The organism is Pseudogracilibacillus sp. SE30717A (assembly GCF_037071985.1).
Classification (GTDB): domain Bacteria; phylum Bacillota; class Bacilli; order Bacillales; family Amphibacillaceae; genus Pseudogracilibacillus.
Window position 1 is genome coordinate 1 of sequence record NZ_JAXHDF010000015.1, and the last position, 87,154, is coordinate 87,154.

At 34.6% G+C, this 87,154-nt stretch carries 85 protein-coding genes, 2 tRNA genes and 2 riboswitches; of the genes, 29 read left to right on the forward strand and 58 right to left on the reverse strand.

Annotation, left to right across the window (positions count from 1 at the left end; all coding sequences use genetic code 11):
• Window positions 1–92: 92 nt before the first annotated feature.
• The 17 genes from SPD48_RS18430 to SPD48_RS18510 form a co-directional block, all read right to left on the reverse strand.
• A complete protein-coding gene (locus SPD48_RS18430) occupies window positions 93–1,178 on the reverse strand; it encodes a sensor histidine kinase (protein WP_336259608.1) in 1,086 nt (361 codons plus the stop codon).
• Window positions 1,171–1,857, reverse strand: coding sequence for a response regulator transcription factor (locus SPD48_RS18435; RefSeq protein WP_336259609.1), 687 nt, complete (start codon window positions 1,855–1,857; stop codon window positions 1,171–1,173). The genes SPD48_RS18430 and SPD48_RS18435 overlap by 8 nt, the downstream gene beginning before the upstream one ends.
• Before the next feature lie 13 nt (window positions 1,858–1,870).
• Window positions 1,871–2,464 carry a TlpA family protein disulfide reductase gene (locus SPD48_RS18440; RefSeq protein WP_336259610.1) on the reverse strand — a complete coding sequence of 198 codons (594 nt, stop codon included), beginning with the start codon at window positions 2,462–2,464 and terminating at the stop codon, window positions 1,871–1,873.
• Window positions 2,465–2,480: 16 nt separating this feature from the next.
• Window positions 2,481–3,239: a cytochrome c biogenesis CcdA family protein gene (locus SPD48_RS18445; protein WP_336259611.1), complete on the reverse strand. Its 759-nt coding sequence runs from the start codon at window positions 3,237–3,239 to the stop codon at window positions 2,481–2,483.
• Between the two features lie 784 nt (window positions 3,240–4,023).
• Window positions 4,024–5,388 carry a hypothetical protein gene (locus tag SPD48_RS18450; RefSeq protein WP_336259612.1) on the reverse strand — a complete coding sequence of 455 codons (1,365 nt, stop codon included), beginning with the start codon at window positions 5,386–5,388 and terminating at the stop codon, window positions 4,024–4,026.
• Between the two features lie 201 nt (window positions 5,389–5,589).
• The gene (locus tag SPD48_RS18455) at window positions 5,590–6,870 is read right to left on the reverse strand and encodes a TRAP transporter large permease (protein ID WP_336259613.1); all 1,281 of its coding nucleotides are present in this window, start codon (window positions 6,868–6,870) and stop codon (window positions 5,590–5,592) included.
• Between the two features lie 3 nt (window positions 6,871–6,873).
• Complete coding sequence (locus tag SPD48_RS18460) at window positions 6,874–7,452, reverse strand: TRAP transporter small permease (protein WP_336259614.1); 579 nt, start codon at window positions 7,450–7,452, stop codon at window positions 6,874–6,876.
• A gap of 11 nt (window positions 7,453–7,463) precedes the next feature.
• Window positions 7,464–8,477 carry a TRAP transporter substrate-binding protein gene (locus SPD48_RS18465; RefSeq protein WP_336259615.1) on the reverse strand — a complete coding sequence of 338 codons (1,014 nt, stop codon included), beginning with the start codon at window positions 8,475–8,477 and terminating at the stop codon, window positions 7,464–7,466.
• A gap of 108 nt (window positions 8,478–8,585) precedes the next feature.
• Window positions 8,586–9,614, reverse strand: a complete 1,029-nt coding sequence (locus SPD48_RS18470) for a LacI family DNA-binding transcriptional regulator (protein WP_336259616.1) — start codon at window positions 9,612–9,614, stop codon at window positions 8,586–8,588.
• Window positions 9,615–10,042: 428 nt separating this feature from the next.
• The gene (locus tag SPD48_RS18475) at window positions 10,043–11,668 is read right to left on the reverse strand and encodes a mechanosensitive ion channel (protein WP_336259617.1); all 1,626 of its coding nucleotides are present in this window, start codon (window positions 11,666–11,668) and stop codon (window positions 10,043–10,045) included.
• A gap of 141 nt (window positions 11,669–11,809) precedes the next feature.
• Entirely contained in the window at window positions 11,810–13,030 is a 1,221-nt protein-coding gene (locus SPD48_RS18480) for a DUF418 domain-containing protein (protein ID WP_336259618.1), read from the reverse strand.
• 146 nt (window positions 13,031–13,176) lie between these two features.
• Complete coding sequence (locus tag SPD48_RS18485; protein WP_336259619.1) at window positions 13,177–13,317, reverse strand: hypothetical protein; 141 nt, start codon at window positions 13,315–13,317, stop codon at window positions 13,177–13,179.
• 280 nt (window positions 13,318–13,597) lie between these two features.
• Window positions 13,598–13,852: a hypothetical protein gene (locus SPD48_RS18490; protein WP_336259620.1), complete on the reverse strand. Its 255-nt coding sequence runs from the start codon at window positions 13,850–13,852 to the stop codon at window positions 13,598–13,600.
• Between the two features lie 66 nt (window positions 13,853–13,918).
• Window positions 13,919–14,116, reverse strand: coding sequence for a hypothetical protein (locus SPD48_RS18495; RefSeq protein WP_336259621.1), 198 nt, complete (start codon window positions 14,114–14,116; stop codon window positions 13,919–13,921).
• Between the two features lie 171 nt (window positions 14,117–14,287).
• Complete coding sequence (locus SPD48_RS18500) at window positions 14,288–14,932, reverse strand: hypothetical protein (protein WP_336259622.1); 645 nt, start codon at window positions 14,930–14,932, stop codon at window positions 14,288–14,290.
• A gap of 255 nt (window positions 14,933–15,187) precedes the next feature.
• Window positions 15,188–15,925, reverse strand: a complete 738-nt coding sequence (locus SPD48_RS18505; RefSeq protein WP_336259623.1) for a MerR family transcriptional regulator — start codon at window positions 15,923–15,925, stop codon at window positions 15,188–15,190.
• A gap of 131 nt (window positions 15,926–16,056) precedes the next feature.
• The gene (locus SPD48_RS18510) at window positions 16,057–16,383 is read right to left on the reverse strand and encodes a hypothetical protein (protein ID WP_336259624.1); all 327 of its coding nucleotides are present in this window, start codon (window positions 16,381–16,383) and stop codon (window positions 16,057–16,059) included.
• A gap of 216 nt (window positions 16,384–16,599) precedes the next feature.
• Here SPD48_RS18510 and SPD48_RS18515 point away from each other — a divergent pair, with 216 nt between their 5' ends.
• Window positions 16,600–17,043, forward strand: a complete 444-nt coding sequence (locus tag SPD48_RS18515) for a MarR family winged helix-turn-helix transcriptional regulator (protein WP_336259625.1) — start codon at window positions 16,600–16,602, stop codon at window positions 17,041–17,043.
• 7 nt (window positions 17,044–17,050) lie between these two features.
• Complete coding sequence (locus SPD48_RS18520) at window positions 17,051–18,661, forward strand: MDR family MFS transporter (protein WP_336259626.1); 1,611 nt, start codon at window positions 17,051–17,053, stop codon at window positions 18,659–18,661.
• Between the two features lie 206 nt (window positions 18,662–18,867).
• On the opposite strand, the gene SPD48_RS18525 is transcribed toward SPD48_RS18520, so the two are convergent.
• The gene (locus SPD48_RS18525) at window positions 18,868–19,887 is read right to left on the reverse strand and encodes an LLM class flavin-dependent oxidoreductase (RefSeq protein ID WP_442962176.1); all 1,020 of its coding nucleotides are present in this window, start codon (window positions 19,885–19,887) and stop codon (window positions 18,868–18,870) included.
• Window positions 19,888–21,015: 1,128 nt separating this feature from the next.
• On the opposite strand from SPD48_RS18525, the gene SPD48_RS18530 reads away from it, so the two are divergent.
• Window positions 21,016–21,735, forward strand: a complete 720-nt coding sequence (locus SPD48_RS18530; RefSeq protein ID WP_336259628.1) for a DsbA family oxidoreductase — start codon at window positions 21,016–21,018, stop codon at window positions 21,733–21,735.
• A gap of 220 nt (window positions 21,736–21,955) precedes the next feature.
• Here SPD48_RS18530 and SPD48_RS18535 read toward each other — a convergent pair whose 3' ends face one another.
• Window positions 21,956–22,858, reverse strand: coding sequence for a LysR family transcriptional regulator (locus SPD48_RS18535; protein WP_336259629.1), 903 nt, complete (start codon window positions 22,856–22,858; stop codon window positions 21,956–21,958).
• A 133-nt stretch (window positions 22,859–22,991) separates the two neighbouring features.
• On the opposite strand from SPD48_RS18535, the gene SPD48_RS18540 reads away from it, so the two are divergent.
• The 10 genes from SPD48_RS18540 to SPD48_RS18585 all read left to right on the forward strand — a co-directional run bounded on the left by SPD48_RS18540 (window position 22,992) and on the right by SPD48_RS18585 (window position 33,631).
• Entirely contained in the window at window positions 22,992–24,014 is a 1,023-nt protein-coding gene (locus tag SPD48_RS18540) for a YeiH family protein (RefSeq protein ID WP_336259630.1), read from the forward strand.
• Window positions 24,015–24,464: 450 nt separating this feature from the next.
• Window positions 24,465–25,160 (forward strand): response regulator transcription factor, encoded by a 696-nt coding sequence (locus tag SPD48_RS18545; RefSeq protein WP_336259631.1) that lies wholly within the window; start codon window positions 24,465–24,467, stop codon window positions 25,158–25,160.
• Window positions 25,153–26,157: a sensor histidine kinase gene (locus tag SPD48_RS18550; protein WP_336259632.1), complete on the forward strand. Its 1,005-nt coding sequence runs from the start codon at window positions 25,153–25,155 to the stop codon at window positions 26,155–26,157. The genes SPD48_RS18545 and SPD48_RS18550 overlap by 8 nt, the downstream gene beginning before the upstream one ends.
• A 230-nt stretch (window positions 26,158–26,387) precedes the next feature.
• Window positions 26,388–27,146, forward strand: coding sequence for an ABC transporter ATP-binding protein (locus tag SPD48_RS18555; protein ID WP_336259634.1), 759 nt, complete (start codon window positions 26,388–26,390; stop codon window positions 27,144–27,146).
• Entirely contained in the window at window positions 27,136–29,094 is a 1,959-nt protein-coding gene (locus tag SPD48_RS18560) for an ABC transporter permease (RefSeq protein WP_336259635.1), read from the forward strand. Before SPD48_RS18555 ends, SPD48_RS18560 begins: the two co-directional genes overlap by 11 nt.
• A gap of 27 nt (window positions 29,095–29,121) precedes the next feature.
• Window positions 29,122–29,976, forward strand: coding sequence for an ABC transporter ATP-binding protein (locus tag SPD48_RS18565; protein WP_336259636.1), 855 nt, complete (start codon window positions 29,122–29,124; stop codon window positions 29,974–29,976).
• Window positions 29,973–30,611, forward strand: a complete 639-nt coding sequence (locus tag SPD48_RS18570) for an ABC-2 transporter permease (protein WP_336259637.1) — start codon at window positions 29,973–29,975, stop codon at window positions 30,609–30,611. The genes SPD48_RS18565 and SPD48_RS18570 overlap by 4 nt, the downstream gene beginning before the upstream one ends.
• Window positions 30,612–30,633: 22 nt before the next feature.
• On the forward strand, window positions 30,634–30,921 hold the full coding sequence (locus tag SPD48_RS18575) for a hypothetical protein (protein ID WP_336259638.1): 288 nt from the start codon (window positions 30,634–30,636) through the stop codon (window positions 30,919–30,921).
• A gap of 798 nt (window positions 30,922–31,719) precedes the next feature.
• Window positions 31,720–33,255: a BCCT family transporter gene (locus SPD48_RS18580; RefSeq protein ID WP_336259639.1), complete on the forward strand. Its 1,536-nt coding sequence runs from the start codon at window positions 31,720–31,722 to the stop codon at window positions 33,253–33,255.
• Between the two features lie 196 nt (window positions 33,256–33,451).
• Entirely contained in the window at window positions 33,452–33,631 is a 180-nt protein-coding gene (locus tag SPD48_RS18585; RefSeq protein WP_336259640.1) for a hypothetical protein, read from the forward strand.
• An 83-nt stretch (window positions 33,632–33,714) separates the two neighbouring features.
• On the opposite strand, the gene SPD48_RS18590 is transcribed toward SPD48_RS18585, so the two are convergent.
• On the reverse strand, window positions 33,715–34,146 hold the full coding sequence (locus SPD48_RS18590; RefSeq protein ID WP_336259687.1) for a DNA-binding domain-containing protein: 432 nt from the start codon (window positions 34,144–34,146) through the stop codon (window positions 33,715–33,717).
• Window positions 34,147–34,389: 243 nt separating this feature from the next.
• On the opposite strand from SPD48_RS18590, the gene SPD48_RS18595 reads away from it, so the two are divergent.
• From SPD48_RS18595 to SPD48_RS18605, 3 genes are read left to right on the forward strand one after another with little or no spacing between them, the layout of a single operon-like run.
• Window positions 34,390–34,659 (forward strand): autorepressor SdpR family transcription factor, encoded by a 270-nt coding sequence (locus SPD48_RS18595; protein ID WP_336259641.1) that lies wholly within the window; start codon window positions 34,390–34,392, stop codon window positions 34,657–34,659.
• Window positions 34,659–35,201, forward strand: a complete 543-nt coding sequence (locus tag SPD48_RS18600) for a hypothetical protein (protein ID WP_336259643.1) — start codon at window positions 34,659–34,661, stop codon at window positions 35,199–35,201. Before SPD48_RS18595 ends, SPD48_RS18600 begins: the two co-directional genes overlap by 1 nt.
• Complete coding sequence (locus SPD48_RS18605; RefSeq protein WP_336259644.1) at window positions 35,198–36,202, forward strand: alpha/beta fold hydrolase; 1,005 nt, start codon at window positions 35,198–35,200, stop codon at window positions 36,200–36,202. The genes SPD48_RS18600 and SPD48_RS18605 overlap by 4 nt, the downstream gene beginning before the upstream one ends.
• A 338-nt stretch (window positions 36,203–36,540) precedes the next feature.
• On the opposite strand, the gene SPD48_RS18610 is transcribed toward SPD48_RS18605, so the two are convergent.
• The 6 genes from SPD48_RS18610 to SPD48_RS18635 form a co-directional block, all read right to left on the reverse strand.
• Window positions 36,541–37,461, reverse strand: coding sequence for a response regulator (locus tag SPD48_RS18610; RefSeq protein WP_336259645.1), 921 nt, complete (start codon window positions 37,459–37,461; stop codon window positions 36,541–36,543).
• A 1-nt stretch (window position 37,462) separates the two neighbouring features.
• Window positions 37,463–38,731, reverse strand: coding sequence for an ATP-binding protein (locus SPD48_RS18615; RefSeq protein ID WP_336259646.1), 1,269 nt, complete (start codon window positions 38,729–38,731; stop codon window positions 37,463–37,465).
• 375 nt (window positions 38,732–39,106) lie between these two features.
• On the reverse strand, window positions 39,107–40,381 hold the full coding sequence (locus tag SPD48_RS18620; RefSeq protein ID WP_336259647.1) for a cation:dicarboxylate symporter family transporter: 1,275 nt from the start codon (window positions 40,379–40,381) through the stop codon (window positions 39,107–39,109).
• 396 nt (window positions 40,382–40,777) lie between these two features.
• Complete coding sequence (locus tag SPD48_RS18625; protein WP_336259648.1) at window positions 40,778–42,334, reverse strand: PTS sugar transporter; 1,557 nt, start codon at window positions 42,332–42,334, stop codon at window positions 40,778–40,780.
• A 395-nt stretch (window positions 42,335–42,729) separates the two neighbouring features.
• Window positions 42,730–42,984, reverse strand: a complete 255-nt coding sequence (locus tag SPD48_RS18630) for a holin (RefSeq protein ID WP_336259649.1) — start codon at window positions 42,982–42,984, stop codon at window positions 42,730–42,732.
• A 379-nt stretch (window positions 42,985–43,363) separates the two neighbouring features.
• Entirely contained in the window at window positions 43,364–43,663 is a 300-nt protein-coding gene (locus SPD48_RS18635) for a hypothetical protein (RefSeq protein ID WP_336259650.1), read from the reverse strand.
• A 51-nt stretch (window positions 43,664–43,714) separates the two neighbouring features.
• Window positions 43,715–43,802: riboswitch (cyclic di-GMP riboswitch) on the reverse strand.
• 799 nt (window positions 43,803–44,601) lie between these two features.
• Here SPD48_RS18635 and SPD48_RS18640 point away from each other — a divergent pair.
• The 4 genes from SPD48_RS18640 (at window position 44,602) to SPD48_RS18655 (ending at window position 49,988) form a co-directional block, all read left to right on the forward strand.
• Window positions 44,602–44,979 carry a PH domain-containing protein gene (locus tag SPD48_RS18640; protein WP_336259651.1) on the forward strand — a complete coding sequence of 126 codons (378 nt, stop codon included), beginning with the start codon at window positions 44,602–44,604 and terminating at the stop codon, window positions 44,977–44,979.
• Window positions 44,980–45,586: 607 nt separating this feature from the next.
• Window positions 45,587–47,935, forward strand: a complete 2,349-nt coding sequence (locus SPD48_RS18645) for an Ig-like domain-containing protein (RefSeq protein ID WP_336259652.1) — start codon at window positions 45,587–45,589, stop codon at window positions 47,933–47,935.
• A gap of 54 nt (window positions 47,936–47,989) precedes the next feature.
• The gene (locus tag SPD48_RS18650) at window positions 47,990–48,484 is read left to right on the forward strand and encodes a hypothetical protein (protein ID WP_336259653.1); all 495 of its coding nucleotides are present in this window, start codon (window positions 47,990–47,992) and stop codon (window positions 48,482–48,484) included.
• A gap of 544 nt (window positions 48,485–49,028) precedes the next feature.
• Window positions 49,029–49,988: a tRNA dihydrouridine synthase gene (locus SPD48_RS18655; RefSeq protein ID WP_336259654.1), complete on the forward strand. Its 960-nt coding sequence runs from the start codon at window positions 49,029–49,031 to the stop codon at window positions 49,986–49,988.
• 275 nt (window positions 49,989–50,263) lie between these two features.
• Here SPD48_RS18655 and SPD48_RS18660 read toward each other — a convergent pair whose 3' ends face one another.
• From SPD48_RS18660 to SPD48_RS18685, 6 genes are all read right to left on the reverse strand, one after another.
• Complete coding sequence (locus SPD48_RS18660) at window positions 50,264–51,118, reverse strand: polysaccharide deacetylase family protein (protein WP_336259655.1); 855 nt, start codon at window positions 51,116–51,118, stop codon at window positions 50,264–50,266.
• On the reverse strand, window positions 51,119–52,516 hold the full coding sequence (locus tag SPD48_RS18665) for a putative glycoside hydrolase (protein ID WP_442962175.1): 1,398 nt from the start codon (window positions 52,514–52,516) through the stop codon (window positions 51,119–51,121). It abuts the gene before it with no gap.
• A 695-nt stretch (window positions 52,517–53,211) separates the two neighbouring features.
• On the reverse strand, window positions 53,212–53,613 hold the full coding sequence (locus SPD48_RS18670) for a DUF6157 family protein (protein WP_336259657.1): 402 nt from the start codon (window positions 53,611–53,613) through the stop codon (window positions 53,212–53,214).
• Window positions 53,614–53,805: 192 nt separating this feature from the next.
• Window positions 53,806–54,624 carry an SDR family NAD(P)-dependent oxidoreductase gene (locus SPD48_RS18675; RefSeq protein WP_336259658.1) on the reverse strand — a complete coding sequence of 273 codons (819 nt, stop codon included), beginning with the start codon at window positions 54,622–54,624 and terminating at the stop codon, window positions 53,806–53,808.
• Window positions 54,625–54,669: 45 nt separating this feature from the next.
• Entirely contained in the window at window positions 54,670–55,368 is a 699-nt protein-coding gene (locus SPD48_RS18680) for an SGNH/GDSL hydrolase family protein (protein WP_336259659.1), read from the reverse strand.
• Window positions 55,365–55,964 carry a TetR/AcrR family transcriptional regulator gene (locus tag SPD48_RS18685; RefSeq protein ID WP_336259660.1) on the reverse strand — a complete coding sequence of 200 codons (600 nt, stop codon included), beginning with the start codon at window positions 55,962–55,964 and terminating at the stop codon, window positions 55,365–55,367. Before SPD48_RS18685 ends, SPD48_RS18680 begins: the two co-directional genes overlap by 4 nt.
• Before the next feature lie 414 nt (window positions 55,965–56,378).
• Between SPD48_RS18685 and SPD48_RS18690 the strand changes: the two genes are divergently transcribed.
• Both SPD48_RS18690 and SPD48_RS18695 read left to right on the forward strand, forming a co-directional pair.
• On the forward strand, window positions 56,379–56,723 hold the full coding sequence (locus SPD48_RS18690) for a helix-turn-helix domain-containing protein (protein ID WP_336259661.1): 345 nt from the start codon (window positions 56,379–56,381) through the stop codon (window positions 56,721–56,723).
• A gap of 166 nt (window positions 56,724–56,889) precedes the next feature.
• The gene (locus tag SPD48_RS18695; protein WP_336259662.1) at window positions 56,890–57,426 is read left to right on the forward strand and encodes an Ltp family lipoprotein; all 537 of its coding nucleotides are present in this window, start codon (window positions 56,890–56,892) and stop codon (window positions 57,424–57,426) included.
• A gap of 1,179 nt (window positions 57,427–58,605) precedes the next feature.
• Here the strand turns inward: SPD48_RS18695 and tatC are convergent.
• Window positions 58,606–59,355 carry a twin-arginine translocase subunit TatC gene (gene tatC, locus SPD48_RS18700; RefSeq protein WP_336259663.1) on the reverse strand — a complete coding sequence of 250 codons (750 nt, stop codon included), beginning with the start codon at window positions 59,353–59,355 and terminating at the stop codon, window positions 58,606–58,608.
• Window positions 59,356–59,369: 14 nt separating this feature from the next.
• The gene (tatA, locus tag SPD48_RS18705) at window positions 59,370–59,558 is read right to left on the reverse strand and encodes a twin-arginine translocase TatA/TatE family subunit (protein WP_336259664.1); all 189 of its coding nucleotides are present in this window, start codon (window positions 59,556–59,558) and stop codon (window positions 59,370–59,372) included.
• 208 nt (window positions 59,559–59,766) lie between these two features.
• Between tatA and SPD48_RS18710 the strand changes: the two genes are divergently transcribed.
• From SPD48_RS18710 to SPD48_RS18725, 4 genes are all read left to right on the forward strand, one after another.
• Window positions 59,767–60,540, forward strand: coding sequence for a gluconate 2-dehydrogenase subunit 3 family protein (locus SPD48_RS18710; protein ID WP_336259665.1), 774 nt, complete (start codon window positions 59,767–59,769; stop codon window positions 60,538–60,540).
• Window positions 60,541–60,572: 32 nt separating this feature from the next.
• Window positions 60,573–62,315, forward strand: a complete 1,743-nt coding sequence (locus tag SPD48_RS18715) for a GMC family oxidoreductase (protein ID WP_336259666.1) — start codon at window positions 60,573–60,575, stop codon at window positions 62,313–62,315.
• A gap of 129 nt (window positions 62,316–62,444) precedes the next feature.
• The gene (locus SPD48_RS18720; RefSeq protein WP_336259667.1) at window positions 62,445–63,023 is read left to right on the forward strand and encodes an SCO family protein; all 579 of its coding nucleotides are present in this window, start codon (window positions 62,445–62,447) and stop codon (window positions 63,021–63,023) included.
• A gap of 325 nt (window positions 63,024–63,348) precedes the next feature.
• Complete coding sequence (locus SPD48_RS18725) at window positions 63,349–63,555, forward strand: tyrosine-type recombinase/integrase (RefSeq protein ID WP_336259688.1); 207 nt, start codon at window positions 63,349–63,351, stop codon at window positions 63,553–63,555.
• A 79-nt stretch (window positions 63,556–63,634) separates the two neighbouring features.
• Here the strand turns inward: SPD48_RS18725 and groL are convergent, their stop codons facing one another.
• The 13 genes from groL to SPD48_RS18790 all read right to left on the reverse strand — a co-directional run bounded on the left by groL (window position 63,635) and on the right by SPD48_RS18790 (window position 76,161).
• Window positions 63,635–65,263 carry a chaperonin GroEL gene (gene groL, locus SPD48_RS18730; RefSeq protein WP_336259668.1) on the reverse strand — a complete coding sequence of 543 codons (1,629 nt, stop codon included), beginning with the start codon at window positions 65,261–65,263 and terminating at the stop codon, window positions 63,635–63,637.
• A 71-nt stretch (window positions 65,264–65,334) separates the two neighbouring features.
• Window positions 65,335–65,616, reverse strand: a complete 282-nt coding sequence (groES, locus tag SPD48_RS18735) for a co-chaperone GroES (RefSeq protein WP_336259669.1) — start codon at window positions 65,614–65,616, stop codon at window positions 65,335–65,337.
• A 284-nt stretch (window positions 65,617–65,900) separates the two neighbouring features.
• On the reverse strand, window positions 65,901–66,449 hold the full coding sequence (gene ssuE, locus SPD48_RS18740; RefSeq protein ID WP_336259670.1) for an NADPH-dependent FMN reductase: 549 nt from the start codon (window positions 66,447–66,449) through the stop codon (window positions 65,901–65,903).
• Window positions 66,450–66,473: 24 nt separating this feature from the next.
• A complete protein-coding gene (locus SPD48_RS18745) occupies window positions 66,474–67,799 on the reverse strand; it encodes an LLM class flavin-dependent oxidoreductase (protein ID WP_336259689.1) in 1,326 nt (441 codons plus the stop codon).
• A 30-nt stretch (window positions 67,800–67,829) separates the two neighbouring features.
• Complete coding sequence (locus SPD48_RS18750; protein WP_336259671.1) at window positions 67,830–68,678, reverse strand: MetQ/NlpA family ABC transporter substrate-binding protein; 849 nt, start codon at window positions 68,676–68,678, stop codon at window positions 67,830–67,832.
• Window positions 68,679–68,700: 22 nt separating this feature from the next.
• On the reverse strand, window positions 68,701–69,303 hold the full coding sequence (locus SPD48_RS18755; RefSeq protein WP_336259690.1) for a methionine ABC transporter permease: 603 nt from the start codon (window positions 69,301–69,303) through the stop codon (window positions 68,701–68,703).
• Window positions 69,296–70,375: a methionine ABC transporter ATP-binding protein gene (locus SPD48_RS18760; RefSeq protein WP_336259672.1), complete on the reverse strand. Its 1,080-nt coding sequence runs from the start codon at window positions 70,373–70,375 to the stop codon at window positions 69,296–69,298. Before SPD48_RS18760 ends, SPD48_RS18755 begins: the two co-directional genes overlap by 8 nt.
• A 30-nt stretch (window positions 70,376–70,405) precedes the next feature.
• Window positions 70,406–71,233 carry a MetQ/NlpA family ABC transporter substrate-binding protein gene (locus SPD48_RS18765; protein WP_336259673.1) on the reverse strand — a complete coding sequence of 276 codons (828 nt, stop codon included), beginning with the start codon at window positions 71,231–71,233 and terminating at the stop codon, window positions 70,406–70,408.
• Complete coding sequence (locus tag SPD48_RS18770) at window positions 71,230–71,736, reverse strand: GNAT family N-acetyltransferase (RefSeq protein WP_336259691.1); 507 nt, start codon at window positions 71,734–71,736, stop codon at window positions 71,230–71,232. Before SPD48_RS18770 ends, SPD48_RS18765 begins: the two co-directional genes overlap by 4 nt.
• Before the next feature lie 116 nt (window positions 71,737–71,852).
• Window positions 71,853–73,151, reverse strand: coding sequence for an LLM class flavin-dependent oxidoreductase (locus SPD48_RS18775; RefSeq protein WP_336259692.1), 1,299 nt, complete (start codon window positions 73,149–73,151; stop codon window positions 71,853–71,855).
• Between the two features lie 23 nt (window positions 73,152–73,174).
• Window positions 73,175–74,191 carry an LLM class flavin-dependent oxidoreductase gene (locus SPD48_RS18780; RefSeq protein ID WP_336259674.1) on the reverse strand — a complete coding sequence of 339 codons (1,017 nt, stop codon included), beginning with the start codon at window positions 74,189–74,191 and terminating at the stop codon, window positions 73,175–73,177.
• A gap of 65 nt (window positions 74,192–74,256) precedes the next feature.
• Window positions 74,257–74,359: riboswitch (SAM riboswitch) on the reverse strand.
• Window positions 74,360–74,527: 168 nt separating this feature from the next.
• Window positions 74,528–74,998, reverse strand: coding sequence for an S-ribosylhomocysteine lyase (locus tag SPD48_RS18785; protein ID WP_336259675.1), 471 nt, complete (start codon window positions 74,996–74,998; stop codon window positions 74,528–74,530).
• Entirely contained in the window at window positions 74,995–76,161 is a 1,167-nt protein-coding gene (locus SPD48_RS18790) for an amidohydrolase (RefSeq protein WP_336259676.1), read from the reverse strand. The genes SPD48_RS18785 and SPD48_RS18790 overlap by 4 nt, the downstream gene beginning before the upstream one ends.
• A 204-nt stretch (window positions 76,162–76,365) precedes the next feature.
• Here SPD48_RS18790 and SPD48_RS18795 point away from each other — a divergent pair, with 204 nt between their 5' ends.
• Window positions 76,366–77,070 carry a CPBP family intramembrane glutamic endopeptidase gene (locus SPD48_RS18795; protein ID WP_336259677.1) on the forward strand — a complete coding sequence of 235 codons (705 nt, stop codon included), beginning with the start codon at window positions 76,366–76,368 and terminating at the stop codon, window positions 77,068–77,070.
• Between the two features lie 12 nt (window positions 77,071–77,082).
• Entirely contained in the window at window positions 77,083–77,253 is a 171-nt protein-coding gene (locus tag SPD48_RS18800) for a YdiK family protein (protein ID WP_336259693.1), read from the forward strand.
• Window positions 77,254–77,289: 36 nt separating this feature from the next.
• Here SPD48_RS18800 and SPD48_RS18805 read toward each other — a convergent pair whose 3' ends face one another.
• The gene (locus tag SPD48_RS18805; protein ID WP_336259694.1) at window positions 77,290–77,922 is read right to left on the reverse strand and encodes a redox-sensing transcriptional repressor Rex; all 633 of its coding nucleotides are present in this window, start codon (window positions 77,920–77,922) and stop codon (window positions 77,290–77,292) included.
• Window positions 77,923–77,951: 29 nt separating this feature from the next.
• The gene (gene moaC, locus SPD48_RS18810; RefSeq protein WP_336259678.1) at window positions 77,952–78,437 is read right to left on the reverse strand and encodes a cyclic pyranopterin monophosphate synthase MoaC; all 486 of its coding nucleotides are present in this window, start codon (window positions 78,435–78,437) and stop codon (window positions 77,952–77,954) included.
• 157 nt (window positions 78,438–78,594) lie between these two features.
• Here moaC and SPD48_RS18815 point away from each other — a divergent pair, with 157 nt between their 5' ends.
• The gene (locus SPD48_RS18815) at window positions 78,595–80,502 is read left to right on the forward strand and encodes an ABC-F family ATP-binding cassette domain-containing protein (protein ID WP_336259679.1); all 1,908 of its coding nucleotides are present in this window, start codon (window positions 78,595–78,597) and stop codon (window positions 80,500–80,502) included.
• Window positions 80,503–80,612: 110 nt separating this feature from the next.
• Here SPD48_RS18815 and SPD48_RS18820 read toward each other — a convergent pair whose 3' ends face one another.
• The 9 genes from SPD48_RS18820 to SPD48_RS18860 form a co-directional block, all read right to left on the reverse strand.
• Entirely contained in the window at window positions 80,613–81,617 is a 1,005-nt protein-coding gene (locus tag SPD48_RS18820) for a DUF3231 family protein (RefSeq protein ID WP_336259680.1), read from the reverse strand.
• A 130-nt stretch (window positions 81,618–81,747) separates the two neighbouring features.
• Window positions 81,748–82,926 (reverse strand): FtsW/RodA/SpoVE family cell cycle protein, encoded by a 1,179-nt coding sequence (locus SPD48_RS18825; RefSeq protein ID WP_336259681.1) that lies wholly within the window; start codon window positions 82,924–82,926, stop codon window positions 81,748–81,750.
• Between the two features lie 209 nt (window positions 82,927–83,135).
• Entirely contained in the window at window positions 83,136–84,146 is a 1,011-nt protein-coding gene (tsaD, locus tag SPD48_RS18830; RefSeq protein WP_336259682.1) for a tRNA (adenosine(37)-N6)-threonylcarbamoyltransferase complex transferase subunit TsaD, read from the reverse strand.
• On the reverse strand, window positions 84,143–84,592 hold the full coding sequence (gene rimI, locus SPD48_RS18835; protein WP_336259683.1) for a ribosomal protein S18-alanine N-acetyltransferase: 450 nt from the start codon (window positions 84,590–84,592) through the stop codon (window positions 84,143–84,145). The genes tsaD and rimI overlap by 4 nt, the downstream gene beginning before the upstream one ends.
• Window positions 84,585–85,292 carry a tRNA (adenosine(37)-N6)-threonylcarbamoyltransferase complex dimerization subunit type 1 TsaB gene (gene tsaB, locus SPD48_RS18840; RefSeq protein WP_336259684.1) on the reverse strand — a complete coding sequence of 236 codons (708 nt, stop codon included), beginning with the start codon at window positions 85,290–85,292 and terminating at the stop codon, window positions 84,585–84,587. The genes rimI and tsaB overlap by 8 nt, the downstream gene beginning before the upstream one ends.
• 11 nt (window positions 85,293–85,303) lie before the next feature.
• Window positions 85,304–85,786: a tRNA (adenosine(37)-N6)-threonylcarbamoyltransferase complex ATPase subunit type 1 TsaE gene (tsaE, locus tag SPD48_RS18845; RefSeq protein ID WP_336259685.1), complete on the reverse strand. Its 483-nt coding sequence runs from the start codon at window positions 85,784–85,786 to the stop codon at window positions 85,304–85,306.
• Window positions 85,787–85,790: 4 nt separating this feature from the next.
• Entirely contained in the window at window positions 85,791–86,765 is a 975-nt protein-coding gene (gene thiL / locus SPD48_RS18850; protein ID WP_336259686.1) for a thiamine-phosphate kinase, read from the reverse strand.
• Between the two features lie 182 nt (window positions 86,766–86,947).
• A tRNA-Asp gene (locus SPD48_RS18855) sits at window positions 86,948–87,024 on the reverse strand.
• 21 nt (window positions 87,025–87,045) lie between these two features.
• Window positions 87,046–87,122 (reverse strand) — tRNA-Met (locus tag SPD48_RS18860).
• Window positions 87,123–87,154 lie beyond the last annotated feature (32 nt).

The following is an 87,154-nucleotide window of genomic DNA, read 5'->3' on the forward strand; positions in this document are numbered from 1 at the left end:
TAATAATAGACATATTGCGCATAAGCACAATATGCCTATTCATTACTTGTTGATAATTAACCTTTTCCTGTGCTTGAATTACGCAATAGGTTCTAACAGTCTTCAATAGGAAATATTAAAGTGAAGGTGTTTCTCCCATCTTTAGACTGAACTTCAATTTCCCCATCATAATTTGCGATTAATTCCTTCACTATAGCAAGTCCTAATCCCGCACCTCCAGTTTTTCTATTTCGTGACAGGTCGACTCGATAAAATCGGTCAAAGAGATACTGTTGAGCCTCTTTTTCTATTGCTTGACCCGGATTAGACACTGAAACGCGATAAGATAGCTTCTTTTTCTCTCCGTGAATGCATATAGGTCCTTCTCCTTCAAAATATCTTATTGCATTATCGATCAGATTATTTAATATTTGAAACATATTTTCAGGATGAATGGACACGGCTGCTTCTTCTACATCTATAAGTATTTTTATATTTTCTTGCTTTATTTTCCAATCAAATGCCTTTACAGATTCTTCTATTACTGTTTTCAATTGAATATTTTCTTTTAACCGGGACTTCGATGTTGCATTGTTCCCATCATTTAAAAGTCTCATTTGCTCTATGAGTACTGTTAATTGCTTGGCTTGACCATGAAGTGCTTCAAACAATTCCCGGCTCGGTGTTACATCTCCAAATGTCAATGCATGAAGATAACCTGTTAAATTAGAAATCGGGGTTCTTAATTCATGAGATATATCTGCAATTAGTTTTGTGCGGTATTGTTCATTTTGTTTTAATTGATTGGTCAGTTCATTATAATTAACGATCAATTGACCAATTTCATCTTTATATATTTCGGGGAGCGGTTTAGGATACGTTCCCCGTTTCAGAGTTTTCGTTGATTCAATCAAATTCTTAATAGGTTTAAACAGTCTTTTAGTAAAGTAAAAGTGAACAACACTACTTATAAGTACAGCAATGGCCGCATAAAGTAACACATATTTGAACAATGTCTTATTGAAATATTGTTGGCCTGAAAGAGAAGTATCATACATACCATTGACCAAAAAACATGCTGTATGATAAATCGACCACCCACTTACTAAGATTGCTCCAACAATAATAAAAATATTTAATAGTGTTAATTTCCATAAAAAACTTTTAGGTACGATAATAGATTGTAAAATTTTACTCATGAACAAATTTATACCCCATTCCTCTTATTGTCATAATTCGTTTAGGATTAGAGGGAACTTCTTCAATCTTTTCACGTAATTTTTTAATATGGGCATCAACGGTTCGATCTAATATATCCTTTTCATTATAAGGGTACAGTTCATTTACCAGTTGTTCACGGGTGAATACGGTATAAGGATTGGACATAAACAAATATAATAATTCAAACTCATGTTTCGTTAAATGAATCGATTTATCATAAAGTAGAACCTCTCTTTTTCTGACCATAATACATAATCCATCGTAAGTGATCTTTTGGCAAAACCTACCTGTTCGTCGCAATACTGCTTCTACATTGGCAATCAGTTCGTCCGGATTAAACGGTTTAGTAAGATAAATATCTGCCCCCATACGCAATCCGCTGATTTTATCCCCTATTTGAGATTTAGCAGACAACATAATAATCGACACTTCTTTATTATTCAGTTCTTCCCTTAACCATTGACAGAATTCTTCTCCACTGACTTTTGGTAGCATGAGATCTAAAATAATCATACAAGGATGGTGCTTTAGAAAAAGTTGCTTTGCCATTTCTCCATCCCTTGCTTCTATGACAACATATTTGTTTTTTTCTAAATAAATACGAATTAATTTTCGTATCATTTCATCATCTTCCACAACCAGAACTGTTTCTTCCAATTTAGACACCTACTTAGTCCATTTTATCAAACTCTTGAACCATCAAATCATAATTTAAAGGACCGATCGCAATATTATGTATTTTCCCCTCTGAATTAATTAAGTAAGAAGTTGGTAATGCCTGTGCTTTATATATATTACTTACCACTGTATCGGTATCTGATAAAACTGTAAAGGTAATCCCATATTCATCCAAAAATGTATTTATATTTTTTAAACTATTTTCTGTTTCGGTTAAATTTACCGCTAACACGACACCGTCTTCATATGTTTCATGAAACTTTTGCATATCAGGCATTTCCGCACGACAAGGAGGACACCAGGTTGCCCAAAAATTCAATAATATTTTTTTTCCGTAGAAATCTGACAATTTAACTGTTTCTCCATCCATTGTCTCTAACTCAAAAGCAGGTGCTATATTTCCTTTTTCAAGACCAGTCTGCGGCCTTGATTCAGTGGTTTCACTTTCTACTTCTTTTGTTTCTTCATTAATATCATCATTTATCTCTACAATTTCCGCCTGTTTTTCACCATTTTTTATCGTAAAGTCATAAATTGCCCAACCAAATAATCCGATAATAACTGTGATAATTATCCACTTTTTCATTTTTACTCTCTCCCTCTTAACCAAGTTTTGATAACCAAGTACCTTCTACCAAATCTAATAAAAACTCTGTAACACGAGATAGTTGACCGGAAAACAATACAATCCCCATACCAATCATCAGGATACCGCCAACTTTCATAATTACATTGCTTTTTCTTACAATCCACTTTGTCGACCCAAGGAAAAAGGTTAATAATAAAAAAGGAATTGCAAAGCCGATTACATACATGATTGTATAGAAAATACCTTGACTCGGATTACTTGCTGCTAAAAGTAAAATGGATCCAAATATTGGTCCTATACATGGTGTCCACCCGGCAGCGAAGCCTGTTCCCACAAAAAACGTACCAAGATAACTAACATTTGATTTCTTGTATTGCATTCTTTTTTCTTTCATTAAAAAAGTAATATTTAACCATCCAGCTACAAAGAGGCCCATCACAATAATAAAGATCCCGGCTATCCGCTGAATCAATAATCCCGCGTCTCCAAACAACAATTTTTGAATAAATTGACCTAAGAATGATGCTCCAATCCCTAAGCTTATAAATACAAGCGAAACACCTAATAAAAAAAAGAACGAGTGAGTCAATAATCTGCCGCGAATCTTAGTACTCCTCGTTCCCTGCAATTCCTTTACACTAATCCCTGTAATATAGGATAAATAAGCCGGGAAAATTGGCAAAACACAGGGAGATAAAAAGGACAATGCTCCTGCCCCTAAAGCTAATAAAACCCCTAGTAACATAAATGTTTCTGTTTCAATCCCACCCATATTTTAAACCCCTTTCTTTTTATTGAATGCACATGTATGAAACTGACTCAAATACAATTCATACTGAATCATATGAAAAATCATCCAATAATTTGTCCGTCATCAATTGAATTATAGCGATGAATTATGAAAGTTTGATGAAAGTGAACTGATGTTAAAGTCATATGAATGAATCAGACGCAACTCGCATGAAAACAGTCCATCTTGGATTGGGATTTTGAAATTAACTCCAGGAAGAGAAAGTAGGGGGTTTACATACAAATAAATTGTGAGGAACTTAGTTGTTTTTCAAATAATAAAAGGGCCAAGAAAATTCTTGACCCCTACTGATTTTTTACAAATACTATTACTAAACTTTCGTACCAATGAAATTGGTTCAAAAGCTTAGAAACTCTTAATTTTAACATGTCTATCATAACTCACTTAATTCTAAAGCCTTTTTAATAGTTTATAACATGAGTCAATTCCATAATCGATTACTAACCGAACAACAAGCAAAAGTATAATGTTATCGTTCGCTTTTACATCCTATAAAATTTTGGCTGGAACGGCAGGTGGTCGACTCCTGCAGGAGGAGTGGCCTAGATAAGACCCCGCAAGGCATTAGCCTGAGGAGGCTTATCAGCCGCCCGCGGTAAAGGAGACACAGAGAAAGCAAGTGCTAGTGTTGCTTGAACTGATGTCGCTCTTATGCCTGTGGTGAAAGCGACCACCTAGAGTGAAAGCCTTTTACTCAAGCAATATAGTTCGGTTTTGAAGCGCTATATTGATTTATGAAATTGATTCACATTAATAAATATGCTAATATCGTTCCAAGGGAACCACATATTAACGTGAAAGCGATATTATCAAAAGTAATTCGATATGGATTTTGTTCTGTATTAAACGATGTTATTGTAACTAATAACCCATACGTACTCACAGCAAAAGTAGATACAGAACTTATGATTAAGATAAGTGCTAAACTAATTGGTTCAATAATTTCCATAAGTGGTACCATTAGACCACTTAGAATTCCAATTGAAGCAATCGAATGCACCCCAAATAAACTCATCATCAAGATAAATAACTGAATAGCAATCATAAGTAATAATGGTGAATCAGAAAATTTCATAATAAACCCATGAATAAACGTAGATGCATCCGAATCTGTAATTGCACTACTAAATAAAGCCAATGAGACAAATAGGACGATAAAATTATGCATACCGTTTGTACTGTTTTTCCATGCATTCCATCCGACAACAGTAAATCTACGTAAACGTTTAATTGCAATTGCCCATAAAAATGTGAATGGAAGAATAAGCAAAGTGATTGTCATAATAAAATCGATCTTATCAAAATATCCTGCAACCACAATGATTACTAAAAATAGTACCAATGCACCGATAAGTCCACTAATTTTTTTGAAATCTTTTTTCGTGAATGTACGTGCCTTTCCGCCTTCACGATATGGGTATTTTTTATATCTAATTTTACCTATCAAGTTATCGATTATGAAAATCAAGACAACGACTAATAGTAACCAAGGTAACACTTGAATATATTTTACACCGGTAACGAAAACTCCTACAGCTACAAGGATTTCCAGTGGGCTCCATAATAGTGCCATTGTATAACTACGGACAGAAGCCATATTAATAAATTGATTTCTAAGCCGTTTAGGAACGGTTTTTAAATTCGATTTAATAATACTTTGTGAAATGGTAATCGCAGGTAGATTTAAAAAGGTTGCTAAAGAAAAAGTTGCCAAAGAGCTACGATTATATAATGTACCCAATTCTTTTGTATTCACTTTCATTATCTTACTTAACAAAGAATCATAGCGACCACTTCGAACCACACTATTCATCCAAGGCAACATCATAAAAAGAGTTAATAATGGGAAATTATTTTTCAATACATAAATCGTATCTGCAAATGAAACCGATGTCGTTAAATAAAAAAACGTACCGATCGATACAAATACGATACCCAAAACTTTGAAAACTACTGTAGCTTTCACAAATGCAAAAAGGAACATAATAATTGCACAAATAGATAAGAGTAAATTAATAAATGGTAATTCTAAAAAGACATTCACTAAATTAATAATTAAAACTGCTGCATAAAATATATAAATATGTTTATAAATCGATGAACTCTTCATGATTCACTCCTCGAGAAATATATTTTGCCGATTACAATGTGTGAACCACTTCCTGTAATATGTATTTATTCAACAGCCTTGTACTCGCATACAATGCATTTTAACAAATTTTACCGATCGCTTCACATAATTTGTTTTGAAGCATAAAAAGCGTGAACTCCTTAAAAGTTAAAAGTCCTTTTAAGAAGTTCACTAAAATTATTATTTACCTATTAAGTCCGGTAAGAATAAAGAAATTTGCGGCACGTAAGCAACGAGTAGTAGGACCAATATCATTGCGCCATAAAAAGGCAACATTCCCTTAGCCGCTTTCTCTATCGGTATTTTTCCTATTGCTGCCCCGACAAATAGTACTGAACCAACCGGTGGTGTAGCAAGACCGATTCCTAAACATAAAATGAGCAATACACCAAAATGAACTGGATCCATTCCAATGCTCGTGGCAACCGGTAATAAAATTGGTGTTGTAATTAAAATTAACGGGGCCATATCCATTACCATACCGAGCAAGAGTAAAATAATTACCATCATCAAAATTATGATATATGGATTAGATGAAATATTTATCAGCGTATCGGAAACCATGGCAGGTACTTTTAGTAAAGCTAATAGCCAACCGAATGCAGAAGATGCTGCGATTAAGAATAACACCATCGCTAAAGTCTTAAAGGAGCGGTGTAAAATAACACCCATTCGTGAGATCGGAATATCACGATATACAAAAAACGTAATAATAAATGCATATAATGTACCGATTGCAGCCGATTCAGTAGCTGTAAAAATTCCGGAAAGTATTCCGCCCATAATAATAACAATCGTAAATAGTCCGAGCAGACCTTCTCTTAAAATTTTTGGTATTTCCTCTTTTTTAATCGGATCACCTTTTGGATAATTCTTTTTCACTGCAATCGCATATGTTAAAATCATGATGATTAAGCCAAGTAATAAACCTGGTCCTAAACCACCCATGAAGAGAGCTCCTACTGAAACCCCACCTGCTGCAGTCGAATAAATAATCATATTATGGCTCGGTGGAATCATTACCCCTTGAATAGAACTGGAAATGGTTACGGAAACAGAATAATCAGCATCGTATTTTTGCTTTTTCATCATTGGAATTAAAACAGATCCTAAAGATGACGTATCAGCTAAAGCTGAACCTGAAATCCCACCAAAAAATGTACTTGCTAATACGTTAACCATCGCCAAGCCACCACGTATTTTTCCAATAATGACATTAGCAAAATTAATTAAACGATTTGAAATTCCACCTTCATTCATTATCTCTCCCGCTATAATGAAAAATGGGATTGCTAAAAGTGAAAATGAATTCACTCCACCAACCATTCGCTGAACAAGTGCGGAAATATCAATACCCATATATAGGCCTGTTAGCACTGAAGAAATGATTAACGTTAACGCAATCGGCACCCTGAAAATTAATAACAGTATAAAGCTACCAAGTAAAATTAATATTTCCACTGTTTAGTGTCCCTCCGTATCCTCAAGACTTGCATGCAGTCCTTTTTCAAAAAATAAATTTATAGCATAGATAAATAGAAAAAATCCAGAAACAGGTATTGCTGCGTAAAGGACACTTGAAGGTAACCCTGTACCTGGCATTGTTGAGCTGCCCATTAACATAGTAAACCGTAATCCGTAATAAAGCATTGCGATACTAAGACCTAAAATTAGTATTTTTGAAAACACATCAAACACAGTCTGTAATTTTTCCGATAGTCGATCAATAACAAGTCCTAATGCAATATGAAGTCTTTCTCTAAAACCATAAGCGATTCCTAGAAATGCAACCCAGACAAACAATAGCTTGGACACTTCTTCTGACCATGAGGGAGTATAGTTAAATATCTGCCTTGAAAAAACTTGAACTATAATAATAACTACCATAGCTCCAAGCATCGTAAGTGCAGTTACAAGCAGTATCTTGTTTAGAAAATCATTAATTGACTTAAGAGCATTCATGTTTACCCCTCTTTCTTCATATAAAATGGAGGCTTCACCAAAACTAGTCTGGTGAAAGCCTTCCTCAAAATTACAAGTCAAAAAGCCCTCGATTATTCAGTTAACTTTTCAATCCACTCTTTATAGTCTTCGCCAAACTTATCATAAACCGGTTGGACTGCCTCTCTCCATGCTTCAATATCTTCTGCTTCGCTGAATTCACTACCAGCTTCCAGAACTTTTTCTTCTGATTCTTTCGTTAAATCAGCCCATGCTTGACGCTGAACTTCAACTGATTCTAAAGCAGCTTCTTTAAATAATTCTTTATCTTCATCGCTTAATTTATCCCAAACACTTTGGGACATAATTACAACTTCAGGAGTTCCAGTATAACCAGTAGATGTTAAATGCTGTGCAACTTCATAATGGTTAGACGTATAGTAACTTGGCATATTGTTTTCTGCCCCATCAATAACTCCAGTTTGAATTGCTGAATAAACTTCACCATATTCCATTGGTGTTGCTGATGCACCTAATGCCTCAACAACTGCAATTGCTAATTCAGATTGTTGGACACGGATTTTTAATCCTTTCATATCTTCCGGTTTTGTCACGGGACGAACGGAATTATAGAAATAGCGTTCACCTGAATCATAATATGCAAGTCCAACAATATTGCTTCCGTCTAAAGTATCTAATAACTCTCTTCCTACTTCACCGTTTAACTTTTCCCATTTTTTCTCTTCGTCATCGAATAAGAATGGCATGGATAATACACCGATCTCATCAGAAAACTGTGTCATTGGTGATACATTTACTCGAGCTAAATCGATTGATCCAAGCTGTACTTGTTCAATAACACTTTTTTCATCACCAAGTTGTCCACCAGCATAAACATCAATTTTATATCTTCCATCTGTTTTCTCTTCTACTAGTCGTGCAAACTCAAGATCTCCAACTGTTGTCGGATAATCATCCGGCTGGTTTTCAGCTAATCTTAATGTAATTGTTTCACCGCTTGATTCCTCTCCGTCTTTAGCCGTTTCCCCGCTATCCTTTCCCCCACCACAGGCAAAAAGAACCATGGCAAGTGCCATAACCATGAATAATGTAAGTAATTTTCTCATTCTGATTCTCCTACTTTCTATAATTATGTCTTTATTCTTCTAATATTTTTCCTAAACTCTTACCAGCTATACCAATAAATAACGAAAATAAATACCTGTAAGCCCTTACTATAAAGTTACAATATTGTTTCTTTCAGTCGATGACTTACGAATGATTAACTCAGGATCGTAACGGATAATTCTATCGCCTTGAATAGGTTGTTTATTAATTTTAGCTAAAAGAATCTCAGCTGCTTTCTTTCCCATTTCAAAGGTAGGTTGCTTCAATGTTGTAAGTGACGGTTTAAAAAATGATGCGTACGCAACTTCATCAATAGTTACAATGCCTAGATCCTTCCCAACCTTCATGTCATTCTCCTTTAAATAAGTCAAAATCTCTACAAGTGTTAAGTCATTACCTGAAAAAATAGCGTCAGGGGGAGTATCTAATCGAAATAATTCATCTAATTCCCGGTACATCTTCGGAAAAGGTGCACTGCGAATTAGTTCTTCTCTGATGGGTAGCGAATGATTTTGAAGTGTCTTTTTATACCCCTTTACTCTCTCTGCTCTAGGGGCAACACCTTTAACCGGCGGTGTTAAAATCGCTATATGCTCATAGCCATTTTCAATTAAGTGAGCGATAGCAAGCTCTGAAGCCAATTCATTATCTAAAATAATTGACTCGGTATTCACTAGTTCGATAATTCTATCCATAAAAACGAGCGGATAATCTTGCTGTAATAACTCATTATATTTATCCGTATTTTCTTCCATCGGTATCACAATTAACCCATCCACTTGTTTTGAAAGAAGTGTTTGGATATAATATAGTTCTTTCTCCGGTTCATTGTCTGCATTACAAATAATCGTCGAAATTCCTTGTGCATGACAGATGTTCTCAATCGATCTGATTACTTGTGTAGAAAATGAATGAAGAATATTCGCCACAATGACACCAATTGTTGAAGATGTTTTCGTTTTTAAACTTCGTGCAATCACATTCGGCTGATAATTTAACTCCTTAATTACCTCTGCAATTCGCTTTTTTGTCTCATTCCCCATATAATCATATCGGCCATTCAAGTATTGCGAAACTGTACTTTTTGAAACTCTGGCTTTTGTTGCAACTTGATGAATTGTAACCCTTTTCTTCAATAGCAATCACCTACTAAAAAATAAGCCAATTCTAAACCGATCTACTAAACCGGTTTACTAAATCGGTTCAGTTAAATAATACTACATCCCTTTCTAAAAAACAATAGAAAAATATGTCTTATTTAAAACTTTTTAAAAATGAAAACGTTATTAAGTTATACTAATATTTAATAGTATGTATTAATTAGTGATTATGCTATTTTTCACCAATTGCTTTTGTTAATATTTACAATCGAAATTATTAATAAAATACAAACGTTGTTAAAAGTCACTATTGAACTCTCCAAAAGAGAAATCTATGACGCTATATGTAATTTGTTATACAAAAAGCGACCCATCTCTAAAAAAAGACGAATCGCTAATACACTGTTTTTTCGTTGGGGAAGTCTTCTACTCCCCTTTTTCCTTTATTCCTTTATATCGTTTAATTAAAAATATTTGTCTGTATCTCTTTCAGGATTATTAATAGAATGATTTGTCGAATCGTTTCCTCCAGCCGGGTTACGCGGGGCTTTTGACTTATCTACATTCGTTTGATCAATCGTTCGATCTAATTTTGTCAAATAATTACTTGCAAATTCTTTTCCTCCAAGACCAAATGATAAGCCAAACGCTAATGCTAACCCACCAAGTATGAGAATAAACGCTGAATTAACAATTGTTGCAGCAACTCCAAGCTGATCGAGTGCCATAAAAATAGCAAGTGCAATTATCGAGTACTTTGCAACTGATGCTAAAATTTTAAAACTTGGTCCAGTTAAAATATTAGATAATACGTTAGAAACGATGTTCGCCACAATAAGTCCTAGACCAAGTATTATTACTGCCGCCAACACCATTGGTAAATAGGCTGTAATTGCTGTTAGCATAGATACAAGGAAACCAAGTTTTATTAATCTTAAGGCTTCAATCGTAAGGAAAAATACTACTAGTACTTGAGCAATGTATCCAACAAGATCCGACAATGCCATACTTCCAGTACCAGGTCTCCAATTTCCAATTTCCATATTACGTGTAATAGAATCAAACCCGACTCTTTTTAGTAAACTAGATACGATTTGTCGGATCCATTTCCCAAGCCATATACCAAACAGAATCAGGATCACTGCGACTATAATATTTGGAATCATTAACATGATGTCATTTAACATTGAGATTGCCGGAGCAGTGACAGCATGTAGCTGCAGTTGATCAAGCGCTGATATAACGATTGGAATCATTATCAGCACAAATACAATGGTACCGATAATAGAAGATATCGACCTATCATCGAGCATTTTCTCGAAACCTAGTCGCCCAGCCAGTCTTTCTGTGCCAACTGTTTTTAAAAGCCCTGTTACTAAATCTCGAATTATTTTAGCGACAACCCAACCAATAAAGAGAATGAGTGCTGCAGCCAATGCCTTAGGAATGAACGCTAAAATACTGTTTATCATCCCTCCGAATGGTTCAGCCACTCCACCTATATTTAATGCCGACAAAACACCAGGGATAAATAGTAACATAATAAGATAAAACACAATATTTCCAGCAGTTTGAGTAAGTTTTTTAACTTCTGTTTCACTTTCTGCAACATTTATTCTTTCCATCGCTCTGCTAATACGAGGATTTTGTCCAACTTTTTCAACAGCTAGTCGTAACACACTAGCAATTACAAAAGCCAATAACAGAATAAGCGCAGCTTTCAAAATAGCAGGAATAAAATCAAGAATGGTTCCAAACATCGCCATGAATGGAGAAGCTACACCACCAAGATTTAATAAGTGGAAAAAGATCATAAACACAAATACAAGTAAAATATAGTAAACAATTTTTCCAATTATTTCATTGGTATCCACCTGCTTTTTTCCGCTTCTGTTCTCAGATGGTTTTTCATTTAAATGCCGTCTTCTTAATAATTTGTTGTCCCAGTTAGTTTTTCTTAATAATTTTTCTACTGCTTTTCCAATAGACTTTGCTATAATCCATCCTAGCAGTAATACAAGTAAAGCTAATAAAAAATTAGGTGTTTTGGCTAAATAAAATGATGCCCAATCAGTAAATTCATATCTCATATATACAATTCCTCCTTAACCTAGTTACTTGGTTTTTACCCTGATCAGAAATTAAGTAAACAAATAAGTCGAAAAATGTATTTTATTATGAGATTTTTTAACCGATTGGATAGTTAAGAAATGAAGCTAAAATATATTTATCTAGTATCGAAATGGAGATACTTTTTTATATGTTACAACTCTCCATACCCATTCTAAGGGTCCATAGCGGAAATATTTAATCCATATATTGCTAATAATTAATTGAATGAAAAAGATTGCAAATGAAATAAACAACCCCATAAACGGGTTTACTTTTCCATACAAACCTAATCCATAATTATAAAATATAGTCGTTGCTATAATCGATTGAAGTACATAATTAGTAAATGCATTTCTGCCGACGGCTGCAAACGGAACAAGTATTTTTTGTGCCCAAGAAAATTTTATTATAAAGACGATACTGATAACATAAAACATCATTAAAAAAGGTGCTCCTATAAGCAGGAATACATCATTATCGAATATTCCAAATAAAATATTGGTTGGAAGACCAATTAGTAAACTGATTGCCCATAATCTTTTAAGGGATGCATTAAATTTTTTCGGATGATGCAGAAGTTTTCTTTTCGCAAAATATGCTCCTAAAAGAAACATACTGAAATAAGGTATAGTAGAAAACAAGTATAGGATTGGATTTAACGTTAACATACCATTCATTGACATATAGTACATCCTGTCATGGATTCTTTGTTTCGAAATTTCTAGAAATGACCCTTCACTATATGTCTGTATAGCCTGGTCAGCATTTTGTTTACTTTCCAGTTTCATCTCTGCCTGCCATTCTGCCATTTCTCCCGATTCTTCTGTAGGAACAGCAGTCGCTAAAACTAGCGGAATCGCAAATAAAAAATAAAGTGAAATAGCCCATATAAGAATTGTTTTGGGACGACGTTTTATAAAAAATAATAAAACCAATCCTAGCAATGCATAATCAGTTAAAATATCTCCATCCCAAATAAAAAACGCATGAATTGTACCAAAGAAAAGTAAAGCTATTAATCTTCTAAAAATAATAGGCCCAAACTTTTGATCTTTTTCTTTAGCACGCTCCCACATAATTACCATCCCGAAACCGAATAAAAAAGAAAACATCGTAATAAATTTCATTTGCACAAATATGTTTAATATATTAACTGTGATATTATCGATCATACTCCAATTTTGTGTAAAGAAATTATCCGGTCCAATCATATGTAAGTATAAATCCGGGTAACTAAAATGAGCCATATTCACTAATAAAATCCCAAATATCGCTATACCCCTGATCACATCAATATGAAAAAGTCTGTCTTTCTCTTGAATTGTATCTAATTCTCTCATTAACCATCAGTCCAATCCGCTTTTATGGAAATTATAACCATCCAGCACTCTTACAACTATCGAATATCCTTTCATCAATCTTACAAGAACCTTACAATCATATTCTTAATGTTTTTAAGACTAATAATACGGGAAAATCCATAAATCTAAGACATGGACACTCCACATGTTTCCTTTTTCCTCACCCTCTTTGTAGAGCCAAAAATGGCACCGGCTGTACTTCCAAATGTCATTCCTAAAGGTATGATACTGTCGATTAAAACTTTAGCATCTCTTGATTTATTCATCCCTATTGTTCCTTTCTATGTTAGTTATTAGATAAGAAAACTGATATACTTTCAAATGCTGTCAAACCTTTTCCACATACATTCTCAGGAATATTCACTAGTATGGAGAAGTAACGAAAGTTATTTAGGCTCTATCTCTACTCATCCTTTAAGTCGCTCATATCATTTGTCTACCCACCATACCAGTTTCATTATTCACTTGCACTTTTATTACAAATATTTTTGTATTTAAAATAATAATAAACTTTTAGTGAAAAACTCAAAATCTATAATAATAACGTTACGGAGACAATTTTTCTAAAGGAATATGACTGTCATAGTATCTAGCAATCTTTAAGCTATCTGCCGTCTTTACGACAGTCATTTGTCCATTCATATCAACCTCGTCAACTGTAATTCCTTTCATATCTTTAAATTCAATCGTAAACCGATGGTTAAAATTGATAGTGTCTTCTTCCGCCCCACCATACTTTTCTATTTCAATTTGTTTTACAGAAATAGTCTCGTTTTGCTTATTAGCTGCATCTTGCGGCATAATTAATACTCTCTCCGTCTCTAACTGTTCAAATTCGTCGCTTGTTAAATATTTCGTATATTTCTTCTAGACTTTCTGGATTAACTCAGGGCTATTTAAGGCGTTGCTAGGATCATCAATGGAATACAGATCTTGAATAAATGCTTCACCAAGTTCTTTCGCTGGCTGCTCATCAATCCCTGCATCTTCAGTTTTATGATTACAGGCAATGAAACTAATACTGATTATCAACGTGTAGCAAAATAAGATTAATTTCTTTTGCATAGATGAGCCCTCCTATCATACCCTTGTAAATATATGGTAGAAAATCAACCATTTCTTTTCCATACTTTCTATATATACAGCAAAAAGAACCCCTTAAACTTCATCTCTGAAGTAAGGGGAATAAATCGTGCCAGCATATCCAAACTTTCTCGAAACATCTGAATTTAACTATCAATCTTTCTTCTCACTCGGAAAAATTGTGTATGACCAATTAATGATTGTATCGATTAGATAGATTAACGACCAAATTTGTACAATATTCGTTATCAATTCATTTGTAAATGGTCGCGGTTCTATTAATTCATCCTTATACCAGTCTAAGTTTGTTAAAAAGTAATATAAAGAATGCTGTTCATTTCCGTAATATTGCCAAAATATTAAGATAGCAATTGCAAACACAATAGTATGTAGATAAAACCATAACCTAGTTCTTTTAGCGATCACTTTAGGATCTTTTAAGTGAGCCATTATTTGTCTCTCTTTGTCTGTTAAGAGATCGATTCCTTTCCACTTTCCAATTTTATCTTTTACGTAACGATCCATTTTCTTAAAATCACTAATTCCGAATGTTCCAGCATACACAATAAAAATAACGATTACGATCTGAAAAGTTGTAAATTCTCCTGTATGTTTATAAACAACGAAAGCAAGTAAAGCCTCTAATATAATTGCTGCAATGAATAATCCTAAAAAAGCATAACTTACTCGAATGTTTGTGAAAAGATAACGGACAACTACAAATAGAAATAAAAATAGTAAAGAACTTATTTCTAATGTAATGAAAATGGCCCAATGATTATCCAATAATAATTGCATGATTTTTCTACTCCTTTCTACGAATGTCTTAACTTTTCTAAATAGACGATAAGTATAAGCAACAAGGAGATGATTATTGAGATTAACAGCCCTCAAATAATTACCATTTCATAATCAGCTTACATTCCAGTGATCAAAAAGCAATATATCGTTAATCGAAGTCCATGTCACCCACAAATTTGGTCGTATACGGTTTTCTCCTACTTATAATAAAGAGTCAACACATTCTGGTTTAATGTCATAATATTTCTATTCTCAGTTTTCCATAAAAATATCCCAAGCTTTTTCAAAAAAATCAAGCATATCCTGTTCAATTGGATAAAAACCAACTTCCCGTGATTTTTCTGGAGATTTGCGAACTTCCCATACCTTATCCAAAAAACCTTCATTATCTCCAAATGTTTCAATTGTTTTTTCATGAATTCGGCGTATAATCCGTTGTATTTCCGGTGCATCAGAACCTTTATTCATATGTTGCTTTAACTGGCCGATCAAAGCAATCCACTCTAATGTATCAGGATCATTTCGATTCATATTAGGCAGGAGATCAAGCAATTCACTGTCGTGTGAATGAAAGTATTGCTCCTTGTACAATTTTCTCTTTTCAGTATCTTGTTTATATAACTGAATTAACTTATTTACATAGACTAAATCAATTTTCCCATCTATTGTTAAGCCATTCATCAATCCTTTTAACGTACTTTCTATTTCTAATATTTTTTCCTTTTCTTTCATTATATAATTTAACTGGTTTTCTAACCCTTGTGCCCAATCCCAGTTTTCATTAGATAACATGTCATCAATCTCTTTTAAATTAAAACCCAACGTTTTTAAAAATTGAATCTCCTGTAATTTTTTTAATTCTTTTTCCCCGTATAATCGATGGCCTCCTTCTGTTTTTCCAGCAGGAGGTAATAAATTAATTTCATCATAATAGCGCAACGTTCGAACAGAAATCCCAGTCTGCTTCGTTACCTCTTTTATAGAAATCATTACGTACACCACCTAAACAACTTGTTAACTAGATTATACAAGATTACGTTACGTCACTTTCAACTATTTTTTAAATCATGCATTATCCTAAACAAAGGATTATATTATCTTACATAAAACAATATTCCCACTTAACAATTATTCCCTTTATTATTTGCTTCCAAATAAAGTCGTTCATTTCCTTCTGCTAGTAATTCAGCAGTTTCCTGCCAGTTTGCCGTACTTAATTTGCTCATTTCTTCTTTCGTCAATTTTAATGTATATCCGTAAGGAACTATTTTCCCATGTATTCCGATTCGCGCTGCATTTTCGGCGAACTCACTAGTTACCTTTTCAAAACGACTTCCTTTTAATGCATTCTGAAAATATTCACGTGCTTCGTCACTTTTAAAAACGAGAATAAATTTATCCTGTAAAAAATTCGTTTGGTGGCGGATATAAAATTTTAATTCAGCCATCTGACAAACACCTCCGTACGTATTATAGCAAATACAAATATATAGTAGCAGAAATTTAAATTTTCATACCCAATTAAGCTTTTCTGATTTCAACTTTGTTTCTTTCCTTTCAATAGAATGGAATGTTTGACAGTGATATTTATTAAGCGTATACTGTAAAATGCTTTAATCATTAAAGTATTTACTCATTAAAGTAAATAAAGGAGTATATAAAAAATGTCATCTGATCAGCAGCATCTCATAAATGATTTTGAAAAATCTTTTTGGAATTTACGCCGAAAAATGAAATATATGTGGGAAGAAATTTATGAACAAAAGTTTCCTGGTTCTCAATCACATATCCTTTATATGCTCGGGAAAAATGGTCCAAAAAAAATGTCGGAATTAGCTAATTCGCTGTATTTAACCCCAGGGGCTGTTACTACTGCCTCGGATCACCTTATATCGAATGGCTATATTGCACGCACTCGAAATGAAAAAGATCGTAGAGTAGTTCATTTAGAATTAACCCAAAAAGGAAAATCAGCGCTTAAAGATTTACAGAATGAAGGGCGTAAAAGAATTGAATTAGTATTTAAAGATGTATCTGATTCAGAGTTAAAAATGATGAACGACATCTTTAATCAAGCTATTAAAAATATAGATAATATAGGAAGGTAATTTATCAATGATTCATTTATCAGAAAAGAAAAAATTAACAATAATGATTGCTATTATGGTCGCAATCTTTTTTTCAGCAATTAACCAGACAATCATCGGTGTCGCCATGCCTCGTATCATTGCAAAGCTAGGTGGAATGGATTATTACACTTGGGTCATAACTATATATTTACTTACAATGGCTGTTGCATCGATTCTTGTTGGAAAGCTGTCGGATATATATGGTCGAAAGCCATTTATATTGGCTGGTATTAGTTTATTTACGATCGGAGCATTCTTATCAGGTCTTTCAGGAAATATATTACAGTTAATCGCCTTCCGTGGGATAACGGGTTTTGGGGCAGGGATCATTATGTCCACTGCATTTACAGCGATTGGTGACCTATATCTTCCTAGGGAACGGGCACGTTGGACTGGATTGATGAGTGGTATATTTGGTATTTCTAGTGTGCTTGGGCCTTTGATGGGCGGATACATTGTCGATCATTTAGATTGGCATTGGGTGTTTTGGGTCTTTCTTCCACTTGGAATCGTAGCCTTAATTATGATTGCTGTTCTATTTCCAAAAGTAGAACGTAGAGAAGGAGAATCTATTGATTATATTGGTTCTGCTTTTTTGACAATTACCATTGTAGCGCTATTGCTTGCATTCAGTCTCGCAGGAGATGGTCCTGGAAAATATGCTTGGACATCTTGGGAAATACTTGGATTATTTGGCTTAACAACTCTTGGTCTCATTGCCTTCATTATTACAGAAACGAAAGTAAAATCACCAGTGCTACCTCTTGCACTATTCAAAAATGACATTGTGACATTATCGAATATCGCATTATTTTTAATGAGTGCAGGTATGATGGGAGTAATGATCTATGCTCCATTTTTTATTCAGGGAGTTAAAGGTATTTCGCCAAGTGGCTCTGGATATATGATGATGCCGATGTCGATTGTAATGGTATTTGGAACGGCATTTGCTGGTCAATATATGACTAAAACAGGAAAGTATAAAGGACTAGCTCTAATTGGGCTATCTATTTCTGCAATTGGAATTTTTCTGCTTTACTTTATTAATGTCGAGACACCCGTCTATTTAATGATTATCTTTTTAAGTATTATTGGTATTGGGCTTGGGCTTTGTATGCCTGTCTTTTCGTTAACTGTACAAAATGCCGTTCCTTTGAGAGAACTAGGAGTAGCATCTGCGTCTTCGCAACTATTCAGAAACTTAGGAAATACGATTGGAGTCGGGATACTTGGCTCTATTATGGGATCAAGAATGGCTATGAGAATGACTGAGATGTTTGCCGATGAGCAATCAACTAGTCAAGTTGAACTTCCACCTGCACAAGCGGAGCAGTTCGGGGAGCTGATGAATCCTGAAATACTGTTGGATCAACCAAAACTAGACCAACTTATACAACAAATTCCTGCAGAAATGGTACCATTTGCAAATAAAATGATCGATACGGTGAAAGATGTATTCAGTGATGCAATCACTACGACATTCCTTGCGGGGGCGATTATTATGGTTATTGGGATAGTAGTTGCATCATTGATCAGAGCAATCCCGCTTGTATCCGCAAATGATCCGGAGCATCAAGCTCAAAAGTCTGAACAATAGGAGTAACTTCTTATCCAGACCTAACAGAACTTGTTGTACGCGTTGAATTAATCTTTAATTTAAATAAAGCCTAGGCACCGATATATATAGCGGCTTCCTAGGCTTTAATATTCCATAGTATTAGAGTCAAAATTTGTCATCAAATTCTATACGTAATTGTTTTTAAAATTGTTCTTTTAAATTCTCCAATAATCTAACTACCTATATTACTTCATCATCTCTCCTATAATTTCATATGATCGTAGACGTTCCTCGTGATCAAAAATAGGCGTGCTAATAATAAATTCATTCGTTTTTGTTTCATTTAAGAAACTATTAATTTTTTTCTGAACAGTTTCAGGACCACCAATAATCGTAGTTTTGGGGTCTAATGATTGTAAAACGGCATATTTCTCTTGAGGAGTCCAGATAGCTTCCATATCTTTAACAGGCGGCTGGAACTTAACGGATAATCCTCTTGTCATGTTAAGGAATTGTTGTTGTAGAGATGTTGCCAACCACTGCGCTTTTTCATCTGTATCTGCTGCAATCACATTAATCCCTAACATCGTATATGGTTCTTTTAAATATAATGAAGGCTGAAAATGTTGATGATAAATTTGTAATGCCTCCATTACATAAGCCGGAGCAAAATGACTAGCAAATGAAAATGGCAAACCTAATTCCGCTGACAACCTAGCGCTAAAACCACTTGAACCTAATAGCCAAATTGGAATGTCTAATCCTTCTCCCGGAACAGCACGAACAGGAGCGGTTGGATTAGATTCAAAGTAACTACGTAGTTCGGCTAATTGCTCTGGAAAATCTTCTCCGCCACTATGTAAGGTTCTGCGCAGTGCATAAGCTGTTTGCTGGTCCGTTCCCGGTGCACGACCAATACCTAGATCAATTCTTCCTGGATAGAGTGACTCAAGCGTTCCAAACTGTTCGGCAATAACAAGTGGCGCGTGGTTTGGTAGCATGATTCCTCCTGAGCCAACACGCATCCGTTCTGTAGCACCCGCAATATGGCCAATCAAAATAGATGTAGCCGAACTTGCAATACCCGGCATATTATGATGCTCGGCAAACCAGTAACGATTGAATCCCAGTTTTTCTACATGTTGAGCCAGACTTATACTATCTTTAAATGACTCTTGTGGATTACTTCCTTCATTTATTCCAGCCAAATCTAACACTGACAGTGGAATACCGTTAAATTTCTTTGCATATGATGTCACTGTGATACACTCCTACTATTTATATTTTGCACTTGTGGTAACCCATTCATCACAAAATGAATAGAAAGTCGCATTATCAAATTTCCAGTTCGTTTATTAAAGGAGCAACTTGTAAATAGTACTCGACTTTATACTTACTAATAGAAAGTTGTCAATTATTCACTTACTTTATTAAAATCTTAATTCGATATTTTACGACTCTCATTATATTCTTTCGTTGTATAGCGATAATTCATTGCTTCTCAAAACTTGTTCTTTATTTATTGTCTCATGAATATGTTTCTTGATTCCCCTCTAGCTGTAAAATAATTTATCTGTTATCTCTATTTTAACAATAAGGCTTGTACAAGTATTGCTAATTGCTTAGATTATCAGCCATAAAGTTATAGTTAAGTCAAGATACTTTCAAATCCATTTTTCTAAATTAATTAATTTCTGGCATGCTAACAAAGTTTTTTTGCTTTGAATATAAATTTCTCAACTTTCACAGCGTAATATAAATAAATAGCCTTGGTAGTATTAGGCGTTTAGAGATTCATTTCCTTAATGGACTTTCAAGTTACTGGTTACTTTAAAAACTCCAACTATACTTCAAGAATTTTTTCAACGTCGCATTTGTTATAAACTGTGCATTAATTGCATCAGTTTTATTCATTTCCTGAAGCCGCTTCGGAAAAACACTTCGCTTTCACCACGGCATAAGAGCGACATCAGTTCAAGCTACGCTAGCAAGTATTAAATAGAAAGATAGTCGGCTCCTAAATTCAGTCAACAGTTACCATCCAAGCGGAGGAAATATGTGAAGACTCCTATGGGAGGAAAGGCCTCGGTGAGACTACGAAGTGCGTAGCACGAAGGGAGGCCGGGCAGCCGCCCATGGAAAGCGAAACATATTTCCGCAGCGGTTAATCAATTCATATTTTAATTGCTGCGCAATTTACGTTTTTTGTGCATAACAACTTTATCTGATAAGGTTGTCAAAATAAGAATTGGAAGCATAATCTAGTTTTCCACGTATCTGTTTAAACTCACTTTGTTTGCGCGAAAGTTGAGTAACTAGACTATATAATTCGTTTCTTTCCACGCTCATGATATCATTAATAAAACGTATTAGTCACAAAAAGGAGTAGTTATATGAAAATTGAAATTTGGTCAGATTATGTTTGCCCATTCTGTTATATAGGAAAAAGAAAACTTGAGGAAGCGTTGGCTCAATTCCCGCATAAAGATCAAGTGGAGATTGAATTTAAAAGCTATCAACTTGATCCCGACACTCCACCATATACAGGCCAGGACTTTTACGAAAGTATGGCCAAGAAATTCGGATCAGTTGAACAGTCAAAACAAATGGCGGCTGGGGTAGCTGAACAAGCAAAATTAGTCGGGTTAAACTTCCACTTCGATACAATGAAGCCAGCAAATACATTTGATGCTCACCGACTTACTAAATATGCAAAAGAACATGGGAAAGATAAAGTCATTTCTGAAAAGCTAATGTATGCTTACTTTACTGAATCAAAAGATATTGGCGATTTCGAAACATTAGCTAGCATTGCGGAAGAAGCTGGATTGGATCAAGAAGAAACACTTGCTTTTTTACAAGATAAACAAGCATATGCAACTGATGTAAAGAACAATTTAGAGGAAGCAAAACAGCTTGGAATTACGGGTGTGCCTTTTTTTATTTTCAACCGTAAATATGCTCTTTCAGGCGCTCAACCAACAGAGACGTTTGTACAAGCTCTTAACAAAGTCTGGGAAGAGGAAAAACCAAACACATCGTTTGAAAATTTAGCAACAAACAGCAAATCAGATGCTGCTTGTGGAGATGACGGCTGCGACATCCAAGATTAAAAACAAAAAAAATCTCCCTGTTCCATTTAATATGAATGGAACAGGGGGTTTTAATAACAGATCAGTTTATCCTAGTTTAAACAATAGAATTTATTCAATCCTTATTTTTTACAATCACACTAAAATTTAGAACATTACTGAGGTCATTTGTTGCGTAACAAAGTGAAAAATACATGAAAAGTGAAAACCTTTACAGCAATGTATCATATTTTTTCTTCATCTAAAAATTCATATCTGTTATTTCCTTGCTACTATGTAACAGCTCAATAAACACCTGCTGAGCTTTTGTTTGGAATGGAGATGTGGTTACTATTGAAAATTTCCTCGCAAAAGGCAGACCTTCAACATCCAAGATTCGTAAATCACCATTTTGAAGTTCTCTTTGAATCGCCCACCTTGATAATAAGCTAATGCCTAATCCAGCACCTACTGCTTCTTTGATTGCTTGTGTACTTCCAAAACTCATCGCAACATTAGGTATAATTTTATGTCGCTCAAAAACCGTATCTGCCGCTTCTCTAGTCCCGGAGCCAATTTCTCGTAAAACCCACTTTTCTTGGTTTAATTCCGGAATATTTATTGGTTCTTTTCGATTGACTAAGGGATGCTTTGGAGATGCGATCACTACCATATAGTCTTCTGCAAAATCTTCTACATGCATGTGTGGATCATTGTTAAATTTCCCTTCAATTATTCCTACATCAAGCTGATGGCGTGTCATATAATTCACTATTTCCTTCGTATTTCCAATTGTTACTGTCGGTTGGATTGCAGGATTATTTTCTTGCATTTTTGCAATTATATGTGGGAGTACGTATTCACCAAATGTAAAACTAGCACCTATTGAAAGGGGTCCACTTGCATAATTAATTAAATCTTCAACCAATGTCTGCATTCGGGTGTATAGTCCAACTATTTCTGTTCCATGATGGTAAACAATTTCACCTGCTTTTGTTAATCGAACATATTTACTCGTTCTTTCCAGCAATCTTGCACCAATGTTTTCTTCAAACGTTCTGATATATTGACTTACCGCCGGTTGAGTCATTAGTAATTCTTCTGCAGCTCTGGAAAAATTTTGCCGTTCAACAACTGTAATAAACACTTTTAAATATTGATCCATTTACATCACCACTTTTTTATAAAATATCATCACGTCTTAATCTAGTATATAGTTTTACTTATAGTTATCATAATAAATAATTATTTCACTTATACATTAATCTATTTTAACATTATTACAAGAGGTGGTTCTTGTGACAACAACAAATACAAAGACTAAAAAAGACCCTTCCCTTCCAGTTGCTTGGATCGGTGGAGTTACATTTACATTTTTAATTGCTTTCTTAGGATATTTATTAGCAATGGTTCCAGGTTTTAACCATGTTGGACAATTAGCCTGCGCAATTATTATTGCCGTTTTTTATCGGCAAATTTTCGGGTATCCAGAATCGATTCGTTACGGGATTACTTTTTCATCTAAACGGATTCTACGAGTGGCGATTATTTTATACGGTCTGAAATTGAATATAGCTACCGTTTTAAGTGAGGGATTAGGACTATTATTACGCGATGCTGGTGTGATTATTTTTGCTATTCTTGCAACAATGTGGCTGGCAAAAGTATTCAAGGCGGATAAAACAATTTCTTTGTTATTAGGTATTGGAACAGGCGTTTGTGGTGCTGCGGCGATAGCAGCGGTCGCTCCAATTATTAAATCCAAAGATGAAGAGACAGCAATTAGTGTTGGAATTATCGCTCTAATAGGGACCATTTTTGCAATCGGTTATACAATTTTACGTCCATTTTTACCACTTGATACTATTTCCTATGGCATTTGGTCTGGAACAAGTTTACATGAAGTGGCCCATGTTGCATTAGCAGGTGCCCCTGCTGGAGAAGACGGACTAGCTATTGCATTACTTGCAAAATTAGGGCGTGTTTTCTTACTCGTACCACTGTGTTTCATTTTTATATATATTATGAAGCGAAAAAATAAAGAGGATGAGGCTAATACTCATATTGAATTTCCATGGTTTCTTATAGGATTTATCATTCTCAGTATTCTTGGAAGCTTTGTTTTCGGTCATTCTATTCCTGTATCAGAGGTAGTTATGGATGGAGTATTCACGCTAACAACATGGTTATTAACTGCAGCGATGGTCGGCTTAGGATTAAACGTTAATTTAAAGGATTTACGAACAAAAGCATTGCGCCCATTAGCAGCCATGACAATTACGTCGATTGCCTTATCCATTCTTGTCTATTTTATCGTTTAAGACTAAGAAGAGATTTAGCCACTATTTAGAAAGGAATATGTACAAGTCACATTTCCCAGATTAAGAGTCTACTCCCTGAAAGTAAAAGTTCTCATATATCTAAAAACTCAAAAGAAACATAGTTAGTATCTAGAACAATACGTCTGTTTTCAAACTGTTTTCAATAGCGAGGTTGCTTATTAGTATTTCTTGTAAGTCGATGGATGATTCTGCGGCCCCTATGTAACTTCCTTTATCTTCTACTTTCCTTTAATTATATACTAATGAATCGATTGTTCGGAGTTAATAATACTTTGTCCCCCTACATTCCCTTGTGTAAATAATTAATATAGTATGATTCCGTTGTAAATCTATTTATTTCAGATAGAGAACGTAGAATCTATCAAAGCTATAGCACATACTTTACTTTTGCTGTACGATTAATGTAAGAGTGAAAAAGTTGGTGAACCTATGTTTAAAATTCTATTAATTGAAGATGACGCAAATCTATTTGATGAAATACGCGAGCGGTTAATACAGTGGGAATATGAAGTATTTGGGATTCAAGATTTCGGCAATGTCATGCAAGAATATACAGTCATTCAACCAGACCTTGTAATCATCGATATCCAATTGCCTAGATTTGATGGTTTTCATTGGTGCCGGATGATTCGAACTTCTTCCAACATTCCGATCATCTTTCTTTCGTCTCGTGATCACCCTTCTGATATGGTGATGTCAATGCAGCTTGGTGCAGATGATTATATCCAAAAACCATTTCATTTTGATGTTCTCATTGCAAAAATCCAAGCAGTACTTCGACGTGTTTATAATTATGGATCTGAACAAGTAGAAGTAAAATCCTGGTGCCATGCAACGGTTGACTATAGCAAAAATATTGTGAGGAATGAATTAGGCTCAATTGAACTAACCAAAAATGAACTATATATCTTAAGAGTATTAATCGATCATAAAAACAACATTGTCAGTCGAGAAAAGTTGATTCAAAGTTTATGGGATGATGAACGATTTATAAGCGATAATACATTAACTGTAAATGTAAATCGTTTGCGGAAAAGATTGGATGAAATTAATTTGGGGCAATTTATTTTAACAAAAGTCGGGCAGGGATACATGGCAATCGAAGAGGAGCAATTTCATGTTTAAAAGATATATTGTTGAACGACGAAGCTGGATTTTTCTCTTTATCTTTTTACAATTATTGTTCCTTTTTATTGCGTACATCGATCCGTCCATCCCTTTTTCATCCATCCTTTATATTGTCTTTTTATCTATTATTGTATTTTTAGCTTTTTTCATCATCCGTTATCATAAAGAATCAAGCTTTCATAAAAACATGCAAGAATTAGATGACGTGTACGACCTCCATTCTATAGAAGAAACAGAGAGTCCTTTTGAGGAAATGATTATTGAATTTTTTACCCGGCAAGCAAAACAACATAAAGCGGAAATTGATAAATATAGATTTGATCTCGAACAGGAAAAAGATGAACTATTATCTTGGATTCATGAGATCAAAACTCCCCTGACCACCTTGCATTTAATGATTGATCGAATAGAAGATGACTCATTAAAGTCCAAAATGATGTATGAATGGTTGCGTATTGATCTATTACTAGACCAACAACTTCATCAAAAGCGAATTCCTTTTATTGAAAATGATTTACACATCGGAAACACTGCATTAAAATCGGTTATTCACAAGGAGATTAACGTTTTACGAGATTGGTGTCTGCAAAAAGGGATCGGCTTTGAGCTGAATTTAGAGGTAAAAGAGGTATTAAGTGACTCTAAATGGCTTGGCTTTTTAATCAGACAAATCCTTACAAATGCTGTTAAATATAGCAGTGATTCAGATATCGTTATTAATAGTTATAATAGAGGAAATCATACGAAGCTCGAGATTAAAGATGTCGGAAAAGGCATCGAACCGAAAGATCTGCCGCGTATTTTCGATAAAGGTTTTACTTCGACAGATAGTAAACGTGACCAATCAGCAACCGGGATGGGATTATATTTAGCGAAAAAAGTGGCGTTTTCCTTATTAATCGAGATTAATGTTGATTCAACGATTCATGAAGGTACTACCTTTACATTAACTTTTCCTCAAAAAAATGAATTTATCCAAATTATGGGCATGTGACAATATTGTCACATGCTTTTATCATTTGTTCGTTAAATCAAAGGAAAAAAAGATCTTTTTTTCTTATGATATATGTGATTCAATAATTAAATTTAACATCTGATAAAAAGTCTAGAAGATTTCCAATTTAGGTAATCACTTTCCAAGGGCGATTATTTATAAAAAATAATGTTCAGATTATTTTTAGAATAAAAAATTGATTCAATATGAAAAGGTGTGAGTTAAAGTTCATGTTATTAGAAGCAACGAAGATCTATAAAAGCTATGGGAGAAAACTTACTAAACAAGAAGTGTTAAAAGGTTTAGACATCCAAGTGGACAAAGGCGAGTTCGTAAGTATTATGGGGCCATCAGGTTCCGGAAAAACAACATTATTGAATGTGCTTTCTTCCATTGACAAAGTAAGTCAAGGGTCGATCAACATTCAAGGGAATGAGCTTACAACAATGAAAAATAAAAAATTAGCTGAGTTTCGAAAGAATCATTTGGGATTTATTTTTCAGGAATATAACTTGCTTGACACCCTGACCGTTAAAGAAAATGTGTTATTACCATTATCAATAAAAAACGTATCAAAAAAAGAGGCGAACGATCGATTTGAAACAGTGGCAACCGAACTTGGTATATTTGATATAAAAGATAAATATCCTCAAGAAATATCAGGCGGACAGCAACAACGTACATCTGCTGCACGTGCATTTATTCATGAACCAAGCATCATCTTTGCCGATGAACCTACTGGAGCCCTTGATTCAAAAGCAGCTTCAGAGTTATTAAACAAACTAAGTGAATTACATCAAAAGCGGTCTTCAACAATTATTATGGTAACTCACGATCCAGTAGCAGCTAGCTACTCTTCAAGAGTTATTTTTATACGAGATGGAGCTATCTTTTCACAGTTGATAAGAGGTGAGGAAACTAGACAAGACTTCTTTACTGCCATCATTGGAACGCAAGGGGTGTTAGGTGGAGTCTACCATGGACATTAAATATTTTATCTATCGAAACGTAAAAAAGAATATAAAAAATTATTTTCTTTATGTTTTTGCCTTAATTTTTAGTGTGTCTCTATATTTTTCCTTTGTTACGATTCAATATGATCCTTCTATGGATGAAATGAAAGAATCAGTCAATAGTGCTACAGCAATTAAAGTCGGATCGATATTACTAGTCTTCATTGTCACTGTATTTCTTTTATACGCAAATACTCTATTCATCAAGCGGCGCGGCAAAGAAATAGGTCTTTTTCAATTATTAGGCATGTCAAAAATAAAGATTCTTGGCATCTTAAGTGCTGAAAACTTAATTTTGTATATCGGCTCACTGATTATCGGAATTTCCCTCGGATTTTCGATGTCAAAATTAATAATTATGATTTTATTTAAGATGACAGGAATAAAAGTCATTGCAACATTAACTTTTTCAACGGAAGCATTGATCCAAACTGGAATCGTTTTTGCTACTATTTTTTTGTTTATTCTATTAATGAACTTTCTTTTTATTAATCGACAGACCATTTTATCCTTGTTCCAAAGTACAACGACTTCCGAGCATCAAGAGAAGAAACAATCGTTCTTCGAAATATTCATAGGTTTGTTAGGTATTGGCTTCATTGTATTAGGTTATTTTATCTCAGCAGAATTATTTAGCGGTAACTATCCAGGATATAAGCTGTTTGTCGCTATGTTAGCAATCATCGCCTGCATTATTTTAGGAACGTATTTTTTTTACAAAGGTTCTATCAGCTTTATTCTTCATGTCATTCGGAAGAAAAAGAATGGGTATGTAACGCTAAATAATGTGTTATCTCTTTGGAGCTTGATGTTTCGAATAAAGTCTAATGCATTTTTGTTAACTATTATTACGTTAGTGTCAGCACTTTCTATTACTTTATTGTCGCTTACCTATATTTCTTATTACTCAGCAGAAAAGTCAGCTGAACAAATAGCTCCATATGACTTTTCACTTTTTGAAATGAACGATGTCAATAACTTTACAACTGTATTGGATAAATCTCAAATCGAGTATACAATCACTGAAATAGATGTATTACTTTCCTACGCAGATATAACGGATGCATTAGTGCCCGGTTCATATGAGCATTTGGATATTGGAGAGAACCCGGTTTCTTTTAGTTCAGTAATAAGCGCTGAATCAATCTCTCATCTCGAAGTGGCTGATGATGAAGTATTATTCACGAAGCCCGCTAAGATGCTAGAAAATATGCTCGTATTTAAAAACTCCGGAACGATTAAATTTTTCAGTGGAAATGATACAACTAGGTTAAAGTTTATTGGATTAGAAAATAAAAACATTCTTCCACTTCAGCTAACAGAAGGCTTTCCAGTTGCCATTGTTAACAATGATGTATTTAAACAGCTAGAAAAGGAAGCAGATCCATCCGTCCAAAATTATCTTACCAACTTTACCGGTATAGACATTAATAGTTCAAGCCAATTGCAGGAAGCAAATACTATTTTTAGAGATTTAAAACTTTATAAGTTGGAAGGGGGTTGGGAAGGCTCTGAATCTCGCCTAGAAGTAAATCAAATTCAAAAACAAAGCGTGGGACTTACCATGTTTATTGTCGGCTTTTTAGGTTTAACCTTTTTAATTACTTCGGGATGTGTTCTTTATTTCAAACAAATGGACGACAGTGAAACAGAAAAACCTACGTTTACGATTTTAAGAAAATTAGGATTTACCGAAGAAGATCTATTACGAGGAATTCGTATGAAACAAGTCATTAATTTTGGTATTCCTCTGACTCTCGGATTAAGTCATAGCTTTTTTGGCATTAAATCAGGATGGTTTATTTTTGGATCAGAAATGTGGACACCGATGATTACTGTCATGAGTTTATACACGGTATTATATTCTATTTTTGGTATACTCTCAGTCTTTTACTACAAGAAAGTAATTAAAAAATCTCTATAAAATCATGAAACTAAGGAGCCAAATATAATGGAATCTATTTTAGAACTAAAACATGTAAATAAAACATACTCTAAGTCCAGTTTCTCATTAAAAAATATATCTTTTTCCATTCCTTACGGTTCGATTGTAGGGTTTATCGGGGAAAACGGAGCTGGGAAAACAACGACAATGGATACGATTATCGGCACTCGAAATAAAGATAGCGGGACAATTCATTTGTTTGGAGAAAAAATGGAGTACATGAAAGAAAATATAAAAGAGGATATTGGAGTTGTTTTTGATAGCATGAACTTCTCAGGTAACTTAAATGTTATCCAAATATCGAACGTTTTCCGGAACATTTATCGTCAATGGGATAATGAGAAATACGTCCAATATATAAACAAATTCAAGTTACCTAAAAAAGAATTAATTAAAAACTTCTCACGTGGCATGTCAATGAAGCTCTCGATAGCAGTTGCCCTTTCACATGATGCCAAATTGTTAATTTTGGATGAAGCAACTGCTGGACTAGATCCAATAGCGAGAGAAGAAATCCTTGAAATACTCGCAGATTTTGCAAAAGATAAAAAACGTTCGATATTATTATCTTCCCATATAACGAGTGATATTGAAAAAATTGCTAATCAACTGATCTTTATTAAAAAGGGAGAAATTATTTTAACTGTCGGGAAAAAGGAATTACTAACAGACTATTCCATTACCCGTTTTCCTACTGAAGAACTGTCCCAAATAAAATCTCAAGTGATTGCATATCAACGGAACGAAGATTATACAGATGCTCTTATTCGCAGAGATAATATGTTTACAAAAAATTATCCACAACTAGATTTCTCAATTGATGATATAACTATTCTGTTAATGAAAGGAGTAAAACGATGAAAGGACTCATCCTCAATAATATGTATTCCATTGAAAAAAGCATGAGAACTTCTATTCTATTATCAATAGCAGCGTTAATAGGACTTCTTTTAACAGAGCATAGTGCAGCTGTAAGAGTTGCTGCATTGCTACCATTCTTACTTATACCGGTTCAAGCATTTGAAATATTAAAACTTGATAGTATGTCTGGCTGGAATAAGTTCGAAATAACTCTTCCTGTTAATAGAGAAAAGATTATTCAAAGCAAGTATATCACTTTTTTTATATTGCTTACTTTCTGTGTAATATTAGCAGTCGGATTATTTTTTATCACAAACATATTTATCGAAACCTCGTTTTCCAGTATCTTTTTCCTTTTCATGCTGCGAGGAATGGGAATCGTTTTATGTCTGGCCACGCTTTTGTACCCACTCACGTATGTTTTGGGTGTAGAAAAATCAGATACGATTATGCTATACTGTATAGGTTTTGCATTTGGTATGTTCGGATTAGTATTTTTCGGACTGGAGTTAATCCCGGGTACAATAGAAAATATTGATTTTCTTTTTTCGGTTACCTATTGCCTTCTTTCTTTTATATTATTTATCATCTCTTATTTCATTGCGAATTTTATCTATAAAAGGAAAGAGTTTTGAAGTGAAAGGAGAATCGCACGAAATGGAAGAAGAACAATGGAATTTTGTAAAAAAATATGGACGCTGGTATTTCTTCCTATTTATTTTCGTATTATTACAAATTGCTTTTTTCTTTCTAGATGGATATGAAGGATGGCATCTCTTTCAATTAAATCCTTTTGGCGAATGGACAATGAATTATGTCAGTCCCCTTGTTGATTGGCTGCCATTATATACAAATTCATATTTTAATCTAGTCACTATCGTGTGGGGAATTGTTTTAACCATTGAAGGGATCATTTTTCTATATCGAAAAACACCTTCTAATTAGAACAATAACTTCATAAAGTAACTCTCTTGATGCTTCAGTTCATCTACAGATTACAGGATTGTAACAAACAATGATGCTCAACCTAAGTAATAGACAGAAGTCCAGTGCACTGATCCTAAATTAAAATCGTTCCTTCTTCTAATCGGAGATGTAATGATGTATCGAGAGTGATTCGGTAAGTATTACCGGGAAACAGATACTGTTATGATAAAATACCCCGTACGCATAGATTAATAGTGTTTCATAGAATGTTGCTTACACTCGTTAAATAGATTATATCTACCTAGGCTGAGACAAACGTATTTTTATCAAAGAAAAGACGAACTTTGTTAGATGTATGACAGCTTCGTCAACTTCCTACGCTTAACTAATATATTGTGTGTCTTTAGAGAAAATTACTTATATCATGTTCCAGTCTCTTCATTTTCCATTAAGTGGATATTATTCCGAGTCAATGACTCTCCCTTATCATTTATCACTTTGGCTTATGATCTACGCCCTTATTAGTTCTATGCTATATCTTCCTTTAGAATGTCTCCTGACATAACCTCTTTTTATGTAGCTAAATACAATGTAGATGAATACACGTATAAGTTTAATTATTTTACAAACAAACTAAAATGCTTTAGGATTGAAAATTGTGGAATGAGGCAATGATGAAAAAGCTTCATTCCATTCTTTATTTTTAACAAGATTTCCTGCAGTGAGGATAATTAAAAATTATTTTTCTAGATGGAGATAATAAGTTAAAAAATAATAGCAGCATAGTAAGTCAAAATTAACTGGAGGAATATCGGAATGGAAAGTTCGAAGGGAAAGAAAGACTCGTTAGATTTCGCGTCATTTATTATAAGTGGTAGTGCCTTACTACTATTTGTACTAATCGCACTTATTAATGCCGACTTTGTTGCGGACACGGTCAATTATTTATTTGGATTATCAGCAACTTACTTTGGCATCATTTATCAAGTTGTTTTATTAGGAACATTTCTAATTGCAATCGTTTTAGGATTTTCAAAATATGGAAAAATACGGTTAGGTAATCTCGATCAACCGGAAATGAGCACGTTTAAATGGATTGCAATTATAATGTGTACTTTGTTAGCAGGTGGAGGGGTGTTTTGGGCGGCTGCAGAACCATTAAGTCATTTTTTATCCGTACCACCACATTTTTCGGGAATTACCGAGGCAACACCAGAGGCAGTCGTTCCTGCACTAGCAATTAGTTTCGTGGATTGGGGTTTCCTCTCTTGGGCAATTCTAGGAACTTTAGGAACTATTGTATTAATGTACGCCCATTACCATAAAGGCATGCCTCTTAAGCCAAGGGCATTACTATATCCTATATTTGGAGAAAAAATAATGAAAAACAGCATATTCGGAACAATCGTTGATTCCTTCTCCATTATCGCTGTTGCTGCTGGAACTATTGGACCAATTGGGTTCTTAGGGCTACAAGCAGGATATGGCTTAAGTACTTTAACAGGAATACCTAATACTCTTAGCGTCCATATCACTATTATTATTTTATTAGTAATCGGTGCAGCAATTTCAGCTGTTACGGGGATTCATAAAGGGATTCAAATGTTAAGTAGTTTAAATGTTATCTTAGCAATTGGGTTAATCATTGGCGTCTTATTGCTTGGGCCAGGGTTATTTATCTTTAATAATTATTTTGAAGCTTTTGGTATGTATATAAATCATTTCATTTCTTTCAATACATATCGTGGGGATGAAGCATGGCTCGGATTATGGACAGTATTTTTCTTTGCATGGTTTGTTGGCTACGGTCCGATGATGGCCGTATTTGCAAGCCGAATTTCAAGAGGAAGGACAATCCGAGAACTCGTCTTAGCCGTCGCAATTATCGCTCCCGTTGTAACAACCTTTTGGTTTACTGTCGTAGGTGGGACAGGTATTTTCCAAGAATTAAAGCTACCTGGTTCTGTCTCAGTTGCATTGGATGAAGCTGGACCCCCAGCAGCAATGATGGCTATTACGGAGCAGTTACCATTTGGGACAATATTCGGGTTCTTGTTTTTATTAGCAACGATTATTTTCGTCTTAACTACGACAGATTCAATGTCACTGACAATTTCCATGGCAATATCAGGAAATGGAAATCCCCCTCGATGGTTAAGAGCATTTTACGCATTAGTGATGGGGATAGTTGCTATCGTATTAGTCTCTATTGGTGAAGGTAGTGTTAATGCGTTACAATCATTTATTGTTGTCACTGCTGTTCCTGTAGTCTTATTGCTATTAACAACCTTTTGGACCGCACCAAGAGCTTGTAAAGATATGTATGCATCTCAGGAAAACAAATCAGTTTAAAGGAAAAATCAAACATGCATTTTCCTCCATACAAGAGGAAGATGCTAGTTTTCTTTTTACGTTCCTGCTTACTAAAGAAATGTAAGTTTTCCCTATGATTAATTGTGATATTGATCGATCATCTAAGAGATAGATAGACAATCCTTGTTTTCCTTCTACAAATGGCCTATAATCCATTGTTGGTGAGGTGAATAATATGGAAAAAATCGAAAAGGGATTACAACTTCTAATGTGGGCTGTCGTTATTCTTATGGTTTTAATATTTTTTGCCGCTATAATCGTTGGTCATTCAACTGATTACGGATTTTTATTTAGTCTTCAGCAAATACCAGAACTAACAACTGCATCGATAATTAAGAGTAATATACAATTGTAAATGAAAGAAACACTGTTTTGAAATGAAACCCAAACAGTGTTTTTTCTATATAGAGTATGAGAAAATGTAGTTTGTAAATTACTTCATCTTCCATTTAATTTATCTAATGTTTCTACATAAATCACTTGCAAAAATTTTTTAACATTTACTTTTACCCCACTTGCTTTAGATTCCTCGTTTTTCAATTCATTCATTTTTAAACGAACATCTTGAAAATCAAATAGTAAAGAAGCATAATGCTCAAATTTCGGATTTGTGTAATCAGTTAATCCGATCGAAGCTAAATTAGTTAACGCCATCATTACTGAACGCCGAATTCGTTGTTCGATTGCTCTAATTTCTCGCTTCAGTTCCTCTTCATCGAGGAGTCTATTATATTGGATTGCAATCATTTCATACAGTTCTTTTAGAGGTGGAAAATTATTAATTGAATAATTTTTATCAACTAGAATCTCCATGGCTTTTAAAATATCATTACTTCCCCTTTCCCCGACGTATCGAGAGTGATCCGGTATGTATTACCGTGAAACAGATACTTTGTTATGATAAAATACCCTACACGCATTGATTTATAAGGTTTCAAAAAATGGTGCTTTACATTAGTTAAATATGAAAGTATGCTGAAACCCTCCATATTAGTTTATGCGATATGAATATCCCAATCGAAAAATAGCTTAACACTTGATTTATTTTGAATTACATGTTTATATTTAAGTAATCACTTAAATACTTAAATATAGATAAGCAGGTGGTGAGCCTTGCTCAATAACAACGTATATAAAGCTTTGTCTGATGAAAATCGTAGAAAGATATTAGACATCCTTCTCGACGGGGATCGGACTGCCGGGGAAATCGCTGAGCATTTTGCGATGAGTAAGGCTGGTATTTCTCAGCACCTAACCGTGCTTAAAAATGCCAAGCTCGTCTATGCAGAAAAACGTGGTCAATACGTCATTTACTCTCTCAATACGACAGTATTTCAAGACGTATTAAAATGGCTACTCAGATTTAATAAGGAGGAATCATAATGCAATTCTTTTTTATGTGGTTATTATTCATTATTGCTATTCTGTTAGGGTTCTTTTACTATGCGGCTAGAGCGGACTTCATTACTGCATTTCTACATCCGCTTTCGATGCTTCTCATTATCGCTAACGCCATTATTCTTCCGCGTCTGCAAGGCCTGAAACCCTATTATAAGCGTTACAAAAATGGTATCTTTACCATTTTTATTACGCTTCTGTTGATTATTCTTGTCGTCCATGTTGCTGTGATTGCCTATGAATCTGGATACAATTTCGATTTACTCATTATCGTGCCACTTTGCGTTGGTACCACTTTAATTGTCACCGGTAACACGTTACAACGCTTCAAATTGCAAGACATTTCAACTATCAATCGCATCTGGAATCAATGCATCCGTCCATGTTCCAGGATCCTCGTCATCTTCGGCGCCGTTATGATACTCACTATATTCTTTCCAGAGACGATGACAATCTTCTTCATCATCCTTGGTACCATGATCATATCATTAATGATTAGCTTTTCAAAAGGGGTGAAAGCTTTATGAAAAGGATAAAGAAAATAGTCATCGTTTCCGTTTCTGTTTTACTGTTACTTTGTACTTTGCTTATTACCATTGGTACATTATACGAAAAGTACACACTTAGAAATATCGTGCAAGACTACCCACCATCAGGCGAACGGTTGGATATTGGCGGTCGTTTCCTCCATGCCAACGTTCAAGGTGATAAGTCTGATATAACACCTACTGTCGTAATAGAAGCAGGAACTGGTAGTTGGTCAGAGGATTGGCAAATTGTTCAAAAGCAGTTAGCTAAAGACACACAAGTCGTCACCTATGATCGAGCAGGGTACGGTTGGAGTGACCCCTCTTCAGAGCCGTTAAGTTCAGAACAACTCACCTCCGACTTGCATGCGCTTCTCGAAGAGGTAGGTGTCGATACTCCGATTATTCTTGTCGCACACTCTTCTGGAGGAATTTATTCTCGTATGTATATGGAACGCTATCCTAAAGATGTCATAGGGCTCATCCTAATTGATGCCCGAAACGAAAGTTTCTCCAAGCAATATCCAGAATATACAGAGGCCATGCTCGAAACTGAAACTCAAAAGTCGAATAGCTTTCTTGCACGCATTGGTGCAATTCGGTTATTGAACGGCATATTAGCCCCTGATCACCTCCCAGAACAGTTTGACATCGATGTCTATATGAATGTTTTATGGGATAGACACTTTTTTGATACCATAACTGAAGAAGTTAACAACATTGGTCGCTTTGAAAGTGAACTTTCACCGCTTCCCGAAGGTATACCGATCACCGTCATTACACCGGCCACCCATCATATGAACGCCGTTGAACTCGGATTTTCTGAGGAAGATGAACTCCTATTACAACAAGGATGGCACGATCATCAGCTGTCCTTTTCTGCAGACCGTCATGTAATAGCTAAGAATAGTAGCCATAGTGTTATGTTTGATCGCCCAGAGCTGATTGTTGAGGAAACCCTCCGTATGATTGAAGCTATAAAAAAAGAGAAAACTAGATAGGAAGTCTCCTAAACTAGATTCTTTCGCGAGTGGCAGACCTTAATATAGAAAGTATTGCTCAGACCTTAAATTGGTGTTTCTATAAAACATCATTTAAACCAATCGATTCCTTATTGTATAGGGATTGATTGGTTAGGGTCTAAATATGCTTAGAAAGCAATCATACGGATGCAGATAGACTGATCGTTAAAAAAGTAGCTAGCCTTGGGATAAACGTGAGTGTTCTTCTACATTTGGCTTCTCCTTAGGTCTAACAACATTAACATCTATGGATATAATGTTGTTACTTTATGGATATACAATTAGTGCTTATGTTAGGATAACATATATCTGGTAGATTATTCACTTGCATTTAACTTATCTAATGTTTCTACATAAATCACTTGCAAAAATTTTTTAACATTTACTTTTACCCCACTTGCTTTAGATTTCTCATTTTTCAATTCATTCATTTTTAAACGAACATCTTGAAAATCAAATAGTAATGAAGCATAATGCTCAAACTTCGGATTTGTGTAATCAGTTAATCCGATCGAAGCTAAATTAGTTAACGCCATCATCACTGAACGCCGAATTCGTTGTTCGATTGCTCTTATTTCTCGCTTCAGTTCCTCTTCATCGATGAATCTATTATATTGGATTGCAATCATTTCATACAGTTCTTTTAGAGGTGGAAAATTATTAATTGAATAATTTTTATCAACTAGAATCTCCATGGCTTTTAAAATATCATTACTTCCCCTTTCCCCGATTAATCCGATTGACATCAAAATATGTTGTACAATTCTATTAACAGAGTCCTTGAGGGAATCCCCACCAGTAAAGGTGGTGGCTGGCGTAATATCTAATTGTGATAATGACTTTTTAATCGTATATAAAGACTGATTTAACTTTAATTTTGCTTTTACATTTTCGATCACAGCCGTCACTTCAGCTCGGTTAATTGGCTTATGGATAAAAAACTCAATTCCATTAATATAGGCTTCTGCAACCATTTCTTTATTATCAATTTGAGAGATCATTATAAAGTTTCCGTTATAACCTGCCTTTTGTAATTCCATTATTATATTAATCCCATCCATTCCAGGCATTAATAAATCAATTAAAACAACTTGAGGGTTTGTTTCCATAATATCTTCAATTGCATCATCTCCCCCCGGACTGCTCGTGAGGATTTTTCCTAAATTATTTTCTTCAATAATGCTTTCTAACATCCTGCGACATACAGGATCATCATCAACTATACCAAAATTAACCATTTCATAACTCCTCTTTTTTAACCAAATGTGCTGGCAACTTGATATTTATGATCGTTTCTCCATCTTTAATATCTGTTTTTATTTCACCGTTGAAAAAGTTGCAGATATTTTTTACATGAGAGAGTCCTATCCCTGTAGCTGCCGTTCCCTTATTTGAATACTTCGTGGTAAACCCGGGTTCAAATATAAGAGGAATATCTTTTTCCTTTACGCCATTTCCATTATCTTTTACAGTGAAACTAATAAAATGATTTTCTTCCACTACTCTGATTGTGATCGTTCCCTTTTGATCAATTGCCTCTACTGCATTTGCAGTCAAGTTATTTAAAATCGAAATAATCGGGTAATAATGATCCGTCTTAAATTCGATCAATTGTTCCTTTTTTATAGTAATATCTTTTTCTAACCATTCACTATAGCTACTATTTCCTCGAATGACGTGATGTAAAATACTTGTTAAGTCCATCTCACGAACAGTTTTGGAATCATATAATTCATTTAATCCAGCTCGGATCCGTTGAGTATCTTTTTTTATTTCATGTACCTGCTGAGCAATCTCCAGTGCCTCGGTATCGTAGTTTGAATGATCATCTTTTAATTTGCGATATAAATGATAACTTGATGCAGTAATTTGTTCGATTGTACTCATCATTTTACTTAAATAAAAGTTTTCGTTATATAAATTTGATCCGAAAGTGAGCATCTGGTCTAATCGACTCTCCTGCTCTTTATGCAACTCTCTTAATTGGGATAGTCTTATATTCGCATATAAACCAATTAAAAAATAAACCCGAATAACAGCAACAACAACTGTCAGCAGAAGGTCAGCAGCAGATATAGGCATATTGTTAGTCAGCAAATATCGAATAAAGATCTCTGCCACATTTGCTCCTACATCAATACAAACTACAATAGCACCAAAATATAATAAGTTTTTTTGAAAGCTACTTTCACTTATTTTACTCATTCCAAATGCAAAAGCAATATAATATGCCGCCGCTGGTAAATGTATCATTAAAACAGATAGAAACTCCGATATATCTGAGGAGAGTATCAAGTTAAGAAAGGTTCGGAATATCACTACAACAATACCTGTAATGATACCTGTTTTTATATAAGGGACTTGACGATAAAGAAGCAATAAAAAAAAGAACATACTGCTCCCTAGTCCAAAACGAAATTCCCAGCCAAACGGTGCAATTCTTAATTCACCGGCTAAGGCAGTCGCCAAAGCGATAAATGCTATTTGTAAACTGATATGGCGCCACATCTTGATCAAATTCTCCTGTTCTCGCATAAGTACGTGTATATATTGTATTATAAACGATTTAGTTCTATATTAAAAAACTTGGCATTTGCCAAATCTTTACTGTGAATGACTTGGTTGCGCTTATGTAGTAAGAAGAGATTTATGCTTTCTAGATAAAAAATATACTTGCTAATCACTTTCTAAGTACTAAAATGTCATATGTATTTAGGTTTTCACATAAAGGAGTGAACGTTTACCATCAAAAAATTTTAGATTTCAGTTGACGAAAGCCAAAAATCATTTTAGTCATCACTATGAAAAAGCAGGTAGCTTCTCACCATAAAATTGGCTTCAAAACTACCTACTTATTATACGATACGTATTCAATTTATTTGCTTATACTGCTTTTTCTATAGAACTGAAATAATTCTTCTGTTTTTCCGTATCAAATCGCCCTTCCCACTTAGACATAACTACTGTAGCTAATGCGTTACCAACGACATTTACAGCAGTACGGGCCATATCAAGCAGACGATCAATACCTGCAATAAATGCAAGTCCTTCAAGCGGGATACCAACCGTTCCTAATGTTGCAAGCAATACAACAAAAGACACCCCTGGCACTCCAGCTATTCCATTTGATGTTACCATTAATACGAGCACTAATGTAATTTGTTCATAAATACTTAAATCAATACCATACATCTGCGCAATGAAAATGGCAGCAATCGCCTGATATAAAGTTGAACCATCTAAATTAAAAGAATAACCGGTCGGAATAACAAAGGAAACTACATCCTTTGGACAGCCGAACTTCTCCATCTTCTCCATTATTCTCGGCAGAACCGTTTCCGAACTGGAGGTTGAATAGGCTAAAAGCAGCTCATCTTTTAATACTTTAATAATCTGAAATATATTTATTCCAACTAATTTTGCGATAATACCTAGTATGACAATTACAAAGAAAATCATTGCTACATATACTAAAATCATTAATTTTCCAAGCGGAATTAGCGACTCTAAGCCAAATTTGGAAACCGTTACACCAATCAAACCAAAAACACCAAATGGTGCGAATCTCATAATAAGATTAGTTACCCAAAACATGACATCTGCCACACCTTGGAAAAAGGCTAATACAGGTTTTCCTCTTTCTCCTACAGCAGCTACACCTAATCCGAATAAAACAGAAAAGAAAATGATCGGCAGCATATTTCCTTCAGCCATCGATTCAATAATATTACTCGGAACAATTCCTACAATAATATCGATAACACCATCATCCTGAACTTCTTTTGACGTCTCGACATATTGATTGATATCACTTTTTGTAAGCGAAGAAAGATCTAATCCCTCTCCAGGTTTAAAAATATTTGCTGCACCAAGTCCAACTATAATCGCAATCATCGATACAAGTTGAAAGTAAATCATCGACTTTCCGCCAAGCTTTCCAAGCTGTTTAATATCGCCTGTTCCAGCAACCCCAACAATTAAGGTTGATACGATAATCGGAACAACAATCATCTTGATCATATTTAAAAATATTGTTCCTAGCGGCTGTAAGTATGTTTCTACTGCTGGATTACCATAAAAAATAGCCCCAACAATGACCCCTAAGATCAATCCGGCTAAAATTTGATAAGCCAATGGAAATTTAAACTTCTTTTTCATCTATATATGTCACCCTTTACTTTTTTGAAAACGCCTTCTTTTAAATTTTACAGATGACATATAGATTCCGACAAAATCCGACATTTATTTTTTAAGATGAAATAAATGGAGAGATAAACCAAAAGGGTAAAGTTAATGAAGTGTTCCTTTCACTGTTAGTGCTTATGTAGATGGATTTTAAGAATGAATAAACACAATTACAAACTACAATGAGAATAAGAATTGAATCAAAAAGGAGAATGAGGAGTGAGACGATTTTTAAAGACATGTAGGATGGATTAACTGTGCAGAAGATCTCGTAAAAGCTCAGGAAGTAATAAGACTATAAGGAAGGTGCACAACTATCGTCTAGTCGTGCACCCTTCCTATCGATTCCATTCTATTCATTGGTTTAGCTTACATACTTTTACTGAAAAATTTATTTGCCAAAGCTGTTATTGTAAAGGCACTTAACAAAGATACCACCATAGCTATAATGAGGCCAACTGCATTGCTAGAAGCAAACGGTGCTACAAAAGTAGGCAAATACGCCGTTCCCCTTACATCAAATAAACCAACAATAGCTCCACCAAGCCCAGCTGAGAAGATTGCTCCTCCAAAGACTAATTTGCTTGAAAACATAAATGGATAAGCCGATTCGACGAAAGTTCCAAATCCCATATTAATTAAAAAGCCTGGTAATGCGATTGAAGCTGATCCTTTATCTTTAGGAAAAATAATATTTGCCAAATTGATTCCTGCAGCAACGACGACAAGCCCTACCATATCTACCGCACCTAGAAAACTAAAGCCGGATCTTTCCATTTCAAATAAAACAATTGGCAGAATAGCAGCATGATATACTCCTCCCAAAATAGCTGGCCAAATGAGTAAACCACCTAGCATACCTGCAAGGACAGCATTGAAGCTGATAGTCTGCTCGATCGCATATTTAATAAATTCCCCTGCACTAAGTGCAAGCGGTCCTAATATATAGAAAACAATGAGTCCTGAAATGATACCTGCCAAACTAGCAGTAAAAATATTAACTGTTGTCATAGGGAAACGAAGTTGAACAAACTTAACAAAAAGAAACTGAACAAGTAATCCAGCTATAATCCCTGCAATAATACCTCCAATGATACCTCCCTCAACCGATAAACACCCGGCGATCACTCCCGCAACAATAGAAACCTCATCCAAATCTGAAATTTGTTTCGCAGCTACTACCGCAAGAACGATCGGCAATGCTTTAATCAGGATGTCAAATACATCTCCAAGCCCTGCGAACATCGGAATTTTACTAAGAGCTAAAATTAAGGCAAGCGAAATAAAGGCAGGTAAAGAGGCTGTCATAATCCCCTTAATATTAATTCTTTTAAATGGATTTGTTCCAGTTTCACGTGCAGAGTTTTCAATTGTTGAAGTAAAACTTGGACGAAATTTCATGTCCCAATGTTTTGCTAATGAAGAAACAAATGAAATAGCTCTTGTCCTATTTGTAGTTCCTGTAGTCCCCGATGTAGAGATTACATTTCCACCTTTTGAACCTACTATAGCCATCGCTGAACCGCCTGTACCAACTATTGGAATACTTTTTTCTATTGCAGCTTGAATAGCATGTTTATTAGCATATTCCGGATCAATACTCATTAAAATTAAACCATCTACTTCACCGGCTTTAATTTTATCCGCAATTTTCACATCTTCTTTTAATGCTTCTTTATTCGTTTTTTTAAGTGTATCTTGAAAGACGTCCTTTATCTCTTGATCTCTTAGTACATAAAGGGATGCCTTTGTCGATTCTTTTGCCACGTCCATCGAAGTTTCCGCTCCGATAAATTGAACTGCATTCACATTGATTCCAGCCGTTTCACATTGATTTAAAATTTCTTTTAATAGCTTAATAGGTTCTTTGCCCCCTAAATTGAACAAATTCCCACCACTGCTTCCCAATATTGCAACGTTTTTCACGTTCTTCCCCCCGTTTTCTTAGTTGTTTTATTCACATTTTATCACTTTACCGTTTTAACGTGGAAAATTATTATTACTGTAAGAATTATACTAGAATTCAGACATATTTTATATCTTTTATACTTGAAAATTTACAAGAATTTTTTAATAGACTCATGGATCCTTTCTATGGAAAGAGTTACTTAAATTTCTACGAAAAATTGCCATTAAAAAAGCATAACTTCATCAATAGACAAAACTGAGGAAAGGTGCTTTTTACAATGGCTACTTCTCTTTTAGATACTCTCATTTTTCAGGCTATGATTATGTATTATCTTCTCTATTACTTCGGATATAATCGCGCCAATATCTTTACAGATCGATATGCTTTCTTAATAATAAAAAAGAGCAACGATTTAATCGCCGCTCTCTACCGTATTCTTACCTAATTCAAACAATCCTGTTGCAGCTAAACCAGATATACCACCGGCCCATAGCCTTTCCACGAGTCCAATATCCATAAATAAAGCTAAAGCACCTAGAATCAATCCAACTAAAATAGCTACTAAAGGCATGTATCTCTTATTAATTTTTTCAGTCTTTTTAATAGCCTGGACAACACCACTTGTTACTGCCGCAATAGCTGTCGCCATAGCTAATACCTCAAACATAATAACACCTCCTTACAGTATAATATGTAATGCTTGTCAACCCAGTAACGACATAAGAAGCATTATATAAAAATTCATCTATAAATTAAAAAAGCTACCAATGCCTATTAACGCACTAGTAACTTATAAAGCTAATTTCTATATGTTTTTTCATAGGTTTATTTATTATGTAATAAATCATTCATCATACGTTTATCAATCACTTAATTTTTCAGCTTAAGCTGATCAAAATCAATTTTGTTATAGTAACTTCAAAGGCTGTAATAAGCTGTTTATGATTATGCCAAATAGTCATGTCGTTTAACTTTATTCTTTTAGCCAATTTACTCCCTTGTTTTTTAGTGTGTAAATATAAAAAAGAGTCCTAAAGGACCTTTAATTAATTTTTGATTTCTTTTAATGTTTTATTTGCCGTATTAACATCCGTAGACAAATCAGTCAGAATTTCAAGCATAAGATTATTACGCGCCATCCTTCTTAATTCTGAAAATATGACAGGTTTATGCTTCTTAATTAGTGTCATCACTTCAATTGTTGGCAAATATTTAGATTGTATTCTTAAGAACGATTTTAAAAATACAACAAATTCATGAGTTGTGTCATGATCATCTGGATAATTGTTCAACAAGTTATAAAATCTTTGAATACTATTTTTTAGTTCTGTGTTTTCTATCTTCAACTTTGGTCCCTACCTTATTTTATGATAACCAAATGAAGAAGTATACTCTCATTTGGCAACCGGCTATCGTAATTCATTTAAGAATCTTAGATCCGTGGCTTTGCGTCCTTATTTTTCAATAAGTTTGCCTTTATCGTAGATTGCAACTTAAAATAGTATAGTAAATATCGAACGTTAGGTCAAATGTCCTATTAAAGAATTAAACCTTTATTTGCAAAAATAACACCTACTCAGCATTTAAAAAACATCTCAATATATATTCAAAAATGGATATATTTCTTTAAGTAAAGATCTTATAATGATTCTTAATTTAGTTGTAATCGACTATTAATGCTGATAACACCTAAGAGGGAGATTTAAAATGAGCATAAAAAAATTATTTTGCATATTATTTAAGAGACATAAATACGACTACTTTACTAATAAATGTGTTAGATGCGGTAAAGCTAGAGAAACGTAAACAAAACGTTTCTCCATGATGAAACATCCCCCTGCTCACCGTTTCTTCAACTTATTCCTTTAAAGTCAGACACAACAATCTACTATAACTATCCAATATTTGCTACTGTTTCACTGCGAAACCTATTAGGATAGATTCAGAGATACCAAACAGGTTATCATATTATTAAGTCTAATTGATCAAAAAATTACTGCAATAGACATGGAATTCCATGTTTTTTTTTCACAGTTTTTGTCTATTGTGAACTTAAGAACTTTGATTCTTGTAAGAATTCTTTCAGTGGTTGTATTTTAACATATTCAATAACCTAAAATTACTTAACTTATATTATTTTTAAATAACTTTACTATTCACTTAAAATATTAAACAATACGCTAAAAGCGCTATATTCTTATCAAAGTGTATGATATTATAAGCCTAATAGACATAGCTTTATGTAACTTACTTAGCAATAAAAAAATTTAAAGGGGGATATTAAATGGGATTATTAAGTGGACTTTTAGGAAATGCTTCAACCGTAGATAAAAAAGAGGTAGAAAAAGAAGTAGGGAAACTATTAACAGAAGGTGAAGAAGTAGATGTAGCCTTTAAAGTAATTAGAGACTTGATTGTTTTTACGGATAAGCGTCTCTTGATGGTGGATAAGCAAGGGTTAACTGGAAAAAAGACAGATTATCATTCAATACCTTATAAAAGCATCACACATTTTAGCGTTGAAACAGCAGGCACATTCGATTTAGATGCTGAATTAAAAATTTGGATTGGCGGATCTATGGAACCTGTAGTTGATAAGACTTTCAAAAAAGATGATAGCATTTACGACATTCAAAAAGTATTGGCCACAATGTGCGTTTAATTAATCTTATTAGGTATACATCATATTGTATACCTTTTATATTAACCCAAAACAGAACATATGCGCCTAAATTAATTATCCAAATAACCTACGTATATATTACATTTTTTGGTATAAAAACCACCAACTTGACATGTATGTTAAAATTAATTTATACAAATTTTTTTTGAATAACTGAAAATTAATTCCTAACTCCCCAAGGGGTTTACAACGAAAATTTAATAGGATAATCTAAACCTAGCTCTTAGTTAAGAGTTAGGTTTTTTGACGTCAAGACCGGTTTACGTAAGTGAGAAAACTACTACCGATTTAATTTGTAAAATGAATTACTTAAATAAATTAATACTTTTAATGAAATTTGGATTAAACCCCTGAGCTTCCTTTACTAGGATGACAGATGTCTTTTTCTAGTATATAATATTAAATTTATATAGTCCTTTTTTACTATTAAATAAAAACCATAGATAAGGATATTTTTCCTAGTCCTGTTTATTTCATGTGATTTTTAAAATAAAAAACAGCTATATCGCGATATTAACAAAATAGAGGACGGATCCATAGATTTGCTATATCCCTTAATAAAAAAATAAGAAATGTGGGAATAAAAATGAGAAAAAGAATTACGATTAGTTTACTTGCTTTGCTTAGTTTAAGTGTTATTTTTTATTTTCTTTATACATATATTTCTGATCAACGTACAACTCATGCAAATAAGAGTGAGAACGACAAAGAAGAAACAGTAATGATCGATGAAGAAGATTATCTTTCAATGAAAACCAATGTTCCAATCGACCAAATATTAGAATTAGAGTTTGGTGGAGAGTTAGATACTTCCACCGTTTCCGAAGAGAATTTCTCAGTTATTGATGAAAATGATAATATTGTTAAAACAGATTTTTCATTAACAAATCATAATAAAACAGTTCGTATTTCTCCCCCTAAAGGAAATTACGAAAAAGACTCAACATATCGCATCGTTTTTAATGATCAAATTCGCTATACAAATGGTGATTCACCTAGCAAGGGATACGAGCAAGCTTTTTATACGGTGCGAGATGAGGTAGAGGAAGCTATCCTCAACCCTGACCTCATTATCATCGAAAATAACGAGATTAAAAAAATAGACGAAGTAAAAGTGACCATTGATAAAATAAAAGATAAGCCTATCAAAGAAGAAGATATTCTTATATTACTTACCGATGATCCAGATAGTCCCGATGGTCAAGCAATCAAAGTAAGCAGCATCAAATCAAAATGGAACGCTTATGAAATTGAATATGAAGAGCCATATTTTGAAGAGTTATATGAAAATATGGATGTGTATAAAGTATATCCAATAGAGGAATCAGATATCATTTTGCCAGAGACTGAAGGAGACATTTCAATTACTACCGCGCAAAGAGCGACTACAGACACGAATTTAGCCTCCACCTCTGTCAAAACTAAATTCACGAATGATGTAGAGTTAAAAGTGGTGTCTACTAATAAAGATGGTCAACCTACCATCAAGTTTTCTTTAAAAAACTATAAAATCAAATTAGAAGATCTATCTCTCGACTTATCTGGAAATATTTCTCTGATTGACCCAAACGTAATATTTGAGGCAAAGATTAACTTATTTACGTTAGATAGATTCCAATTAATTCATCAAATTGAAATCGACTCAGATGTAAAAGCAACGCTAAAAAATAGTAAAGATTCTGACCAACATGAAAAAAAGTTTAAGAAAAAGGTTCCTTTTGCGAAAGTAGCGATTCCTACTGCTGTTCCAGGGCTTATGGTAGAAGGAATGTTTTTCTTGAATATTGAATATAACCAAAACGCAGAAGTCTCTGTCGAGGTAGATATGCAATATATGGATGTACGTGGGATTATTTATGAAGATAACATAACAAGTTTTATTAATGATACAGAACTCGATGTCCATCCAAAGCTTTCGGGAAATGCAAAGGTAGAAGCAAAAGGAGGTATCGGCGGTGAAGTTGGTGTCAGTGCGTTCAAGGTGTTGGCTGCAAAAGTTGAATTATTAGGTGGTTACAAATTAGAAGGCGAAGTAGCCTCAGGATTTAGCGATAAAATAAACGATTCGTATGCATGTTTTTCTTATGAAGAAGCAGTGTTTGCCGATGGCTCGATACTATTTGAACCCAAAGTTTCTAAAAAAAATAAGTTAATGAAAAAATTAAAGGTCAAACATCAATTTTTAGAACAGACATTTCCGAAAGAATCATACAACAATTGTGACCAATTCTTCGGCTTTAAGGTGGACGAGATGCCAATCAAGCTTCAAGGGGGAGAAAATTATAATGCTAGTCTTCTTGCGGAATCTATTGATTTATTAACGATGAAAACAAATGAAGAGAAATTGAAAGAAACTGATTTCTCTATCGAACTATCAAAAGAAGATGTAGTAGAAGTTTCATTTGATGAGAAGGAAAGTATTTTACAAGTAAAAGCATATGATGAACCTGCCGATAAAGAAGTAATCATTCATTTGGAGAATAAAGATACTATTTTAGATATACCAGTAACAATTACAAATTACGATGCCATCCAAGAACAAATTGCAAAGCGTGAAGAAGAAGAAAAACAGCGTGCGAATGCAGCGAATGGCTTAAAAGAGAAATATATGCAAAAGGCTAGAGCTATTGAAGACAAAATTCAAAGAGATGCAGAAGATCCCAATTTTACTGTGAGGGACGGATTTCTTGGTCAATATTACGAAGATTGGGATGACTTATTAAATGAAGTTTGGGGAGTATTGAGGGATACGATGCCAAGCGACGAATTTGAAAAATTAAAAGCAGAGCAAATCGAATGGAATAATAATAAAGAACATACTTTTGAAAATTATGGTGATTATTCACATGCTTCGGAAAGAGGCAGAGGAATGGATTATTTATCAGACGTTACGGCAGATAGAGTATTCTTTTTAATTGTAAATTATATGAATTAAATTTAATACCTCTTAAAAATTTTATGTAAACTACTATTAAAAGGTGTGAAATGTATGTCAAATGAAGTAAGTAATCTTTTACAACAAGGTGTTCAGATGAAAAGGGAGGGTCTTTTAAAAGAATCAAAAGAAAATTATGTAAAAGCAATCGACCTAGATCCCAAAAATATGAACGCATTTATGGGTTTAGGAAAAACGTCATATCTTTTAAATGAGAGAAATTTATCAGTCCTATGCTATTTAGCTGTAATACATTTAAACTTATACACTGACACAAATACACCAAGGCATCTCGGTCATTCAATTATTGACCTCGCTCCAGAAATATTGCAAGAGATGGAAGGTTTACATGTTTTCGCGGAGATTTATCATGCTCATATTTATGGAAATGGATCCTATAATCGTTTAGTAGATGACTATAATGTAACTCCACAACAACAATTGGAAATAGATGAAAAAGTGTATATTCCAAATGGAGTAGAATTCCTCCTTAATAATATAAAATGGGATGATTTAGAAAGTGATCATGTTATCGACATTTATTTTTAATCCTCTCCCATTATAGTGGGATAACTAAATGTTCGACCCTTCATTGAATTAGGTTCGTCAAGATTGTTCAGTTTGTGAAGAGCGCGTTATCCTAATTAATGTTTAGGAAAATTTGCTATCATATTCGAATAAAAAGTATTAAATTTACGGTCACTGTCCATATGGTGACCGTTTTTTTGGTTGATTTCTCTTCATCATAGTTAGCTGCTTTTTCCCTCACGAATATAAGAGGTTTATGTCTTTGTATTTTTAAATCCATCACACCAACCACTTTTTAAATAAGTGCGTCATTTTTTTAAAAACTCTCCGTACAAACTAATTATTAAAATGATTGGTATATGGTAATATAGTAATATTGTATTGCTCTTTATGTATCGTGAAATAGAAAAAATATCGGAACTTTATATAAAAATTTTGTTAGAAAAACAATTAATACGATGATATGTATATCTGTGAGCAAGATGAAGAGCAACATATCATAGCGAAACGAATTATAACAAAAAGTTTAAATAAGTATGCAGTCATGAAAGGATTAGAATAGATAATGAAAAGTAATTTTTGGCATGATTTACCCCGTCCTTTTTTCATCCTAGCACCAATGGAAGATGTCACCAACGTTGTATTTCGTCACGTAGTTAGTGCAGCTGGAAAACCGGATGTATTTTTTACAGAGTTTACGAACACAGATAGTTTTTGTCATCCTGATGGTATTTCTAATGTTAGAGGACGTTTGACCTTTACAGAAGATGAGCAACCTATTGTTGCACATATATGGGGAAAGAACCCGGACCATTTTCGGACAATGAGTATTGAATTGGCTAAATCAGGGTTTAAAGGCATCGACATTAACATGGGATGTCCAGTTCATAATGTGGCATCTCAAGGTAAAGGAAGCGGACTAATCCGTTACCCTCAAACGGCTGCGCAAATAATTCAAGCAGCCAAAGCAGGTGGATTACCTGTAAGTGTGAAAACGAGACTTGGATATACGTATGTTGATGAATGGAAAGAATGGTTGACTCACGTTCTAGAACAAGACATCGTAAACTTGTCTATTCATTTACGAACAAAAAAAGAAATGAGTAATGTGGATGCACATTGGGAACTAATTCCAGAAATCAAGGAACTTCGGGATCAGATCGCTCCGCAAACTCTTTTAACAATTAACGGAGATATACCTGATCGTCAAACAGGAATGAAACTCGTCGAACAGTATGGTGTAGATGGAATTATGATTGGGAGAGGAATCTTTAAAAACCCATTTGCTTTTGAAAAGGAACCTGAAATTCATAGCAGTGATGAATTACTTAATTTATTAAGACTTCATCTTGACCTACATGATAAATACTCAAAAGATCTAGACGTTCGACCATTTAAAACACTGCGCCGCTTCTTTAAAATATATGTAAAGGAATTTAAAGGTGCAAGCGAATTAAGAAATCAGCTGATGACCACAGAATCTACAGATGAAGTGCGTGCCATCCTTTCTAATATAGATAGTTAGCATGAGCGGCAGAATACAAGCAATTAACAATAGCCTTTGTGAAGTGGTGGTATGTTCCAACCACTTCATTTTTAATGATCCGTGGCTTAAACCACGGATCTTACTACTTTTCTTAAATAGCCAAAGTAATTCTTTGACGCACTTATGTACTTCTTCGTTTAACTTTACTAGCGACATCGTAAATGATTTTTGTCATTTTAAGTTTAAAATTGCAATTGTTTGATTCGTATTGAGGCTTGTTACTAAGATATGCCGTCCACTATTCATCTTTCCTCTTATTCATTTACATTTTCGATTAGTAATGGATCAAGCATTTCATACCCTTTATCTTGTAATCCAGTGACGATGTCAGAGAGAGCATCGTTTGTCCAATCACGATCATGCATTAACAATATCGCACCCTCACCTAACAATGGGCTATCCACCATGATGTCTGTGAGCGCATCGGCCTCTTGGTATTCTTTATCCCAATCATAGCCATACGTCCAATTCATGAGGAGCATTCCCTCTTCTTCGACTAGTTTCTCACTATAATCTGTATTTTTTCCGAATGGGGCACGAAAGAATTTAGGTTTTTCACCGATAATTTCTTCAACTAATCTATTAACTTCTGAAATTTCCTCTTTTTGTTCTTCTTCGTTTATTGTCGTGAGATCAGTATGAGTCATTGTATGGTTTCCAATCGGAAAACCAAGTTCATTGATCTCTTGCAACTGTTTTCGGCCTTCATCATCTTGGAGAAAATGCCCATTAACGAAAAAGATGGCGGGAGCATCTAGTTCTTTTAACGTTTTCGCCATTTCAACTGCATGTTCGTCAGGTGCATCATCAATAGTTAATAATACAACTTTCTCATTAGCATCATCTGTCGGTGTAACAAACCACTGTGGAGTCACTTTATAGGCAGCCTCTTTAATCTCTGCATCCTTCTTTTCATCAAGATCTATATCAACGTCGTTTTCTTCTTCCTCTGTATCTTTTTCCACTTCCGCTGAATCACTTGTTGGTTCATCATTCGTCGCTCCGTCATCGGAAAAGCTCTCATTGGATGTTGCTTCACATGCACTTAACAAAACAATAAGTGAACAAAACAGAAGTACGTGAAGACGAGATGACTCAATTAAACGCATTTAATCTTCTCCTTTTTCTGTTTCATTCTCTTCTTCAGTTGTATCGCTCGCTTTTTCTTCGTCATCTTTTCGCTCTATATCGTTTTTTTCTTTTTCCTTTTGCTCTATCTCTTTCTTCAATTCTTTATCTTCTTTTTTTACCTTTTTCACTACCTCTTCATCTAATTCAGGTGTATAATCTACATTCTCTGTATAATTGTTTGAAGCGTTCCAAAGAAGAAATTCATTAACACCCGCTTCATTCAATGCACGTATTTGAGCTTCCACCTCTTCTTTACCATATTTTTTATAATTTCCTGATCCTAGCCAGGATGCTGTGAAATCTTGAATCCATGGTCGTGAAATTGGTGGTGTATCCATTTGGAGAAATTTCTCCTTTTCTTTAACTACATAATTGTGGATTAACTGATATGGGTCTAAATCTGGCTTGGCGACATCTAAATTACCATCTCCCCAATGAGAAGGGTAAATCATAGATGATAAAACATCAATTTGTTCACCGATAGTAACAATGTCTTGCCCAATTCCGCCTGCGCTTGGAACTGTTACTGTATACCCAAATACATCGACAGAAATATCTACATCATAGGGCTCTAATTCTTCTTTAGCATACGTTACAAAATCTGTTATTGCTTGGACACGGCCTTCTTCTTGATTTTCTTTATTTCCATAATCTCCTTTATCATAAGAAAGATCATCTGCTTTGTTTTCGAACCCTTCAGGAAAACGAACATAGTCAAATTGAATTTCCGCGAAACCCATTTCTGCTGCTTCTTTGGCGATAGTAAGATTATGTTCCCACACATCTTTTTGGAAAGGATTAACAAATGCTTCATCCCTGCCATTACGCCATACTTCCTTTCCATTCCTAAAGGATAGTTCAGGGTTCTCATCCGCTAATACGGAATCTTTAAAAACTACAACCCGAGCAATTGGATATATATTATGTTCTTCAAGCACTTTTAACATTTTTTTGGGGTCTTTTATGTAAGGTTTACCAAACGAAGCAAACGGAGACTTTTTATCTGGTTCATAGGTAATATTGCCAAAATCATCTTTTATATCAATGACCATTGCATTTAAATCTGTGTTACCAATTAATTCTATCAACCTATTAAATTTCTCATCACCTGCTGAATGACCAGTGACATAAAGACCCCGGACACTTTCAGGTTTCTCGAAGTTAAATTCTTTCTCTTGCTTTTCGTTTTCTTTTTTAGCTGACTCTTTTTCTTCTTTAGCGTCCTCATCCGTTATTTCATTTTGTTGGACTTCATTTGGCACGCTTTCCTCTCTTTGTTCTTTATCACTACTTGTTGGCTGGTCCGAAGCACAAGCACCGAGGATAAATCCAGCAACGCTGCAAAGTAGTATTATTGAATAGATTTTTTTCAACATTATCCTCCTTCATTCATCATACTTTTCAATAGATTCCCTTATCTATTTCGAATAAAACTAGTAAATCATTTTTTCCTCTTTTCAGTATCCAAGGTTTGTAGATATTTGTCAAAGGATGCAATTCAATATAACGTAAGGATATGTTTGGATAATTATTCACAGAATAAGAATTTACAGGGAAAAATGAGGATCGAGTTTGATTTTCCCGAACAATAAATATTCTCTTTGGTAAAAATTATTAAACATCTCCTTCTATAAATGTATACTATAGAATTAGCAAAGTTACTGAACACCTTATAGCAGAATGTCCAATTAAGGGTATCACCCTAGCATTTTTTAATCCATATTCTAGCATCAATTTCCATACCAGAAAATTAACCCCTTACAATATCCGTATCATTAATTACACGGTTTACTATATTCCGTATGTTCTTTTGGACTTCAATTAAATGTTCATTTTGCTGAACTGTCTGCTGCGATTGCTTAATCCTCTTTCTGTACGGACTATACTATACTTGATTATTGGACGTCTCTTCTCCCATAGTTTTCTCTTAGATAAACCACCGTCACTAGAGATGCTAAAAGCGAAAAAATTGAAAGCAATAATCATTGATAAACCCTTCTAAAAATATTAAAAGGACACAAACTAAGCACTTAAGCTTAATATGTGTCCTCGGCTTTTAGATAGCTAATTTTTATTTCCTTTTAGAACGAATACCTTTTAATAGAGTAACATTATCTGATTTAACAAATCGATTGTAGTCTTCACTTTTTGCATCAAATAAGGCAATTTTCCCATCGTTATCATAGTGTATTCCCCATCCATATTTCTTTACCAATGGGGAAGCTCTAAAACATGCTTTGGGTTTATTGAAAAATTGTTCTCGTAATTCTTCTAAATCATTTGATTCAATTTGGTTTCTAATTAAATAAGTATTAAATTGCACATCTTTTTCAGTATATTTATAAGGGTTATTACTAATTAAGTCATATTCAATAGATGCTATAGTGGGCTTGTTATTTCTTGGGAGAGGTATATTGCCCGATTCAACTGTCGAGTCTTCAGAAATTGTAATAAAAGTGTTTTTATAACTCATTACTTTCCACTCCTTCACTTTGAATATTCAATCAATTCCAATGTTTTAAGATTAACATAAATATTATAGTTATCGGGCATCATGTGTCAAGCTCCAGATAGCTTTTATCTTTAAGATTGTTGAACCATGTCTGATTTTCTTAACTCTCACATTTAAGTTTCACCATAACTAAACATGCTTTGTCTTAAAGATTTAATTTTCAAGAACCCGAGCTTCCCTACTAACTTTGCAAACTAATCTCATCAGCATTTTGTGTGCTTGGGGAAAAAGTGTAAAAAAAATATCCATTGATCGGCGCATTGGCATTGGACAAATAATAGGTTTGTTTCTATGAATCTCTTTTAAAGCAACTTTAGCTAGCTTTTCGGGGGATATCGCTTTTTGCTTCTTTAATTGTTGGGTAATAACTGTCTTATTGATATTGATAGCTTTTGCTTTTTCAAAAATAGGGGTATCAACAAACGCAGGACAAAGTGCACTTACTTTAATACCAAATTCTTCTGCTTCATAATGAAGTGAAGTGGTTAAGCCAACAACTGCATGTTTTGTAGTCCCATACGCTGAAGATACTGGGGATGGTCCTAAACCTGCTGCTGATGCTGTATTTACAATATGGCCGAATCCTTGTTTCTTCATAAGGGCATACCCCACTTGAGTTCCATTAATGACTCCCCATAGGTTAACGTCCATGATCTCTTTCCAATTTTCTATCGTCATATCATAAAGTTCACCGTACATAGCGATTCCAGCATTATTAAAAAGATAATCAATTCGATCAAATTCCAGGTAAACATCTGTAAGTAATTGTTCTACACTCTCATATAAAGTGACATCTAAATAAGCATACCTAGCATTTATTGTTTCTTTGTTCAGCTCTGCTTCAAAGTTTTTTCCTGCTTGTTCATTAATATCCGAAATGATAACAAACACATTCTGTTGGATTAGTTCGGAACAAATTGCCCGCCCTATACCTGAAGCCCCTCCTGTTACTACCGCAACCTTTTTAATCATCTGTATCATATCCTCCTCTATTAAAAGGCTTTCTAATCTGAAGCGTTACTGAATTGTATCTTGACTTTTGTTCGTCAAACGCTTGATTTCAGTTGCATAAACCTCTGCAACAATTTGTGCACCAGCGCTATTTAGGTGTATTCCATCTAATGTAAAATGAAGCCCACGTTCTTTTGATAGCTTATCAATTCTTGAAGTTTTTTTATAAAAGAGAACATCCATCATTACTCTCATTACTTTTGTACTTATATAATCTGAAGTGATATCTTTTGAAAGGTGACTAGTAAAAACAGACTGGACATCTAAGAAGCTGACATTTGCGTGTTTATGAGTGATGGATTGGATAAGAGTATTCAATTCTTTGATCTCTTTATTGGAAGTGTTATTCATGTTTTCACCAACTAATGCTGGGGTAACTGTTACTACTTTCTTCGATGATTCAAGAACTAACTCTAATACTTTCTCATAATATTCTTTGAACTCATCATGATCCTTTGCTACTGGCTGTGCTTGAACACTCAGCAGTTTTGAATAAACATCATTCACGCCGATCCAAAGGAAAGAAAGATCATAATCCGAATCTAACTTTGTTTTTAAAAGACGAGTGTATAAACTTTTAACTGTCTCTCCTGGATTTCCAAGGTTAACGAACGTCATGTATGATAATTTTTCTTTTAATATATTAATGAAAGAAACTCCTGGACGACCTTCAGTTAAACTATCACCAATTAATGCTATTTTCATTCTTTATTCCTCCTTTTTATTGAAGCTAAAAACATTGTAATGGCTTGGTTAAAGAGAGGTTCAAGCGTACTCAACTCTTGTGTATTGGTTAGCTGACATAACCCTCCTAGCCATGTTCCAACTAGTAATGTCCACTCATCAATATTTCCACTTTCAAATTCCCCATTTTCCACTCCTTCTTGAAGAATGGAACGATAAGAAGCCATGGGAATAACCGCCAACTCATGTAATGCTTTAACAGATTCTAAACTTGAAGCAGGATTTGAGGCTAGTTCTTGCCCTCCTTTCAATAAAGGAGTTTGATAATTATAAAGGACATGCATCGCCATTCCATAAAGTTTCTCTGTTGCTGTGGTATAGGATGATTCTTTTGCCATCCACTTTTTATACCAATCCTGCATCGTATTTTGTGCTAGTAAAACGAACAGCTTCTCTTTATTTTGAAAATGATAATAAATGTGTCCTTTACTATAACCAGAAGCTTTTGATATATCTTGGACAGAAGTCTGATTATACCCTTTTTGAGAAAAGATCAAGGTTGCTTTTTCGATAATGTCACGCTTCGCATTTTCACTGTTGTAACGCCTTTTCCCCAAAATTTACTAACCCCTTCCACTAAATTGAACGCCCGTTCTAATTTATTATACATCTAATTCCAATGAATGAATACATTGGTAATTAAAAATACACAATATTGACACTTTTAACCTCCCATTAATAACTGACAAAAAAAATAAGCACGCTTATTACGTGCTTTTAGTAAGTATCATATTTCCGATTGAATTAATCTCTTAGGTATGCGTTTTTGTAACGCCTCTTCTAGAACAACAATTCAATTTTTTCGTGTATTTTCGTTCAAACCCTTCTCTTATACGCGTTACGCTTAACTTACTTTTAATTACAATAAGTAATTTGCATAAATCAAGGATTTGCCGAAAAAATTTAGCAATTTGCTTAAAGTATTAAACAGTACGCTTAAAAGTGTTATAATTCTTACGAGGTGTAAAAAAATGAGAATCCTAGCAAAAAGATTAAAAGAAGCAAGAGAAGGCGCAAATTTAAAGCAAATAGATGCAGCCAAAAAGCTAGGCATATCAAACGGGACTTTGTCAGGTTATGAAAGAAGTTACAGAGATCCCGATACAGATATATTAAATAAGATGGCTGAACTATATAAAGTGTCTGTAGATTGGCTATTAGGAAAATCGGACAAACCTCAATTAACAGAAGATGAATCTTTCGAAGAGCTTATAAACGATCCCGATTTAAGAAGGTGGTATAAAGAATTACCCAAAAGCAAAGAGGAAGATTTGGCACTTTTAAAACGGATTTGGGAAGCATATAAAGAAGGTTAATACACGAGTTTAAATCGTGTTAAATTTTACATAAAATATAGGTATATTTTACCGAGCACATTTACTCACTTTGATATAACCATCACGAATTAAATTTGTGAGGTTTTATTTTATATCATTCCATCCAATTACTTCATTGGAAATTTAACCATAGGAGGATTTGTGCATGACTGCAAAGAAGAAAAAGCCATTTTATAAAAGATGGTGGGTGTGGTTAATATTGGTTGTAGTTATAATTGCCATTGCAACGAGTGGTGACGATGATAAAGGCAAAGATGAAGCCGCCGAAGAGCCCGCTGTCTCAGATGCTGTCGTTGAAGAACAGGAAGTAGAGGAAGAAAAGCCTGAGGAAAAGAAGGAAGAACCTGAAGAAGCAGAAAAAGAAAAAAATGATGATGTACCAAGGGAACATAAGGCGGCGTTAAATAAGGCAGAAACGTATGCTAACACTATGCATATGTCAAAAGCAGCTATTTATGACCAATTAATTTCAGAGTATGGAGAGAATTTCCCCGAAGACGCAGCAGAATATGCCATGAATAATATTGAAGCTGACTGGAAAGAAAATGCTTTGAATAAAGCAAAAATATATGCAGAAGAGATGGATATGTCAAACGATGCCATCTTTGACCAATTAATTTCAGAGCACGGAGAACAATTTACCGAAGAAGAAGCGCAATATGCTATTGATAATTTAGAATAAATAATTAGGTATACATATTTTTGTATACCTTTTTTATTGCAATAAAACAAAATGTATATTCCTGTACGGTGGTGATTGCACGAATAAACAGAGATGTTTATTGCTAATTTTTATCGAAAGGTTGAAATTAGTGATCCAGTTCAACTATCTATAGAAAGTATTTCTTAATAAATAAGTTTACCTGTTATTATTTGCCCTAATCTAGAGAGGTTACGGAGTAGAATGGTAAATGAAAAAGGACGCTTCCGAAAAAACGTCTAATTTATTCGGAAACACCTTAAGAAATTCAGTATTTAAAATAAATGTGATATCTTCACTAAAATCACGTGATTTTTAAGCTACAAACATTGATACATCAATGTTTGTGAGCTTGGTCTTTCATCATTCCCGGCGTGTTGTAAGTCGTTTTATTGTTTATGTTGGATTGTGAAACGGTTTTAAATCAACAGTTTTGGTTGTTTATCCACAAAATGAATTGCGGGTGATTGCATATCTTTGTTTATTCCTGTTACCTTTTACTTTTTACTCATCTCTATTCCCATTAAAGGTTACGGTTAAAAATGACCTCTTCATATCGACAACATAGTCATCACCATCAATAAATATACCTTTCCCCTCCTACTAAAACCATTTTTATTTAAAATTTTAATATCATCAAAATTCGTTAATTGATGGTTATTTCAAATGTTTGTTACTTAAATTAAATGACACTTCATTTTAAAATGGTCATTAGTTAAAGTAACGGATCGACTATTTAATGAAGAATGGATATATCGAAATAATCAACATTATTAATTTATATTGAGTTTATGGCAGTTTATTTGGGAACATTATTTACTTCATGAAAATGATGGGGTCAGGCTGTTTCAAGATGTTTCTAGAGACCACCAGCAAGATTGGGAGAAGATCCATAAGAAATTGATAAAGATTTTAGGTTAGGGTGGGGATCTGTGGAAAAGGCCGTCTACATATGGCTTTTTCTTGTAGAAGTATTAAGAAGGACTCTCGTGTCGAATTAATTATATGTGGTTAAAAGTGTACGCAAAAAAATAGAACAGCATTTTTTTGATTAGGAATATCCTAGACCGAGGAGGAATCACACGAAGCAACCTTACATAAAGCAAAGGGCTATGGGGGTCAGACCCCATAGGTAAAGTATAACATATAATTCCAAGTTGATTATACAGATGCCAATTCTTCTGATTGCTGTTTTAACATTCGCTTTCTTTCTGCTCTTGCAACGACACGAATACTAGCCTCGTACAATAGAATCATCGGAATTAACACAAGTAATTGACTTATGAAGTCTGGCGGTGTAATGAGTGCAGACAATATTGCCAATACGACGTATGACCATTTCCGAATTTTCTTTAATGTTGCTACTGTTAGTACTTCAATTGTCGATAAAAACAACGCGACCATTGGTAATTCAAACATTAAAGCAATTGGAACAGTTGTAAACAATAAAAACCTCGCATACTCTCGGGCAGATATCATCACTTCAAAATGAATCGCACCCAAACTAGTCAGGAAATGAAAACTAATAGGATTAATGACAAAATAACCGAATGCTAAACCAATTAAAAACAATATAAAGATAAGTGGTGTATATAATTTAAAAAACTTACTCTCTCTTTTTGTCAATCCCGGTTTAACAAATTGATAAATAAAATGACAAACGAATGGTAAGGATAATCCAATAGAAAGTGCCAATGAAATCATCATATAAAATGACAATACTTCAAGTGGACCAAGGATGAGTAATTTATGACCTTTTGTAATGTAAGGAAACCAAAAATGAATCGTACTTAAGACTAGAATGAAAAAAAACGTAAATACGACAGCAGATTTAACTAATTCTTTTCTTAACTCCTCCAAATGATCCAAGACAGATGGCTCGTCGGATTGCTTTACTTTCTCATTCGACATAGTCACACCTACTTTTACTCACTTTTTTTCTTTTCTTCTGTTTCCTCATCATTATCCATAATTTCCCTCGTTGATTTCTTGAATTCAGCCAATGTCTTTCCGACAGCTCCACCAATCTCAGGTAATTTTCTCGGACCAAACATAATTAATATAATAACTAAAATAATAATTAATCCCGGCACACCAATTGCTGCTGGACTCATATAAACCACTCCTTCTTCTTATGTTATCTAACTTATTATGTATTTTAATTCTAGAAATCTATTATACACGCTAACCTTTTGTTTTGCTAGATAAAGTTCTTCCCAATTAGCCTATCATATATGTTCATTATATTTAATTCATAATACTTTAATTTGCAATATATGATATACTTTTAAACATATAATTTATACTACAGGAGAGATGCACATGTCTGATGATAAAAAGAAAGACACAAAAGAACAAAACAATCAGCCAATTCAAGAATCCAGACGTCGTTTCTTAAAAAACTCCGGATTAGTTGCTGGAGGGATTGTTGGTGGTAGTTTACTAGGAACATTTATAGATAATCCATTTAAAACAGTAGATGTTTCCTCCGATAATGTTGAGAAGCCAGTGAAAGAATTCACTGAATCTAGAATGTTCTTCACTCGTTATGATGATTTTGAAGTATTAAAAGCAGCAGTTGAAAGGATTTATCCAGAAGATGACAATGGACCTGGTGCAATTGGTTTAGGCGTACCATACTTCATTGATAAACAATTAGCTGGTCCATATGGTTCCAACAAGTATGATTATATGAAAGGACCTGTTCAGGAAGTTAAAGTTGCTTCATCATATCAAACATTAATGACGCGCGGTGAAGTTATCATTGAAGGTCTTCGTAAATTAAATGATGAAGCTGTAAAACGTCATGACGCAAAGTTCCCTGATTTGGAAGGTGAACAACAAGATGAATTATTATCAGCAATGGAAACTGGTGAAATTGAATTAGTTGGAGTAAAAAGCCCTACTTTCTTTAACTTATTACGTCAGTTAACAATTGAAGGCGCATATGCTGATCCACTTTACGGTGGAAATAAAGATATGATGGGATGGAAAATGAAAGAACATCCTGGAATTCGTGCAGGTTACAGTGATTTAATTGAGGAAGAAGAGTTCCAAATCGTTGAACAAATAAGCTTAAAAGATTATCAACGCTAATATACATAATGTAATAAAGTAGGAGGCTTTTTATGGCTATAAAATTAGACAAAGTAGATGTTGTTGTTGTTGGTACTGGTTGGTCTGGTGGAATTCCATCTGCCGAATTAGCGAAAAAAGGACATAAGGTAGTGGCTTTAGAACGGGGAAAAGATCATGACCATAGTGATTTTGTTGGTTCAAAAGATGAGTTACGTTATGCATCTCGATATGAAATTATGACAGATAACTCTATTTCGACAGTTACAGCTCGTGGTAGTTTAGATGATGAAGCATTCCCGCTTCGTACACAAAGAGAAAATTTTGAAGGAAACAATGTTGGGGGAAGTAGTGTACACTGGTCAGGTGTTACACAACGTGGACGTAAATTTGACCTTCAAGCACGTACAATTACAGTTGAAAAATATGGGGAAGGTAAAATCCCTAAAGATATGAATTTACAAGATATGGGAATTTCATATGATGAGTTAGAACCATATTTTGACCAATTTGAAAAAACAGCTGGAACTTCTGGTGAGGAAGATCCGAAAGGTCCACCCCGTAGTGATGCTTATCCCACGGGACCAATGCGTGCATCTTATCCAGTAAAACTTTTCAAAGAGGCTGCATCAAACCTAGGATATCACCCAATCATGGTTCCTTCTGCTAACCTTTCTGAGCAGTATGAAAATCCGGATGGTGAAACAATAAACGCATGTCAATACTGTTCATTCTGTATGATGTACGGTTGTGACTTCGGTGCGAAATCTGACCCGGTTGCAACGGTTATTCCGACGGCTAAGAAAACAGGTAATTTTGAATTACGTACAAATTCATATGCACGTCGTGTTACACATAAAAATGGTAAAGCAACAGGTGTCTTATATGTAGACATGCGTACAGGTATTGAATATGAGCAACCTGCTGATGTTGTTATTTTAGCTGGTTATCCAATTACAAATACACGTATGATGTTACTTTCAAAGATTGGTAAACCATATGATCCTAAAACAGGCGAAGGAGTAATCGGTAAGAACTCCGCTGGATTAACATCTCCAGGTGGAAGTGCAACTGGTTTTTTCGAGGATAAAAAATTCAACCTATTTATGGGTTCGGGAGCACTAGGTGGTACATTTAGTGACCTTGATAGTGACAACATCGATAACTCCGACCTGGACTTCATCGGTGGTGGAATTTGCGAAATCCGTCAACGTGGTTCGGGTCCAATCGGTTCAAACCCAGTTCCACAAGGAACACCAAGCTGGGGGAAGGAATACAAGGAAAAATCACTTTACTACAATAACCGTGCGTTAAGCGTCGGATTCATGTCACCATCATTTGGGTGGAAATTCAATTATATGGACTTAGACCCGAACTATACAGATATGTTTAATGATCCATTATTGCGTATTACACACTCTGTAACAGAGCAAGACCAAAATTACTCGGAGTATTTTAGTGACCGAGCAGAAGAGATTATGAAAGAAATGGGCGCAGACATTATTGAAAAATCATCACCACCTCAAGGATGGAGTCATACACAAGGATATGGTGAGACAAGTGGTGGGGTAATTATGGGAGATGACCCAGAAATTTCTGCAGTAAACAACTATTCTCAAGTTTGGGATATGGAAAATTTATTTGTTATCGGTGCATCAGCTTTAACACATAAAATTCCTCAACAAACAGGTACAATCGGTGCTTTAGCATACCGTGCAGCAGAAGGTATTGACAAATACTTGTCAGATGGTGGCGGTTTATTAGTCGAAAAAAAATCTGAAACACAAAATGCATAAATACACCGACCAATAGTAATTATGAAACAGGACGTAAAATCATCCTACAGACAATAATAATTGTGTAGGATGGATCTTACGTCCTAGTTTTTCATCTTGGTTTTTTTTTGTAGAAAGGGTGTTATCCAATTGACGCATAAAATAGCACGAATACTCGCACTCACTCTAATAGCCACACTGGCTGCTTGTAGCAATAGTAAGATTGAGACAAATATGTCTTCTACTATTGCTAGTTTTGAATTTACCGACCACTATAATCAACCTTTTGCATCCGTGCAGTTAGAAGATCATTGGTGGATTGCCTATTTTTTCTATACGAATTGTAAAATGGTTTGCCCACAAACAACTGCTAATATAGTTAACGTACAAGACGCATTATATGCAGATGGATTGAAGCCACCTATAATAGGTTTTAGTGTTGATCCGGACTTTGATAAGCCAGAAATATTACTCGATTATGCGGAGACATATGACGCTAATTTAGAAAATATGACTTTCTTAACTGGATATGATTTTGACATGATCAAAAATCTATCAAACGAATCTTTTAAAACTGTATTGGATGGTGGTGGGCCAGATGATCATGCCTATGCACACAGTACATCATTCTTTCTCATTAATCCAGATGGAAAAATAATCAAACGGTATGATGGTCTCTCAAAAGGTGATCTAGACATACTTATAGAAGATGTCAAAAAAGTTATGTAAAAAACGAAAGTCGATTATCATGGAGAATTAAAAAATCAGTACGCGTCAAAAGCCCACACCTAGTATTATGGCATGGGCTGTTTGACGCGTACGTATATACTAACTCAAGCATCTGTGTTGACTAACACCGACACCCATTTTGAACATTTAAAGTAAATGATTTCCCACAAATTCCTTACCGGAAAGCTAGACATATCATATGAATACTGTCTTTTAATCACATTGAGGGCTTTTTATTTCAATGTCCAAATGGATATCCTTTTGCTGTTAAAACCTTGGGAGACAGAATGAGAAGGATTATGAAATATATTGATATTAAAAAGGAATTAACCCCACTTCTTTTAGACATTCCCATATTTTAATGATGACAGAATCTGGGATTGATTTACTCACAATTATGCAGCGGGTAGGTCATGAGGATCCAGATATGACTCTAAAGGTATATACCCATGTAACAGAAAAAATGAAGATTAAATTAATAGATAATTTATCCATGATGAACAAAGAGTTACTCGAACAACTATCATTTTAAAATAAATGCTACCTCTTCATTAAAAAACGAGGTTCTCCCTTAGGAAAACCCCGTCATATCAAGCTTTATTATGATGTAATTACATCATTCCCGGCATGCCCATGCCGCCCATGTCAGGCATTCCGCCGCCTGCGTTTTCTTCAGGCAGGTCTGCAACTACTGCTTCTGTTGTTAAGAACATAGCTGCAACAGATGCTGCGTGTTGTAATGCAGAACGAGTAACTTTTGTAGGGTCAACAATTCCTGCGTCAACCATGTTTACCCACTCGCCTTTAGCAGCGTCAAAACCGATGCCTACTTCTTCGCCTTTTAGACGCTCAACAACGATGGATCCTTCAAGACCAGCGTTTTCAGCGATTTGACGAACTGGCTCTTCTAACGCACGTAGTACGATATTTGCACCAGTTGCTTCATCGTCTTCAAGTTTTAGTTCTGCAACTTTATTGTATACATTAATTAATGCAGTTCCTCCACCTGATACGATTCCTTCTTCTACTGCAGCACGAGTTGAGTTAAGCGCATCTTCCATACGTAACTTACGCTCTTTCAATTCTGTTTCTGTAGCTGCACCAACTTTAACAACTGCAACTCCACCAGCTAACTTAGCTAAACGCTCTTGTAGTTTTTCCTTATCGAACTCAGAAGTTGATTCTTCTGCTTCCGCACGAATTTGGTTTACACGAGCTGCAATCGCTTCTGGGTTTCCAGCACCTTCAACAATCGTTGTATTCTCTTTAGAAACAACAACTTTAGCTGCACGCCCTAACTGGCCAATTTCAGTTGATTTTAAATCTAATGCTAAATCTTCTGTAATTACTTCTCCACCAGTTAAAATTGCAATATCTTCTAACATTGCTTTACGGCGGTCACCGAATCCTGGAGCTTTTACTGCAACAGCATTAAATGTTCCACGTAGTTTGTTAAGTACTAATGTTGCAAGTGCTTCACCTTCAACATCTTCGGCAATGATTAGAATAGATTTACCCTCTTGAACAACTTGTTCTAATACTGGTAAAACTTCTTGGATATTTGTAATCTTTTTATCTGTAATTAAAATGTATGGATTTTCTAAAACAGCTTCCATTTTGTCTTGGTCTGTAACCATGTAAGGAGAAGCATATCCACGATCAAATTCCATACCTTCTACAACTTCTAGTTCTGTAGAGAAACCTTTTGATTCTTCGATTGTGATAACACCGTCGTTACCTACGCGTTCCATAGCTTCAGCGATAAGCTGTCCTACTTGTTCATCACCTGAAGAAATAGATGCTACTTGTGCAATCGATTCTTTATCTTCGATGTTTTTAGAAATGCCTTTTAATCCTTCAACTGCTGCTTCAACCGCTTTTTCGATTCCACGGCGAATTCCTACTGGGTTTGCACCTGCAGTAACGTTTTTAAGGCCTTCACGAATCATTGCTTGTGCTAAAACAGTTGCAGTTGTTGTACCGTCTCCAGCTACATCATTTGTTTTAGACGCAACTTCAGATACAAGTTGTGCACCCATGTTTTCAAATGCATCTTCTAATTCAATTTCCTTAGCAATTGTAACACCATCGTTTGTAATTAATGGTGAACCGAAGCTTTTACCTAAAACAACATTACGTCCTTTTGGTCCTAATGTTACTTTTACAGCGTTTGCTAATGTGTCCACTCCGTTTAGTAAGGATTTACGAGCTTCTTCACTAAATTTAATTTCTTTAGCCATAACTTAAAGTACCTCCTTAAAAAATTTACCTTCTATGTTTTATATTCATACTCATGTCGCAATCAAACCTATTACTGAACGATTGCTAATATGTCACTTTCACGTAAAATCAAGTATTCTTTACCTTCGTACTTTACTTCAGTCCCTGCAAATTTCGAGAAAATAATATGATCATTTTCTTCTACTTCTAGTGCAACTTTTTTACCGTCAACAATTGCACCTGAACCTACTGCTACCACTTTACCTTCTTGTGGCTTCTCCTGTGCAGAGTCTGGTAGAACGATACCACTTGCAGTTTTTTCCTCCTGCTCAACAAGTTCGATCACTACACGATCTCCTAATGGTTTAATCATGTAAAGAAACCTCCTTAGTCCGTTAACTGTATTTTTTCTTTTATTAGCACTCAAGACTCGCGAGTGCTAATACCAATTATTATATTAAATAATTCCAATTTAAAATGCAAGTGTTATCTATTCGTTTATTAAAATAATTCTATTTTCTTCATTAAGTAATATCAAGCAGAAAACGTTACTTTTAAAATAGTAAATTAACATTGTGTGCATTTCATATAACATAAAAAACAAGTTATGCTATCCGAATAAAAAACTGCCGATTATTCTCGACAGTTTTTTACTTTTTATTGTGGGATTGAAATTTTCCCTTCCCTGATTGCTTCTATAAAATAGCCAATTTGCAGTTCAATTCTTCTTTTTATGTCATCATCTATGATGGGGTTTTTATATTCGGTATTAATTTGACTATCTAATATATATACTCCTTGTAAACTATGACCTTTTAATATAGAAATTAACGGTTTTAACGTATACTCAATTGCTAGGAGATGGTTTGGGCTACCTCCCGTCATAATCGGAAAGACCGGTTTCGATTTAAAAATATCTTGTGGTAGAATATCTAATAATGCTTTTAATACACCTGGATACGATGCTTTATAAACCGGAGATGCAATGATCACACCTTTTGCTTCCTGTATTTGTTTTGCAATTTTTTTGATCGTTTCACTGTCGTACTTTCCATAAAATAAATCTTCTAATGGAATTTCATTCACTAAAATATGAGAAACTGAGAACTGCTCTTCTTCTTTTAATTTCGCACCCAAATAAGAGAGTATTTGATTGGAACGGGAAAATAAAGAGGGACTGCCTGATATTAAGACAATATTACTCATCTTACCAACCTTTCTGTAAATTTATTATACAATCGGACCTACTTTGGTAAACTGATTAATTGGTTTAGTTAATCCTAAGTGATCTCTTAGTGTATCACCTTTGTAGTCCTTTCTAAACAAACCACGCTCTTGCAGAATCGGAACAACTAGATTTACAAAATTTTGCAGGTCTCGTGGCAATAATGGAAATTGGATCATAAACCCATCAGTCGCTTTATCTGTAAACCATTTTTCCATCTCATCTGCAATTTGAGTTGGTGTTCCGACAAATGCATCCTTTTTAGCAGAACTGAAAAACCTTGTATATAAATCTCTAACCTTTAAATCTTCTTCATCAATTATTTTCTTTATTTCATTAAAATTACTTTGAATGCTGTTAACCTTTGGAAATTTTACCTCCTTTGCAGGAGTGTCAAGTGAGTATTTTGAAAAGTCAACATTCCCCATATAGCCAGAAATAAATTTTAAGCTTTCATACGGATCCGTTAAGTGAAGCAATTCCTCATATCTTTGCTGTGCAATTTCTTCTGTTTCTCCTACGATTGGAGAGATTCCGTGGAAGATAAGCAATTCTTCCTCTTTGCGATTAAAATCTTTTAATTGACCTTTTAATTTTTTATAATACTTTTTCGCCTCTTCTATATGATCCCATTTAGTAAAAATAACTTCAGCCGTTCTTGCTGCTAGACGTTGACCAGGGACAGAAGCGCCAGCTTGAATCATAACTGGTTGACCTTGCTCTGATCTTGCAATATTTAACGGACCTTTCACAGAAAAATAGGTCCCTTTAAAATTAATCTCATGCACTTTCTTGCGATCATAAAATTGGCCCGACTCTTTATCATATATAAAAGCGTCATCTTCCCATGAATCCCATAAGCCTTTAACAATATCGACAAATTCTTCCGCTCTTTCATAGCGATGATCATGCTCCCAGTGCTTCTCTCTGCTGAAGTTTAAAGCTGTTTCTCCTGTTGCATCTGCTGTTGTAACAACATTCCATCCAGCTCTTCCTCCACTAATATGGTCTACTGAAGCAAATTGACGAGCTAATACATACGGTTCACTGTATGTCGTTGAGGCAGTCGCTCCTATGCCTACTTTTTCTGTTGCCGATGCTAATGCAGTAGTTAATACAATCGGATCGAACCGATTTAAAATCTGTGGATGTGATTCATGATTAATTGCTAAACTATCGGCAATGAATACAATATCAAATTTTCCTTCCTCCGCAATTTTTGCCTGTTCGATTAACGCATTAATATTAATGCTGGCATCTGGTTGGGATAAGGGATGTCGCCACGAGGCCACATGCATCCCTGTTCCAACTAAATAAGCTGCAAGTTTCATTTCTCGATGTTGAACCAATAATCTCCCTCCTTATTTATTTGAGTACGTTTCTTTGTACGTGGCTAATTCCTCTAAAGTTATAAACGTTGGAATATAGTTACCATCGTACGTCTCTTTAATAAATTCTTTTGTTTCTTCTGATTGATAAAGAGAAACAAGTTTCTGTAGTTTTTCTTTATCTTTATCTTCACTTCGAGCGGCAATAATATTAATATAAGGTTTTGCTGTTGCACTTTCATGAAACAAGGCATCTTTTAATGTCAATCCCGCTTCGACTGCAATTCCATTACCAATGACAGAAACTCCTGTATCTTCCATCGCTCTTGGCGTATTAAAGCCATCAACTGGAATTAATTCTAAATTCTTAGGGTTTTCTTTTACTTTTTCTTCGCCGCCAAATCCATCAAATTCATCCACTACCGTAATCAAACCTGCTTCCTGAAGAAGAAGTAATGCCCGCCCCCAGTTAGATTGATCATTTGGGATCGCTATTTGAGATCCGTCTGGTATTTCTTCAATCGATTCATATTTACTAGAGTATATTCCAAGCGGTGCAATGATTGTTGTTCCAATTGGGACAATATCACTTTTTGTTTTAGTATTAAAAGTATCTAAATAGGCGATATGCTGAAAAGCATTCACATCAATTTCACCATCTCTTAATGCCTCATTTGGATCATAAGTCGATGAAAAGTGAACAAGTTCTATATCTAACCCTTCTTCTTTTGCTCTATCTTTCAAATATTCCCATGTTCGTAATTCTGAACTTCTGATCCCTACTTTAATTGCATCATCATTTGAAGAAGTACTTTTTGAGCAACCGACAAGTAGTAGTAATCCAATAACTAACAGAGTTAATATCCCACGTTTTTTCGACATAAATAATCTCCTTTTCAAACTGTTATGATACCCGTCTGATCTTTCGTTCCAGTGTATTTCCGATGCTTTGAATAATCTGTACGAGAAGAACGAGTATGACTACTGTTACAAAAATTGTTATCGTATCAAAACGTTGATATCCGTACGTAATTGCAACGTCACCAAGTCCCCCTCCACCGACTGCACCAGCCATTGCAGTTGCTCCAATTAAACTGATTGTCGCTGTGGTTACACTTAAAACGAGAGAAGCAAATGCCTCTGGCAATAGAAATTTACGGATAATTTGAAATGGGGTAGCACCCATTGCTTTTGCGGCTTCAATAATTCCATCGTCAACTTCTAACAAAGAATTTTCTACTAATCTAGAAAAATAAGGTCCAATATGAAGTACGAGTGGAACAATTGCTGCAGAAGTTCCAATCGAAGTTCCTACAATGAGTCTTGTAAACGGAATAATTGCGACTAGCAATATAATAAACGGGATAGATCGCAAAACGTTTACGATTGGATTTAAAATAGAAAAGATGAATTTATTCTCTAATACGTGTCCTCTTCTGGTGACAACAAGTGTAATTCCTAAAAAGATCCCTAGTATGCTTCCAAAAAACAAAGCAATACTAACCATGTACAACGTTTCCCATAGCGCGTTCAGAATAATATCTGTTCCTATTTCCACTCTCCTCTACCTCCTTTACTTCCACTTTTTCCTGTATAGCATAATGAATTCCCCGTTCAATTTCTTCCTGCCGTCCGATTAACTCGATAATCAAATTACCGAAGGATGCTTGCTGTAGTTCTGTAATATTTCCAAATAAAATATTTACTTCGATATTGAATCGTTTAGCTAGTTGAGATATGATAGGCTTTCCTGAACTATCACCTAGAAATTTGAAATTAAAAATACGCCCGTCATATTTGTTCGATTCCAGCATTTTATAAACTGAAACTGGAACATCATCTCGCACAATTGATTTGACAAAGTTGCTCGTCGTTTCTTTCTGAGGCTTAGTAATAATATCAAATACATTTCCAGTTTCTATCACACGTCCGTTTTCCATAACAGCAACTCGATTACAAATTTCTTTTATCACTTCCATTTCATGAGTGATGATTAAGATTGTGATTTTATATTGTTCATTAATTTTCTTTAATAAGTTTAATATGGAAACAGTCGTTTGCGGGTCTAAGGCAGACGTCGCTTCGTCACAAAGCAGAACGGAAGGATTCGTAACAAGTGCCCGCGCGATTCCGACTCGTTGCTTTTGTCCTCCTGATAATTGATCAGGATAGCTGTGCACTTTATCAGATAGACCAACAAATTCCAATGTTTCAATAACACGATTTTCTATTTGACGTTTATTACCTTTGCTCAATGTTAGTGGGAGGGCAACATTTTCAAAAACAGTTTTTGAATTAAGTAAATGAAAATGCTGAAAGATCATCCCAATTTTTTTCTGTTCTTCTCTTATTTTTCGTTTCGATAATTTCGCTAGGTTTTTTCCATCAACTATAACTTCTCCGCTCGAAGGACTTTCTAATAAATTCACGGTACGTATTAACGTACTTTTGCCAGCCCCGCTAAAACCGATAACACCGAATATATCTCCTTTATTAACGGTTAAATTAACATCTTTTAAGGCTTCAATTGTTTGGGTCTTGCTTCTAAACGTTTTTGAGACATGTTGAAATTTTATCAACTGCTTCACTCCTCTCTCTTCTTGAAACTTTTAAAAGGCTGGTACAACCGCTCCCTCATATTCTTTCTCAATAAATTCTCGTACTTTATCGGATGTTAATGCATCTGCTAATTTTTGAATAGCTGCATCCTCTTTGTTATCAGAACGTGTCACTAGAATATTGACGTATGGAGACTCACTATCCTCAATAATTAGGGCATCTTCTAACGGTACAAACCCACCTTCTAAAGCATAATTCGTATTTACTGCTGATGCTTCTACATCATCAAGTGAATGAACTAGCAGAGCACTTTCAACTGCAATAAATTCAATGTTTTTCTCATTTTTCGTTATATCTTCTAATAAATAATCTCCATCTTTTTTATCACTTAATTCAATAACTCCGTTGGCTGCAAATAGTTCAAGGGCACGAGAAAAATTTACTGGATCTTTCGGAATTGCAACTTGAGCATTTTGAGACAGCTGATCAATGGATTCAATTTCTTTTGAATATACTCCAAATGGTTCGATATGAATTCCTTTGACATTTACTAAATCCAAACCACTATCTTCATTTACTTGTTCTAGATAAGGTGTATGCTGAAAAAAGTTAGCATCAAATTGACCATCTGCCGTCTGTTGATTGGTCTGAATCCCATCCGAAGTAATTGATATATCTAAGCTGATCCCTTCTTGCTCGAGATCTTCTGCAACAAACTCTAACAGCTCTGCATGTGGGATAGACGATGCGCTAATTTTCAACGTAACATCCTCTTGATTTGCTTTCTCTTTTGTGTTGCCTGAAGCTTGATTTCCACAACCAATTAAAAGAAACAATCCAGCAAACAATGTTATAAATACCGGTATCTTTTTATTCATCTTTTTTCTCCTTCTCTCATTTTAAATGAATAACATTGAATCTGATTTCCATTTTTTATATAGTCTTTTGAATCATCTCGGATAAATCCGTATTTTTCATATAAACGTATAGCTCCAGACATTGCTTTAGTCGTGTGTAGATAAATAGCATTGACATGCTTATTTTTAGCGTAAGAAATTGCTTGATCGAGTAATTTTCTGGCAACACCTAATCCTCTAACATTAGGCCGAACTGCTAAAAAGCGAATAATGGGAGCATCGATTTCAAGTCCTGGCAGCTGATAAGCCTCAGAAGCTGAACAAAACAATTGCATTGTCCCTACGATTTCTTTCTGAAAAATAGCAACATATATGGCATCAATTCTTTCATTATCGACAGATGCTTTGATTTCTTCTTGATATTTTCCCCAACGTTCATTCGTAAACGACTCTTTATACTCCCCATAACTAACCATTAACAACTCTCTTACAATTTCTCTTTCTGAATCTTTCATTTCCCTCACGATCAACAAGTCCTTCCTCTCCTCTATTTTCACTCCTCCTTATCCAATGTATTCCTATTATAAAACTTGGAATTATATTAATATAAATTGCCTTTTATAAAAAGGCATACATTTTTTTAGTATAATGTAGACAATTTTCGGTGCCGGTTTTGCTTAAAAGGTAAATTCAACTGTTCTCTAAGTGTCTGGTGCCCTTCATGGAGTTCGTAATAACCACGTTCTCTTAATATTGGAACTACTTCACAAATAAAATCATGATACAAATCGCCTAGTACGGGAATGGTTAACACGAAACCGTCCGCTGCTTCTTGTTCTATCCAATCAATCATTTGAAACGCAATTTGTTCCCCGGTTCCAATAAAAGCGCTTTTAGGGGTAGTAACTCTTTGAGCGACTTCTTTTAAGGTTAGCTGTTCTTCTTGTGCGAATTGTTTAATATGATCTGTCACAGATTGAAAACTATTTTTTCCTACTTCTCCTATATCGGGGAAAGGCTTATCTAAAGGATATTGAGAAAAATCATGATGATCAAAATAGCGCCCTAAATAATTAAGTGCTTCATCAATTGATACAAGTTCCGTCAATTGTATATATTTTTTCTCCGCATCTTCCTCGGATGTTCCGACAATAGGAGTTAAACTTGGAAAAACAAGAATTTCTTCTGGATCTCTTCCATTTTTCTTTGCTCTAAATTTTACATCCCGATAAAATGCTTTTGCTTTTTCAATAGTATCTTGGTTCGTAAAAATAACATCCGCTTTTCTCGCTGCAAAGTCTTTTCCTGTTTCTGAAGATCCCGCCTGGAAAATAACTGGTTGACCTTGGAGAGAGCGTTCGATATTTAAAGGTCCTTTAACAGAGAAAAACTTTCCTTCATGATTTAATGAGTGTAATTTATCGTCTTCGAAAAACACACCGCTCTCTCTGTCCCTTATAAACGCATCATCTTCCCATGAATCCCATAGACCTTGAACGACGTTTACATGTTCTTCAGCCTTTTCATAGCGAACGGCATGTTCAGGGTGTACACCTTTATTATAATTACTTGCACTTCCTTCTAGAGGGGAAGTAACTACATTCCACCCAGCCCGCCCATTACTTACTTTATCTAAAGAAGCAAATTGACGAGCGACCGTATATGGTTCACTATATGAAGTCGATAAAGTACCGACAAGTCCAATTCGGTCTGTAACAGTAGCCAGTGCCGAAAGTAAGGTGAGTGGCTCGAACCGGTTTAAAAAATGTGGGATTGATTTTTTATTTATATATAAGCCATCCGCAACAAAAACGAAGGATAGACCGGCTTTTTCTGCTATTTTTGTTATTTCTATATAATGCTTAATATTTACACTTGCATCTAAAGGTACGTCTTTACTTCTCCAAGCGTTCATATGGGAACCAGGACCATTAATCATCAACCCTAATTTTATTTTTTTGCTCAATTGGACACCTGCTTTCTATTATTGTTTCCGATTCTATTTGGACGTAATAATTTAAACGACTTCTTTCTTTCATCTTCTTTTTGAAGTGGGGTATGCAATATAAATTCATCAATATCATACGTCTTATGCAAAAAGTCTAATTCACTCTTTATCTTTTCTGAAGTTCCTTTAATTATTGCAACCTCCTTCTCTATTACCTCAAACGATTCTGTCGTTTGTCTCTTCAAAGCATTAACCTGTTCGGCAGATTGTACGAGAAGTTTTCGCCCTTTCTCAAAAATAACTTGGTATAGTTTTAACTCTTTTGCCAGATCGTCTGCTTCTTTGTTGGAGTCAGCTGCCAATACTGCCACGGCAACAATCAATTTACCTTCTGGATACATATTACGATACGTCTGGGAGGCTGCTTTTAAAGCTTCATCATCGCTATTTAAAAAACGCGCAAAAACAAAATGCGTCTGTAACTTGGCTGCTAGCTCTGCACTGTTCGCACTCCCACCAAGCAGAAATACATCTGGCTTGATGATTGGCTCCGGCATTACTTTAATTCCTTCCAACGGATGCCCTTTTGGGATTTCCTCATCGATTAACTGTTTTACAAATGTATATCGTTCATTAAAATCAGATCCATTGTTTAATGTTCCGTATTGTAGTGCTTTAGTGGATAAATCAAAGCCGCCTGGAGCTTTCCCAATTCCTAAATCAACCCTGCCTGGCGCTAAGGAAGATAAGACATAAAAATTCTCAGTTACTTTATATGGACTATAATGTTGTAACATCACTCCTCCAGACCCTATATTTATGTTTTCAGTCTGTGCTAATAAATGTGCGATCATTATTTCCGGAGAACTTCCTGCTACATTTTTCATGTGGTGATGTTCAGAAACCCAAAAACGTTTATACCCCCAATCTTCAGCATCTTTTGCTAATTCAATTGTACTTTTAAACGCATCCGTTGCGTGTTTCCCTGGAAATATTGGACTTTGATCTAGAATTCCTAACTCATATCCCATCTTTATTCCTCCATTTAAAAAGCCTCTTCCTTTTTAATTAAGAAGAGGCCATAACAAACTATCTCTTCTTATTTTTAAGTTATGATAACTTTCTGGATTTGGCACATCACTTCAAAAGTTGTTGCCGAGGCTTCATCAGGCCAGTCCTTCCACCTCTCTTTATAAGAATTACGTTTACTATATTTAATTTATTATTTATCCTATATGTTTACTGTGATTTAAGTTGTGTTTAATCATATCCCATAATTTTACTTCCGTCAATACGTTTTATAACTATTTTTTAAAATGGGCTTCTTTCACATATAACAGCATTTCTCAAATAATCTTTCACTAATCCTATTGAAACACTTGTCTCCATTCTGCTTTCTTAGCAAGCATTTTACGCGCATTTTCTTGGGCTCCTTCTAAACTATGACTTGCTGCCCAGCCACATTGAACTTCATTACAAGCCGGAACCTCTGTCGCATTAAGCACATCTTCTAATACTTTTTCTACTAATAATAAGATTTCATCGTAATTATCATGATTAATTACGGATAAATAATACCCTGTCTGACACCCCATTGGACTGATATCAACAATTTTATCTGAATGATTTCTACTCAATTCCGCCATTAAATGCTCTAATGAATGGATAGCCGGCATTTCCATATGCTCCTTGTTAGGTTGTGTAAACCGTAGATCATACTTATAAATTTCATCACCATTAATTCCTTTACTTACTCCTGCTAGACGGATATATGGGGCCTTAACTTTCGTATGATCTAAATTAAAACTCTCTACATTTAGCTTTTCGACTTTACTCATTTTCTATCTCCTCCTATATCTTTTTTATTAGTTAACTTTAATAAATCTTTCGCACTCTCGTACAAGAATTTTGCTGCTGGCATCAAGGCTAATTCATCAATTGTAAATTTCGGATGATGCCAATCTTCTGTACCATTTGTACCAAAAAATACAAATGCACCTCTTATATCCTCCAAATAATGTGAAAAGTCTTCCCCACCCATAGACGGTTCGGGATCAATTACTGTTAATAGCTGTTTTTCAGCAGTCCGGTGAAGGGACTGATTAACTTTTAGATCATTTATTAATGCTGGTGGTCCAGGATACCAGTGCACCTTCGCTTGTTGACCAAAAGCCAGACTAGTTTGCTGGACAACTAATTCAAATCGTTTCTTCACTTCTTGACGTATAGAATTGCTAAACGTACGAATTGTTCCTTCTAACGTTACTTTATTAGGAATTACATTCCAAGTATTGCCCCCAACTATCCTTGTAATGCTAATTACAGCACCTTCCAAAGGGGACACATTTCTACTGACAATTGTCTGTATTGCTGTAATCAGATGAGCGGAAGCAACAATAGGATCATGCCCAGCATGAGGAAGTGCAGCATGACTTCCTTTTCCGTTGATTTCCACGATAAATCGATCAACAGCTGCCATCATGGCGCCATTTTTAAGTCCTATTGTCCCTACAGGCAAATCTGGCTTATTATGAAGTCCAATGATGTAGTCGATATCTTTTAATTGTTCATCTGCTTTTACTAATTCAGCGCCGCCGCCAGACTCTTCAGCTGGTTGAAACAATAAGCGAATGGAACCTGGTAAAGTATCTTTACTTTTTTGGAGTAGATAAGCTGCACCAATTAATGCAGCAGTATGAAAATCATGTCCACAGGCATGCATCTTGCCTTTTACCTTCGATGCATATGGCAAATTTGTCTCTTCCTCAATCGGCAATGCATCAATATCTGCACGAATTGCTACTTTAGGAGAATCATATTTACCCTTAATATCTGCGAAAACACCTGTTTTTAATGTCGTTCTCTTAATGACGATGTTTTTTTCTGTCAGCCATTCCTTTATCCGTTTTGTTGTTTCATACTCTTCCAATGATAATTCAGGGAATTGATGTAATTGTCGACGAATATCGATTAAGCGAGCCTCTAATTCAGCGTAATCCATTTTCTCCCCCTTATATTAATATGCATTATTCCTATTAATTAACTTGGTTTTGTATTACTATATCATCCAATTATAGTAAATGCAATATTCGATTCCCATATTCTTCAAGGCAGTTTGTTAGAAGATGGATGAATTCACGTGTATTAACGTAAAATATGTTATGATACTTTATGTAAAATTTAATTGATAAAGGAGTTTATTTACTTGTTTCCAAAACGATACTGGTTTGTTTTTCTAACTTACGTGTTAATGTTACTAGTGACTGCTTTTGTTCCAGTTTTTATTTATTTTATTTTTACTGTTAACGTATTCGAAGCTGCATTATATACCAATGTTGTCGGCTTTATTATTGGCACAATTATCGTCTTATGGTTAATGCGTAAAGACATAAAAGAAGAAAATAACGTATCTTCCTTATCTGCTGGACAAATTATCGGGTGGACAGCGTTAGGAGTCCTTCTAGCATGGATTGTACAGATTATCGCTGTTAATATTGAGATAGAATTATTAGGAATAAATCCGACTTCAGAAAACACCGAACTTATCGTGGAACTAACAAAACTTAATCCAATATTTTTTCTTATTCCTGCAATTACTGCGCCTATCTTAGAAGAATTAATTTTTAGAAAAATTTTATTCGGTACGCTCTATAAAAAAATGAACTTTTTCTTGGCCGCTATTATTTCTTCTTCTATTTTTGGAGTACTTCATATGGACTTAACTCATACACTAATCTATGTTTCGATGGGATTTGTCTTTGCTTATATATATGTGAAAACAAAGCGAGTGATTGTTCCAATTTTTGTCCATATGACTTTAAATACGGTAACTGTTTTAGGCCAGATATTTATAGATCCCGAACAGTTGGAGCAAATAGAAAAGTCGATGTTTATATTTTTTGGGGGTTGATGTAATTTGAGAATGGCAATACTTTATTTTTTAATGGGAATATTTTTCGCATATTTAGCTTTTACTTATGCAAAAGAAACCGTTTGGAATGCGACCACGATTTTACTTGCGTTAGTGGCCACCCTTGATTTTGGTATGGGTTACCGCTATTTGCGTATGCATCAGAAAAATCAATCAAAATGAAAAAACCGGAGCTTTATTTATTGCTCCGGTTCTTTTTTATTGTAACGGATAATTTTTTAAAAAATACACAAATGACTGCAATTCAACAGATAGGTCAATATGATGAATACGTATATGCTCGGGAATGGTTAATCTAGCGGGAGTGAAATTTAAAATACCTTTAACTCCATTTGCTATGAGCCGATCGGAAATCTCCTGAGCAGCAGATGCAGGAACAGTGAGAATAGCTACCTCCACATTTCCTATTTCGTTTTCTAAATCATCGATATGATAAATCGGTACACCTCCGATTAACGTACCTGCTTTTTTCTTAGATCGATCAAATGCCATTGCAATTTTCGTATTATTATTTCTTAAAAAATTATAATTAAGTAAGGCTGTGCCGAGATTTCCTACACCGATTAATGCTACTTCAGTAACTTCGTCTTGTGCTAAAGTAGTTTTAAAAAACTCAAGTAAATAATCTACATTGTATCCATAACCTTTCTTACCTAGTGCTCCAAAATAAGAAAAGTCTCTCCGAATTGTAGCGGAGTCAACTTTAACTGCATCACTTAATTCTTTTGATGATACGCGTGTTTTCCCCTGATTATGTAAGTTTGATAAAAATCTATAATATAAAGGCAAACGTCTAGCTGTTGCTTGCGGTATTTTACGTTGCACCTTGATTCCCCTCTTTCCACCTATCTCTCTTATCTTTATTTTTTAATAAAGTCTCCAGACTTGCCTCCTGTTTTCGAAAGTAAATACGTTTCTCCGATCACAATACCTTTATCGATCGCTTTACACATATCATATACGGTTAGTGCGGTAGCAGAAGCAGCAGTTAACGCTTCCATCTCGACGCCAGTTGACCCTTTTGTTTTAACCGCTACTTCTATATGAAGTTTATATTTATCATTCTCAACTTTCTCCCAATCAAATAATATGTCCACTCCACTTAAAGATAAAGGATGACACATTGGTATCCAATGAGACGTATTTTTAGCTGCCATAATTCCCGCCACCTGAGCAACAGCTAATACATCTCCTTTTTTCATTTGATTTTCATTTATTTTCCTATATATTTCCTCATCTACATATACACTTGTTTTAGCGGCAGCAGTACGAACGGTTGATTTTTTATCTGTAATATCGACCATTTTTGCTCTACCTTGGTCATTAAAGTGGGTGAAATTTGACATCAATCTTCACTCTTTTCCTTCTATTCTACCCTTAGTTTATCAGATATAATTAGATAAGTCTGAAATAAGCGCCTTTTTCTATCTTAATTAATAGGATTACTAATTGCAGGAAAGGTGATAAATAAGATACACTAGGATGGAATGAGGTGAATAATAGATGATAGTTATGCAATTGAATGATGTCGTTAAATCATTTGCAGGTGAGATAATTTTACAAGGTATAAATATAGAAATAAAAAGTAGAGACCGCATTGCTATTGTCGGAAGAAACGGTGCCGGAAAGTCTACATTACTTAAAATTATGACGGGTGATCTTGACTATGATTCAGGTGAAATTTTTAAACCTCGTGATCTTAGTATCGGTTACTTAGCACAACATAATGACCTAAACTCTAATCATACGATCTGGGAGGAGATGCTAACAGTCTTCACCGAACTTATTGCCGAGGAAAAGGAATTAGAAAATCTAGCGAATAAAATTGAGGTAAGTAGTGCTAAAGGAACCTATGATGAAAAACTAATCAATGAGTATAGTCGAAAACAAGAGCAATTTGAAGAGTCAGGTGGCTATCGTTATAAAAGTGATATAAAAGGTGTCTTGATTGGTCTTGGTTTTCCTGAACAAGATTTCGAATTAGTCGTAAATGATTTAAGTGGTGGACAGAAAACGCGACTCGCTTTAGGAAAACTTTTATTACAACAACCTGAATTACTAATATTGGACGAACCTACAAACCATTTAGATATTACTACTTTAACCTGGTTGGAAAACTACTTAAATAATTATAACGGAGCATTATTAATCGTTTCTCATGATCGTTATTTTCTCGACAAAATAATAAATGTTGTGTATGAAGTTGCACATCAAAAAACAAATAAGTATCTCGGAACATATACAAACTATCTTCATCAAAAAGCGTTAAATTATGAACGGGATATTAAAAAGTATGAAAAACAACAACAAGAAATTAAAGAAATGGAAGACTTTGTTCAACGTAATATCGTGAGAGCTTCCACAACAAAACGTGCTCAAAGTCGAAGAAAACAACTGGAAAAAATGGAGAAACTCGACAAGCCATTAGGAGATGAATCTAGCGCTTCATTCTCATTTGAAGTTGCACGCACTAGTGGGAATGACGTGTTAACGATAGATAATTTCTCTTATACTCATCCTGGCGAAGAAAAACCATTGTTTTCTAATGTATCTTTTACTATTCATCGTGGCGAGAGAATTGCTTTAATAGGAGAAAATGGTGTAGGTAAAACTACTTTATTACGATCAATCATGCAGGAAAGTCAAGAAATAAAGCTTGGTACGAATGTGCAAATTGGATATTATGCACAGGAACAAGAAACATTAAAGCCTACTAATACACTGCTTAGCGAAGTATGGGATGATTTCCCGAATAAAACGGAACAAGAGATACGTACAGTATTAGGTAACTTTTTATTTTCTGGAGAAGAAGTGGAAAAACGTATTTCTATGTTAAGTGGTGGTGAAAAGGCAAGAGTAGCCTTAGCAAAATTAATGTTAAAACGTGCAAATTTCTTAATTTTGGACGAGCCAACAAATCATTTAGACCTTGTTAGTAAAGAAATACTAGAAGCCGCTTTACAAAGCTTCTCTGGTACAATACTATTTGTTTCCCATGATCGATACTTTATCAACAAAATTACAGATCAAGTATTTGATTTACAGCCTGATGGAGTTACTGTCTATCTCGGGAATTACGATTATTATGTAGAGAAAAAGATGGAAGAAGCAGAACGGAAACGATTAGAAGAAAAAACAGAAACACAGGAATCTACTCCTAAACAAGCCAATTTGTCATTTACGGTGCAGAAAAGAATTCAAAGCGAGCAAAGAAAGAAAGAACGTCTAATCACAAAACTTGAAACGGAAATTGAGGAATTAGAAAATAGTTTAGCTGAAATTGAGCTTTCTATGACGGAACCTGATATATTTAATGATCATGAAAAACTACTTGAGCTTACAAACAAATCTCATGAGACGAAGAAGAAAATTAATCAGTTAATGGATGAATGGACAATGCTTCAAGAATAAAAAAACAGTTTGTATGGAACTTTCATTCCTGCAAGCTGTTTTTTAGAATCAAGCACTAATTTATACCATATGAAATATTTTTTGAAAAAGGGCTTAAATAAAGTTAGTTTTTAACTTTTTGCAAGTTTGTCCCGGTCAATTGCTTGTGGAGGCTCCTCCATCCATCCCTCTTTTATCATTAAGCTAGCACCATCTTCGGCATAAAGCGCAGCTTCTGGGATTAATAAGGCATATTTTGCCCCCAAATCTCTTCTTAAGCTTTGTGCCATCGCCATTCCGTAATTTCCAATTCCCGTTGCATTCATTGCTAAAGCATAATACATGATAATTTTGTCCGAAAAAACAGGTGTTGTTGAATCTGAAACCTCATCATCCCAAGTCGAAGTGACAGGTAGATCCTCATTTATAAGATATTGACTTAAGATTTTCATATGTTTTTTGGCAATTTTTTTACCACGTAACATGAATTGCACAACTTCCTTGCCTTTTGCAGTTTGTGCAAATCCAATCATCAATGCTTTCCCAACAGCATTGGTTTCAATATTAACAAATAGATTCGCTATCTCAATGGAAGTAAGTGATCGTTTATTACCAATATAACCTGATAGAAAATGTTGTTTCTTGATAAATTCTGCTTTATCCGGAATAGGTAAATCAGGTGTCTTGTTATAAATACCTTGCTTCAACATCAAGTCACGGGTACGATCCTGTAATTCGACTGCTTTTTTTAATATTCGTTTATGAAAAGTAACCACGTCTGGTCGTGTTGCCAACCCTATTGCTGCTGAGCTAGTCTCCATCGCAATAATAGACATTTGCCTTAAAAACATTAGAATAAAGGAGTCTGAAAAAAGCTTTGGTGCTTTATGATTTACATCTTGATATGTAAATCCAACAGGAATAGGAAAGTTATCTTTTTCAAATATTTCTTTCATCATTAATAAATTGTTTTCTGCAACCTCCTTTGTCCATTCTATTATTGGAGACACTTCGTCATCCTCAGAAGTTGCCAAAAAATATGCATTTGTATATTTAGCAGCTGTATCATTGATATATTGAGTCCACAAGCTAGACATTTCTGCTGATGTTAAATGAATTTTTGTTTTATCTTCCATATATAAAAAACTCCTATCTTATTTTCGAATAGTATCTCACACGATAGAAATTATATGAATAGAAAATCGATATGCTTATAAATGAAATAAAAAGCTTGCAGAGAACATTTTCTCCACAAGCTTTGTTCGTTTAATTAAACAAAAAGTCTTTTTGCCGTGATTGCTCCACTGCAACTCGGTACACAATTCCAAATCCGATCATTGTAGACAACGTTGTACTTCCACCATAACTTATAAATAACAATGGAATTCCTGTGATCGGCATAAGTCCGATCGTCATACCAATATTTTGAAAGGTATGGATTAAAATAAGGGCCATGAAACCAAAACAAATAAACGACCCATAAGGACTGAATTCGAAACTTTTCATTCCTAATGTGACTAGCTTATAAATTAATAAGAAAAATAGGAATATGACAATTGAGCTCCCAATAAATCCAAAACTTTCTCCAATTATGGAAAAGATAAAGTCCGTATGTGCTTCAGGTAAAGCTACTTCTGCATTATTCATTCCTTTTCCTGTTAACTGGCCTGAACCAATAGTTAATAAGGAGCGATCAATTTGGTATCGGTCATCATCCACTTGTTGTGTTGGATCAAACCATGTCATAACTCTGTCAATCTGATATGGTTTAATTCCGAGAACTTTTTGAGACAACTCAGGAAAATTAACGATGAGTAATACAGCCAAGGCAATAGCAGCTATTCCACCGACAATCATTACTAAAAGAATTTTCCAATCAATACCGGATAAAATAATTAAAATGCCTAAAATAAAGAAAAAGACAACGGAAGTCCCTAAATCAGGTTGCTTTAAAATAAAAGCAACAGGAATAAGTGTTGTTAAAACAAGCTTTAAAATTAACCATAAATCACTATTTAGCGAGTTATTAACAAATTTCTCTTTATGTTTTACAATAATCGCAGATAGAAACAGAATAAATACGATTTTTGTAATTTCTGACGGTTGAATTGTAATAAATGGTATTTCGTTAAACCAACTCTTCGAACCATTTACAGGTCGGGCAATGGAGTGTGGACTAAAATGTAATATAACTACTAATATTACTCCAAATATATATAAATAAAGACTAGATTTATATAATTGATCAAGATCAATAAATTGAATTCCTACTAAAAGAAAAATACCGATTGCATAATAAATAACTTGTTTTAACGCAAAGTTTCCTTCATTCTGATATTGACCGAGATGTTGAGCATTATAAATTGCTAAAATACTAATAGCAATAAAGGCTAATAATATAATTATTAAATCAAGCTGTATATAATGTGATTGCTTTTTTGACATTTTGTCTAACCACTTTCTACATTAAGATAAACAGATTAAAGCGAGTATAATTTCACTCGCTTTATTATAAATCTTTTTCACGTTAATTACTAGTTATCAACAAATGAAAATAATATATAAAATAATACACAGTTTTATTCACAAATAATACATGATGTTTCCAAGCGTTTATGAACTTATTCACATCCATGTGGATAAGTTGTGCATAATTATGTTAACTGTAAAGATGGCTTACCGTTCAAATCCCAAGGAGCAAATTGTTGTCGTTCGTACTGTATACTAGCTGCAGCAGCAATCATAGCTGCGTTATCCGTACATAGTTCAATTGGTGGGATAAGTACAGGAATCGTAGTTGTAGAAAATTTATCTACTAACGACTTGCGTAACCCTTTATTTGCAGCAACTCCTCCGGCTACGATAACTTGTTTTACATCATATTTTTGAGCAGCTTTAAACGTTTTTTCAGTTAATACGTCAACAACGCTTGCCTGAAAACTTGCTGCAATGTCTTCCTTGCTAATCTTTTCTTCTTTTTGCTTTTTATTATGAATATAATTAATTACGGCTGACTTTAATCCACTGAAACTAAAGTCAAAACTTTCATCACCTAACCAAGCTCTTGGAAAGTCGATCGTTACTTCACCTGTATGAGCCAATCGATCTATTTGAGGACCTCCGGGATAAGGTAATCCAAGCGATCTTGCAATTTTATCATAAGCTTCTCCAGCTGCATCATCTAACGTTTCTCCGATTAATGTATATGTTCCATGATCTTTCATTAGAACTAATTCGGTATGACCTCCAGAGACAATCAGTGCAAGGAGCGGAAACTCAAACTCTGTTTTAAGTCGATTTGCATAAATATGTCCCGCAATATGGTGAACTCCAATTAATGGTTTTGATTTTGCAAAAGATAATGCTTTTGCCGCATTAATCCCAATTAATAACGCACCAACTAGTCCTGGACCCTCAGTTACAGCAATTGCATTTATTTCATCCCACGATAATTCCGCCTGCCGAAACGCTTCCTCTAGAACGACTGTTATTTGCTCTACATGATGTCGGGATGCAATCTCTGGAACAACGCCACCGAAGCGTTTATGACTCTCTATTTGAGAGGAAACAACATTGGACATAATTTCCTTCCCATTCTTAATAATCGCCACAGCAGTTTCATCACAACTAGTTTCTATACCTAATATAATATGATCTTTTTTCAATGTAAATTCACCCACATTACGAGCGCATCTTCTCCGTTATCAGGATAATAACCCTTTCGGATTCCACCTGGAACAAGTCCAAATTTTATATATAATTTCTGCGCTACTATATTTGAAACACGGACTTCTAACGATAAACGATTAGCCCCTTGTTGGATTGCATATTGCATTGCAAAACCAAATAGTTTTTCTCCAATTTTATATCCGCGAAATTGAGGTAGCAAGGCAATATTCGTTATCTGTGCATCTTCTTCTACAATCCAAAGCCCTACATAGCCGATAATATTTTCACTTTCTTCAATCACAAAATAATGAGCATGCTTATTATGATTAACTTCTTGCTCATATATTTCATATGTCCACGGTGTGGTAAATGAAGCAACATCAACTTTCATTACTTGTTTAATATCTTCGCTAGACATTTCTCTTATAGAAAACTCAGCCATGAGAATGTTCATCCTTTTGCTGTATTAACAAATTGGATTCAGCTTCAGTAATCCTTAAATAATTTGGACTAACCAAGTGTACTGAACTTTCCTTTATTTGTTCACTTAACATTACAAGATTTGATGGTCTTGGTAAATGAATAGATCCGCTTGGTATACTTGCGTTTTTAACAAGTGAAGATGTAATCATGTCTTGAAACGAATGAATATGTGGACTCAAAAACAAGATGTGATCATTTATTTCTTTTAATGATTCTAACCAAGTCATCATATCAATGTTTGTCTCTTTTTTAACAACATTCAACTGTTTATTTTCCCATTTATAAAGTCCTGTAAATACTGATTTTCGACGCGCATCAAAAAAAGGACAGATGTATCCATCGAAAAAGACCCCATTCATCGCAACGGTAGCTAAACTGGAAACTGTATAAATTGGTATGTTTAATGTCCATGCTAGAGTTTTAGCTGTCGTTACCCCTATACGTGTTCCCGTATAGGAACCTGGACCGTTTGCAACGATTATCTTATCTAACATTTCAGGTTTCAATTCCGTTTTTTCCATTATTTCAACAATAGCAGGCATTAAGCGACTAGAATGATCTTTATTTAAGTTTGTAATTAATTCTGCTATCAATTCATTATTTTTAATTAATGCTATTCCCAGTACTTGGTTAGAAGTATCAATTGCAAGTATATTCATCTAAATTCCCCTTATATATCAGTTGGCAAGTCTGATTGATATATCTGTAATTCATTGACCAATTGTTCGTATCGAGTACCAATTGGCTGAAAGCTTAATTTACGTTTTTCCGATGATAGATGCTCAATTTTTATTTGTAATCTATTCATAGGAAGGTACTCTTCTATAAAGCTTGCCCATTCGATAACACTTATACCATCGCCATAAAAGTATTCCTCAAATCCAATATCTTCATCTGAAAATTCAAGTCGGTAAGCATCCATATGATAAAGAGGTAATCGGCCATTATATTCTTTTATTATTGTAAAAGTTGGACTTGTAACTGCTCTTTCTATCGATAGGCCCTTTGCCAATCCTTTAGTAAAAGTTGTTTTACCAGCTCCTAAATCCCCTTCTAACGTAAGAACATCTCCTGGATGCAAAAAACTAGCTAGAATTTCAGCTATTCCTTTTGTCTTTTTTTCCGACTTGCTAATTATCTCAAAAGCATTCATTCACTCATTCACCAACTTTATGTATATAACCCATTTTTTCTAATAACACTAACTGATCTTCTTTCTTCAAATAAACGTTACCATTTTTATTCTGATCATACGTAACGTTTCCAATTTTCGTTATACCTAAACCTATCTTATCCGCACTTTCCTTTATAAAATTCCAATCCTTTTCAGAAGCAGTTCCGACCAATTCGAAATCTTCTCCACCGAAGTATTTCCATTCATACTGTTGAGAATAACTGAATTCATTAAAATTACTACTTGTAGGAATTTTATCATCTTCAAGGATTATCGTTACATTAGAAGCTTCAGCAATTTCTTTGAGTTCATTAGCAATTCCATCTGAAATATCGTTTAATGCTACTCTCTTTAATGGCTGTAAGGAGGTAGCAAACTTAACTCTTGGGGAAGGCATACGATGACGTTGAATAAAATTCATTTTATCATTTGTCACTCTATCATTCATTAATAGAAAAAGCCCTGCTTGTGAATCTCCTAATGTTCCGGTAACAAATATAATATCTTTATCCCTTGCATCATTTCTATAACGAGCTTTTCCTCTTGAAACAGTTCCTATAATAGTTACTGAAAGGACTAACTGTTTTCCGGTAACTGTATCGCCTCCGATAAGATCCATTCTATATTTAGAAGCAATATCATCCATTCCTCTATATAAGCCACTTAATAATTGACTAGATGCATCATCCGGAACAACAATCGAAACTAGGTAAAATTTTGGCTGTGCCCCCATTGCCGCTACATCACTTATATTAGCGGCTAAAGCCTTGTAACCAATATCATAAGCTTCCATTGTTTTTTCATTAAAATGTATGTTTTCAACAAATGTATCTACTGCGGTAACAATATCTTTATCTAATGAACGAAAGACAGCAGCATCATCACCAATACCTTTTAATAGAGATTGTTGCTTATATGTGTTTTGTTTTATTGAATGTATAAATTGAAATTCATTCATACGTATTCGCCTTTCTATATTTCAACAATTCAATTCCTTATATATATGTACTCGTATTTTCTCATTAATCTTACCTGATTTCAATTTTCTTATCCAATATAGTAATAAATAGTTTGTTTTATTTTTTAGCCATAAAAACAAAAAAATACATGTTATTATAACATGTACGATTTATAAGATAATGGCGATCCGGACGGGACTCGAACCCGCGACCTCCAGCGTGACAGGCTGGCATTCTAACCAACTGAACTACCGGACCACTTTTTATTATTAAATTAATTGGTTGCGGGGGCAAGATTTGAACTTGCGACCTTTGGGTTATGAGCCCAACGAGCTGCCAGACTGCTCCACCCCGCGATATGATAAAATAGAAATATATAGATTGAATC

What these genes read in the sequence shown, in the direction of transcription:
- SPD48_RS18430 (WP_336259608.1), bottom strand. Translation starts at nt 1,178, where the DNA reads ATGAGTAAAATTTTACAATCTATTATCGTACCTAAAAGTTTTTTATGG.
- SPD48_RS18440 (WP_336259610.1), bottom strand. Translation starts at nt 2,464, where the DNA reads ATGAAAAAGTGGATAATTATCACAGTTATTATCGGATTATTTGGTTGG.
- SPD48_RS18445 (WP_336259611.1), bottom strand. Translation starts at nt 3,239, where the DNA reads ATGGGTGGGATTGAAACAGAAACATTTATGTTACTAGGGGTTTTATTA.
- SPD48_RS18450 (WP_336259612.1), bottom strand. Translation starts at nt 5,388, where the DNA reads ATGAAGAGTTCATCGATTTATAAACATATTTATATATTTTATGCAGCA.
- SPD48_RS18465 (WP_336259615.1), bottom strand. Translation starts at nt 8,477, where the DNA reads ATGAGAAAATTACTTACATTATTCATGGTTATGGCACTTGCCATGGTT.
- SPD48_RS18475 (WP_336259617.1), bottom strand. Translation starts at nt 11,668, where the DNA reads ATGAGATATGAATTTACTGATTGGGCATCATTTTATTTAGCCAAAACA.
- SPD48_RS18480 (WP_336259618.1), bottom strand. Translation starts at nt 13,030, where the DNA reads ATGAGAGAATTAGATACAATTCAAGAGAAAGACAGACTTTTTCATATT.
- SPD48_RS18485 (WP_336259619.1), bottom strand. Translation starts at nt 13,317, where the DNA reads ATGAATAAATCAAGAGATGCTAAAGTTTTAATCGACAGTATCATACCT.
- SPD48_RS18490 (WP_336259620.1), bottom strand. Translation starts at nt 13,852, where the DNA reads ATGCCGCAAGATGCAGCTAATAAGCAAAACGAGACTATTTCTGTAAAA.
- SPD48_RS18495 (WP_336259621.1), bottom strand. Translation starts at nt 14,116, where the DNA reads ATGCAAAAGAAATTAATCTTATTTTGCTACACGTTGATAATCAGTATT.
- SPD48_RS18500 (WP_336259622.1), bottom strand. Translation starts at nt 14,932, where the DNA reads ATGCAATTATTATTGGATAATCATTGGGCCATTTTCATTACATTAGAA.
- SPD48_RS18505 (WP_336259623.1), bottom strand. Translation starts at nt 15,925, where the DNA reads ATGATTTCTATAAAAGAGGTAACGAAGCAGACTGGGATTTCTGTTCGA.
- SPD48_RS18510 (WP_336259624.1), bottom strand. Translation starts at nt 16,383, where the DNA reads ATGGCTGAATTAAAATTTTATATCCGCCACCAAACGAATTTTTTACAG.
- SPD48_RS18515 (WP_336259625.1), top strand. Translation starts at nt 16,600, where the DNA reads ATGTCATCTGATCAGCAGCATCTCATAAATGATTTTGAAAAATCTTTT.
- SPD48_RS18520 (WP_336259626.1), top strand. Translation starts at nt 17,051, where the DNA reads ATGATTCATTTATCAGAAAAGAAAAAATTAACAATAATGATTGCTATT.
- SPD48_RS18530 (WP_336259628.1), top strand. Translation starts at nt 21,016, where the DNA reads ATGAAAATTGAAATTTGGTCAGATTATGTTTGCCCATTCTGTTATATA.
- SPD48_RS18535 (WP_336259629.1), bottom strand. Translation starts at nt 22,858, where the DNA reads ATGGATCAATATTTAAAAGTGTTTATTACAGTTGTTGAACGGCAAAAT.
- SPD48_RS18545 (WP_336259631.1), top strand. Translation starts at nt 24,465, where the DNA reads ATGTTTAAAATTCTATTAATTGAAGATGACGCAAATCTATTTGATGAA.
- SPD48_RS18550 (WP_336259632.1), top strand. Translation starts at nt 25,153, where the DNA reads ATGTTTAAAAGATATATTGTTGAACGACGAAGCTGGATTTTTCTCTTT.
- SPD48_RS18555 (WP_336259634.1), top strand. Translation starts at nt 26,388, where the DNA reads ATGTTATTAGAAGCAACGAAGATCTATAAAAGCTATGGGAGAAAACTT.
- SPD48_RS18560 (WP_336259635.1), top strand. Translation starts at nt 27,136, where the DNA reads ATGGACATTAAATATTTTATCTATCGAAACGTAAAAAAGAATATAAAA.
- SPD48_RS18565 (WP_336259636.1), top strand. Translation starts at nt 29,122, where the DNA reads ATGGAATCTATTTTAGAACTAAAACATGTAAATAAAACATACTCTAAG.
- SPD48_RS18570 (WP_336259637.1), top strand. Translation starts at nt 29,973, where the DNA reads ATGAAAGGACTCATCCTCAATAATATGTATTCCATTGAAAAAAGCATG.
- SPD48_RS18575 (WP_336259638.1), top strand. Translation starts at nt 30,634, where the DNA reads ATGGAAGAAGAACAATGGAATTTTGTAAAAAAATATGGACGCTGGTAT.
- SPD48_RS18580 (WP_336259639.1), top strand. Translation starts at nt 31,720, where the DNA reads ATGGAAAGTTCGAAGGGAAAGAAAGACTCGTTAGATTTCGCGTCATTT.
- SPD48_RS18585 (WP_336259640.1), top strand. Translation starts at nt 33,452, where the DNA reads ATGGAAAAAATCGAAAAGGGATTACAACTTCTAATGTGGGCTGTCGTT.
- SPD48_RS18600 (WP_336259643.1), top strand. Translation starts at nt 34,659, where the DNA reads ATGCAATTCTTTTTTATGTGGTTATTATTCATTATTGCTATTCTGTTA.
- SPD48_RS18605 (WP_336259644.1), top strand. Translation starts at nt 35,198, where the DNA reads ATGAAAAGGATAAAGAAAATAGTCATCGTTTCCGTTTCTGTTTTACTG.
- SPD48_RS18610 (WP_336259645.1), bottom strand. Translation starts at nt 37,461, where the DNA reads ATGGTTAATTTTGGTATAGTTGATGATGATCCTGTATGTCGCAGGATG.
- SPD48_RS18615 (WP_336259646.1), bottom strand. Translation starts at nt 38,731, where the DNA reads ATGTGGCGCCATATCAGTTTACAAATAGCATTTATCGCTTTGGCGACT.
- SPD48_RS18620 (WP_336259647.1), bottom strand. Translation starts at nt 40,381, where the DNA reads ATGAAAAAGAAGTTTAAATTTCCATTGGCTTATCAAATTTTAGCCGGA.
- SPD48_RS18630 (WP_336259649.1), bottom strand. Translation starts at nt 42,984, where the DNA reads ATGTTTGAGGTATTAGCTATGGCGACAGCTATTGCGGCAGTAACAAGT.
- SPD48_RS18640 (WP_336259651.1), top strand. Translation starts at nt 44,602, where the DNA reads ATGGGATTATTAAGTGGACTTTTAGGAAATGCTTCAACCGTAGATAAA.
- SPD48_RS18645 (WP_336259652.1), top strand. Translation starts at nt 45,587, where the DNA reads ATGAGAAAAAGAATTACGATTAGTTTACTTGCTTTGCTTAGTTTAAGT.
- SPD48_RS18650 (WP_336259653.1), top strand. Translation starts at nt 47,990, where the DNA reads ATGTCAAATGAAGTAAGTAATCTTTTACAACAAGGTGTTCAGATGAAA.
- SPD48_RS18655 (WP_336259654.1), top strand. Translation starts at nt 49,029, where the DNA reads ATGAAAAGTAATTTTTGGCATGATTTACCCCGTCCTTTTTTCATCCTA.
- SPD48_RS18660 (WP_336259655.1), bottom strand. Translation starts at nt 51,118, where the DNA reads ATGCGTTTAATTGAGTCATCTCGTCTTCACGTACTTCTGTTTTGTTCA.
- SPD48_RS18665 (WP_442962175.1), bottom strand. Translation starts at nt 52,516, where the DNA reads ATGTTGAAAAAAATCTATTCAATAATACTACTTTGCAGCGTTGCTGGA.
- SPD48_RS18670 (WP_336259657.1), bottom strand. Translation starts at nt 53,613, where the DNA reads ATGAGTTATAAAAACACTTTTATTACAATTTCTGAAGACTCGACAGTT.
- SPD48_RS18675 (WP_336259658.1), bottom strand. Translation starts at nt 54,624, where the DNA reads ATGATTAAAAAGGTTGCGGTAGTAACAGGAGGGGCTTCAGGTATAGGG.
- SPD48_RS18680 (WP_336259659.1), bottom strand. Translation starts at nt 55,368, where the DNA reads ATGAAAATAGCATTAATTGGTGATAGTTTAACTGAAGGTCGTCCAGGA.
- SPD48_RS18690 (WP_336259661.1), top strand. Translation starts at nt 56,379, where the DNA reads ATGAGAATCCTAGCAAAAAGATTAAAAGAAGCAAGAGAAGGCGCAAAT.
- SPD48_RS18695 (WP_336259662.1), top strand. Translation starts at nt 56,890, where the DNA reads ATGACTGCAAAGAAGAAAAAGCCATTTTATAAAAGATGGTGGGTGTGG.
- tatC (WP_336259663.1), bottom strand. Translation starts at nt 59,355, where the DNA reads ATGTCGAATGAGAAAGTAAAGCAATCCGACGAGCCATCTGTCTTGGAT.
- tatA (WP_336259664.1), bottom strand. Translation starts at nt 59,558, where the DNA reads ATGAGTCCAGCAGCAATTGGTGTGCCGGGATTAATTATTATTTTAGTT.
- SPD48_RS18710 (WP_336259665.1), top strand. Translation starts at nt 59,767, where the DNA reads ATGTCTGATGATAAAAAGAAAGACACAAAAGAACAAAACAATCAGCCA.
- SPD48_RS18715 (WP_336259666.1), top strand. Translation starts at nt 60,573, where the DNA reads ATGGCTATAAAATTAGACAAAGTAGATGTTGTTGTTGTTGGTACTGGT.
- groL (WP_336259668.1), bottom strand. Translation starts at nt 65,263, where the DNA reads ATGGCTAAAGAAATTAAATTTAGTGAAGAAGCTCGTAAATCCTTACTA.
- groES (WP_336259669.1), bottom strand. Translation starts at nt 65,616, where the DNA reads ATGATTAAACCATTAGGAGATCGTGTAGTGATCGAACTTGTTGAGCAG.
- ssuE (WP_336259670.1), bottom strand. Translation starts at nt 66,449, where the DNA reads ATGAGTAATATTGTCTTAATATCAGGCAGTCCCTCTTTATTTTCCCGT.
- SPD48_RS18745 (WP_336259689.1), bottom strand. Translation starts at nt 67,799, where the DNA reads ATGAAACTTGCAGCTTATTTAGTTGGAACAGGGATGCATGTGGCCTCG.
- SPD48_RS18750 (WP_336259671.1), bottom strand. Translation starts at nt 68,678, where the DNA reads ATGTCGAAAAAACGTGGGATATTAACTCTGTTAGTTATTGGATTACTA.
- SPD48_RS18755 (WP_336259690.1), bottom strand. Translation starts at nt 69,303, where the DNA reads ATGGTTAGTATTGCTTTGTTTTTTGGAAGCATACTAGGGATCTTTTTA.
- SPD48_RS18765 (WP_336259673.1), bottom strand. Translation starts at nt 71,233, where the DNA reads ATGAATAAAAAGATACCGGTATTTATAACATTGTTTGCTGGATTGTTT.
- SPD48_RS18775 (WP_336259692.1), bottom strand. Translation starts at nt 73,151, where the DNA reads ATGATTAATGGTCCTGGTTCCCATATGAACGCTTGGAGAAGTAAAGAC.
- SPD48_RS18780 (WP_336259674.1), bottom strand. Translation starts at nt 74,191, where the DNA reads ATGGGATATGAGTTAGGAATTCTAGATCAAAGTCCAATATTTCCAGGG.
- SPD48_RS18785 (WP_336259675.1), bottom strand. Translation starts at nt 74,998, where the DNA reads ATGAGTAAAGTCGAAAAGCTAAATGTAGAGAGTTTTAATTTAGATCAT.
- SPD48_RS18790 (WP_336259676.1), bottom strand. Translation starts at nt 76,161, where the DNA reads ATGGATTACGCTGAATTAGAGGCTCGCTTAATCGATATTCGTCGACAA.
- SPD48_RS18800 (WP_336259693.1), top strand. Translation starts at nt 77,083, where the DNA reads ATGGCAATACTTTATTTTTTAATGGGAATATTTTTCGCATATTTAGCT.
- moaC (WP_336259678.1), bottom strand. Translation starts at nt 78,437, where the DNA reads ATGTCAAATTTCACCCACTTTAATGACCAAGGTAGAGCAAAAATGGTC.
- SPD48_RS18815 (WP_336259679.1), top strand. Translation starts at nt 78,595, where the DNA reads ATGATAGTTATGCAATTGAATGATGTCGTTAAATCATTTGCAGGTGAG.
- SPD48_RS18820 (WP_336259680.1), bottom strand. Translation starts at nt 81,617, where the DNA reads ATGGAAGATAAAACAAAAATTCATTTAACATCAGCAGAAATGTCTAGC.
- SPD48_RS18825 (WP_336259681.1), bottom strand. Translation starts at nt 82,926, where the DNA reads ATGTCAAAAAAGCAATCACATTATATACAGCTTGATTTAATAATTATA.
- rimI (WP_336259683.1), bottom strand. Translation starts at nt 84,592, where the DNA reads ATGGCTGAGTTTTCTATAAGAGAAATGTCTAGCGAAGATATTAAACAA.
- tsaB (WP_336259684.1), bottom strand. Translation starts at nt 85,292, where the DNA reads ATGAATATACTTGCAATTGATACTTCTAACCAAGTACTGGGAATAGCA.
- tsaE (WP_336259685.1), bottom strand. Translation starts at nt 85,786, where the DNA reads ATGAATGCTTTTGAGATAATTAGCAAGTCGGAAAAAAAGACAAAAGGA.
- thiL (WP_336259686.1), bottom strand. Translation starts at nt 86,765, where the DNA reads ATGAATGAATTTCAATTTATACATTCAATAAAACAAAACACATATAAG.